The 115343-nt window shown below is 41.0% G+C and carries 99 protein-coding genes and 1 pseudogene (2 of these 100 only partly in view); 70 read left to right on the top strand and 30 right to left on the bottom strand.

All coding sequences use genetic code 11. The features are described 5' to 3' along the window. Nucleotides 1–588, top strand: the 3' portion of a protein-coding gene (locus BACINT_RS11900; protein WP_007663337.1) for an HpaII family restriction endonuclease. The gene continues 540 nt to the left of window position 1, outside the view; the window shows 588 of its 1128 coding nt (coding positions 541–1128); the start codon falls outside the window, past its left edge; the stop codon is at nt 586–588. Further along, nucleotides 588–1154 (top strand): nitroreductase family protein, encoded by a 567-nt coding sequence (locus BACINT_RS11895; protein WP_007663336.1) that lies wholly within the window; start codon nt 588–590, stop codon nt 1152–1154. The genes BACINT_RS11900 and BACINT_RS11895 overlap by 1 nt, the downstream gene beginning before the upstream one ends. Nucleotides 1155–2143: 989 nt before the next feature. Here the strand turns inward: BACINT_RS11895 and BACINT_RS11885 are convergent. From BACINT_RS11885 to BACINT_RS11840, 11 genes are all read right to left on the bottom strand, one after another. Further along, a complete protein-coding gene (locus BACINT_RS11885) occupies nt 2144–4474 on the bottom strand; it encodes a TonB-dependent receptor (RefSeq protein ID WP_044155016.1) in 2331 nt (776 codons plus the stop codon). A 231-nt stretch (nt 4475–4705) separates the two neighbouring features. Further along, nucleotides 4706–5074, bottom strand: coding sequence for a GntR family transcriptional regulator (locus tag BACINT_RS11880; RefSeq protein WP_007663330.1), 369 nt, complete (start codon nt 5072–5074; stop codon nt 4706–4708). A 3-nt stretch (nt 5075–5077) separates the two neighbouring features. Then, complete coding sequence (locus tag BACINT_RS11875) at nt 5078–5839, bottom strand: hypothetical protein (protein WP_007663327.1); 762 nt, start codon at nt 5837–5839, stop codon at nt 5078–5080. A gap of 9 nt (nt 5840–5848) precedes the next feature. After that, nucleotides 5849–6673, bottom strand: a complete 825-nt coding sequence (locus tag BACINT_RS11870; RefSeq protein WP_007663325.1) for an ABC transporter ATP-binding protein — start codon at nt 6671–6673, stop codon at nt 5849–5851. A gap of 141 nt (nt 6674–6814) precedes the next feature. Next, nucleotides 6815–7351 carry a GNAT family N-acetyltransferase gene (locus tag BACINT_RS11865; RefSeq protein ID WP_007663323.1) on the bottom strand — a complete coding sequence of 179 codons (537 nt, stop codon included), beginning with the start codon at nt 7349–7351 and terminating at the stop codon, nt 6815–6817. Between the two features lie 93 nt (nt 7352–7444). Beyond that, nucleotides 7445–8104, bottom strand: a complete 660-nt coding sequence (gene trhA / locus BACINT_RS11860) for a PAQR family membrane homeostasis protein TrhA (RefSeq protein ID WP_007663321.1) — start codon at nt 8102–8104, stop codon at nt 7445–7447. 90 nt (nt 8105–8194) lie between these two features. Further along, on the bottom strand, nt 8195–8359 hold the full coding sequence (locus tag BACINT_RS24200) for a hypothetical protein (protein WP_157448656.1): 165 nt from the start codon (nt 8357–8359) through the stop codon (nt 8195–8197). A 120-nt stretch (nt 8360–8479) separates the two neighbouring features. Beyond that, entirely contained in the window at nt 8480–11329 is a 2850-nt protein-coding gene (gene gcvP, locus BACINT_RS11855; protein WP_007663320.1) for an aminomethyl-transferring glycine dehydrogenase, read from the bottom strand. A 22-nt stretch (nt 11330–11351) separates the two neighbouring features. After that, on the bottom strand, nt 11352–11990 hold the full coding sequence (locus tag BACINT_RS11850; protein WP_007663318.1) for an MBL fold metallo-hydrolase: 639 nt from the start codon (nt 11988–11990) through the stop codon (nt 11352–11354). A 31-nt stretch (nt 11991–12021) separates the two neighbouring features. Further along, nucleotides 12022–12642 carry a 16S rRNA (guanine(527)-N(7))-methyltransferase RsmG gene (gene rsmG, locus BACINT_RS11845; RefSeq protein ID WP_007663315.1) on the bottom strand — a complete coding sequence of 207 codons (621 nt, stop codon included), beginning with the start codon at nt 12640–12642 and terminating at the stop codon, nt 12022–12024. Between the two features lie 83 nt (nt 12643–12725). Next, entirely contained in the window at nt 12726–13577 is an 852-nt protein-coding gene (locus BACINT_RS11840) for a DUF3298 and DUF4163 domain-containing protein (RefSeq protein ID WP_021967634.1), read from the bottom strand. Nucleotides 13578–13716: 139 nt separating this feature from the next. On the opposite strand from BACINT_RS11840, the gene BACINT_RS11835 reads away from it, so the two are divergent. The 4 genes from BACINT_RS11835 to BACINT_RS11820 all read left to right on the top strand — a co-directional run bounded on the left by BACINT_RS11835 (nt 13717) and on the right by BACINT_RS11820 (nt 19290). Next, nucleotides 13717–14115 carry a thioredoxin domain-containing protein gene (locus tag BACINT_RS11835; protein ID WP_021967635.1) on the top strand — a complete coding sequence of 133 codons (399 nt, stop codon included), beginning with the start codon at nt 13717–13719 and terminating at the stop codon, nt 14113–14115. A gap of 227 nt (nt 14116–14342) precedes the next feature. Next, complete coding sequence (locus BACINT_RS11830) at nt 14343–16559, top strand: TonB-dependent receptor (RefSeq protein WP_021967636.1); 2217 nt, start codon at nt 14343–14345, stop codon at nt 16557–16559. A 53-nt stretch (nt 16560–16612) separates the two neighbouring features. Further along, nucleotides 16613–16924 carry a heavy-metal-associated domain-containing protein gene (locus BACINT_RS11825; protein ID WP_007663305.1) on the top strand — a complete coding sequence of 104 codons (312 nt, stop codon included), beginning with the start codon at nt 16613–16615 and terminating at the stop codon, nt 16922–16924. 158 nt (nt 16925–17082) lie between these two features. Continuing rightward, nucleotides 17083–19290 carry a heavy metal translocating P-type ATPase gene (locus BACINT_RS11820; RefSeq protein ID WP_007663302.1) on the top strand — a complete coding sequence of 736 codons (2208 nt, stop codon included), beginning with the start codon at nt 17083–17085 and terminating at the stop codon, nt 19288–19290. A 5-nt stretch (nt 19291–19295) separates the two neighbouring features. Here the strand turns inward: BACINT_RS11820 and BACINT_RS11815 are convergent, their stop codons facing one another. Next, nucleotides 19296–20129, bottom strand: a complete 834-nt coding sequence (locus tag BACINT_RS11815; RefSeq protein ID WP_007663298.1) for a helix-turn-helix domain-containing protein — start codon at nt 20127–20129, stop codon at nt 19296–19298. Between the two features lie 62 nt (nt 20130–20191). Here BACINT_RS11815 and lipB point away from each other — a divergent pair, with 62 nt between their 5' ends. Beyond that, nucleotides 20192–20854: a lipoyl(octanoyl) transferase LipB gene (gene lipB / locus BACINT_RS11810; RefSeq protein WP_007663295.1), complete on the top strand. Its 663-nt coding sequence runs from the start codon at nt 20192–20194 to the stop codon at nt 20852–20854. 86 nt (nt 20855–20940) lie between these two features. Here the strand turns inward: lipB and BACINT_RS11805 are convergent, their stop codons facing one another. From BACINT_RS11805 to BACINT_RS11790, 4 genes are all read right to left on the bottom strand, one after another. Further along, a complete protein-coding gene (locus tag BACINT_RS11805) occupies nt 20941–23049 on the bottom strand; it encodes a S9 family peptidase (RefSeq protein ID WP_007663286.1) in 2109 nt (702 codons plus the stop codon). 41 nt (nt 23050–23090) lie between these two features. Then, nucleotides 23091–24422 (bottom strand): MATE family efflux transporter, encoded by a 1332-nt coding sequence (locus BACINT_RS11800; RefSeq protein ID WP_007663272.1) that lies wholly within the window; start codon nt 24420–24422, stop codon nt 23091–23093. Nucleotides 24423–24515: 93 nt separating this feature from the next. After that, complete coding sequence (gene yidC, locus BACINT_RS11795) at nt 24516–26366, bottom strand: membrane protein insertase YidC (protein WP_007663265.1); 1851 nt, start codon at nt 26364–26366, stop codon at nt 24516–24518. A 42-nt stretch (nt 26367–26408) separates the two neighbouring features. Beyond that, nucleotides 26409–28040, bottom strand: coding sequence for a CTP synthase (locus BACINT_RS11790; protein WP_007663259.1), 1632 nt, complete (start codon nt 28038–28040; stop codon nt 26409–26411). A 232-nt stretch (nt 28041–28272) separates the two neighbouring features. On the opposite strand from BACINT_RS11790, the gene BACINT_RS11785 reads away from it, so the two are divergent. The 9 genes from BACINT_RS11785 (at nt 28273) to galE (ending at nt 36909) form a co-directional block, all read left to right on the top strand. Beyond that, complete coding sequence (locus BACINT_RS11785; protein WP_007663257.1) at nt 28273–29715, top strand: DUF3078 domain-containing protein; 1443 nt, start codon at nt 28273–28275, stop codon at nt 29713–29715. Nucleotides 29716–30056: 341 nt separating this feature from the next. Next, nucleotides 30057–30476: a SoxR reducing system RseC family protein gene (locus BACINT_RS11780; protein WP_007663255.1), complete on the top strand. Its 420-nt coding sequence runs from the start codon at nt 30057–30059 to the stop codon at nt 30474–30476. Nucleotides 30477–30520: 44 nt separating this feature from the next. Continuing rightward, a complete protein-coding gene (locus BACINT_RS11775; RefSeq protein WP_007663252.1) occupies nt 30521–31495 on the top strand; it encodes a Fe-S cluster domain-containing protein in 975 nt (324 codons plus the stop codon). Nucleotides 31496–31533: 38 nt separating this feature from the next. Continuing rightward, nucleotides 31534–32871 carry an electron transport complex subunit RsxC gene (gene rsxC, locus BACINT_RS11770; RefSeq protein WP_007663250.1) on the top strand — a complete coding sequence of 446 codons (1338 nt, stop codon included), beginning with the start codon at nt 31534–31536 and terminating at the stop codon, nt 32869–32871. A 6-nt stretch (nt 32872–32877) separates the two neighbouring features. Then, the gene (locus tag BACINT_RS11765; RefSeq protein WP_007663248.1) at nt 32878–33870 is read left to right on the top strand and encodes an RnfABCDGE type electron transport complex subunit D; all 993 of its coding nucleotides are present in this window, start codon (nt 32878–32880) and stop codon (nt 33868–33870) included. Then, the gene (locus BACINT_RS11760) at nt 33867–34529 is read left to right on the top strand and encodes an RnfABCDGE type electron transport complex subunit G (RefSeq protein WP_007663247.1); all 663 of its coding nucleotides are present in this window, start codon (nt 33867–33869) and stop codon (nt 34527–34529) included. The genes BACINT_RS11765 and BACINT_RS11760 overlap by 4 nt, the downstream gene beginning before the upstream one ends. A 17-nt stretch (nt 34530–34546) precedes the next feature. After that, a complete protein-coding gene (gene rsxE, locus BACINT_RS11755) occupies nt 34547–35131 on the top strand; it encodes an electron transport complex subunit RsxE (RefSeq protein WP_007663246.1) in 585 nt (194 codons plus the stop codon). A gap of 13 nt (nt 35132–35144) precedes the next feature. Continuing rightward, on the top strand, nt 35145–35723 hold the full coding sequence (gene rsxA, locus BACINT_RS11750; protein WP_007663245.1) for an electron transport complex subunit RsxA: 579 nt from the start codon (nt 35145–35147) through the stop codon (nt 35721–35723). Between the two features lie 151 nt (nt 35724–35874). Continuing rightward, entirely contained in the window at nt 35875–36909 is a 1035-nt protein-coding gene (gene galE / locus BACINT_RS11745) for a UDP-glucose 4-epimerase GalE (protein WP_044155013.1), read from the top strand. Between the two features lie 230 nt (nt 36910–37139). Here galE and BACINT_RS11740 read toward each other — a convergent pair whose 3' ends face one another. Further along, complete coding sequence (locus tag BACINT_RS11740; protein WP_007663243.1) at nt 37140–37883, bottom strand: IclR family transcriptional regulator; 744 nt, start codon at nt 37881–37883, stop codon at nt 37140–37142. Nucleotides 37884–38119: 236 nt separating this feature from the next. Between BACINT_RS11740 and BACINT_RS11735 the strand changes: the two genes are divergently transcribed. From BACINT_RS11735 to BACINT_RS11680, 12 genes are all read left to right on the top strand, one after another. After that, on the top strand, nt 38120–41131 hold the full coding sequence (locus BACINT_RS11735; RefSeq protein ID WP_157448655.1) for a SusC/RagA family TonB-linked outer membrane protein: 3012 nt from the start codon (nt 38120–38122) through the stop codon (nt 41129–41131). A gap of 11 nt (nt 41132–41142) precedes the next feature. Continuing rightward, complete coding sequence (locus BACINT_RS11730) at nt 41143–42819, top strand: RagB/SusD family nutrient uptake outer membrane protein (protein WP_007663241.1); 1677 nt, start codon at nt 41143–41145, stop codon at nt 42817–42819. A 67-nt stretch (nt 42820–42886) separates the two neighbouring features. Then, nucleotides 42887–44335: a GH39 family glycosyl hydrolase gene (locus BACINT_RS11725; protein ID WP_052302178.1), complete on the top strand. Its 1449-nt coding sequence runs from the start codon at nt 42887–42889 to the stop codon at nt 44333–44335. Between the two features lie 5 nt (nt 44336–44340). Next, entirely contained in the window at nt 44341–45999 is a 1659-nt protein-coding gene (locus BACINT_RS11720; protein WP_157448654.1) for a sodium:solute symporter family transporter, read from the top strand. Nucleotides 46000–46002: 3 nt separating this feature from the next. Beyond that, entirely contained in the window at nt 46003–46950 is a 948-nt protein-coding gene (locus tag BACINT_RS11715; RefSeq protein WP_007663236.1) for a mannonate dehydratase, read from the top strand. An 8-nt stretch (nt 46951–46958) separates the two neighbouring features. Next, entirely contained in the window at nt 46959–47681 is a 723-nt protein-coding gene (locus BACINT_RS11710) for an RraA family protein (protein ID WP_232288762.1), read from the top strand. A 12-nt stretch (nt 47682–47693) separates the two neighbouring features. Further along, a complete protein-coding gene (uxaC, locus tag BACINT_RS11705) occupies nt 47694–49094 on the top strand; it encodes a glucuronate isomerase (RefSeq protein WP_007663227.1) in 1401 nt (466 codons plus the stop codon). Between the two features lie 2 nt (nt 49095–49096). Beyond that, nucleotides 49097–49942, top strand: a complete 846-nt coding sequence (locus BACINT_RS11700; RefSeq protein WP_044155012.1) for an SDR family NAD(P)-dependent oxidoreductase — start codon at nt 49097–49099, stop codon at nt 49940–49942. 30 nt (nt 49943–49972) lie between these two features. Continuing rightward, a complete protein-coding gene (locus BACINT_RS11695) occupies nt 49973–51103 on the top strand; it encodes a glycoside hydrolase family 88/105 protein (RefSeq protein WP_044155011.1) in 1131 nt (376 codons plus the stop codon). Nucleotides 51104–51113: 10 nt separating this feature from the next. After that, on the top strand, nt 51114–52412 hold the full coding sequence (locus BACINT_RS11690) for an alpha-l-rhamnosidase (RefSeq protein WP_007663221.1): 1299 nt from the start codon (nt 51114–51116) through the stop codon (nt 52410–52412). Nucleotides 52413–52418: 6 nt separating this feature from the next. Beyond that, nucleotides 52419–52733: an L-rhamnose mutarotase gene (rhaM, locus tag BACINT_RS11685; RefSeq protein WP_007663220.1), complete on the top strand. Its 315-nt coding sequence runs from the start codon at nt 52419–52421 to the stop codon at nt 52731–52733. Between the two features lie 41 nt (nt 52734–52774). Next, nucleotides 52775–54082 (top strand): alpha/beta hydrolase family protein, encoded by a 1308-nt coding sequence (locus BACINT_RS11680; RefSeq protein ID WP_007663219.1) that lies wholly within the window; start codon nt 52775–52777, stop codon nt 54080–54082. Between the two features lie 53 nt (nt 54083–54135). Here the strand turns inward: BACINT_RS11680 and ispE are convergent, their stop codons facing one another. The 3 genes from ispE to BACINT_RS11665 all read right to left on the bottom strand — a co-directional run bounded on the left by ispE (nt 54136) and on the right by BACINT_RS11665 (nt 56234). Then, nucleotides 54136–54966 carry a 4-(cytidine 5'-diphospho)-2-C-methyl-D-erythritol kinase gene (gene ispE / locus BACINT_RS11675; RefSeq protein WP_007663217.1) on the bottom strand — a complete coding sequence of 277 codons (831 nt, stop codon included), beginning with the start codon at nt 54964–54966 and terminating at the stop codon, nt 54136–54138. Nucleotides 54967–55138: 172 nt separating this feature from the next. Next, entirely contained in the window at nt 55139–55840 is a 702-nt protein-coding gene (locus BACINT_RS11670) for a DUF4373 domain-containing protein (RefSeq protein ID WP_007663216.1), read from the bottom strand. A 31-nt stretch (nt 55841–55871) separates the two neighbouring features. Next, nucleotides 55872–56234, bottom strand: coding sequence for an SH3 beta-barrel fold-containing protein (locus BACINT_RS11665; RefSeq protein WP_007663215.1), 363 nt, complete (start codon nt 56232–56234; stop codon nt 55872–55874). A 1178-nt stretch (nt 56235–57412) separates the two neighbouring features. Here BACINT_RS11665 and BACINT_RS11655 point away from each other — a divergent pair. The 33 genes and pseudogenes from BACINT_RS11655 to BACINT_RS11495 all read left to right on the top strand — a co-directional run bounded on the left by BACINT_RS11655 (nt 57413) and on the right by BACINT_RS11495 (nt 89957). Next, entirely contained in the window at nt 57413–57949 is a 537-nt protein-coding gene (locus BACINT_RS11655) for a UpxY family transcription antiterminator (protein ID WP_007663213.1), read from the top strand. A gap of 55 nt (nt 57950–58004) precedes the next feature. Further along, nucleotides 58005–58493, top strand: coding sequence for a UpxZ family transcription anti-terminator antagonist (locus tag BACINT_RS11650; protein ID WP_007663210.1), 489 nt, complete (start codon nt 58005–58007; stop codon nt 58491–58493). 728 nt (nt 58494–59221) lie between these two features. Next, on the top strand, nt 59222–60532 hold the full coding sequence (locus BACINT_RS11645; RefSeq protein ID WP_007663208.1) for a UDP-glucose dehydrogenase family protein: 1311 nt from the start codon (nt 59222–59224) through the stop codon (nt 60530–60532). 220 nt (nt 60533–60752) lie between these two features. After that, nucleotides 60753–62297 (top strand): MATE family efflux transporter, encoded by a 1545-nt coding sequence (locus tag BACINT_RS11640; RefSeq protein WP_044155007.1) that lies wholly within the window; start codon nt 60753–60755, stop codon nt 62295–62297. Nucleotides 62298–62299: 2 nt separating this feature from the next. Next, nucleotides 62300–63271: a glycosyltransferase family 2 protein gene (locus tag BACINT_RS11635; protein ID WP_007663204.1), complete on the top strand. Its 972-nt coding sequence runs from the start codon at nt 62300–62302 to the stop codon at nt 63269–63271. A gap of 15 nt (nt 63272–63286) precedes the next feature. Then, nucleotides 63287–64471: a Coenzyme F420 hydrogenase/dehydrogenase, beta subunit C-terminal domain gene (locus BACINT_RS11630; protein WP_007663202.1), complete on the top strand. Its 1185-nt coding sequence runs from the start codon at nt 63287–63289 to the stop codon at nt 64469–64471. Continuing rightward, a complete protein-coding gene (locus BACINT_RS11625; RefSeq protein ID WP_007663201.1) occupies nt 64468–64722 on the top strand; it encodes a hypothetical protein in 255 nt (84 codons plus the stop codon). The genes BACINT_RS11630 and BACINT_RS11625 overlap by 4 nt, the downstream gene beginning before the upstream one ends. Nucleotides 64723–64912: 190 nt before the next feature. Then, nucleotides 64913–66016, top strand: coding sequence for a polysaccharide pyruvyl transferase family protein (locus tag BACINT_RS11620; RefSeq protein WP_007663200.1), 1104 nt, complete (start codon nt 64913–64915; stop codon nt 66014–66016). Beyond that, on the top strand, nt 66016–67095 hold the full coding sequence (locus BACINT_RS11615) for a hypothetical protein (protein WP_007663199.1): 1080 nt from the start codon (nt 66016–66018) through the stop codon (nt 67093–67095). The genes BACINT_RS11620 and BACINT_RS11615 overlap by 1 nt, the downstream gene beginning before the upstream one ends. After that, nucleotides 67092–68261: a glycosyltransferase gene (locus BACINT_RS11610; protein ID WP_007663198.1), complete on the top strand. Its 1170-nt coding sequence runs from the start codon at nt 67092–67094 to the stop codon at nt 68259–68261. Before BACINT_RS11615 ends, BACINT_RS11610 begins: the two co-directional genes overlap by 4 nt. Before the next feature lie 20 nt (nt 68262–68281). Next, nucleotides 68282–69466 carry an O-antigen ligase family protein gene (locus BACINT_RS11605; RefSeq protein ID WP_007663197.1) on the top strand — a complete coding sequence of 395 codons (1185 nt, stop codon included), beginning with the start codon at nt 68282–68284 and terminating at the stop codon, nt 69464–69466. Between the two features lie 18 nt (nt 69467–69484). Beyond that, nucleotides 69485–70366, top strand: coding sequence for an ATP-grasp fold amidoligase family protein (locus BACINT_RS11600; RefSeq protein WP_007663196.1), 882 nt, complete (start codon nt 69485–69487; stop codon nt 70364–70366). Nucleotides 70367–70433: 67 nt separating this feature from the next. Next, nucleotides 70434–71477 carry a glycosyltransferase family protein gene (locus BACINT_RS11595; protein WP_225710405.1) on the top strand — a complete coding sequence of 348 codons (1044 nt, stop codon included), beginning with the start codon at nt 70434–70436 and terminating at the stop codon, nt 71475–71477. Next, a complete protein-coding gene (locus BACINT_RS11590; RefSeq protein WP_007663194.1) occupies nt 71456–72481 on the top strand; it encodes an acyltransferase family protein in 1026 nt (341 codons plus the stop codon). The genes BACINT_RS11595 and BACINT_RS11590 overlap by 22 nt, the downstream gene beginning before the upstream one ends. Nucleotides 72482–73032: 551 nt before the next feature. After that, nucleotides 73033–74112 carry a GDP-mannose 4,6-dehydratase gene (gene gmd / locus BACINT_RS11580; RefSeq protein ID WP_007663190.1) on the top strand — a complete coding sequence of 360 codons (1080 nt, stop codon included), beginning with the start codon at nt 73033–73035 and terminating at the stop codon, nt 74110–74112. A gap of 61 nt (nt 74113–74173) precedes the next feature. After that, nucleotides 74174–75304: a glycosyltransferase family 4 protein gene (locus BACINT_RS11575; RefSeq protein WP_232288761.1), complete on the top strand. Its 1131-nt coding sequence runs from the start codon at nt 74174–74176 to the stop codon at nt 75302–75304. Between the two features lie 31 nt (nt 75305–75335). Then, entirely contained in the window at nt 75336–75962 is a 627-nt protein-coding gene (locus BACINT_RS11570; RefSeq protein ID WP_007663188.1) for a sugar transferase, read from the top strand. Then, nucleotides 75959–76480, top strand: a complete 522-nt coding sequence (locus tag BACINT_RS11565; RefSeq protein WP_007663187.1) for a GNAT family N-acetyltransferase — start codon at nt 75959–75961, stop codon at nt 76478–76480. Before BACINT_RS11570 ends, BACINT_RS11565 begins: the two co-directional genes overlap by 4 nt. Next, nucleotides 76477–77508: a hypothetical protein gene (locus tag BACINT_RS11560; protein ID WP_007663186.1), complete on the top strand. Its 1032-nt coding sequence runs from the start codon at nt 76477–76479 to the stop codon at nt 77506–77508. Before BACINT_RS11565 ends, BACINT_RS11560 begins: the two co-directional genes overlap by 4 nt. Further along, nucleotides 77505–78533 carry a lipid II:glycine glycyltransferase FemX gene (locus tag BACINT_RS11555; protein WP_007663185.1) on the top strand — a complete coding sequence of 343 codons (1029 nt, stop codon included), beginning with the start codon at nt 77505–77507 and terminating at the stop codon, nt 78531–78533. Before BACINT_RS11560 ends, BACINT_RS11555 begins: the two co-directional genes overlap by 4 nt. Nucleotides 78534–78701: 168 nt before the next feature. Then, nucleotides 78702–79841 (top strand): DegT/DnrJ/EryC1/StrS family aminotransferase, encoded by a 1140-nt coding sequence (locus tag BACINT_RS11550; protein WP_007663184.1) that lies wholly within the window; start codon nt 78702–78704, stop codon nt 79839–79841. Nucleotides 79842–80012: 171 nt separating this feature from the next. Further along, the gene (locus tag BACINT_RS11545) at nt 80013–80522 is read left to right on the top strand and encodes an HU family DNA-binding protein (protein ID WP_007663183.1); all 510 of its coding nucleotides are present in this window, start codon (nt 80013–80015) and stop codon (nt 80520–80522) included. A 104-nt stretch (nt 80523–80626) separates the two neighbouring features. Continuing rightward, complete coding sequence (locus tag BACINT_RS24195) at nt 80627–80722, top strand: smalltalk protein (protein WP_021968105.1); 96 nt, start codon at nt 80627–80629, stop codon at nt 80720–80722. A 135-nt stretch (nt 80723–80857) separates the two neighbouring features. Continuing rightward, a complete protein-coding gene (gene dnaB / locus BACINT_RS11540) occupies nt 80858–82417 on the top strand; it encodes a replicative DNA helicase (RefSeq protein WP_007663179.1) in 1560 nt (519 codons plus the stop codon). Between the two features lie 69 nt (nt 82418–82486). Beyond that, a complete protein-coding gene (locus tag BACINT_RS11535; RefSeq protein ID WP_007663177.1) occupies nt 82487–82792 on the top strand; it encodes a DUF6922 domain-containing protein in 306 nt (101 codons plus the stop codon). Then, nucleotides 82747–83349 (top strand): nucleotidyl transferase AbiEii/AbiGii toxin family protein, encoded by a 603-nt coding sequence (locus BACINT_RS11530; RefSeq protein ID WP_007663174.1) that lies wholly within the window; start codon nt 82747–82749, stop codon nt 83347–83349. The genes BACINT_RS11535 and BACINT_RS11530 overlap by 46 nt, the downstream gene beginning before the upstream one ends. A gap of 75 nt (nt 83350–83424) precedes the next feature. Continuing rightward, nucleotides 83425–85887, top strand: coding sequence for a phenylalanine--tRNA ligase subunit beta (gene pheT / locus BACINT_RS11525; RefSeq protein ID WP_007663172.1), 2463 nt, complete (start codon nt 83425–83427; stop codon nt 85885–85887). Between the two features lie 42 nt (nt 85888–85929). Next, nucleotides 85930–86667 (top strand): YebC/PmpR family DNA-binding transcriptional regulator, encoded by a 738-nt coding sequence (locus tag BACINT_RS11520; RefSeq protein WP_007663170.1) that lies wholly within the window; start codon nt 85930–85932, stop codon nt 86665–86667. Then, complete coding sequence (locus tag BACINT_RS11515) at nt 86667–86912, top strand: TIGR03905 family TSCPD domain-containing protein (RefSeq protein WP_007663169.1); 246 nt, start codon at nt 86667–86669, stop codon at nt 86910–86912. The genes BACINT_RS11520 and BACINT_RS11515 overlap by 1 nt, the downstream gene beginning before the upstream one ends. Before the next feature lie 131 nt (nt 86913–87043). Further along, nucleotides 87044–88306: an Nramp family divalent metal transporter gene (locus BACINT_RS11510; RefSeq protein ID WP_007663167.1), complete on the top strand. Its 1263-nt coding sequence runs from the start codon at nt 87044–87046 to the stop codon at nt 88304–88306. An 18-nt stretch (nt 88307–88324) separates the two neighbouring features. Further along, a complete protein-coding gene (locus BACINT_RS11505) occupies nt 88325–89089 on the top strand; it encodes an exodeoxyribonuclease III (RefSeq protein ID WP_007663166.1) in 765 nt (254 codons plus the stop codon). Nucleotides 89090–89107: 18 nt separating this feature from the next. Further along, nucleotides 89108–89568, top strand: a pseudogene (locus tag BACINT_RS11500) (C-GCAxxG-C-C family protein). A gap of 188 nt (nt 89569–89756) precedes the next feature. Next, nucleotides 89757–89957, top strand: coding sequence for a winged helix-turn-helix domain-containing protein (locus tag BACINT_RS11495; RefSeq protein WP_007213746.1), 201 nt, complete (start codon nt 89757–89759; stop codon nt 89955–89957). A 98-nt stretch (nt 89958–90055) separates the two neighbouring features. Here BACINT_RS11495 and pdxH read toward each other — a convergent pair whose 3' ends face one another. Both pdxH and BACINT_RS11485 read right to left on the bottom strand, forming a co-directional pair. Beyond that, nucleotides 90056–90700, bottom strand: coding sequence for a pyridoxamine 5'-phosphate oxidase (gene pdxH / locus BACINT_RS11490; protein ID WP_007663162.1), 645 nt, complete (start codon nt 90698–90700; stop codon nt 90056–90058). Between the two features lie 47 nt (nt 90701–90747). Next, the gene (locus tag BACINT_RS11485) at nt 90748–91683 is read right to left on the bottom strand and encodes a fimbrillin family protein (RefSeq protein WP_044155216.1); all 936 of its coding nucleotides are present in this window, start codon (nt 91681–91683) and stop codon (nt 90748–90750) included. Between the two features lie 162 nt (nt 91684–91845). Here BACINT_RS11485 and lepA point away from each other — a divergent pair, with 162 nt between their 5' ends. The 5 genes from lepA to BACINT_RS11460 all read left to right on the top strand — a co-directional run bounded on the left by lepA (nt 91846) and on the right by BACINT_RS11460 (nt 99095). Next, nucleotides 91846–93630, top strand: coding sequence for a translation elongation factor 4 (lepA, locus tag BACINT_RS11480; RefSeq protein ID WP_007663158.1), 1785 nt, complete (start codon nt 91846–91848; stop codon nt 93628–93630). Between the two features lie 105 nt (nt 93631–93735). Next, nucleotides 93736–94911 carry a cation:proton antiporter family protein gene (locus tag BACINT_RS11475; RefSeq protein WP_007663156.1) on the top strand — a complete coding sequence of 392 codons (1176 nt, stop codon included), beginning with the start codon at nt 93736–93738 and terminating at the stop codon, nt 94909–94911. 53 nt (nt 94912–94964) lie between these two features. After that, entirely contained in the window at nt 94965–96284 is a 1320-nt protein-coding gene (nhaA, locus tag BACINT_RS11470) for a Na+/H+ antiporter NhaA (protein ID WP_007663154.1), read from the top strand. A gap of 718 nt (nt 96285–97002) precedes the next feature. Next, entirely contained in the window at nt 97003–97371 is a 369-nt protein-coding gene (locus BACINT_RS11465; RefSeq protein ID WP_007663150.1) for a BlaI/MecI/CopY family transcriptional regulator, read from the top strand. 32 nt (nt 97372–97403) lie between these two features. Then, nucleotides 97404–99095 carry a M56 family metallopeptidase gene (locus BACINT_RS11460; protein WP_044155005.1) on the top strand — a complete coding sequence of 564 codons (1692 nt, stop codon included), beginning with the start codon at nt 97404–97406 and terminating at the stop codon, nt 99093–99095. A 105-nt stretch (nt 99096–99200) separates the two neighbouring features. On the opposite strand, the gene xpt is transcribed toward BACINT_RS11460, so the two are convergent. The 5 genes from xpt to BACINT_RS11435 all read right to left on the bottom strand — a co-directional run bounded on the left by xpt (nt 99201) and on the right by BACINT_RS11435 (nt 106781). Continuing rightward, complete coding sequence (gene xpt / locus BACINT_RS11455; protein ID WP_007663146.1) at nt 99201–99767, bottom strand: xanthine phosphoribosyltransferase; 567 nt, start codon at nt 99765–99767, stop codon at nt 99201–99203. 25 nt (nt 99768–99792) lie between these two features. Next, complete coding sequence (gene rmuC / locus BACINT_RS11450) at nt 99793–101142, bottom strand: DNA recombination protein RmuC (RefSeq protein ID WP_007663144.1); 1350 nt, start codon at nt 101140–101142, stop codon at nt 99793–99795. A gap of 2 nt (nt 101143–101144) precedes the next feature. Further along, complete coding sequence (gene map, locus BACINT_RS11445) at nt 101145–101999, bottom strand: type I methionyl aminopeptidase (RefSeq protein WP_007663142.1); 855 nt, start codon at nt 101997–101999, stop codon at nt 101145–101147. A gap of 118 nt (nt 102000–102117) precedes the next feature. Beyond that, on the bottom strand, nt 102118–105540 hold the full coding sequence (locus BACINT_RS11440) for an AAA family ATPase (RefSeq protein WP_007663141.1): 3423 nt from the start codon (nt 105538–105540) through the stop codon (nt 102118–102120). Nucleotides 105541–105563: 23 nt separating this feature from the next. Continuing rightward, nucleotides 105564–106781 (bottom strand): exonuclease SbcCD subunit D, encoded by a 1218-nt coding sequence (locus BACINT_RS11435; protein WP_007663139.1) that lies wholly within the window; start codon nt 106779–106781, stop codon nt 105564–105566. Nucleotides 106782–107002: 221 nt separating this feature from the next. On the opposite strand from BACINT_RS11435, the gene BACINT_RS24555 reads away from it, so the two are divergent. Then, a complete protein-coding gene (locus tag BACINT_RS24555) occupies nt 107003–110113 on the top strand; it encodes an ATP-binding protein (protein ID WP_227073419.1) in 3111 nt (1036 codons plus the stop codon). Nucleotides 110114–110214: 101 nt separating this feature from the next. On the opposite strand, the gene BACINT_RS11425 is transcribed toward BACINT_RS24555, so the two are convergent. Both BACINT_RS11425 and BACINT_RS11420 read right to left on the bottom strand, forming a co-directional pair. Beyond that, on the bottom strand, nt 110215–111333 hold the full coding sequence (locus BACINT_RS11425) for an OmpA family protein (RefSeq protein ID WP_007663136.1): 1119 nt from the start codon (nt 111331–111333) through the stop codon (nt 110215–110217). A gap of 474 nt (nt 111334–111807) precedes the next feature. Continuing rightward, nucleotides 111808–112347, bottom strand: a complete 540-nt coding sequence (locus BACINT_RS11420; protein WP_007663134.1) for a glutathione peroxidase — start codon at nt 112345–112347, stop codon at nt 111808–111810. 120 nt (nt 112348–112467) lie between these two features. Between BACINT_RS11420 and araJ the strand changes: the two genes are divergently transcribed. Genes araJ through BACINT_RS11405 form a run of 3 tightly spaced genes read left to right on the top strand, consistent with a single transcriptional unit; the run spans nt 112468 to nt 114509 of the window. Beyond that, nucleotides 112468–113610, top strand: coding sequence for an MFS transporter AraJ (gene araJ, locus BACINT_RS11415; RefSeq protein WP_007663132.1), 1143 nt, complete (start codon nt 112468–112470; stop codon nt 113608–113610). A 57-nt stretch (nt 113611–113667) separates the two neighbouring features. Continuing rightward, complete coding sequence (locus BACINT_RS11410; RefSeq protein ID WP_007663130.1) at nt 113668–114087, top strand: hypothetical protein; 420 nt, start codon at nt 113668–113670, stop codon at nt 114085–114087. Nucleotides 114088–114098: 11 nt separating this feature from the next. Beyond that, nucleotides 114099–114509: a hypothetical protein gene (locus tag BACINT_RS11405; protein WP_007663127.1), complete on the top strand. Its 411-nt coding sequence runs from the start codon at nt 114099–114101 to the stop codon at nt 114507–114509. A gap of 73 nt (nt 114510–114582) precedes the next feature. Here BACINT_RS11405 and BACINT_RS11400 read toward each other — a convergent pair whose 3' ends face one another. Further along, nucleotides 114583–115343: the 3' portion of an RluA family pseudouridine synthase gene (locus BACINT_RS11400; RefSeq protein ID WP_007663126.1), read on the bottom strand. The gene runs 151 nt beyond the window's last position; only the last 761 of its 912 coding nucleotides appear in the window; its start codon lies beyond the right edge, outside the window; it ends in the stop codon at nt 114583–114585.

Raw genomic sequence — 115343 nt, 5'->3', positions numbered from 1 at the left:
ATCAAGTTTGCTACGCCTACGGTGAACAAGGTGAATGCTGTGCCGGAGTCTCCAACGGAGGTTACGGAACGTATGCTGATGATTGAGCGTCTGGGCGGAGTGCTGAAATATTCGGATGTGGCGGACCGTGTGTTCCGTTGCAACCTGCTGATGATTGATTTGCACTTCCCCCGTATGTTGGCGGAGATGGTGCGCATGATGCACCTCGACGGCATTTCCCGTGTCAGCGAACTGACGGAGCGTATCAAAGAGATAAATCCTCTGAAGATAAAAGATGAACTGATAAACAAACATGGTTTCTATGAGTTTAAGATGAAACAGTTTTTGTTGGCACTTGCTTTGGGCATGCGTCCGGCAAAGATTTATAACGGTACGGACTCAGCCGTAGAAGGCATTCTGCTGGTAAATGCGGAAGGAGAGGTGCTTTGCTATCATCAGTCGGAGCGCCAGGTATTTGCCGATTTCTTATATCAGAACACTCGTTTCGAGAAAGGCTCGGTAGATAAGGATAAGTACGGTTTCCTTGAAAAAGAGAACGGTGTGTATTATTTCAGACTGAATGTAAAGATTGGGTTGACAAAAAAATAATGAGTATGAATGAGATTTTAAAGACCATCAAGTCGCGCCGCAGTGTGCGCGCTTATACGGAACAACAGATTTCGCAGGAAGATTTAAGCACCATTCTGGAAGCGGCAACCTATGCCCCCAGTGGTATGGGACTCCAGACATGGCATTTCACCGCCATTCAGAATGGCGCTGTACTGGAAGAACTGAACGAAAAGATTAAAGGCGCTTTTGCCAAGAGCGATGAACCCCGTTTGCAGGAACGCGGACATAGCCGGACGTATTGTTGTTATTATCATGCTCCTACACTCGTCATTGTTTCCAACGAACCGACACAGTGGTGGGCAAGCATGGATTGTGCCTGTGCCATGCAGAATATTTTCCTTGCAGCCAAGTCTCTCGGCATCGGTTCCTGCTGGATAAACCAGTTGGGGCAAACTTGTGATGATCCTGATGTGCGTGCTTTCCTTACGAAGCTGGGCATCCCCGAAAACCACCGCGTATATGGTTGTGCCGCTTTAGGTTACGCCGCTGCCGCTCCGGTGAAGGAGAAGAAACTGGCGGAAGGCACTGTGACGGTTATTAAGTGATACTGAACGTTCCCTTGTTCTCTATATTTACTTTCGTATGCTGAATATATTTGTCATCTGTTGTCCTGCATAGAGGTATGGGATAAAGATGACTGGATTGAATGTTTTGCCATCTTGCGGAGCTTGATGGAAAAGAATGCAGGGAATCCGTATGATGAAAATGCAAAAAGAAAGCATTTGGGGAGAATGAAAGGAATGTTGTATGGTGATATTCCTGTAAATGCTTCCATACGTTTGTATATGGTTAAATTTCAATCAAATGGACTTTAAGAGAATGATTGGAATGCTTCGAAATGTAGCGGATAAAACTTCTTTCAGAAGAAGATTTTTCCATGTTTTGGATAAAAATAGCCTTATATCCGATAGGGCTACACCCTTTTAAGTACATGGTTACACCCTTTTGGGCATATGGCTACACCCTTTTTGCTGAATGGTGTAGCCCTTTTTCAACCCCGTTATCTCCCCTGTTATGTTCGTTTCTGCCGATAGGAACTTCCGTTACTGCTCGTGGGAACTCCGGTTTCCCTTAATGGGAACTCCAGTTCCCTTTAGTGGGAACGACAGTTTCTCCTTGTGGGAACGCTCGTTTCCTGCTGGTAGGAAACCCCAATTGCTTGTTTGCTAATTGATTATGAAAGCATCTGGAAAGTGTCAAAAAACGATGCGAAGCTGCAGGGTAAATCGGGAGCCGATGGACGAATAAGTACTAGATAAAAGACAATATGAGGAAAAGTCATAACAATAACGAAAATACTTTTCTTCGTATGTTTACCCATCGTTGATGTAGCGAATCACTCTTGCCGTTTTCTTTCCCCACTATACAGCAAAGAAGGTGTTCATAAAAATGCCCGCAGAGGAGGCGGCAGTCAGGTAATTAATGAATTATACATGAAGCAATTTCGTATAATTCCGTCGCCTCGCCCTGTGGGCTCCCTCTTTTCACAAAGCGGGTTGAAATGAAGCTATATTCCGATAAGAATTTACTTCATTTATCTCTGCATATCAATGATACCGCTATCCGTATCGCTATTGTTCAATCCCTTGTTACCGGCTTTGTGTTTGCGGCCGAACTCAAACGTATAGCCTACGCGGAGTATGAACATCTGTCCCGTTTCTTTTACAAAAGTTTCCGAACGGAAAGGCGCTACCTCACTGATACGTTCTTTTCCCACCTTATAATTATTGGTGAAAGGAAACAGAACACCAATCCCTGCCTGAAAGTTTTGCTTGGCATACATCGCCATAAATGCGGTCTGATTCTCATTCTTCTTGATGGTTTCACCAAAGAAGTTATTCTGCACTTTCCGGAACTGCCCGAGCAGTGAGAAACCTTTGTATTGCAATTGCGCCATCACACTGTAATAAAATTCATCGTACGTGTGACTGTATGTCAAGCCTTCCGACCAATTGCGGGTATATCCTCCCGAAGCATAAAGCGTCAGGAAATCTTTCAGCCCGAACAGCGTTGCGCCGTTGATGCCTACCATCAGTTCCGCATTTAGGCTTTGGAACGACCGTTGGTTTTCATCTTTCAATATCAGTTTCCCGTCCTCAACGAAGATGCTTTCCATGATGGGACTGTCGTAATACTGGTGGCGCACGCTCAGATTGGCATTGAACTGCTTCTTCGAATAACTGTAAGACAGAGAGTTCGTGAACTGCTGATACGTTTTCAGCAACGGATTACCACGAACTATCTGTATCGTATCTATAGCCTGCTCCACATCCGTCAACGAACCAAGCGACGGTATGGCGGGACTGATATTGAACCGGTAGCGCAGGAAGCCCGCTTTCTTCAAATTGTAACTCAATCGTACGGTAGGCGTGAAAGTATAGTAAGCATGGTCTTCGTTGCTTTCCTTGAACCAGGCGCGCGTCATGCCCACACTACCCGCATAACTGAAATCCTTCACCTTGCCCTGCACCTCAAAGAAAGCGGAAGTCTGCGACTGGTCCATTTTCGAAGTAGTGGGATTGGAGCCTTTGTATTCATTCTCCGTCCTCATCTGGTAGTGGCGGGCGCCACCGCTCAGTTTCACATCCTTGAAGCTCTTTTCATAAATGGCCTCACCGATGACAGAGCGTTTATCGCCATCCACCAGTGTCTGAATATCCGCCAACGGTGCATTCTCGTCCTTGTACTCCTTATATTTACGGTTGTTCTTGGTGTGGATAAGCGTTCCCGTCACATTCATCTGTATGCTTTGCTGATGGGGCAGGGTATGCTGGAAGTAAAGGTCGAGTGCCGGAGAATAGCTGGATGTGTGGTTATTGACGTATGAATAGATAGACTCCGTGCTGCCTACTGCCCACATCCGGTTCAGCTCGTTCTGGTAAGGCGCGTTGTTGAGGTTATTGCGGAAGATGGCGTTGAAGACATACTTGTCCGCTTTCGTCAGATTGTATGTCAGGTTCAGGTTGTTGATGAAACTGAGTGCGGGGGATTCGTCTTCGATACCTTCCTTGATGCGGTCGATGGTACGGTCGCCCAGGTGGAAGGTTTCGTGAGATTCGAGGCGGCTGTGATACTTGCCGTTCTTGTTGAAGTAGTCGATGCCCCATTCGGAGTTTTTGTAATTGAACTTCGCACTCAGGAAATTCTCTCCCCACAGGGTATGGGGTGAGTCGGAAAGCTGGAAGTTTACCACACCACCCGTTTCGCGGCGGCGCAGGATGATGTTCACCACAGCGCCCAGTTCGTCGTCACCGTATTGCTTGCCGGGGTCTTCAATGAACTCCACGCGCAGCACGTCTTTGGCTCTGATGGCGGCTATTTCCTTGTCTGTCACCTTGATGCCGTTGATGCGGGTTTGCACGGCTCCACCGCCACTGACACTCATGCTGTTGGTGAAGTTGTCCACTTGCAGGCGGGCGATACCGAGATTGTTCAGCAGGTCGTAGGCACCGAACGAGCGTTTCAATTGGCTTTCGGTGGGCAGGATAATCTGACGATCCACCCGTTGAAGCACGTTACTGGCGGATACGGTTACCTCGCCCAGACTGACGGCATCTTCCTGCAACTGTACATCGCCCAGATCGAGGTTGTTGTTCAGTTTCAGCAGGATGACTTCACTCTGATAGCCGATGAAAGTAATGGCGAGGCGGTAGTTGCCCGCCTTGATTTTATTGAGAGTGAACTTGCCCTGTGCATCCGATGTTACTCCGGTCACCAAGGTGGAGTCTGTGGCCCATAGTGATACGTTGGCGGCTATAATCGCCTCTTGAGAAGCGTCTGTGACACGTCCTTTGACGGAGAGGTTCTGTGCCTGCGCACTGAGTACGCAGAGGACAAGCAATAGTAAAAATAGTTTTGTTTTCATATTCATTTCTGTTAGTAGGTTACTAATCAATTAGGGATACAGATTTCATTCCTCCCCATTGGGGAAGATTTTATCTATTGTATTTCAATTGTTTATACTTTCTTCGTTGAGACGGTGAAAGTTAGGATTGTACGGCGGAATTCAGTTCGTACATCAGCGTAAAAACCTTGACTATGATGAGTACGAAGAGGAGTCCGAAAGTAATCCATAATGCTGTCTTTGCGTATCTCTTCATGAACTGCTGTTTTTAAGTTTATTATATCGTTCTGTTATTTCATCTATGCTGATGCCAAGCAGGTCCATAATGCTGAACAGGTCGGCAAGCTGGTTTTCAAAGAATTCTTTCTTCTGTATCTTCATCACTTTCTTCATGGCATCCTTTGAGAGATAGAAGCCCATGCCCCGCTCGGGATAGATGATGTCCTCCGCTTGCAGGTATTCGTAGGCTTTCAGCACGGTGCGCGAGTTCACGGCAAGCTGCGTGGAAAGCTCCCTGACCGAGACTATTCGTTCGCCCACCGTCCACTCACGGGTGAGTATCTTGCTGAAACAGAAGTCTACAATCTGCTGGTATATCGGTTTATTGGTCTTGAAGTCCATAGCTTACAGTTGTTTTTCTTTGAGCAGGAAGTAGCTCGATATCCATATTCCGATGCTGAACAAGATAGGGGTACCGTAGTTGCAGAAAGCAATGATGGCTTCTGACGTGCTGCTTATCGGGAAATTATAGATGGGATAGGCTATGTTTGCTATCCAATATCCGTGGCTGTCGGCAGGTTCCCACAATGTCATTGAGAGTATAATCCCGAAAATGAGAATGAAGCAGGAACACAAAACGATGAAGGAATTTATCAGCTTCTGGCGTTTGAAGGCTATGCATCCGAGGAAGAAAATTCCTTGCATCAAGCTGCATGACAGTATCTGGTCTTTTTCTATCAGGTGAAATTCAATGTGGCTGCCGAAGTGTTGCAGGTAGCTGGTACCTGAGAGTATTAGTAACCCTTTTATGCCTGTTATCAGCAAGAAACAGAACAGCGGGAGTACGAGCAGATACTTCATCCACAAGTGCAGGAACTTTTCAAAAACGGAAGCGGGCATCAACAGGTATAGAGTAGAGGTCTGTTTGGTGATATTTATCTCCAACAGGCAGGGGGCGATGCAGAGGAACCACAACAGGTAGCGGCTGAGGGAGAAAGCCTGTGTATGTTCGATGTAATAGCTTGAGCCTTTGTTGATATCATACATCATGCAGAGAAGACAAATGCCCAGCACAATGCCGGCACTCCAAAGCAAGTGTCGGCCGGTTTCCTGTTTCTTGTACTGTTCCAGCAGGAAGAAACGTTTCAGGTTGAAGGTTGCATTCATATTCTTTGCTTATTTGAACATTGATTTTATCTTTTCCGGCACTTGCAACATTGCTTTGTACAGCAGTTCTATATCCGGTGTATTTTCTTCTTCCTCTTCATTAGGCAACACGGAGAAATATCCGGGTAATTCCTGTTCGCTGTAAATGCTGTCTTCGGGCAGACTGTCTGTCCGGGCAAAGAGGAGGCGCTGGCTGATTTCGTCCAATGAACGGTTCAGCAAGATTTCGCCTTCGCCGAGGATGATGAGGTGATCCAGCAGGTTCTCGAAGTCGTGTGCCTGATGGGTAGAGATGAGGAGCGTACTGTCATCATCTATGCTGCGGCTGATGATACGTTTCAGAGCTTGTCGGGATGTGATGTCCAGTCCGTTTGTAGGCTCGTCGAGTATCAGGAGCGGGGTATGCAGTGCAAAGGCATACGCCAGCATCGCCTTCTTCTGCTGACCATAAGAAACTGCGGATAACTTCTGTTTCCTGTCAATCTTCAGTTCTTCAAGATTCTGTTCAAACTCTTTGTGGTTGAAGTGAGGATAGAAAGCGGAATGCCGTGTGGCAAAAGCGGAAATGCTTTCGGAAGGCATCTGCATTTCTTCGGGCAGAAAGAAGTAGCGGCTCAATAAGGCGGGTTCTCTTTTTGCCGGATTCATCCCATCAATGCTGCATTCTCCTTTCCAAGGAAAAAGTAGTCCGCAAAGGAGATGTATCAGTGTGGTTTTACCTACACCGTTCTCTCCCAGAAGTCCATATATCCCGTTGCCTATCTCCAAAGATATATCATTGAAAATAGGATGGTTAGACTTGTAGCCGTAGCTGATGTTTTCTATCTTTATCATAGTTTTTTAAGTGTTGCACTGATGTACAACACTGCAAACGTAGGGGAAGCTGAGGAGAAAAACAAGGAAGGGAGAGATTAATTAATATATTTTAGCAGTCAGCGAAGTCTTGTCGTAGTGGTATGCCGACTATTGTAACTTTTACAATTCAATGAATTTCCTTTTAAAAGGTCTGTTTTTCCCAATTTGTTTATATATAAGTTTTATTCTGGCTACATATCCGCAACGTTTGAAGCCTTTCGCCGAGGCGCGGTTTGAGGATTGTACATAGGCAAAAGTGACGGATTTACCTTGTTTCCGTGCTTCATACTCTCTTATGGCGATTATTTTCCGATGTAATCCTTCTCCCCTATGATAGGGGTTGGTATAGTCGTCAAACAGATAAGCTGTATTCGGATCCATCTTTCTGTTTATGAAGTTGTCGTGATTTGTTGAGATTGCGCCATAACATATCAGGTTATCGCCATCGTAGATTCCGTAGTATGAATATCCCGGTTGGTCAATAAACCTTTCAATTTGTTTCAACTTGCGATTATTAAACCACTTCCCATCGAATTTCATTTGCTTTCTGAAGTCATCCATTGTCATTTTGTGATACTGTACTAATGTGTCGGTATCTATGGTTTCGGGAAGCTCTTTGAAGTATGCTAAGTACTTAATGTAAGTAATACCCAGCATTCTCACGACTTTAAAGATTGTTTTGTACAGGCATCCTATTATGCCGTAACGTTTGATTATGTCTGTTAGCTTGTTCTTTTTGACTGTCCGTTTTTATAAAATCAACCACACCGCCATCATGTGGCATATTGATCCTCCCAATACGAAGAAATGAAATATAGAATGCATATAACGTTGCCGGAAAGAGTAGAACACCGCTCCGGTGATGTAGCAAATGCCCTCACCGATCATCCAGTAGCACGTTCCTGCGGCAACGGCATATAGAGGTTTGAAGGCAACCAGTACGGACAGCCCCATAACGATGAAACAGATTGTTTCCACATTGCTATGTTCTTCCATTTTGCGGAAACTCGCGATAGTGCCGATGATAGCGCACAACCAGACAAAACCGAATAGTCCCCATCCCCAAGCGCCTTCGCTCCGCAGTGCAATGAGTGTGACGGGTGAATAACTGCCCGCAATATGCCAGTAGATAGCCGCATGGTCCCAATTCCGCAACCGCTTTTTCCAGGGATTATGGTATTTCAGCGCATGGTAGAGAGTAGAGGCAACGTAAGAGCCGAGCATGCCGAAGAGGTAGAGCCAGATGCCGAATACAGCCCAGAAGTTTCCACTCTGATAGCTTTTTACGAGAAATATCGTGCCGACAACAACTCCCATCAGGATGCCTGCGGCGTGCGAGAGGGTATTTATTCTCTCTTCGGCTTTTGTGTAGAAAAGTCCGTTTTGTTTCTTTTTCCGGGTGATGCTCATTTCTTCGGTTAGTACTCGTGACACTTCCGCAAAGGTATGCCTTTTGGGGCAGAAAGCAAAGATTTGCTATTTTATATTTTCGCCATCTCCCTATTGTAAGGTGTGCTTTTCGAAACTGTCCTTCTGAATGGAGTAACGGCAAGCCAGACGGTTCCAGTTCCAATGCCCGGTCGTACATATTGAGAGCAAGATATAGGTTCGACTGTCGGCCATAAGCCATGATGATGCCGTTTCCCACTTTTTGCAGACTGTCATTTATTTGATGAAGGTGGGCACGAATGGCAAGTAGTTCGTATTTCAGCAATGAATCGTTAGGAGCAACATCATTATATATATGCGGACGAATATTTATTCGTCCGCATACACCAAGAGAGTTTATTCAAAGCATCCGTAGCACGTCGGCAACAGCTTACGGTCGCCCAGCGTGTTATCCACACGCGCTACGTTTATCCAGAATTTGTTTTCGCGTACACTTTCTATCGGATAAACCGCCTTTTCCCGAGTATAGCTGTGTTCCCAGTTGTTGGCAACCACTTCATATTCGGGGTGCGGAGCGTTTATCAGAACATTGTCTTCCTTATCTGCTTTGCCTTCTTTCACTTCCTGAATTTCTTCCCAGATGTTTAACATTACATTAATGAAATTATCCAGCTCGCTGAGGCTTTCGCTTTCCGTAGGCTCTATCATCAGTGTACCGTGAACAGGGAAGGAGAGGGTAGGAGCATGATACCCATAATCCATCAATCGTTTGGCAATGTCATTCTCGCTGATACCTGTTTCTTCGTGAACCTTACGGCATTCCAATATCATCTCATGGCCTACGAAACCCGTAGCGCCACGATATACGATGCCATACGTATCTTTCAGACAGGCTGCCAGATAATTAGCGCTGAGAATAGCGATTTTGGTAGCACGTGTCAATCCTTCCGTACCCATCATACGGATATATCCGTAAGTGATAGGCAAAATACCGGCGCTACCGAATGGGGCGGCAGATACAGTATTGGCAGGATTGCCGAACAGCGGATGTCCTGGCAAGAATGGGACGAGATGTTCTGCAACGCAGATAGGACCTGCGCCCGGACCGCCGCCACCATGAGGCGAAGCAAATGTCTTGTGCAGGTTCAGGTGGCAAACGTCGGCGCCAATGAAGCCGGGATTTGTCAGACCTACTTGCGCATTCATGTTGGCGCCGTCCATATATACCTGTGCTCCGCATTCATGGATGATGCGGCAGATTTCTACGATTTCTGTTTCAAAAATACCGTGAGTAGAAGGATAGGTAATCATCAGTGCGGCAAGGTCGTCTTTGTTTTCTTCCGCCTTGGCACGAAGATCATCCATGTCCACATTACCCTGTGCGTCGCAAGCACAAGTCACAGTAGTAAAACCGGCTTGGATGGCAGATGCCGGATTGGTGCCATGGGCTGAAGCGGGAATCAATATTTTATTGCGGTGCCCCTGACCGATGTTTTCCAGATAAGCGCGGATAACGCGAAGCCCTGTATATTCACCTGCCGCACCGGAATTCGGTTGCAGACTGACGCCTGCAAAGCCTGTGATGACTTTCAATTCTTCACTGAGATTGTTTATCAATTCACGGTAGCCCTCTGCCTGGTCCTCGGGAACAAGCGGATGCATGCACATGAATTCCGGACGACTGAGGGGCAGCATTTCCGCCGCAGCGTTCAGCTTCATGGTGCAGGAACCCAGGGAAATCATGGAGTGGGCAAGGGAAATATCCTTGCGATCGAGGCGTTTGATATAACGCATCATTTCCGTTTCTGTGTGATATTTATTGAACACTTCATGGGTCAGATAAGAACTCTGACGTTTCAGAGCCTTGCTGATAGTACTGTTTACGGGAATATCTTCTGCTTTTGTCCAATCCTTACCGGCGGCAATGGCAAAAATGGAGAGCAGGATGTTGGCAGCAGATACATCTGTTGTTTCATCGATACTCATACCTACATCTCCATTGTGGAAATAGCGCAAGTTAACTTCTTTACTCAAGGCAATGGTACGTATCTGTTGTGCAGATACAGTATCAGGCAATGCAAAACGTAGGGTGTCGAAGTATTGCTCGTTCACTTGTTTGTATCCCAGCTTGTTGATGTTCTTTTCAAGATATGCCGCAATGCTGTGAATGCGTTCGGCGATAGTGCGAATGCCTTCCGGTCCATGATATACGGCATAGAAACCTGCCATCGTTGCCAGCAACGCTTGTGCGGTACAGATATTTGAAGTGGCTTTTTCACGTTTGATATGTTGCTCACGGGTTTGCAAGGCCATACGATAACACAACTTTCCGTATTTGTCTTTTGACCAGCCAATGATACGTCCCGGAATGTTACGCTTGTACTCGTCACGTGTAGCAAAATAACCGGCAGACGGTCCACCGTAGAACATTGGTGTGCCGAGACGCTGCGTAGTACCGAATACAATGTCAGCTCCCCATTCTCCCGGAGGTGTGAGCAGGGCAAGACTCAAAATATCGGCGGCTACAGCCACTTTGCAGTTGGCAGCGTGAGCTTTTTCTACAAAGGTGCGGTAATCTTCCACATTTCCACTTGCATTGGGATATTGCAGTATGCAGGCAAAAATGTCCGGCGTCATTTCCATCTCGGAATATTTACCTGTGCGTATCTGGATACCTTGCGGGATGGTGCGTGTGGTCATTACTGCCAATATTTGTGGAAAAATCTTTTCGTCCACAAACACAACGTTTGCACCGGATTTCTGCATATCGCGCGGACGCAGGGCATACATCATACTGACGGCTTCGGCCGCAGCTGTTGCTTCATCCAGCAGGGAACAGTTGGCAAGAGGCATACCTGTTAGGTCGCAGACTGTTGTCTGGAAGTTCATCAACGCTTCGAGGCGTCCCTGTGAAACTTCTGTCTGGTAGGGAGTATAGGAGGTATACCATACGGGATTCTCAAATACATTCCGTTGGATAACGGCGGGGGTGATGGTATTATACCAGCCGAGGCCGATATACGTAGTGTAAAGTTTGTTTTTGCACGCTAATCGGGTGATGTGTTGGCCGAACTCATATTCTGTCATGGGTTCGGGGAGTGCTAATGGCTCTTTCAGCCGAATGTTGGCAGGAATGGTTTTATCTATCAACTCATCCAAACTGCCGACTCCAATTTTCCGGAGCATTTTCTCTTCATCTTTCTCGCTAATGCCGATGTGGCGGCAAGCTAATAGGTCGCTTTTCATGGTAGTATCTGTTTTTTTAAGTTTATCTGAAGAATGGATTTTCTGCCTTTTCAATGCCGATAGTAGTCGGAGCACCATGTCCTGGATAGACTATTGTCTCATTGGGCAATACGAACAGGCGGCTGCAAATATGTTCTTTCAGTTCGTCGAAGTTGCCGCCGGTGAGGTCGGCACGACCGATGCTACCTTGGAAGAGTACATCTCCGGAGAACATGCAGTGATCTGCAGCGCAGTAATAAACAAGGCTTCCCGGTGAGTGTCCCGGTACGTGAATAGCCTCCAGTGTTGTATTTCCAAAACTGATGATGTCTCCATCATGTAAATAGTGCCCTATTGGTGCAGGCAGTTCGTTCCAGTGAAAGCCAAACATACGGCTTTGTTTCGGAGCTTCATCAATCCAGAATTCATCGGCCTTATTAGCTTCTACTTGCAGACCGAATTCTTTAACCATGAAAGCATTTCCAAAGATATGATCCAGATGCAGGTGTGTGTTGAGGAGATGTTTTACGTTCAAACTGTTCTTGATAATGAAGTTCTTCAACGCTTGTTTTTCCTCCTCATAATAGCAACCGGGGTCTATCACGGTAGCTTCAAGGGTGTCGTCCCACAGAACGTAACAGTTCACGGGGAACATATTAAATTCAAACCTTTTTATTTTCATGATAGGTATATGTTAGTCATTATTTCTGTGATTAAGGCGCTACATAAACCACTTTTTTCGTTTCAAAGAATTCCTCCTCAAAATAATCTTTCAGATCGTACATCACAGTCTTGTTCTTGAAAGGCATAGTCTCATTGGCCAGCTCGCCGCCTTTTAGACAGATCAGTCCGTTGGGCAAAGCATTCTGTTGTTTGGGAGTGATATTCTTACGAATGATTTTCAGTAGATCGGCAAGCGGCATTACAGCACGACTTACAACGAAATCGAATAACTGCTTTTCCTCCTCAGCTCGGGCATGGCGGAAAGTGACATTTTTTAGTCCGATACTGTTGGCTACCTCCGTTGCTACGCGCACTTTCTTTCCAATACTGTCTACAAGGTGGAATTTCACTTCGGGAAATAAGATGGCAAGAGGAATACCGGGAAAGCCTCCTCCTGTTCCCAGATCCATGATATGGGTACCGGGTACGAAGCGTGTAACCTTGGCTATACCCAGTGAATGGAGTACATGATGTTCGTACAGATTCTCGATGTCTTTGCGTGATATGACGTTTATTTTAGCATTCCAGTCCGTATAGAGGTCATAGAGGGACGCGAATTGCTGCTTCTGCGTCTCTGTGAGGTCCGGGAAGTACTTTAGAATGATTTCCATGTTTATTTAAATATAAAATATAAACTATTAATTATTAATTGCGAGCCGGAATTATGAATCTGCATAGAATTAATATTTGATAATTAAGAATTCATAATTAACACCCCTTTTTCATCGCTCAGTAAATGCGACATGATTTCATAAGGCAGAGTGATTTCTACCGGTCCCATCACATAGGGAGCGATTTCATAAATATTATAATAGAAAGTGATTCCTTTTTCGCTCAGGTAGAAGTTCTCGGTTGGTTCCAGGTCTCCAGTGCTTGTATATCCCATTTCTTCTACTTCCTGGCGTGTAGTGGCCTTGTTATCTGCCATGAGTTGGTTCCATAGCAAGTCAGTGAGTGCTTCCTGATATTCTCCTACAAAAATATCCTCCAGACGTATCGGACTCAAAGTACGCAAGTCCATATTGAGGAAAGTGGACATATAAATGCCATGGGCGCCTCCGGTAAACTCGTTGTAATCGATGCGGTAAACCAGCAGATTCTTTTTGTAATATTGTACATGGCCTTCTACACCTTTATAATAGGAGTACCAGGCACTTATGGATGCTGAATCTTCTTTTTCCGCTTCATCTTTGGCGTACATGGGTTCCAGATCTTTCAGATAATCCTGGATATAGGTTTCTTTATAAGCTTTTACAGCCTCTTCGGGTGTCATCGTCATGTACTTGTCGCCGAAGCAGGCAGAGAGGAAATAGGTGTTGAGACTGTCTTTCAGTTTCTCGTCGGATGATTTACTGGCATAGGCAAAGTTGATGGTAATGTTACATCCGGGCTTTGCAGTATCTCCGAACAGGTGTGCAGTCTCGTTTACCTGTATACTGTCGAACTCCAACGCACCTGCGTTTTTGTTCATGGTGTTACCACAAGAAAATAAAAAGCCACTTGCCGCAAGTAGAATGACAAGTAGGCTGACATATTGCTTTTTCATTTGGACTTTCTTCGTTAAATTCAACATTCTGGTTTCAGTTCGCTATCGACAAATATAGGACATATAAACGAATAGAACATATAAAAAATGAAAAAATAATAGGCATAAATGCTTTTATCTGCCTATCTTTGTTTCAGATATGAAGAGACTTCGCTACATATTGGCAATATTATTGTCCCTGACGGTTGTGTATGCAGGGGCCGGAGTTTCTATTGTCCACTATTGTTGTGCACGTTGTGCCACAGAGCAGGCATGCTGCACCAATGGTTGTGCTAAATGTCACAAATCTTATCATAATCCGGAGAAATCTTGTAAGGATGAAGGCTGTACGGCTACCTTTTATAAGGTAAATCTTGTGAAGTATTCGTGCGAAAGTCCTGTTATAACTGTACCGGTTATTCAACTTTTCTGTGAAGCATTACCGGATTTCCAATACTCCTTGCCTACAGGTGAATTGGAGGAGGTAGCTTATAATGTACCTCCGCATCCTGACAGCTCAAGGCGGTATTTGGCTCTTTATTCTGTTCTCATCATTTAGAATTCCCTTATTACGGAGTGAATCCGCTCCTGTAAGTTTGAGAGATTTTCATTTCTTTCAAATAGGGTAGGCACTGTGCCCTAACTATACCAAGTCCGTATCAAGTCCATACCAAGTCCGTACCAAGTCCAAGCGTATAGACACGGAACAAGTACGGACCGGATAAGAAGCAAATACAGTGCAGGTCATTTAAAATGATTGCAAGAACTAATAGAATTTTAAGAATAATGAGATTTTTATATATTTTTCTTTTTCTCTCCATAACCTTGAACTTGCAGGCGCAAGTGACGGGTGTTGTAAAAGACACTGCCGGAGAACCTATTCCGGGTGCAAATGTTTTCTGGATAAATACAACCGAAGGAGCGACCACTAATGAAGACGGTAACTTCTCTATTCATAAACCTGCCCGCAGCCATCTGCTTGTAGTTAGCTTTATCGGATTTGAAAATGATACGGTACATGTGGATAAGGGCAATCAGCAACTTGAGATTGTGCTTCGTGAAGGAGTGGAATTAGGTGAAGTGAACATTGTAACCCGTAAAATGGGTACCATGAAGTTGCGCTCCAGTGTGATGAACGAAGATATGATCAGCAGTGCCGAACTGACACGTGCAGCCTGCTGTAACCTGGGCGAGAGTTTTGTGACAAACCCTTCTGTCGATGTAAGCTATTCGGATGCTGCTACGGGAGCCAAACAGATTAAACTATTGGGGCTCTCCGGCACCTATGTACAGATGATGACTGAGAATATTCCGAATTTCCGTGGAGCAGCCGCTCCTTATGGATTAGGATATGTACCAGGACCATGGATGCAGAGTATACAGGTCAGTAAAGGAAGTTCATCCGTGAAGAATGGCTATGAGTCTATAACCGGACAAATTAATGTGGAGTTCAAGAAGCCTCAGTTGCCGGAAGCGGATTGGGTGTCGGCAAATCTTTTTGCCAGCAGCACAAACCGGTATGAAGCTAATGCGGATGCTACGGTGAAGCTTTCGAAGCGCTGGAGTACTTCTTTGCTGGCGCATTATGAAAATGAGACGAAATCTCACGACTCCAATGATGATGGTTTTGTGGATATTCCGCGTGTGGAGCAGTATAACTTCTGGAACCGATGGGCGTATATGGGCGATCATTATGTATTTCAGGCAGGTATAAAGGCTTTGCATGAAACCCGTAACAGTGGTCAGACTGCTCATGGACAGACACCTACTCATGACCTATACGAAATAGGCATCCAGACAAACCGTTACGAAGCCTTCACCAAGAATGCTTATATTTTCGATAAAGAAAAGAATACGAATCTTGCTTTGATTCTGCAGGGAACCTTGCATAATCAGGATGCCACTTACGGACGTAAACTGTATGATGTGGACCAAAGCAATTTCTATGCTTCGTTGCTTTTTGAAACGGAGTTCAGCAAACAGCATAGTCTATCCACGGGATTGAGTTTCAATTATGATGGTTTCGATCAGCATTACCGGCTGACAAACCAGGTAGAAGACGGATTGACGAAGAAATTAGTGAAGGAGTCTGTTCCGGGAGCGTATGTCCAGTATACATTCAATCTGAATGATCAGTTGATGTTGATGGGTGGTATTCGGGGAGATTACAGCAGTGAATATGGTTTCTTTGTTACACCGCGTGCACACGTCAAGTATAATCCGAATGAGTATCTGCATTTTCGTTTGTCTGCCGGTAAAGGATACCGTACCAATCATGTATTGGCGGAGAATAACTATCTCCTGGCAAGCAGCCGTAAAATGAAGATTGCCCCTCATCTGGATCAGGAGGAAGCGTGGAATTACGGAGCAAGTGTGTCTGCTTACATTCCTGTTTTTGGTAAGACGTTGAATGTGAATGCCGAGTATTACTATACGGATTTTCTGAAACAGGTGGTTGTGGATATGGATAGCAATCCGCATGAAGTGGCCTTTTATAATCTGGATGGACGTTCTTATTCACATGTGTTCCAGGTAGAGGCAAGTTATCCGTTTTTCAAAGGTTTCAACCTTACGGCAGCCTACCGTCTGACAGACGCGAAGACCACCTACGATGGTAAACTAATGGAGAAACCACTTACCGGAAAGTATAAGGGTTTATTGACAGCTTCCTATCAGACACCTCTGGGACTATGGCAGTTTGATGCTACCCTACAATTGAATGGGGGTGGAAGGATGCCCGATCCTTACGAACTCGCTGACGGCAGTCTTTCGTGGGAACGTCGTTATGGCAGCTTCCAGCAACTTAGTGCCCAGGTAACGCGTTATTTCCGTCGCTGGTCTATTTATGTTGGTGGTGAAAACCTGACTAACTTTAAGCAGAAGAATCCGATAATCGATGCCTCTAATCCATGGGGAGAGAACTTCGATGCTACCATGGTGTGGGGACCGATGCATGGTGCTAAGGCATATATCGGGTTGAGGTTTAATCTGGCAAGAAACTAGTAGCTTGTAGCTCGTAACTTAAATAATATTAACCAATAACTAAGGAGATATTTATGAAAACAAGAAGAATGATGGCTGCTCTCGTAGTAGCTTTATTGAGTGTAACAGCAGTGATGGCAAAAGATATCCGTACCGCTGTTTTTAAAGTTTCACAGATGCATTGCGAAAACTGTGAACGGAAGGTGAAAAACAACATTAAATTTGAGAAAGGGGTAAAAGAATTCTCTACAGACTTGAAAACAAAAACTGTGTCTATTACCTACGATGCTGAAAAGACAAATGTAGACAAATTGAAAGCTGGTTTCAAGAAGTTCAACTACGAAGTTGAGTTCGTTAAGGAGACGAAGCAAGAGGATAAGAAGTAGTCGAACAATCGGCCTGTAGAGATTGTTATTTACTGCATGAGTATGGGCTGAATGATAATTTGCAATAGGCATATAAGCCTTTCAGCCTGTTATATTATCATTCCTCCCATTCTTGTACAATTATCAGCTAATTTTGATAAATCATAAAAACAATATATATGGCTAATTTAAAGAAACAGACGTTTCCCGTACTGAACATGCATTGTGCGGGATGCGCCAATAACGTAGAAAAGACTGTTCGCAAGTTGGTGGGCATTACGGATGCTTCGGTCAACTTCGCTTCCAATACACTGTCTGTCTCCTATGAGATGGATAAGCTGACACCCGGAGAAATTCGTGCTGCCGTACTGGCTGCGGGCTATGACCTCATTATTGAAGAAGATCATGTCGAAGAGCGCCAGGAGGAAGAACAACAGAAGCGTTACCGTCGCCTGAAAGGGCGGGTGATAGGAGCGTGGCTATTTGCTATTCCTCTGCTGTTGCTTTCCATGGTCTTTATGCATGTACCTTATTCCAACGAAATACAGATGGTATTGGCTATTCCAGTACTGGTGTTGTTCGGTACACCGTTCTATACCGGTGCCTGGAAACAGGCTCGTTTGGGACGCAGTAATATGGATACCTTGGTTGCACTGAGTACATCCATTGCTTTTTTGTTCAGTGTTTTTAATACCTTCTTCCCCGATTTCTGGTATAGCCGTGGCTTGGAGCCTCATGTTTATTATGAAGCTGCTGTGGTTATTATCGCTTTCGTACTGACTGGTAAGCTGATGGAAGAGCGTGCTAAAGGTAACACCTCTACCGCCATCCGCAAGCTGATGGGATTACAGCCCAAGATAGCCCGTGTGGTGCGCAACGGTAAGGAAGAGGATATTCCTTTGGAACAGCTGAGAATTGGCGACTTGGTCAGCGTACGTCCCGGTGAACAAATTCCCGTTGACGGCTTTTTAACTGAAGGAGATTCTTATGTCGATGAAAGTATGATCAGCGGTGAACCTATCCCGGTAGAAAAGAAGACCGGTTCGCACGTATTGGCTGGAACCATCAATCAGAAAGGTTCATTCATTATTCGCGCCGAGAAAGTGGGTAGTGAAACGGTGCTGGCACGTATCATCCGTATGGTGCAAGAAGCACAGGGCAGTAAAGCTCCCGTACAACGTATCGTGGATAAGGTGACAGGTATCTTTGTTCCTGTTGTATTGGGCTTGTCCGTACTGACATTCTTCATCTGGATGTTCTTCGGTGGTGTAGATATGCTTTCCCATGCCATGTTATCGGCGGTTTCCGTATTGGTGATTGCTTGTCCCTGTGCATTGGGGTTGGCCACGCCTACAGCTTTGATGGTGGGTATTGGTAAAGCTGCCGATCATCATATCCTGATAAAAGATGCTGTGGCGCTGGAACAGATGCGAAAGGTAAATGTGGTAGTGCTGGATAAGACCGGTACATTGACTGAAGGGCATCCCACTGTTACCGGATGGCTCTGGGCACAGCCGCAGGAGGAGCACTATAAAGATGTTCTTCTGGCTGCCGAACTTAAATCCGAACATCCGTTAGCAGTTGCTATTGTGACTGCCCTGCAAGAACAGGAGCATATCGAACCGGCAGCTTTGGACAGCTTTGAAAGTATTACCGGAAAAGGGATTAAAGTTTCTTATCAGGGTACTGAGTATTGGGCTGGTAGTCATAAACTATTGAAAGATTATCATGCCGCTCTTACTGATGTATTGGGAGAGATGCTGGCACAGTATGAATCGGATAGTTGCAGTATCATTTATTTCGGACGTAAGAATGAGCTGCTTGCCATTGTAGCTATCAAGGACCAGATAAAAGCTACATCCGTCGAGGCTGTCCGCGAACTTCGTACTCAGGGTATCGATGTATATATGCTGACGGGAGACGGAGAACGCACTGCGTCTTCTGTTGCCGCACGCTTGGGCAATATCCAATACATTTCTGATGCTATGCCGGATGATAAGGAAGAGTTTGTCCGTCAGCTCCAGCTTCAGGGAAAGACGGTGGCGATGGTAGGCGATGGAATCAATGACTCACAGGCTTTGGCTTGTGCTGATGTCAGCATTGCCATGGGTAAAGGAACTGATATTGCTATGGATGTAGCGATGGTAACCCTCATGACTTCGGACCTGTTACTATTGCCGAAAGCATTCAACCTCTCCCGACAAACTGTACGTTTGATTCATCAGAATCTGTTTTGGGCATTTATCTATAACCTGATAGGCATTCCTATTGCAGCAGGACTGCTTTATCCCATCAACGGGTTGTTGCTGAACCCTATGCTGGCAAGTGCCGCTATGGCGTTCTCCAGTGTATCGGTGGTATTGAATAGCCTTCGACTGAGATACTAATTGAATTAAGAGTTTCTATATTCCAACGGACTCATCCCCATGTGCCTCTTGAAGTACTTTCCAAAGAAAGAGGCACTGGGGAAGTTCAGTGAATAGGCTATCTCCTGGATAGTCATATCTGTAGATTTCAACCGTGCCTTGACGTCGATGATGACTACATGTGAAATGATATCAAGCACATTCCTTCCAGTCACTTGTTTTACGGTGGTGCTGAGGTGCTGCAGGGAGATTCCCAGTTTGTCGGCGTAGAATTGGGCACGCCGTTCCGTCATATAGTTTTCAATAACCAGTTGCACGAATTTATGGCAAATCTCCTCCTTGCGGCTTTTGGCAAGAATGTTTTGTGGACGACGGGCATAGAGGGTATTAATTCCCAGCAAAATGCTGTGAAGTACGCTTTGTGCCATTGCTGTACTGGTGGGGTGAGCGATGGATATCCGGGTCAGTAATGCGAAGTAGTCTACAAAATAAGAGGCTACGGTATCGCTCACATTGACAATCGGATTGTCCCATATTTTGGAGAATGAACCCATAGTAGCTTGTAGCAGATTGATGCCGTTGACACAGTGAGCGGAGAAACCCACAAAACAAAGCCGCACTTTTTCTTTTTGTTCATTGAGTTGTATGATGGTGCCCGGCATTAGGATAATCAAATCATTTTTTTTGATTTCATATTCCATCAGATTGATGGATGCCTTGATAGTTCCTTCGGTGCATAATGCGAAAATGCAAGCCTTCAATCGACACGACTGGCGATAGAGATTCAGAATATCTTCTGTAACATCTCTCCATGCCAGCATTTCGACCGGCAAATCTACTTGTGGGAAGTTATGTTTCATCTTTTTTCATTTTGCTGTCGGCAAATATACGATTTTATCCCTAAAATCTTAACTTTGTCGGCATGAAACTGAATGTCATTGATTGGAATATCATCCCGTATGCTGATGCATGGACCCGGCAGACGGAGTGGTTTGATGCTCTTGTTCGCGCCAAGCAGGCGGGGGAGGAGTATGAAAATCACATTATTTTGTGTGAACATCCGCATGTTTATACTTTAGGCCGTAGTGGTAAAGAAGGGAATATGTTGTTGAGTGAGGAACAACTTCAGAAGATAGGAGCTATGCTCTATCATATTGACCGTGGCGGAGATATTACCTATCACGGACCGGGGCAGTTGGTGTGTTATCCTATCCTGAACCTTGAAGAATTTTCTCTTGGACTGAAGGAGTATGTGCACTTGCTGGAAGAAGCAGTCATCCGTGTGTGCGCCTCTTATGGCATCACTGCCGGAAGATTGGAGAAAGCAACAGGTGTGTGGCTGGAAGGGGATACGCCACGTGCCCGTAAGATATGTGCCATTGGTGTGCGTAGCAGCCACTTCGTCACCATGCACGGGCTGGCACTGAATGTAAATACGGATTTACGCTATTTCAGTTATATCCATCCTTGTGGATTTATAGATAAGGGAGTCACTTCGCTTCAGCAGGAGCTGAAACGGGAGGTGCCGATGGAAGAGGTGAAACAACGCTTATGCCTTGATTTACAGGGCTTGATACAGAGATAAAAAACAGACCATCTATTCAATGCGAATAGACGGTCTGTTTAGCCCTAACAGATGGTCTGTTTCAGGAGCCTTCAATCGTCTGTTTTTTATTTCAACCATTTGTCCAGCCATTCGAAGAATGTGCGCTGCCAGAGGATACCATTCTGAGGTTTCAATACCCAGTGATTTTCATCCGGATAGATCAGCAGTTCGGCAGGAACATCACGCATTACGGCGGCATCAAAAGCAGCCATTGCCTGGTTGGCAAGAATGCGGTAGTCCTTTTCGCCATGAATACAAAGGATAGGCGTATCCCATTTGTCTACAAACTGGTGTGGAGAGTTGGCGAATGTACGTTGAGCCACCGGATTCTGTTTTTCCCAGTATGCGCCGCCCATATCCCAGTTGGCAAACCATTTTTCTTCAGTTTCCAGATATTGCATTTCCATATTGAAGATGCCATCATGTGCGATGAATGCTTTGAAGCGCTTGTCATGATGTCCGGCAAGCCAGTAAACGGAGAAGCCGCCGAAGCTGGCGCCTACACAACCGAGACGGTCTTTGTCTACAAACGGTTCTTTAGCCATCTCGTCGATAGCTGTGAAATAATCCTTCATACACTGCCCACCGTAATCACCACTGATAGCCTCATTCCATTCTACTCCGAAGCCCGGAAGACCGCGGCGGTTGGGAGCTACGATGATATAATCGTTGGCAGCCATAATCTGGAAGTTCCAACGATAGCTCCAGAACTGACTTACGGGGCTTTGCGGACCACCTTCACAGAATAGGAGGGTAGGGTATTTCTTATTCGGGTTAAACTGTGGCGGATAGATTACCCATGTCAGCATCTGTTTGCCGTCTGTAGTCTTCATCCAGCGAGCTTCAACTTTACCCATTTCCAATTGGTCGTAAATCTGCTTGTTTTCGAAGGTCAGTTGCTTTACCTCGGCAAAAGCATCACCGTTGCGGGTAGCAGATACGGCATAGATTTCATCGCCCATGCTCATAGAATGGCGTAAAGCGATTACTTTATCTCCTGCAAAGGCAAGGGAAGCATAGTCATACATGCCGTCTGTCAACTGTGTAACCTTATCATTGGCAGCAAGGTCTACATTATAAATCTGCGTTTCACCATGCCAGACACCAATGAAATAAATGCTCTTTGAGTCCTTATTCCATAAGAAACCATCTACATTCGATTCAAATTCTTTGCTGACGAAACGTTTCTCACCTGTTTCCAGATTCATAATGAAGAGGCGGTTTAAGTCTGCTTCATAACCGTCACGTTCCATGCTCTGCCAGGCAATGTATTTACCATCGGGAGAGTATTGAGGATTCGTGTCGTAACCTTTGTTTTCTTCGGTGATATTGTCTGTCTTCTTAGTTGCAAGATCATAGATGTAAATATCCGAGTTGGTGGAGATAGCATAAGCCAGACCGGTCTTTTTACGGCAAGTATATGCCACCTTGTCTCCGGCAGGACTCCATGCCAGTTGCTCAATGCCACCCCAAGGTCTCATCGGGCTTTCATAAGGTTCTCCTTCCAGTATATCTTTTATATTACTGATGCTGTTTCCATCAAAATCGGCTACAAAAGGATGTGGAGCACCGATTACCCATTCATCCCAGTGTTTGTACATCAGGTCGGTAACGATGATACCGGTTGCTTTAGGCAGATCGGGATATTTATCCGCGGTACTTTGTTTGGTTTTCACTTGTGCAATGAAAAGTAACTTCTTACCGTCGGGGGAGAAAGAATAACCTTCGATGTCACCATCATATTGCGTCAACTGCTTGCGTCCGCTACCGTCCGGATTCATTTCCCACAACTGGCTGCTGCCACCTTCATTGGAAAGGAACGCCAGTTTAGTGCCGCCTTTAATCCAGTTCACTTCGTTCTCCTGCCAAGGGGTACGGGTGATTTGTTGGTTACCTGTTCCATCTGTGTTCATTACAAAGACTTCACGGTTACTCTTGTTCTCCGGCACACTGTAGTAAGCTACCGTGTAAGCAATCTGCTTTTCATCGGGAGATACGGCTACGCCGCTGATACGGCCCATGGCCCAGAGAGCTTCGGGAGTCATGCGCTTGCCTTCAATCTGGATGTCCGACCGCTCGATGAGCGGTGCTCCGGCTTGCCCTGCGTCTTTTGTCCCGCCGCAGGCAGCCAATGTCATAGCTGCTGACATAAGCAATAAGTTTACTTGTTTCATATAGGTTGTTCGTTACAGTTATTTTGCGACAAATATACAAATTATATGCGTTTTTCTTGCCATCGTCCGCGTTTAATGTAATTCCAGCAGAGTATTAAAATAAATGTGGAATAAACCATTTCAGATGTCCAGCAAAGAGCTACATCCAATCTCAAATAGAGGATGATGTAGCTGATATAGGCTACGTAGATGACCAGAGTTATCAACTCCATTACCAGTGCCGTGCGTGTGTTTCCGGTTCCCGATACTGCCTGGAAATAAACGTTGGCAGGCACAAGGAACAGATATGTGGAACACATCACCCAGAGTGAATGGACTGCCGCATCCTGCAAATCCGGCATATCTGTGTAAATGCCCAGTATCAACTTAGGGAATAGAGAGAACAACAGTGCCAGCGGCAATACAAACATGTAGCCGAGGCGTATGTGTTGTCGGATGGTTCCCGCCACGCAATCTTTCTCACCCGCACCAATCAGGTTGCTGACCAGTGAACCGCATGTAGAAGCAAATGCCATGAGTACCATGAACAATATGCCGGATACATTACGGATGATATTCGTAACAGCCAGTGAGCGTTCGCCCAGATGCTCCACGTAGAGGAAGAACAGGAACCAGGTGGATAATGAGAAAAAATTCTGTATCATTGTCCAGAAAGAGACGTTCAGCATACGCTTCAATACTTCCATGCAGAACTTTGGAATACGATCCAGTCCATACTTCTTGCAGTCAATGCGAGAACGGGTATAGAGGATGAAGAATACCAGCGAAACCAGTTCGGCAAGTGACGAACCGATAGCAGCACCGGCAATACCGAGGGCCGGAAAACCGAATTTACCGAAGATTAGTATATAGTTGAATACTACGTTGCTCAATACCATTACTACAGAGTTCAGCGTCAGCGTCTTGGTCTGCGTTGTACCTAGGAAAAAGGCGCGGAACATGACTCCACTGAATGAGAAAAAAGCTCCGAATACGCGCCAATTCAAATAACTGGTGGCTGCTTCGTAGATATGATCCGATGCTACGATACGTTTCAGAATCAAGGGAGAAAAGCAGTAGGAAAGGATGAACATAACTGCAGCTAATCCTATCTGGAAGTATATGCCCTGATAGAATAGGTTTCCGATTTCCTTGTATTGCTGTTCTCCATTGCGTCGTGCGATAAGTATCTGTGCTCCGATACTAAAACCGAAAGCAACCATGAATATTACCATATAGAAGACACCTGCAATGGCTGATGCTCCCAGTTCTACTTCGCCTACCCGTCCCAGGAAAGCTGTATCCGTCATACCTATCATTTGCTCCATCAGCAGGCTGATGAGGATCGGATAGGCTATCATCCAAATCTGTTTGTTGGTGTATTTAGTTTTCATTTAAATTATAGTTATAGTCGTTATAAGAGAAAGAAAGCCGGACAATTACATCAATTGCCCGGCTTTTATTATCAAGTGATGAAAAGCGGAGACTTACTTTTTATTCTGTCTCTCTTTCAACAACTGTTCCTGTTGTTTCTGCATTGCCTCCAGGCGGGCGGCAAAGCCGGTTTTCTTAGCTTTCTTCGGATCTTTCTTTCGGGCTTCCAATTGGGCAAGAAGCTTCTCTTCATTCGTTGTTTTGCGCAGAATGAGAGTAGTCACTACACTAATCAATGTCGATATGAAGTAGTAATAGTTCAAACCTGAAGGATAGCTGTTCAAGATAAACAACATCATAATCGGCATGAGATAGGTCATCCACTTCATCGCTGCCATCTGCGGGTTTGCTCCGGTATCTTGTTGCTGCATCATAAACTTGGAGTTCAGAATATTCACAAGGGTCATCAGTAAGCAGAACAAACTGAGGTGACTGCCCAGAAACGGGATATTGAACGGGAAGTTGATGAAAGCATCATACGTTGAAAGGTCATCAGCCCATAAGAAGCTCTGTTGACGCAATTCGATAGCACTCGGCACGAACATGAACAGCGCAATCAGAACGGGGAATTGCACCAACATTGGTAAACAACCACCCATCGGACTCACACCATACTGGCTGTACATTCCCATCATTTCCTGCTGTTTCTTCATTGCATCTTCCTGCTTGGGATACTTCTTGTTGATCTCGTCTATTTTCGGTTTCAACACACGCATCTTGGCAGAAGAAATATATGTTTTCCAGGTAGCGGGGAATACGACTGCTTTTACAATTAATGTCATCAGTAACAATACGATACCCATGCTCAGACCCCAACCGGACAACCAGTCAAAGATATTAATGGTAAACCATTTGTTAATCCAGCGGATCAACGGCCAACCTAAATAAACCAGACGGTTCAGTTCCCACTTTTCCGAGCGTCCCTTATCCAGTGCGGTCAGTGTCTTGTAATGGTTCGGACCGAAATAAAAGAACATCTGTGTAGGCTGTTTGCCTGTCGGGTCAAAGCTCGTACTCATTTCAGCAGAGTAGTCCTTGATGTATCCGCTGCCTTCTCTCTCCATTTTAGATACTAACTTCGTTTTTTCAAAGTCAGTGTCTGCAATAAATACTGAAGAGAAGAACTGATTCTTGAAAGCAATCCAGTCCAGACGTTCCGGCACTTCTTTTTCATCATCTTTATTGGCTGATAAATAATCTGTGCCATCACCCATGAACTTGTAAGTCAGTTCAGACAGACGGTTCTCGTATACATAACCCTTTTCAATCTGACGGGCGCGTTGTGCCCATTCGATGTCTACATAGTTATTACTTGCTGCCAACTTGTCTGTCATACCTTTAGCTTCGATGCTGAAGTCCACTAGGTAAGTGTTGGGATGCAATGCATACTTGAAGTCTATATAACTTGCACTGTCAGCTGACAAACGCATTGTTACGGTGCTGTCCGTACGGTTCACAGTGGTGAAGTAATAATCCTTAGTCTGTATTGTTTCCTTTTTATTATAGAAAAGGAAATTCATGGAAACATCGTTTCCGGTGAATAAGGTTACAGGAGTCTTCTTGTCTTGCTCCATATACTCTTTCAATACAGCGGAGAATATGGAACCGCCTTTGGTGCTGAGGGTCAACTCAGCCACGTCGTTCTGAATAGTAATCAGCGAATCTGTTCCTTGGAGAGCATTGAAGAAGAGTGAAGTAGAATCCACTGTTTCCACATCTTTTTCATTTGCCAATGCTGCATCCGCTTTGGCTTTCAGTGCTTCTTCACGTTGCTGTACCAGCGCAATGGAATCATAATAACGCTGCTGTGCTTCCAATTGCTCTTTGCTGGGGCGACTCAGAAAACTGAAGCCGACTAACAAAATTGCTATTAAAACAAGACCTGTAATGGTGTTTTTATCCATGAATAATTTCTAGTTTACAATTTTATAATTATTGAAATAATCTTATTTCTTTGCTTTTTCCTTTTCCTCGAAACTTTCGATAGATGCTTTAATGAAAGCCACGAACAACGGATGGGGATTCAATACCGTACTGCTGTATTCCGGATGGAATTGAGTTCCGACAAACCACTTCAGTTTCGGTATTTCTACGATTTCCACCAAGTCCGATTCTGGGTTGATACCTACACATTTCATGCCGGCTGCTTCATACTCCGTTTTATACTGGTTATTGAATTCATAGCGATGGCGGTGGCGTTCCTGGATGTGTTCTGTTCCGTATGCCTCGTATGCCTTGCTGCCTTTCTGCAAAATACATTCGTAAGCTCCCAGACGCATCGTTCCACCCATATTGGTGATGGATTTCTGCTCTTCCATGATGTCAATCACATTATGCGGAGTTTTCTCATTCATTTCGCGTGAGTCAGCATCAGTATATCCCAGTACGTTGCGTGCAAATTCGATAGCAATGCATTGCATTCCCAGGCAGATACCGAAAGTCGGAATATCATGCGTGCGTGCATATTTGATAGCTACGAACTTACCGGCAACACCACGTTCGCCGAATCCCGGGCCAATCAATATACCTGCCATGCCTTTCAATGCTTCCGCTACATTTTCTTCCGTGAGCTTTTCACTGTTCACGAAGTCTACAGATACCTTACAGTCATTGTACGTACCGGCTTGTGACAGGGCTTCACGGATGGATTTGTATGCATCCTGCAAATCATATTTGCCAACTAGTGCGATGTGCAGCGGTTCTGTATTTTCCGCTTTATGACGACGTTCAAGAAAAGCACGCCACGGACCCAGTCCCGGTGTGTCGCCTACGGGCAATCCCATTTTCTTCAATATTGTTTCATCCAGTTTCTGAGCCTGCATCAGGATGGGAACTTCGTAGATGGTAGGAGCATCGATGCTCTGTACTACTGCGTTTTCATCTACATTACAGAACAAAGCAACTTTCTTGCGTACGTTGCTACTCAATTCGTGTTCCGTGCGCAAAACCAATATATCCGGTTGGATACCTGCACTCTGCAATTCCTTTACGGAGTGTTGTGTCGGTTTGGTTTTCAATTCACCAGCGGCTGTGAGGTAAGGCACATATGTAAGGTGTACACACAATGCATCACGTCCCAGTTCCCACTTCAACTGACGGATACTTTCCAGATATGGCAAGGATTCGATATCACCCACCGTACCGCCGATTTCTGTAATTACAAAATCGAATTTATATTTGTTACCCAGCAACTTTACGTTTCGTTTGATTTCGTCCGTGATATGAGGAATGACTTGAATGGTCTTACCTAAATAATCACCACGGCGTTCTTTATCGATAACGCTTTTATAGATGCGTCCGGTTGTAATGTTATTGGCTTTTGTAGTCTGGATGCCAAGAAAACGTTCGTAGTGGCCTAAGTCAAGGTCAGCTTCGTGTCCGTCTACAGTCACATAACATTCTCCGTGTTCGTAGGGGTTTAAAGTACCCGGGTCAATATTGATATACGGGTCAAACTTTTGAATGGTTACTTTGTAACCTCTTGCTTGTAGCAATTTACCAATGGATGAGGCGATGATACCTTTACCTAAAGATGAGGCAACGCCACCGGTGACGAAAATATACTTTGTTTCTCCCACAGCTATACTGTTTTTAATATTATTGTTTTGTTTGGTGCGATGTACACATTTGTGTATCTATCTGTCTACACGTGAGACTTAAAAAGCGCAAAATTACAAAAAAAAGAGGAAGTACATAAAGTTTCGGCGAAACAATTATAAAAAAAGCATGTTTTCTTTTTCTTTCTCTATTTCTATGTTTTCTAAACATTTTAATTTAATTTTGCGCTCAAAACATAGATTTTAGGGCGTTATGAAGAATAAATTTTTATCTTTATGGGCAATCGCTGTGCTTTTTTCTTCGTCGGTTATGGCGCAGAATTCGGTGAAGCCTGTATTAAAAACCGGTGAAAAAACGGCTGTAGTACAAGCGGATACTTTATCGGACTTAATGAAGCAATATTTTGTTTTAAAGTTGAAACCGGGAAGTATTACCCGGCAATTGGATACTGTTTCCATATCCTATGAAAAATATTTCGGAGTATTAAATTACCTGAATGATCCTTCTACTCCGGAGCGTTACATTGCGGACAATCCTAATTATTACCGCTTGTTTATCCCGTTGACTTATTATAATTCTCCCATGGAGAGCATTTCAACATTGAAATGGAAATTCCAGCCTTTTGATACAGCAAAAACTTCTGTAAAGGAACCATTGATGTTTGATGAAGCTCCTTTTACTTCGAAGAAACGTGCCAATGAAGTGGTGGACCGTGCGCTGTTATATCTTTATGCTAATGAGAACCCGCGTAAGATTGTGGCATGGGAAGATGAATTAATGCAGGTGAAAAGCTTCAGAGATAATATTGAAAAAGAAGTTTCATCTAAACCTTCTGTTATAAAATTATTTGTCCAGGAAGATATGGTCAATGTAAAAGAGGATGCGGAGGTTGTGATCCATAAGCCCAATTGGTGGGTGACGGGTGGAAGTGGTTCTTTGCAGATTACTCAGAACTATATTTCTGACAATTGGTATAAAGGTGGTGAGAGTACAAATTCTTTCTTGGCGAATCTGCAGCTGTTTGCTAATTATAATGATCGCGAGAAAGTGCAATGGGAAAATATGTTGGAGGCCAAGTTAGGTTTTGGTTCCACTCCTTCGGACAAGTATCACGATTATCTGGTAAACACTGACCTGTTACGCTTGTATAGTAAAATGGGTATTCAGGCAGCTTCTAATTGGTACTATACCATTTCAACAGAATTTAAAACCCAGTTCTGTCATGGTTATAAAGCGAACAGTGAAAAGTTAGTCTCAGCTTTCTTTGCTCCGGCGGATTTATCCACCAGTGTCGGTATGGACTACAAACTGAATAAGAAAAAGTTTAATCTGTCTGTCTTTATAGCTCCGTTGACTTGGACGATGCGGTATATAGGTAATAAAGATGTAAATGAAGTGGATTTTGGTCTGGAGGAAGGCAAGAGCGTGCGTCATAACTGGGGTTCGCAAATACAACCGACATTGAATTGGACTATTATTCCTTCCATCGTACTGAATTCCCGTCTGAATTATCTGACCAGCTACGAGTGGACTCGTGTTGAGTGGGAAAATACGATCAATTTCATATTGAACCGTTATCTTTCTACAAAACTGTATGTACATGCACGTTATGATGACAGTAGCAAGCCGACTACAGGAGACAGTCACTTCCAGGTGAATGAGATTCTGAGTTTTGGTATCAATTATAAGTGGTAATTATAGATACTTGATATATGATGTAGTAAATAAGGCTGCTTCCTTTAATGGAGGCAGCCTTATTTATAAATATCATTTTGTCATTTTGTACTTACCAAAGGCTCTACTCCTTATTTAATATTAACAGATAGATTCTCTGCTTTGCTTTAAATGAGGGTGCAAAGTGATATATCAATCCGTGTTTTAAAACAGCTTTTTTGACTTTTCCTGTGAAAAATGCGAAGAAAAACAGTTAAAACGGGAAAAAGTGCGTTAGCGTACACATAAAAAAGTAGGTGAAAGCCTTGCAGTTCACAAATAATGCGTAAATTTGCCGCAATTTGTAATGCACAGTTTGCAAAATGGCAGATATTATAAAACATCAAGGTATTGTGGAAAACATAAACGGTTCTCATGTTATGGTGAGAATTGTCCAAACGTCAGCTTGTGCAGCGTGTAGCGCTAAAGGACATTGTGCCTCGGCTGATACCAAAGAAAAAATGATTGATGTAATCAGTAATGATGCATCTTCCTACCAACCCGGTGACCGGGTAATCGTCTTCGGAGAACTATCCATGGGGATGATGGCGGTGTTACTGGCCTTTATAATACCTTTCTGTGTTCTGATTATTTCTCTTTTTATATTTATGGCTATCTGGAACGATGAACTTTTCTCTGCGATTTGTTCGTTAGCTCTCCTTATACCTTACTATTATATATTATGGCTGAATAAAACACGTATGGGGAAAAAGTTCTCTTTTTCCATAAAGCCGATAGACTAACTATTAGAACATTAAAAACAAATAATTAAATAAATAACTAATTTATGAATGTAATTCTGATTGCAGTGATTTCATTGGGAGCTATAGCGCTGGTTTCGGCTGCTATTCTGTATATCGCTTCCAAGAAATTTGCCGTGTACGAAGACCCGCGAATTGCACAGGTAGGAGAGGTGTTGCCTCAAGCAAATTGCGGTGGATGTGGTTACCCGGGTTGTAGTGGTTTTGCCGATGCTTGTGTAAAAGCAGGTTCGTTGGGCGGAAAATTCTGTCCGGTAGGCGGACAACCTGTCATGACGCAAATTGCCGAAATCCTTGGTTTGGATGCTACTGCGGCCGAACCGATGGTTGCGGTTGTGAGATGTAATGGAACCTGTGCCAATCGCCCGCGTGTAAATATGTACGATGGCGCGAAGAGTTGTGCTATTGCAGCTTCTCTTTATGGTGGTGAAACAGGTTGTAGTTTTGGATGTCTGGGCTGTGGCGACTGTGTGGAAGCCTGTCAGTTTGATGCTATCCACATGAATCCCGAAACAGGACTTCCGGAAGTGGATGAAGCCAAATGTACGGCTTGTGGTGCTTGTGCAAAGGCTTGCCCGAAGAATATTATTGAAATCCGCCCGCAGGGTAAGAAGTCACGCCGTGTCTATGTGCAATGCGTGAACAAAGACAAGGGTGCCGTAGCGCGTAAGGCTTGTACGGTTGCTTGTATCGGTTGTGGCAAGTGCGTGAAAGTTTGTCCGTTCGAGGCCATTACGCTGGAGAATAATCTGGCTTACATTGACCCGAACAAATGTAAATCATGTCGTAAGTGCGAGGAAGTTTGTCCGCAGAACACGATTGTCGCACTCAATTTCCCGCCGCGCAAGCCGAAGGCGGAAGGTGCTGCTCCGGCTGCTGCTAAAGTAGCTGCTGCGCCAAAAGCTACAGAAACTCCTAAAGCAGCAGAGGCTCCTAAGGCTGTAGAAACCCCGAAAGTAGTTGAAACCCCTCAGGTGGAAACTCCGAAGGCGGAAGCTTAATAATCAAGAAGTAATAAACGACTAAAATACAGAATTGTATGTTGAAGACATTTTCAATCGGTGGTGTTCATCCACACGAAAATAAACTTTCAGCACATCAGCCCATCATCAAGGCGGAAGTTCCTGCCAAAGCTGTGATTCTGCTGGGACAGCACATCGGTGCACCTGCAAAACCGCTTGTGGCTAAAGGAGATGTGGTGAAAGTCGGCACAAAGATTGCTGAACCCGGTGGTTTTGTATCTGCAGCCATCCACTCGTCCGTCAGCGGCAAGGTTGCTAAGATCGATTCGATTATCGATGCCAGCGGTTATCCGAAGCCAGCTATTTTTATCGACGTAGAAGGTGACGAATGGGAAGAAAGCATTGACCGCACAGAAACTTTGGTGAAGGAATGTAATCTTACCTCTGAAGAAATTGTGAAAAAGATTGCCGATGCCGGTATTGTAGGTTTGGGTGGTGCTTGTTTCCCTACTCAAGTGAAACTTTGTCCGCCGCCTGCATTCAAGGCAGAATGTGTGATCATTAATGCCGTAGAATGTGAACCCTACCTGACAGCTGATCACCAGTTAATGCTGGAACATGCAGAAGAAATTATGGTAGGTGTATCTATCCTGATGAAGGCCGTAAAGGTTAATAAGGCATTTATCGGTATTGAAAATAATAAGCCGGATGCTATTCAGTTGATGACAAAAGTTGCTTCCAGCTATGCAGGTATCGAGGTGGTTGCTTTGAAAGTGCAATATCCGCAAGGAGGTGAAAAGCAGTTGATTGATGCCATCACCAGCCGTCAGGTAGCAAGTGGCGCATTGCCTATCTCTACAGGTGCTGTGGTACAGAATGTGGGTACTGCATTTGCCGTATATCAAGCTGTACAGAAGAATAAGCCATTGTTTGAACGTGTGATTACCGTAACAGGAAAATCGGTGGCAAAACCCTCCAACTTCCTGGCACGTATCGGTACACCGATGAAGCAGTTGATTGATGCTTGCGGTGGTTTACCCGAAGATACAGGTAAGATTATCGGTGGTGGCCCGATGATGGGAAAGGCGTTGATAAATACAGATGTGCCAACTGCTAAAGGTAGTTCTGGTATTCTGATAATGAACAATAAGGAAGCCAAGCGTGGTGAAATTCAACCTTGCATCCGTTGCGCAAAGTGCGTGGGTGCTTGTCCGATGGGATTGGAGCCTTATTTGTTGTCGGCGCTTGCTGAACATACCGAATTCGAGAGAATGGAGAAAGAAAGAATAATGGATTGTATCGAGTGCGGTTCTTGCCAGTTCACCTGTCCTGCAAACCGTCCGTTGCTGGACTATTGCCGTTTGGGTAAAGGTAAAGTAGGAGCGATCATCCGTGCGCGTCAAGCTAAAAAATAACGAAGTATGGAAAATAAATTAATAGTATCACTTTCGCCCCATGTCCATGGTGGTGACAGCGTGAAAAAGAATATGTATGGCGTGCTCATTGCATTGATTCCTGCATTTCTCGTATCACTCTATTTCTTCGGACTGGGTGCGCTGATTGTTACGGCTACTTCGGTAGCTGCCTGTTTGTTCTTTGAATGGGCTATCGGCAAATTCCTTTTAAAGAAAGAAACCACGACTATTTGTGACGGTTCTGCCGTAATCACAGGTGTGTTGCTGGCATTCAACTTACCTTCCAATCTGCCTATCTGGATTATTATTCTGGGTGCATTGTTTGCAATAGGTGTCGGTAAAATGTCTTTTGGCGGACTGGGTTGTAATCCGTTCAACCCCGCATTGGCAGGCCGTGTATTCCTGTTGCTCTCTTTCCCTGTGCAGATGACGAGCTGGCCGGTTGTCGGACAGTTGACTTCTTATACAGATGCAACGACGGCGGCTACACCTCTTAACCTGATGAAGCAGATTGCCGGTGGAAATATAGAAGCTTTAAAAGATTTGCCTTCTTCTTTTGACTTATTGATTGGTAATAATGGAGGTTGCTTGGGTGAAGTAAGTGCCTTGGCATTGCTGTTGGGATTGGCTTATATGCTTTGGAAGAAAATTATAACCTGGCATATTCCTATTTCTATATTGGCAACAGTATTTGTATTCTCAGGTATCATGCATCTGGTAGATCCGGAAGTATATGTATCTCCGGTGCTTCAACTGCTTACAGGTGGTTTGATGTTGGGTGCTATCTTTATGGCTACGGATTATGTCACTTCTCCGATGAGCAAGAAAGGGATGTTGATCTATGGTGTGTGTATCGGTCTGCTGACAGTGATTATCCGTTTGTTCGGTGCTTATCCTGAGGGTATGTCATTCGCCATCCTGATTATGAATGCCTTTACTCCGTTGATAAATACATATTGTAAACCTAAACGCTTTGGGGAGGTAGCGAAGAAGAAATGAAAAAGTTAGAATCATCCTTGAAGAATATGTTGCTGGTACTCACGGGTGTTACCGCTATTTCTGTGGCGTTGCTGGCGTATGTAAATGAGCTGACGAAAGAACCTATTGCACAAGCCAATGCAAAGACATTGAGTGATGCGGTAAGTGCGGTTGTTCCTGGTTTTGATAACGATCCGATTGCGGAAAAAAAGGTGCAGGCTGTGAATGGTGTGGATTATGCCGTGTATCCTGCAACGAAAGACGGACAATTTATTGGTGCTGCTGTAGAAGCCAGTTCAATGGCATTTGGCGGTGAACTGAAGGTACTGGTCGGTTTTGATGCAGAAGGAAACATTATAGATTATTCTTTGTTGTCGCATGCGGAAACTCCGGGATTGGGTTCCAAAGCTGCCGATTGGTTTAAAGAAGGCAACAAAGGAAGTATTAAGGGAATGAATCCGGGTAAGGCTCCTTTGTCTGTTAGCAAAGACGGGGGACAGGTAGATGCTATTACCGCTTCTACCATTACTTCACGTGCTTTCCTGAATGCTGTGAATGCTGCTTATGCTGCTTATGCGGGTCAGAATGAGTCTGATGCTGCTACGGGCGCTACACAAAAAGTTGTTGAACCTGCTGAAAACGCAGCTACTGAGGCTACGGATTCCATCAGCGCTAAATAAAGAAAGGAGTAGAAGATATGAATAATTTTAAAGTTATGATGAACGGGATTATTAAAGAGAATCCTACGTTTGTACTCCTGCTTGGTATGTGTCCTACGCTGGGTACTACCTCTTCCGCCATTAATGGTATGGGTATGGGATTGGCAACCATGTTCGTGTTGATTTGCTCTAATATTGTAATCTCGGCTATTAAGAATGTTATCCCTGATATGGTGCGTATTCCATCTTTTATCGTAGTTATCGCATCTTTTGTAACGTTGTTGCAAATGGTGATGCAGGCTTATGTTCCTGCTCTGTATGCTACGCTGGGTCTGTTTATTCCGCTGATTGTGGTAAACTGTATCGTACTGGGACGTGCCGAAGCTTTTGCTGCAAAGAATACTCCGGTAGCTTCTTTCTTTGATGGTTTGGGAATGGGACTTGGTTTTACCTTGGCTCTTACTCTGCTGGGTGCCGTACGTGAGTTTCTAGGAACAGGCAAAATCTTCAATCTGACTATTCTTCCTGAAGAATACGGTATGTTGATATTTGTACTTGCGCCGGGTGCATTCATCGCGTTGGGTTATCTGATTGCATTGATTAACAGCTTTAAAAAAGCATAATTAAGAACTTAGTATGGAATATATATTGATATTTATTTCGGCAATCTTTGTTAACAACATCGTGTTGTCACAATTCCTGGGAATTTGTCCGTTCCTCGGAGTATCCAAGAAAGTGGAAACTGCATTGGGTATGTCGGCTGCTGTAGCATTCGTACTTACTATTGCTACTATAGTGACATTCCTTATTCAAAAGTTTGTTCTTGATGCTTTCGGTTTGGAATACCTGCAAACAATTACCTTTATTTTGGTAATTGCAGCCTTGGTTCAGATGGTAGAAATCATTCTTAAAAAAGTATCACCTTCCCTATATCAGGCACTGGGTGTATTTTTACCTTTGATTACTACAAACTGCTGTATTCTTGGTGTGGCCATTCTTGTAATTCAAAAGGATTATGACCTGTTGACGGGTGTAGTTTATGCATTCTCTACTGCTATTGGCTTTGGCTTGGCACTGACACTCTTTGCGGGATTGCGTGAACAGATGAGTTTGGTGAATATTCCGAAAGGCATGAAAGGAACTCCGATTGCTTTAATTACAGCCGGTCTTTTGGCTATGGCTTTCATGGGATTCTCCGGTGTAGTAAAGATCTGAAAAAAAGAACATTCAGTAATAGATAAGGGGTAGAAGAAATTCTGCCCCTTTTTAATTTAAACTAAAAAAATACTCTTTTTTCTTTTTATCTAAAATTAATTTCCTTAAATTTGCCGCCACAACGATGATAACCTATAAGAATAAATCACTGATGAAAGAAAAAATCTTGGTTACAGGTGGAACCGGTTATATTGGTTCACATACTGTAGTAGAACTTCAAAACGCAGGTTATGAAGTAGTGATAATAGATAATTTGTCAAACTCTAGCGCCGATGTAGTTGATAACATCGAAAAAGTATCAGGTATTCGTCCTGCATTCGAAAAATTGGATTGTTTGGATTTCGCTGGTCTTGACGCTGTGTTTACTAAATATAAAGGCATTAAAGCCATCATCCACTTTGCAGCCAGTAAGGCTGTAGGCGAGTCGGTTCAGAAACCATTGCTTTATTATCGCAATAATCTGGTTTCATTGATTAACCTGCTTGAGTTGATGCCAAAGCACGGAGTGGAAGGTATTGTGTTCTCTTCTTCTTGTACAGTTTACGGTCAGCCGGACGAATTGCCGGTAACGGAGAAAGCCCCGATTAAGAAAGCTGAATCTCCTTACGGTAATACGAAGCAGATCAATGAAGAAATCGTTCGCGATACAGTGGCTTCAGGTGCTCCTATCAATGCAATTTTGCTGCGCTATTTCAATCCGATTGGTGCGCATCCGACAGCATTGCTCGGTGAGTTACCCAATGGTGTGCCTCAGAACTTGATACCTTATCTGACCCAGACCGCTATCGGTATCCGTGAGAAACTGAGCGTCTTTGGTGATGATTATGATACGCCCGACGGCTCTTGTATACGCGACTTCATTAATGTAGTTGATTTGGCAAAAGCACATGTTATTGCTATCCGCCGTATTTTGGAAAAGAAACAAAAGGAAACAGTGGAAGTGTTTAATATCGGAACGGGACGCGGTCTTTCAGTATTGGAATTGATTAACGCTTTCGAAAAGGCAACTGGTGTGAAACTGAATTATCAGATTGTCGGTCGTCGTGCGGGAGATATTGAAAAGGTATGGGCCGATCCTAAATTCGCTAATGAAGAGTTGGGTTGGAAAGCTATTGAAACCATCGAAGATACATTGCGTTCTGCATGGAACTGGCAATTGAAGCTTCGTGAGAGGGGTATTCAATAAGCGGTAAAAGAGATTTTTGTTTTTATTAACAAATAGGGAATGAACAAATGCTTCCCCGCATTTGTTTATATGTTGCAAATCAGCCTGATGCTGTTTATGTATATGTGAATATCCGTAACTAGTACTTATGCCTCCCCGGCATAGACAGGTAAGATTGCATAGTAGTTTTGTCGTGTTTTATTTTGTGTTTGTGTTGTGAATAAGCCTTGTCGGGAGACAGGGCTTATTTTTTATTCTTGTTCTTCTATTGCCTTATTCAATAGAAATGTTGTTTCTTTAAGTTTTTCGACAATATTTATTTTAGTAATTTCTTCAAACCGAATATCTGGCAAGTAAATCCCCAGACTTGCGATGATCGTCTTGTTTTTATAAATAGGAGTTGCTAGGCTGACAACATGGTTAGCATTGGAAGTGATTTCTACTTCTTTGGCTCTAATTTCAGTTAAGGCAGCAACCAGATTTTGTGCATTCTTTATTTCCGGCCACGATTCTTTATCAGGCAATCCGTATTTTCCTGTGAAATAGTTTAGTTCCTTTGGAGAGTAGTGGGCTAGTATCATTCTTCCGGTAGTAGCTTTATAAACGCTGGATTCTTGGGTGGTTCTGACCTGGATTTCATGGGTACATTCTGCTTCATATAATAAAATTCGTTTCCCCCCTTCAATAATGGAGAGAATAACCGTTTCATTTATATTATCCCGAAGCCGTTCAATAAGAGGCTTTGCGATTTCTTTCAGTTCAGCATAATAGGTATATGAGTTGGTTAATTGATAAGCCATATAGCCTAGTTTGTATCCCTTCTTTGCGCCTATCTGTTCTACATAGTTTCTGTTTACCAATGTTTTTAATATGTTGGCACATGTTCCATGGTTTAATTGAAGTGAATCTGCAATTTCGGACAAGCTTAGGTCTTCTTTGGGGCTGGAAGCTATTACTTCAAGAATGCTTAGGGCCCGATGTATGACTTGTATCATATCTATAATATAAAAGTTATTTTTTTATAGTTTTATAATGCAAAATTAGGAATTATAATTCTATTGCCAATTTTTAGGTTTTGTTTTTAACTACTATTGTGTGTGTGTCCTCGTGTAGAGCCCTTTTGATGGCTTATTCTTATGTTCTACAACAGAAATTGCATTTTTTTTCTGCTGATTATTTTGATCCTAAAAGACTAATAGTAATTTTGCATTGAAAAATTAAATTTTATATTATGAAAACAAAGTGTTATTTGCTACTGTGTATGTTTGTTTGCACCACGGCTTTTGCTCAGCATGGTGTAAAAGGCAAAATTGTGGATGCCGGTACCGGAGAGTCTTTGGTAGGCGTGAATGTTACGGTAAAAAATGAGAGTTCCGTAGGTACGATTTCCGATTTGGACGGAAATTATTCTTTGGTTGTTTCTAAAACTGCTACTTTGGTATTTTCGTATATAGGTTACATAAGCCAGGAGATACCGGTAGGAGAGAAAAACATGATTAATGTTTCATTGGTTGAGGATTCAAAAACCTTAAGTGAAGTTGTTGTGATTGGTTATGGAACCATGAAAAAATCAGATTTGACTGGTTCTGTGGTTAAAGCGGATTTGAATGTAATGAAAGATTCGCCGAATACAAGCATTATGCAATCTTTGCATGGAACGGTGGCTGGATTGCAAATAGGGCAGACCAATTCAGCTGGTGAAGATCCTTCAATCGGAGTGCGTGGACAAACCACTATTAATGGTAGTACTTCTCCTTTAATTATATTGGATGGAATTATATATGGTGGGCGCATTTCTGATATTAATCCGAGTGATATTGAATCCATTGATATATTGAAAGATGCGAGCAGTAAGGCTGTTTATGGTGCGAAAGCAGCTAATGGTGTATTGATGATTACATCTAAAAAAGGTAAAAGAGCTCAAAAACCGAAGATATCATATTCAGGTAGTTGGGCGTTCAGTAATCCGACAGTCGATTACCGGCCATTGAACCGGGAAGAATGGATGCAGAAAGTACGTGATATCGAATATGAGTCAGCCTATACCAAGGAATCCGGTTATTTAGTTCCAAATCCGAACTGGGATTTTTCCAAGTCACAACTGAATGTGCAACAGTTGGATGGAATAGAGAATGGTACAGATTTTAACTGGTGGGATGAAGCTATGCAGACTGGGCATTTATTTACTGATATGGTGAATATCAATGGTGGTAGCGAACATGTTTCTTATTTCCTTTCCGGTAGTTGGACCAATCAAAGAGGAGTTGTAAAGAATGACAAATATAAGCGTACTACATTCAGAGCTAATATTGATGTGCAAGCTACATCTTGGCTGAAGGTGGGTACTAATACTTTTTTCTCCGTTTTGGACTATTCCGGAGAGTCCCCCAATATGAATGCTCTTATTCGTATGCCGGCCGTAGTGACTCCCAAGGATGCGGATGGTGAGTGGATTACCAATCCGAATGGAACTTTAACTATGAATCCTTTCTTGGAATATATGGTCGAAAATTCAGACAAGCGTCATCAGATAAATACAACCGTTTATGGACTGGTTAGTATACCTTGGATCAAAGGATTGACCTATCGCTTGAATTATAATTATACGCTTGATGCCAAGAATTTATATAATTATAGTCGGTATGAGGCCAGTCAACAAGGAGAAGCATCAAAGCAGCACGATAATTCATCTGTATGGTTGCTGGATAATATTGTAAATTATACCAATTCTTTTGGTAAGCATGCTATTAATGCAACGTTTGTGTATGGTGCTAGCAGGCAGGCCTATGACAATACCCTGGCAAAAGGACAACAATATACTAGTACGGTAACTGGTTATAATGATTTGGGACAGGCTATCATACAAACCATACGTTCGTCAGCTTATAAGGAGAGCAACCTTTATCAAATGCTTCGTACATCTTATAATTATGATAGCAAATATTTGTTAACAGCTACATTACGTCGTGATGGTTTTAGTGGCTTTGCCGAGAATCACAAGTTCGGTCTGTTTCCTTCTGTTGGTTTGGGTTGGGTATTGTCTCGTGAAGCGTTCTTGTCCGAAGCGGAATTTATGGATAATCTCAAGCTCAGAGCTAGTTTTGGTGTGACGGGTAACCAAACTTCACGTTACAGTTCCTTAGCAAAGGTTGAACTGAATGCAGGCTCGAAATATGTTTTTGGCGATGGTGCAAGTACGTCCATCGGTTCTACTGTTATGCGCATGTCCAATAAAGATTTAAAGTGGGAGACGACAGCTGAGTATAATGTTGGTATTGACTTTTCCTTTTTCAAGGAGAGGCTGACTGGAAGTATAGACTTTTACCGAGCTACCACAAAGAATCTGTTATGGGATGTTATTATTCCGACGATGACCGGATTTTCCAGTGTACGCAGCAATGTGGGCAAGTTACAGAATACAGGTTTGGAAATAGTACTCGGTGGTACTCCTGTGAAAACAAAAGATTTTCAATGGAATGTCCGGCTGAATTTTTCAACGAATAAGAACAAGGTGGTTTCTTTACTGGGACAGGATACTGATGGAGACGGTAAAGAAGATGACTTGGTAGCCAGCGGACTGTTTATCGGAGAATCGTTGGGAACCATTTATGACTATGAAGTGGAAGGTATCTGGCAGTTGGCAGATAAAGAGAGTGGTACTATTATGAAGGGTTTTTATCCCGGAACCTATAAAATTAAGGATCAGAATGGCGATGGAGAGATTACGGCTGGTGAAGACAGGGTGATTCTAGGGCATAAAGAACCGGCTTACATGATGGGTATTTCCAATGATTTTAGCTATAAAGGGTTTGAATTACGTTTTTTCATCAATACCATTCAGGGAGGTAAGAACGGATATCGGTCGAAGATTGCCAAACCTGATTATATTGGAAAGTCGATAGGTAATGCCGAGAACCTGAGTTGGCTGACTGCCTATGATTATTGGTCACCAAGAAATCCGAATGCTAAGTTTGCAACAGCTTGGCTATCTCCTACCGTAGATACGAATCGGATGCAAAATCGCAGCTTTGTCCGTTTGCAAGATGTATCGTTATCCTATAACTTTGATCAGCGATGGACTAAAAAGTTAGGTGTGAGTAATCTGAGGCTTTTTATTAGCGGACAGAACCTTTTGACTTTTACAGGTTGGGATGGTTGGGATCCTGAAGCCGGTATTGGTTTCACCACAGACTCTTATCCCGTAATGCGTACTTATGCTTTTGGTATAGATTTAACTTTTTAACAGATTGAATTATGAGACAGAATATTTTTAATGCAGGAATTGCCTTTTTATTCTCATGTTTTGTTTTCTCTTGTAACGAAAGCAGCTTTCTGGAAGAGAAGCCGCTGGACTTCCTGAGTCCGGAGAATGCCTATAATACATATGCCGATTATGAAACAGCCTTAACAGGTTTGTATGCGAAAGTACGTGCGAATTTCTATAATAGTGATTTCGTCTTCTTTCAGGAAACAGATGTAGCCAAGAATGCGCGTGACAATAATAATTTCATGGGCAATCTTAAAGACTGGCTCACTCCTCAGCAAGCTGGTGTGGCAGACGTATGGGATCGTGAGTATAAACTGATTAATAATGCCAATACCATCATCAGTCGTATAGAAGGTAGTTCACTGAACGCGGAACAAAAATCCCAAGTGGCTGCCGAGGCCAAATTTTTCCGTGCATTCGGTTATCGTACGTTGGTTTATATTTTCGGTGGTGTTCCGTTAGTGCTTGAGGAAAATGTCTCTCCAAAGACGGACTTCACCCGGAACTCGAAAGAGGAAGTATTGAAAGCTATGTATGATGACTTCCTGGAAGCAACAACTGTACTTCCTGACATTCATACTGTAGTTGATGGAAAGATTTCCAATCTAGTGGCAAAACATTACCTTGCTGAGACCTGTATATCGTTGGGACTCTACGATGATGCTATTCGTTTAGCTTCTGAAGTGATTGATAATCCCAATACAGGTTTGATGAAAGTCAGGTTCGGGTCTCACAAATCGGAAGAAGGAGATGTCTATTGGGATCTATTCAGAAGGAAAAATCAGAACCGAAAAACTTCGGGTAATACGGAAGCATTATGGGTAATTCAGATGGAGCCGGATGTAGAAGGTGGTTATCTGACTTCAACTTCTTATCGTCCCTATTATCTGGAACGGTTTGCCGCACCAGTGACATATTCATGTACTGATCCGGAAGGAAAGAAAGCTTTCCTTTCTTCGAATGGTCGTTCGGATGCCAATGTGGGGGGGCGTGGAGTTTCCAATATGTCAAATACCCATTGGTGGTTGTATGAGGTATGGGGCGACGATTTTAGCAATGATATGCGTAATTCCAAATACAATGTGGTACGTGATGCTTATTATGATTTGCCTACTTCCAAGTATTATGGTAAAAGTATTATTGCTCCTGAAACGAAGAGTAAACTTTTGGAAGAACAGTCTTGGCGTTGGTATCCGTGGCCAACTAAGATTACAACTCCGGGTGAACATCCTGAAGCCCTGTATGCCGATCCGGCACTGAAAACACTGAAATCGACTGCCGGTGCTACTTATCTGGACCAATATATGCTACGTTTGGCTGAAACCTATCTGCTACGGGCAGAGGCTTTTTTAATGAAAGGAGACAAAGAAAAGGCAGCAAACGATATCAATGAAGTAAGGAACCGTGCTCATACATCTGAAGTAGTTGCATCGGAGGTCACCATAGATTATATTCTGGATGAGCGTGCACGCGAATTGGTATATGAGGAATTCCGCAGAATTACGTTAGGACGATTGGGCAAGTATGTAGAACGTGTTCGTAAATACAATACGCTCAACGGACCTCGTGTGGAAGATTATCATGAACTGTTTCCGATACCTTACAGTGCAATAGAAGCCAATAAAGATGCTGTATTGGAACAGAATCCAGGTTATAAGAACTAAGGAACTACTGATATAATAAACAAGAATAATACAGTTTCTAACTATAATTTTTTAAAAGGAATTGAAAATGAGGAATCAAATAAATGTTTTATGTCATTTCTTGCTGCTTTGGGTTGTAAGCTCATGTACCCATACACCGGTTAGTGAAGGACGGGTGAAAACGAATCTTGCCGTACCGTATGAAGCGATCGGTGTACTATCTCCTAAAAGTATTCATGAGGTAAAAAACGATCTGACTTTAGGATGCGAGGTGCTGGATAGGGATTATGCCGACTACCATCAGTATAAAGAATATATCGTTCCTTTGGGGCTTAAAAAGATACGGTTGCAAGCCGGATGGGCCAAAACAGAAAAGATAAAGGGAGTTTATGATTTTGCCTGGTTGGATTCCATCATAAATGATGCAGTTGGACGTGGAATAAAAATCTGGTTACAGGCATCTTATGGGAACCCCATCTATGAAGGTGGGGGAACCCCCTATCTGAAAGGAGGTTGGCCTACTTCCGAAGAGGGAAAAACTGCTTGGAACAGATGGGTGGAGGCTATGGCTCTTCATTATAAAGGTAAGGTTTATGAATGGGAAATCTGGAATGAGCCGGATATCAATAAAGAACAGATCAAGGATTATAAGAGTCTGACGGACCTGAATATTCGTACGGCAGAAATTATAAAGCGAATAGAGCCGGATGCTAAGATCGCTGCTTTGGCATTGGCCTTTGCCGATGCAGAATTTCTGGAGAAATGTATGCAGGATTTTAAGGAACGCGGGAAATTGGAACTTTTTGATTGGATTTCGTATCACCAGTATGTGTTCCGGCCGGAAGATGTGTATCCGAAGGTTGAGAAGATGCGGCAAGTTATACAAAAATATTCAGATCATATCAAATTGTGGCAAGGTGAGAACGGTGCACCATCCAAAGGATATATGGGTGGAGCTTTAGGAGCTTATCAATGGTCGGAAGTCTCGCAGGCCAAATGGGCTTTGAGAAGAATGCTCGGTGATCACGGGCGGGATATTGCTACCGGGATATTCAGTATTGCAGATATGAACTATGGCGGTAATGATGCCATCAAGAAGAAAAATGTAAAAGGCCTGTTGGAAACTAATGAACAAAACCAGGTTGTTCGGGCAAAGGTGGTTTATTATGCCGTACAACATCTGGCTTCGGTGTTCGATTTGTTACAGCATTCGGTAGATGTACATAGGTTTGAGGTAAAGACGGATTATCCTTATAGTCTTTTTGCCTATCAAGATGAAAAGAGTGAATTACAGTCATTCCTGATATGGTACGATGAAGCTACTCCTACAAACTTCAATCAGCCTACCCCGGTGGATGTGGAAGTGGCCGGGGGAAAATTTAAGAATCCTGTATGGGTAGATTTGTTGACTGGTAAAGTTTATAAGATTCCTAACGGTGATATAAGTAAGCACGGAGACAAGTATTGTTTTAGCAATCTTCCGGTATATGATTCTCCGATTATGGTCGTTGACCAGAGCTTAATCAAATATGAATAATGGCTATGGAGTTACAATTACAGGAACTGGATTACTGGGCCATTGGTGTTTATATATTATTGATGGCAGGGATAGGGTTATCTTTCGGTTGGTTTATCAAAGATGTCGGTGCTTATTTCAAGGGAAATGGCACTATCCCCTGGGTGATGGCTACCGTTACCAATTTTATGGGATTGTTCAGTACGTTTGTCTTCGTGGCTTATGCCGGGATTGCTTACGAGTACGGGTTGGTCTCTGTTACGGTATTTTGGTCCACTGTACCGGCATGTATCATTGGCAGCCTGTGGCTTGGCGGACGTTGGCGGCGGACTGGTTGCGTCACTCCCATCGAATATTTGGAACAGCGTTATAGTTTCTCTGTTCGTGAAATAATGACGTGGGTAGGATTACTGGTGAGGCTGTTAGACAATATGGTGCGGTTGTATGCTATTGGTGTGTTCATTACTGTAGTCACTCCTCTGTCATTGGAATGGGCCATCATCATTTCGGGTGTAATTGTTACGCTGTTCAATATTATTGGCGGTATCTGGACTGTAACGATTATGAGTACGGTACAGTTTGTGATCTTAATACTTATTACCTGTGTACTGTTGCCCGTGTCCTTACGTGAAGTGGGAGGTATCGGTGGACTTTATCAACAGATTCCTGAGAAGATGACGTGGTTTAATGGTCCCAAAGGAGCATTTTTCTGGTTGGCAATCTATTATGTAATGACGATGATAAAATACAATGAGAACTGGACATTTATTCAGAAATTCTTTTGTGTGAAAGACGAAAAAGCAGCTAAGAAAATGGGAGTTCTGACGGGTATCCTCTTTTTAGTGTTTACCCCGATATTCCTCATTCCGGCTGTTGCTTCTTCTTTAATAGTTCCGGAACTGGAGAATCCGGAGATGTCCTATATATCGGTTGCCATTCGTTTGCTTCCTGCCGGTATTATGGGTATCATGTTTTCTTCGATGTTTGCGGCAACTATGTCTTCACTGAATGCCGAGTACAATGTTATGTCGAGTGTTTTTACAAAGGATGTATATCAGCGGTTGTTTAATACGGAAGCTGCTGAAAAACGCCTTCTGGTTGTGGCTCGCTGGTCTACATTGGTTATCGGAGCACTGATTACAGTAGGTGCTATCTATATCGAAGGGTTTGGAGGAGCTTTTGAAGCCAATAAACTGTTTACGGGAATATTCTGCATTCCTATAGGTATTCCTTTGGTATTGGGCATTGTAAGCCGCAAGCCGAATGCCAAGGCGGCTATAATTACGATCAGTGCTGGAATTGTAGTAGGGATTGTCTTGAATGCACTTCCCGAAGTGGATTGGGAGATGGCAACACTTATCGAGTTAATAGTTTGTTTGGTTCTTTATTATCTGCCGGTTTATGGGCAGATGGATATGAAAGACAAAGTGAAAGTGGATGAACTGTTTGATGCCTTGAGTGTGAATATAGACTCTAAAAAGGTTCCTTCCATTTCATCGCAATATGTTAAAGCACTGATGATATTACTGTTGGTATCTCTTGTTGTATCCGGTGGGCTTTTTATAGGAATGAGCATTCCAAATCTGCATTCTATGGGTGGAGATTTGAGTTTATGCGCCGGCATTTTGAGTCTTTTACTGGCAGTGACTCTATGTGTTGTTTATAAATTGAAAATAAAAAAGTAAATAATGAAACTAGCATGGTATTTACCTACTTTGCCATCGGTAAAGTGGAAGATTGCAACCCAATTGGGTGTAGAATATGCGGTAGCGGCATTGCCTGCCGAACGGTATTATATGAAACCGTGGGATTTCAAGGCTCTGCTTTATGCTAAAGAGAGTTTGAATGATGCAGGTCTAAAGCTTGAAGTGATTGAACCGGCTCCTCCCCATTATAAGATTAAGCTGGGATTGCCAGGCAGGGATGAAGAAATAGAGATATTCAAGCAAGTACTGAGAAATATGGGGGCTTTGGATATTCCTGTTTTATGTTACAATTTCATGCCTCAATCCGGCTGGTATCGCACCTCTTTTGCTAAAAAGGGGAGAGGTGGGGCACTGGTAACGGCATTTGATTCAAAATTGATGCAGGCAGCTCCTCAGTTGACTGAAGCCGGGACACAGACTGACATACAGATATGGGATAATTATAAATACTTTATGGATAAGGTATTGCCCGTAGCAGAAGCGTGTAAAGTGAAACTGGCTCTTCATCCGGATGATCCTCCGGTACCTTCCTTGCAGGGAGTGTCGCGTATCTTTAGAAATGTAGAGAATTTCGACAAAGCCTTAGAACTTTATCCCAGCGATTACAACGGGATAACATTTTGCCAAGGTTCTTTTGCAGCCATGAATGAGGACATACCTTCTTTGATAAGACATTTCGGTCGGAAGATTTTCTTTGTTCATTTTCGTGATATACGTGGAGATGCAGATGCTTTTGAAGAGACATTCCATGATGAAGGGCAGACTGACATGAAAGCCTGCATGCGTGCATATAAGGAAATTGGGTTTGATGGAGTGATCCGTACAGACCATGCTCCTGTTATGGCTGGTGAGTCAGGAGAAAATCCGGCGTATGAGATGCTGGGACATATATTTGCGACAGGATATTTAAAAGGTTTATTAGAAGAATAAAAATGATTATGGACAATAATTTAATGAAGTTAGAGAAATTGATTGAGAAATTGGATAGGATAGATGGTATAGAGTTTCCGATTTCAGATCAAGAATTGTGTGAACGTTACGAAAATCTTTATACAGGAGCTGTAAACGATGTTTTGCGTGAAGCCACATTGATGGATCAAGCTTTGCCGATTACTATCTTGCCATTGCAGTTTGAAATGCGTGCGGCAGGCATCGCATTCACTATTCGCAGTAATCCGGATCCCACTGTCAAGGGGGAAATGGATATCAGGGCACAGATGCTGGATGATATGCCGAAAAATTGTTGTGTGGTATGGGACGCAGGTAATGAAGATGAAGCGGCTCATTGGGGAGAGGTAATGACAGCTTCCGCTATAGCCCGCGGAGCAAGATGTGCTGTGGTCAACGGTGGGCTGCGTGATACGATTCAGGTATTGAGGCAAGACTTTCCTATATTCTACCGCTACCGCAGTTCGAACGGTTCTTTAGGGAGAACCAAAATAACAGGATATAATATACCGGTTAGGATTGGAAAAGTTTATATAAAGCCGGGAGATGTCATTTTTGGTGATGTGGATGGTGTGGTAGCCATTCCGCGTAGCATCGCCTATGACGTATTGTTGAGAGCTGAAGCTATCAAGCAGCAGGAGAGGGAGATGCGTACTTGGGTACATGAAGGCTTTTCTGCTCAGGAGATGGTAAAGAATGGTGGCTATTTTTAAAGCAGCTTGAGTATGGATAGTTTTATTAATGAGGATTTTTTGCTGACGACCCATATTTCCAGGCAACTCTATCATGAGATTGCTGAGAGTCTTCCGGTTATAGACTTTCATAACCATCTGGACCCGCGAAAACTGGCAGAAAATCATAAATTCGTTGATTTGGCAGAATTGTGGATTCATGCTGATCCTTACAAACATCGTGTGATGCGTATAGCCGGTATTGACGAAGAGATGATTACAGGGGTTGGCATATCCGGTAAAGAACGGTATGATACGTGGGCCTCCATATTCACACGTACCATTGGTAATCCTTTGTTCCATTGGTCATGTCTGGAGTTAAAACGTTTTTTCGGTATTGACGAAATCTTGAATCGGGAAAATGCGGGGGAGATATGGAAGGTGTGCAATGACATCCTCCGGCAGCCGGGATGGGGAATGCTGGACATCTTGAAGAAATGTCGGGTGGAAATGTTATGTACTTCCGACGATTTATTGGCCGATTTCACTTGGCATCGCGAGGCATCCCTACAACCTCAGAATATTATAGTGAAGCCTTCGTTGCGGGCGGATTCAGTAATTTCTTTTACAACTCCTTCTTTCAGGGATTTCGTATCGCAGTTAGCGGAGCTTTCAGGTATAAAAATAAAGTGTCTGGAAGATTATCTGAATGCAATAGATATTCGTCTGAACCTCTTTTCTGATGCAGGATGCGAGTATGCCGACCATTCTTTGGATGCGGGTTTCAGGTTTGTACCGGTTTCATCGGGAGAGGCTTCGTCCTTGTTCGGTAAATTATTGCAGACTGGGGAAATCTCTCCTGCGGAAACGGTGAAATTACAGTCGTATGTCTTGTTGTTCATGGGGCGTTGCTATGCACGGAGAAACTGGAACATGCAATTACATATTGGGGCCAAACGGGATACCAATACTCAGTTGCGGACACGACTTGGTCCGGCGGGAGGATATGCAGCGATCGGTTCGGCGTGCGATGTGAACAGTTTGGTTTGCTTCCTAGACACATTGAATGAGGAGGATTCGTTGCCTCGGACCATTTTGTATACATTAAATCCGGCGGACAATGCTGTTTTTGCCACACTGACCGGTTCATATTCGGGCAGTGGTATTTTAGGAAAAGTGCAATTTGGTCCTGCCTGGTGGTACAATGATCATTTGGAAGGAATGACGCAACAATTGCAGTCCCTATCTTCTTATGGACTTTTGAGCTGTTTTGTCGGTATGACGACAGATTCACGGAGTGTACTTTCCTTCTCGCGTCATGAATATTTCCGCAGGGTGCTTTGCCGGTTTATTGGTGAAAAGGTAGTCAGCGGAGAGTTTCCGTCGGATATGACTTTATTAGGCGATATAGTAAGAGACATTTGTTATAGAAATTGTAAAAATTGGAGGAAATAGGTATGAACAATATAAAAAAAGAAGAAGTGGCTGTCGTTACGGGAGCCGGTGGTACGTTATGTTCGGAGTTAGCTGTAGACTTGGCTCGGAAGGGCTATCGAGTAGCCCTTATAGGTCGTAGTCTGGAAAAGTTGCGGAAGACGGAGAAGATGATAAAAGAGGCGGATGGGAATGTTTTGTCTGTTTCGTGTGATGTTCGTAATTTAGCGGAAGTAAAGAGGGCACATGCTTTAATTAACGAACAGTTTGGTGCATGTTCGATTCTTATTAACGGGGCGGGAGGTAACCAGCCGGAGGCGGTGACTAATATCAATGAATTTAACGAACGGGAATTGGAAGAGGAGCAAGGAGAATTGCGCGGTTTCTTTAATCTGGACATGAGCCGTTTCTTGGATGTGATTGATGTAAATATTATGGGCACGGTTATTCCTTGTCAGGTTTTTGCCCCGGATATGGTTCGGTTGGGCAAAGGATGTATCATCAATTTTGCATCAATGAATACTTATCGGCCTTTGTCGCGGGTACCAGCTTATGCCTTGAGCAAAGCAGGTATTGCAAATTTCACCCAATGGTTGGCTGCCTATCTGGCACCGGCCCATATACGTGTGAATGCCATTGCTCCGGGATTTTTTCTGAATGACAGGAGCCGTAAGCTGTTGATGACTCCGGATGGTAACTTTTCGAAAAGGGGAAGTAACATTTTGCGTCAAACACCCATGAAGCATTTTGGGGAAGCGCAAGAGCTGGTAGGTTGTATGAACTGGCTTATCAATGAAGAAGCTTCCGGCTTTGTAACCGGCATTACCATACCAATTGACGGAGGCTTTCTGGCTTGTAGCGGAGTCTGATTTTAAATTTTGATTAATGAAATGTTTATTATGAAAAACAAGTTTGTAATTCTACCGATTATTGTGTTCTTTAATTTTCTTGCGCTGAATTCACAGCAAATACCGAAGCAGGAAGAAACTTTGAAACACATGCTGTTGGCCAATAATTATTTTATGGTCAAATATCCGGATCCTTGTCAACCTACATTTGTACATACCTTACGGCCAAGCAATATATGGACGAGGGCTGTATATTTTGAAGGTTTAATGGCTTTTCATGCCATTTATCCCCAAAAGGAATTTTACGATTATGCATTGAAATGGGCGGAATTCCATAAATGGGGGTTGGATAAAGGGACTGTTACTCGTCATGCAGACAATCAGTGTTGTGGGCAGACTTATATTGATTTGTATAACATTTGTCCTGATGATCCCAATAAAATCAAGGATATAAAATTATCCATTGACATGATGGTGAATACACCTCAGAACGATGACTGGTGGTGGGTAGATGCTATCCAGATGTCTATGCCTGTATTTGCTAAGTTGGGCAGACTGACTGGAGAACAATCTTATTATGACAAGATGTGGGATTTGTATTCATTCACACGCAACCATCATGGCGATAAGGGGTTGTACAATCGTAAAGACGGGCTTTGGTATCGCGATAAGAGATTTGCCCCGCCTTATAAAGAGCCTAACGGACGAGACTGCTACTGGTCTAGGGGCAATGGATGGGCATACGCTGCGCTGGCGCGTGTCATGAATCTGATTCCCCGAAAAGATAAGCATTACAAGGATTATCTGAAAGACTTTTTGCAGATGAGCAAGGCCATTAAACTTTGCCAGCGCGAAGACGGTTTTTGGAATGTAAGCCTACATGATCCCGGTAATTTTGGTGGAAAGGAAGGTACCGGTACCGCTTTATTTGTATATGGTTTGGCATGGGGAATAAGGAACGGTATTTTGGATCGTGACGAATATCTGCCAATGACCTTGAAAGCTTGGAATGCTTTGGTAAAGGACTGTATGCATCCGAATGGTGCATTGGGATATATGCAAGGGAGAAGTAATAGTCCTAAGGCCGGTCAGCCCTTAACTTACGATTGTATACATGAACCGGAGGATTTTGCAGTAGGCTGCTTTTTGTTAGCCGCTTCGGAAATATATAAATTGAAATAGCATAAATATTATGTATAGAAATATTTTGTTACTCATATGCGGGCTGTTGGGGAGTGTCTCTCTGTTACATGCTCAGAAACTGGTCAAAGCTGGTATGGGATATAGCAGTACGTCTGTTAATACTGCCATTTTTCGGACAAACTCCGTTACTTCGAAAGGAAATATGCAATTTATTGCCTATTATGACGAAGATGGATATCTGACCTTGGGAAAACGCCGTTTAGGAAACGACCGTTTTGAAATACTCCGTTCACCTTATAAAGGAAAATGCGAGGATGCCCACAACGTTATCAGTATTGGTATCGACGGTAAAGGTTATCTGCATGTGGCTTTTAATCATCACAATGCTCCGTTGCAATATTGTAAGAGTGTAGAAGCTTATTCCCTCCGGCTGGATACGTTGCAATCTATGTTGGGTAAAGATGAAAGGAAGGTGACCTATCCCGAATTTTATACATTGAAAAATGGTGATTTGCTGTTTGCTTACCGTTTGGGTAAGTCCGGTCAGGGCAATCTTGTACTGAATAGGTACGATGTACGGAAAGGCCAGTGGAAGCGCTTGCAGGATACTTTAATTGATGGTGAAGGACAGAGAAATGCATACTGGCAAATGTGTGTTGACAGGAAAGGAAGCATACATGTTTCCTGGGTGTGGCGTGAGACGTCTGCTGTAGAGACGAACCATGATTTATGCTATGCCTGTTCCAAGGATGGAGGAATCACTTGGCAGAAGTCAACCGGTGAGCGGTATCATCTTCCCATTAATGTGAGAAATGCAGAATATGCATTTAAAATTCCTCAGAAAAGTGAGTTGATAAACCAGACAAGTATGGCTACTGATAAAGAAGGCAATCCTTTTATTGCCGCATATTGGAAAGAACCCGGAGATGCTTGTCCGCAATATCGATTAGTCTTCATAGGAAAAGAAAATTGGCAAATGGTAAAGGTTGCCGATAGGCATACGGATTTTACGTTAAGTGGGCGCGGTACCAAGATGATTCCTATGTCACGTCCTCGTTTGGCTGTTGATACCCGGGGAAAAGGAATATATTATATATATCGTGATGTAGACCGTAATAGCCGGGTGACGGTAGCATATTCGGGTGACCTTTCAAAAGGGAACTGGAATGTGAGCGATCTGACGGATTTTTCGGTTGATGCATGGGAACCAAGTTATGATACAAATTTGTGGAACAAGAGGGGAATGCTGCATCTTTTTGTACAATGTACCTCACAGGGAGACGGAGAGAAGGTGAAGCAATCGGTTCCCCAACAAGTATATGTATTGGAAGTAGATACAAAACAATAAATAATTATGAAACGAGAAGCATTTAAAATGTTTTTGAAGCCGGGGTGCGAGGCTGAATATGAAAGAAGGCATGCACAGATATGGCCCGAATTGAAGCAATTATTGTCAGAAAACGGAGTTTATGATTATTCCATTTATTGGGATAAGGATACCAATATCCTTTATGCTTGTCAGAAGATCAAAGGAGAAGCTTCATCCCAAGAAATGGGAAATACTCCTATTGTACAAAAATGGTGGGATTATATGGCTGATATAATGGAAGTCAATCCGGATAATTCTCCAATAAGTATTCCACTTATAGAGGTCTTTCACATGGAATGAAATAGAGATAAGTCTTAAGATTGAATTACACGGACAACTTTATGAAAAAGAATATAGTAATTCTATTTTTGTTGATTGCCGGTTGGGGGTATGCTCAAAAACCAGCCTATCTGGCTTCGAAGTTTACAAATGGATTACGCGATTTTTTTGTTTATTATGATAGTTGTTTTGAGGCAAGGCATCATTTACCCGGACTTTTTCCTTGGTTGGAGAAAGATAGAGTGGAAATTAAGGAAATTGTACGAAAGTCACTTGCCATAAAAGAGGAATGGATTCCGGTGATTAAGACCCGAATAAATGGAGTCACACGAAATCGGGACTTCATAGTGCAGCATTTGCAATCCGTTTCGTGGAATAATTGTTACGGTGCAGCTCATTTGTATATTCCGTCCAATAATGATGCGGATAAAGGTTTACCTGTTGTATTGCTGGCTTGCGGACATGGAAATAACGGTAAACTCTATCCTGCTTATCGGAAAATGGCAGAATATTTGGCTTCCAGCGGCATTGCGGTATTAGTACCGGACAATATTGGTCAGGGTGAACGTCATTTCATGGGACATTATTCCGCTCCCGGAGTTTTTGAGTGTGGACTGACTGTACAGGGATTGATAGTTATGGAAACCATAGGATGGCTCAATTGGATAAGAAAGCAAAGAAATTTTAATATCGAAAAGATTGCTGTATGTGGTAATTCTGGTGGAGGGGCGCTGGGACTATTCTTGGCATCTGTTGTACCTGAAAAATTCTCTGTACTGATTTCATCTGGCTATCCTTCTACGTTCGAGTATGTTGCCCGCAAGGAGAAACGGCATTGCCATTGTAACATTGTTCCGGGAATTATTGGAAAAGTGGAGATGTGGCAGGTTTTGGGGTGTTTTGCACCTAAACCAATGTACCTCCTGCAAGGAAAATCAGATGAATTCTTCCCGGTAGATATCTTTTACCGAGTATGTAGACAAGTAGGAGATGTTTATCACGAATCGAAGGTTTCAGTGAATTTTAAGGCAGATGTATTTAACGGAACTCATGACTGGGATGATACACGTATTTTGGGGATCGCACAATATCTTTGTAGACAATTTGATACTTTTTGTAAGCAATGGGATGAATTTATGGGTAGTACCCGATTAATAGCTTCTGACTGCTATGATAAATGGCCAATCAATGCGCTTGATATAAACAAACTTGCCGAACAAATTTCAGGCAATAAAATTAAAGCCAATAAATTGAGAGATGTTTTTCCGCCATTTCACATTCCGATAGAAAAATCAGAAGTAAATTACAGGCTACCTCGCGGGGATTGTGGAGAAATCTTTGCACAGTTTAATGCTTTTCTTGGATTATAAAAAGTTATTAAGAATAGGGGGACTCTCCATGCTGTTGTGAAGAGTCCCTTTATTTATTTTAATGCTCCTTGGTATACAAAGGTCTTTTCTCCGAAATCTTCTTTAACAGATTTATTATATTCCGGTTTGAACAATCCGAATACGGATGAACCGGACCCTGTCATTGCCGCATATACGGCTCCTTCCTGATAGAGCTTCTCTTTTATCTCTTTGATAGCGGGGAATTGAGGGAATACGCTTTCTTCGAAATCGTTCACCATTCGTTCTTTCCATTCCTCTATAGGTTGCTTTATGACTTCTTTCAATGGAATTTCCTGCCGATGAGGCTTTATTTGCGCAAAAGCGTCACGAGTGGATACAAAGATATCCGGTTTTACTAAAACAATCTGATATCCTTTTAAGGATAAGGAAATAGGAGAGAAGATGTTTCCTATTCCCTCTGCATAGGTTGGAGCGTTCCGGATGAAAAAGGCACAATCCGCTCCTAATCTGGCGGCATACTCTTCTAAGTTCTTATCCGACAATTTCAGGTTGAACTTCTCATTCAGCAATTTCAGCATATAAGCTGCGTCCGATGAACCGCCGCCTAATCCCGCACCGGAAGGGATATGCTTGAACAGGTGAATATCTACGGGAGGAAGGTTGAATCTTTCATCTAAAAGCTTATAAGCTTTCACTACTAAGTTATTTTCTGCTTCTCCCGCAATTTCCAATCCCGCCTGATGCAGACGAAACTTCTGCGTGCTCTCATTCCATATATTGACTTCTAACGCATCTTCTACGGGGACGGGATAGAATACTGTTTCCAGATTATGATATCCATCAGGACGTTTCTCTACAATGTTCAGTCCCAGATTTATTTTAGCATTCGGAAATGTTATCATGGTGTTTTCTATCCATATTCAAAGTGATTTATGTAGCAAATATACGAATTTGTTTAAAGCAGAAAGCAAAATCTGGATATTTTTGTTTATAAAAGAAAGCAGTTTGAACTTGATTGATTTGAAAATAGTAAAAAGGTTGCTCTTGGGGGAGAGCTAACCTTTTTGAGATTTTCTAGTTCTGTAGTAGCTTTAAGATATATTTTCCCGGCATAACAATCCGTGCCTTCATCTGTGGTGAATTGTTGATGTCATAGATGATTTTCCAAATTTTGCCTCCCAATCTTCCGAAGTCCGTCAGTCTGAGAATAGCGTTTTTCTCTTTTATGGATGCAACTTTTTGCCGTTCCAATTCTGCTATCAATCCTTCGTAGTTGTGCGTCTGCCTGTTGAGTGCATACTCTGGAGGAACAAGAAGAATCTCCTCATTCTTCACTGTCTCCCCTTGGGGAGATATAGAGGGGTCTGTTTTATTTTCTTTATTCTCTTTATTTGTTGCTAAAGCGTTGCTTGCCTTTGCATCTCTGATTTTCTGTTGGTTAGCCAGTCCTCCATGCTTGCCTGCCTCTCTGTTCGCTTCGCGCTTGGCTTCCAGTGGTCTCATCCGCAGGATAAGACCGGGCGATGAAAAGGCTGTATCGTCTACCTCAAAGAGTTTATAATTGTAGATAATTCGCTTCGAGGTAGTCACTGTCACTCTCATCTTTTGTGCCAGGATAGGCAGTACCCTCAGATCGGCTTTATATCCGTTCTGTAACCTCAGGAATTCAAGCAGCATCCAGTAGATGCCATATCCTTTCATTCCTTCTTTTTGTATCATCATCATAATTTTAAAGTTATTGCCTGCATTGGCATCATGTAATAAATATGAATCCATAATTCTTCATTCTTAATATTTCATTCTTCATTTAAACAATCGGTCTCCATTCCAGGAAGTTTTCAATTTGGAAGGTCCTCCATCCTTGCTGTTCTATATCCCAGTATGCTACATGGTTTTTGATGCGCTCAATATCATATTTCCGATGGAAATCGGATTCATAATAAATAAGTGTTCCTCTTGCCATGTAGAATTCGCCATTTTGTTTTCTGTAGGCTATCAGCGCACATCCGTATGGCATGTACTCGGTCAACTGTCGGATGCGTAGTGCCATCCATGCAATGGTTTCTTCGGATAAATCGGTTTCTTGCCTGATAAGTTTTTTCCATAGATTTTCTACTCTTTCTTCTTTCGTTACATGATTTGGTTGGTGACCCAACATCTTTTTCTCCATTTTAATAATTTTAGTTGAATATAAATTGTTAATAATCAACCTACTGTGATGGCTACACCTTTTGCTCCGGATAGCTACACCCTTTTATGCTTAGGGCTACACCATCCGGGTGAAAGGGTGTAGCCCTTCCACTGTCAGGTTGACGGGGCAAAGTTATGCCCTTTCTTTGGAGTAAACTATCAATGATTTATCCTTACATCATATCCATAGGGGTCTATATGTTCCGTATCTTCCTTTTGTATCACTGCCCATATCTTTCTTAGTTCTGTCATTAAACTGCTTAGTTCCAATAAAGTATCTTCTCCTTTTTCGTGCTTTAAACCATCACCCGATTCGTATAAATGCATTCCCAAAGCGCTTATGGTGTTAATATTTAGACCTCTGAAATAGCCTAATTTGAAACTTCTTAGAACTCCTACATACATGTGGGTTTTTGTACCTGCATAATACCGTTCAGCCAGTAAATTTTCGTCGACTATACTAATTCTGCTTACTGTTCTACTACTGCTTGTGCTCTGATTTACAACTTGATGTGACCTTTTCTTTGTGTCAGATCCATTCTGATTCTCTTTTTTTTAAATCTTTCATATTGCATAAATTTTAATTATGGATTTAACTGATATTTACAGTTAAAAATGTCGCAAAAGTAGAAAATAAAGTTCAGATATGATAATGGAGAGAAGGAAAGTGAAAAGAATGTAATTTTTTGTTGGATTCAAATAGCTGTAAATTAGATTGGTAACTTCGTTTTTGAAGGTGTTTAAAAAAACGTTCGTTTAATGGACGTCAATTCTTTTTAAAAATGGGAGATGAAGAAAATAATAAAATGAATAGATGTTAACTGATATTTTTAGTCCCATTTTATTGCTCATAATCAGAATATTAGCATATAAAAGAAGTAATCACAAGAAGATTTTTTATCAAACATTTTGTCGTTTCCAAAAACACCTCTATCTTTGCGTCCATTAAACGAACGTCTAAAAGACACTTTTTATTTGTGACTGGTTCGTTTATAGCTTTTTACCTGAAAGGTAATGAACTACTGCAGAAAATCTGTTGGCAAGAAGGACGCAAAGCTTGCTATATTCTACATAAAGCGTTCGCAAATGATTGAATTTCAAGTGTATGCAAGGAATTCAAAGCCCCGGGAGAACACCCTTTTTTGAAATAATCATAAAATGGAAGTGGAGAAAGAGAGCGAAATATGGTATGCCATGCGTGCTACTTATCGTAGGGAGTTGGATGCTATGCGACTACTTGAAAAAGAAAAGTTGGGTTGCTTTATTCCGATGCAATATAAGATAAGTGTAAAGAAAGGTAAGAAAGTTCGTGTTTTGATGCCCGTCATCCACAATCTGGTTTTTGTTCATGCCTGTCCTTCTGAAGTGAAGCGTGTTAAATCACAGATCAATTACTTGCAATATATAACTGATACTCGTAGTGGGCAGAAAATAATTATCCCAGACAACGATATGCAGCGTTTCATTGCTGTTGCCGGTACCTACAACGACCATCTCTTATACTTCCAACCCGATGAACTGAATTTGTCTAAGGGTACCAGAGTTCGTATTATCGGTGGTGATTTCGAAGGGCAGGAGGGGCTTTTCTTGAAAGTGAAAGGTGCACGTGATCGTCGTGTGGTTATCGAAATACAAGGGGTTATTGCTGTTGCTATGGCCACTATCCATTCGGATCTTATAGAAGTAATCGAATAATTAACAGCTGTCATTTGGTGGCTGGTAAATCATAAATTTGAAATCATAAATTGTTATGACTCTTTCCGAAGAAACATTTGCTCTTCAGCGTGCAGCGCACGAACTGATGTATTTAGGTATGGACGGGAGTCCGGTCTATAGCGATGACCTTTCCCGTCGTAATGGTGAAGTTTATCGTCTGACCACGGCTTTGTATAACTCTGGTGCCAAAGGTTCTACTACTGAAGAACAGGCAAATGTCTGTCTTGCTCTTTTGATGGGCTACAGTGCCTCTTTCATTGATCACGGTGAAAAACAGAAGCATGTTCAGGAAGTTTTGGATCGTTGTTGGGACATCCTTGATGTTCTTCCAGCTTCATTACTGAAACTTCGTCTGCTTACTGCCTGTTATGGTGAAGTATTCGATGAACCTCTAGCTGATGAAGGTCGTTCCATTATCGCTTCTTGGGATTCTGCAACACTTACTTCTGATCAACAGGAGGCCATTGTGGAGTTTCAGAATGTGGTTGATAATCCTTATCCGTGGGAATATATTGATGAATAAGAATTTCATAATATTGGGTAAATACCTAAATTAGAACTCAAATATCTTGATGAAGTTCTGATAGATATTGCTCATCTTTGCTGTCTTGCCCATGCTCGTGCCAAGTTTAAGGAGGTTTTGGAGCAAAGTTGTTAGAAAGCTCGTTACTTTCTATTGAAGAGGGGGCGTGAGGAGGAATACAGACGTTTAGGTTTGCCTGCCGATGAAATCCGCAAGCGTCGGAATGATGCTTATACCAACGGTGTGATGGAGGATTTGTAGAAAGAATTGTTTGACTTGCTTGTATTACCTAAATCTGAGATGAGCGACTTGATGCAACGTGCTTTGAATTATCTTTATTCGCTCTGGAAGCAACTTTTCAACTATTGGAAAATGGAGAGCATACCATAGACTACTTAGCGGCTGAGCGGGTTATACGCTCCTTGACTGTACAACGGAAAAAACAGCTTGTTCTTTTGCAGTACCCAAGGAGTATTGAACTCGGCGACCTATAATACATTTATAGAAATGTGTAAGTAGATGGGTGTTTCGTTCAGGAATTACTTTCGAAGGGACATGAAAGAACTCTAGGCAGGAAGGGTAGATTACGAGAACCTGCTTCCACAGACTATAGGTCTCAAATTAAATAATAAATGTTAAAAATATATTTCAAGATTTTGGTAGAAACTCTCAGGCATCTGTTCTAAGTGGTGTATACCAGGTTTTGAACGCTTACAAATAATTATACGATGAATATTGCAATTGTAGGAACCGGGTATGTTGGCTTGGTTTCAGGTACTTGTTTTTCAGAAATGGGAATCAACGTAACATGTGTTGACGTTGATGAAAAGAAAATAGAGAATCTTAAGAAAGGTGTAATTTCTATCTATGAACCTGGTCTTGAAGATATGGTTCGTAAGAATATACAAGCGGGCAGATTGAACTTTACTACTGATCTTGCCGATGTTCTTGATGATGTAGAAATCGTATTCAGTGCAGTTGGTACACCTCCCGATGAAGATGGCTCTGCCGATTTGAAATATGTGCTTGCGGTTGCAAAGGCTATTGGGAAAAATATAAAGAAATATACAGTTGTTGTTACAAAATCTACTGTCCCTGTAGGAACAGCAAAGAAGGTGAAAGAAACTATTCAAGCCGAACTTGACAAGCGAGGAGAGAATGTCAAGTTTGATGTTGCAAGTAATCCTGAGTTCTTGAAAGAAGGGGCGGCAATCAAAGACTTCATGTCTCCAGATCGTGTTGTAGTGGGGATAGAAAGTGAGAAAGCGAAAGAAATAATGTCACGGTTATATAAGCCTTTTATGCTTGTGAGTGACAGGCTCATTTTTACTGATATTCCATCCGCTGAAATGATTAAATATGCGGCAAACTCAATGCTTGCAACGCGTATCTCATTTATGAATGATATTGCTAATCTTTGCGAGCTTGTAGGTGCTGATGTAAATATGGTTCGTAAAGGCATTGGTACAGATACCCGTATTGGAAAGAAATTTCTTTATGCTGGTTGTGGATATGGTGGTTCTTGTTTTCCAAAGGATGTAAAAGCACTTATCAAGACTGCTCAAAAAGTAGGATATGATATGGAAGTACTTCAGGCGGTAGAGTCAGTAAATGAAAAACAAAAGTCGATTTTATTCAATAAGCTGATGAAGCATTTTAATGGAGATATTAATGGTAAAACTATTGCCATATGGGGGCTTGCTTTCAAACCGGAAACTGATGATATGCGTGAAGCTCCTGCATTGGTATTAATTGATAAAATAATCAGTGTAGGGGCATCGGTTAAGGTCTATGATCCGATTGCAATGCCAGAATGTAAGCGTCGTATAGGTGATAAGGTAGTGTACTGTAAAGATATGTATGAAGCGGTTGTAGATGTTGATACTTTACTTCTTGTTACAGAATGGAAAGAATTCCGTATGCCAAGTTTAGAAGTACTTAATAAAACAATGAAGAATAAAGTGATTATTGATGGGCGAAATATTTATGATGCTAAAGAAATGGTAGAAAGTGGTTTTGACTATTATAAGATAGGATAACAAGTATCTCTCATATCGGGGATTAAAATGCAAGCTAGGTTAAGATAAGTTCTTAAATACCTGATGGGGAAATACTAATCGTAAGTCAGGGCAAAGATTAGTCGCTGAAAGCAAAAATAACTGAATTTGAAAGTCAGAATTTAATTATAGGCGTATATGCCATGATAAGAACAATAAAGAGGCTTCTGTTCTATCCATAAAGAATATTACAAAAATAATAATGGTAAAAAACTCTTCTTCATCAAATAATAATCTAATTGTAAAGAATACGGCATTCTTATATTTTCGAATGCTATTCTCAATGGGGATTACATTGTATACCTCAAGATTAATCTTGACTATTCTTGGTATAGACGATTTTGGCATTTACAATGTTATTGGAGGTATGGTTTCAATGTTTCTATTTCTGAATACCGCAATGAGTAGTGCTACATCCCGATTTCTTACTTTTGAGATTGGTAAGGGAGAAAACTCTGAAATATCAAAGGTTTTTTCTGTTTCATTGACGACTCATTTAATTATCATTGCCATTATCTTTGTTTTATGTGAGAGTATAGGAGTTTGGTTCTTAAACTCTAAGATGATCATTCCTGAAGACAGGGTATATGCTGCCAATATTGTACTTCAGACCTCAATTGCTGCTTCACTTATTAATATCATTCAGGTTCCATATAGAGCTATTGTTGTCTCTTATGAAAAAATGGATATGTATGCCTATATAGAGATATTTAATGTAGTATCGAAATTATTGATAGCTATAGCATTGATATATACTACGTGTGATAAATTAATAACATATTCATATTTGTATTTGGTTACCTGTATCGTCGTTTTTCTTATTTACGCAGTTTATGCTAACTTTAGATGTGTCGGTGCAAATTTTAGTCCAAAATTAGATAAAGATATACTAAAACCAATGTTAACTTTTACTGGTTGGGATTTCTATGGCAATGCTAGTGTGGTAGCGAGAACTCAGGGGGTAAATATGCTCTTAAATATATATTTTGGTCCCGTACTTAACGCAGCCAATGGTATTGCGACACAGGTACAAGGTGCAGCTATGAGTTTTGCAGCAAATGTAATGGCTGCGTTTAAGCCTCAAATTATCAAAAGTTATGCTTTTAACGACTTTGCCCGAATGAATCAACTTATATTTGCAGCAGGAAAGTTTGCAACAGTGTTGATGCTTCTTACTTCTATCCCCTTAATGATAGAGATGGAGTTTGTATTAACAGTATGGTTAGGAGATTGGCCCAAATATACTGCAGACCTTTGTCGTTTAACTATTCTTTTTAATATGTTATCTAATCTATCAGCTGTTTTGATTATGGGTATTCATGCTACAGGAAATGTTAGAAGACCTAATGTGATAAACGGGACTATATATCTTCTTGTAATACCAATTACTTATATGATTTATAAATATATTGGAGCTGGACCACTATTGCCATTTGTTATTAATATCATAGCTGTTATTATAGGGCTGTTATGCAATATGTGGACATTAAGCATTCTGGTTCAATCATTTAAACTTAAGAAATTTTTCGTGTCGATTTTTATCAAATGTTCTATTATAGGCTTAGTAACCTATGGGGGGACCTATATAATTCATACATTATTAGCAGAAGGTTGGGGGACACTGTTTTTTATAATTTGTATTAGTAGTATAATATTACTCTTTCTTTCATATTTTATATTAATGGATTCAACAGAGAGAGATTTCATTAATGAGATAGTTAAATTAAAAGTTTATAACTTTAAATAATCATGGACATATTAGTAAGTATATTAACTCCTTGTTACAATGGAGCTAAGTATATTGATAGATATGCAAAGTCATTATTAGCACAAGACTATTCAAATTGTCAGCTCATTTTTATGGATGATGGTTCTACTGATAATTCAAAAGAGCTTATTATGTCGTATGAAAAGCAATTTAAAGATAAAGGCTTTTCATTTGAATATCATTACCATGATAATTTAGGATTAGGAGCTACAATTGCAGAAGGTATCAAATATGTTAAAGGGGTGTATTTAGTTTGGCCTGATGTAGATGACACATTACCGGTCGATTCTATTTCTAAAAAGGTATTTTATTTAGAGCAAAAGGCGGAATATGGACTTGTTCGTACAAGGTTTATGAAGATAATTGAGGGAACAGGCTTTAATCATTCAGAGATTGGTCCATCTTTTAAATTTGATCCTAACAAGGAAAATCTTTTTGAGGATTACCTATTATCAAGAGGTGCTTGGCTTCAGCCTGGATGTTTTATGGTTAGAATGTCTGCATTTGATGATTCTAATCCCAATCGTTACATATTTCCAACACGGAGAGGCCAAGATTGGCAGATGTTATTGCCAATCATGTATAAATACAAATGTGGATTTATTGATGAACCTTTATATGAATATTATATACGTAAAGGTAGTATGTCTGATCAAACAAATGATATTTTAGAGACTGTACTTCATAGGTATGATATGTATGAGGAGTTAATAACTGAGACAGTAAAGCACATGAATATATCTAATTGTAGCATGTATATTCAAATGGTTCACAATCATTATTTGGAAGAAAAGTTAGGAAGGTCTTTTGATTATTGTGATAAGAATAAAGCAAAAATATTCTTTAATGAACTTCGAAAAAATAAAGCTGTGACCCCAAAAGCTTTAGTTAAATACTTATTGGTACAAACTCCATTTTTGAATAATGTAATAAATAGATTACGATCACGCTAATCCTGCGAGAAATTTATGTTTAAAAATATTTCTAAAATAGGAATAGACTGCTGTGGCTGTGGTAACTGCTTCTATATATGCAAAAAGGATGCAATTTCGTTAAAGGCGGATGATGAAGGTTTTATTCAGCCTTTTGTAAATTATAATTGTGTGGATTGCGGGGCATGTTTGAATGTTTGTCCACAAACAAAGGAAGTACAAACAATAGATAATCAGCAAGCTTATATTGTACTTACAAAAGATGCGAATATAAAGAAAATATCAGCTTCAGGAGGGGTGTTTGGAATAGTTGCAAAAAGTTTAGTAAATGAGAGAAATGCCTATGTGTGCGCAGCATCCTTCGTAGAAGGAACTGTAAGGCATATTATCACTCAAGATTATTCTGATATTAAGAAATGTCAGGGATCGAAATATGTTCAAAGCTCTTTAGAAGATTGCTTGCCAAAAATCAAAGGAATTCTTAAGGATAAGCAGAAAACTGTTTTATTTTGTGGTACTCCATGCCAAGTAGCAGCTGTTTACTCTTTTTTGGGAAAACGCCCATCAAATCTTTATACTTTAGATCTTATTTGCCATGGAGTTCCTAGTCCATTGTTTTTTTTAAAAGATTTAAAGCATTATTGTAAGCATCCTGAAAGATTAAGCGATGTAAGGTTTAGGTGGAGAAACCCCATGAGTAATGAGGGTAAGAGTTCTTTCATTCTATCAATAGAAGAGCAAAATATGAGTCGCCTTTATTCGTCAAGTTATGATCCTTACTTTGCTACCTTTATGAAAGGTGAGTCATTCAGATTATCATGCTATCAGTGTCATTATGCAAATTTAAATCGAGTAGGAGATATTACTATCGGCGATTGTGATTCTGCAAAGTTATATCCAAATTTTCACCCTAACGAAAGTAAGTCTTCGATAATTGTAAACAATCCAAATGGAACTTATTTATGGAGTATGGTGAAAAAGAATTTTTTTTATACATATCTAGATTTGCAATATGAGGCTGAAATCAATCATCAACTTTCTATCCCCTTTAAAAAGCCATCGAGTCGTTCCCAAATTTATAACGATGCAAAAAAAATGAGCTATTGGAAATTTAAGTCTAAATATGCTGCACCTACTACTATACGACAGAAAGTGCTGGCAATAGTCCAAACCTACATACCGTTTGCATATAAGTGGATTATTCAAAGAACATTAAAATGAAAATAGGAATAGTAACTTTCCATAGGGCTACAAATTGTAGTGCGATTTTACAAGCATATGCACTTGTATCTTATCCCAAAAGCTTAGCTCATGAAACTGAATTTATTGATTGCAAATCAGAAGGAATGGCATCTTTATTCCGTCCGATAAACGTACCAAGTATTATTCAGAAAGTAAAGAGACTTTTAATTAATATTTATATGATACTTTTTTTAAAAAAAGAAGGATTTATTGAAAACAGTAAATACTAATCATCAGCTATCACATTCTCTTAAGCGGCTAGATGTGCGAGATAGTATCTATAGGGATGTGTATAGCTTAAGTTTCAAAAGGATGAAAGGCAAATACGCTCCTCCTACAACAAAGAACAGAAGATACTATTTTGTCTTCAGACATACATCCTTTTCTTGTATAAATTACTTTTAGGAAAAACTATTTAATATGAAAATTGGTATATTGACATTTCATAGAGCCACAAATTATGGCGCTATCCTTCAGGCTTATGCATTGATCCAATATCTAATTAATCAGGGTTATGATGCAAAGATTGTGGACTATAAGCCCAAAGGAATGGGTATATTATATGCACCAATAAACGTTCCGGGGTTCCTAAAGAAGATTAAAAGAATAGTGCTTAACTTGCTCATGTTGCCTTCTCTTTTGACTAGGTACAAGAAAAGAGAAATGTTCTGGAAATATATTAATAAAGTTCTTCCAATGACCGACATTGTTCTGTCTTCAGGCGATCTTCCACGTATGGATGCTTATATTGTAGGAAGTGATCAGGTATGGAGTGTCTGTTTTACTGGTGGAATTGACAATTTATATTGGGGACAGTTTGACAGAAATGGTGCGAAACTGATTTCATATGCTGGTTCAGCTGCCGAAAATATGGGCGATTCTTTTTATTCTAATGAGAATGCTAAATTACTTGAGTCTTTCGATTTCATTAGTGTGAGAGAAAAAGAATTGCAAGGCTATCTGCAAACACAGATACCAAATAAAAAAATAGAAAAGGTCTTAGATCCGACTCTCATGGCAGGAGTTGATTTCTTTGATGAATTGATCGCAGACGAAATGCCTTTGGAAAAAACGTATGTTTTGGTTTACCAAGTGATCCGAACTAAAGATGCGTTGATTAGTGAATATGCAAAACAAATAGCATCTCGAGCAGGATGGGATATAGTGGAAATTAAGAATTCGCGACTCTATATATGTAGTCAAGGTAAATTCTCTATATCAAAGGAACTGCAGAATCCTACACAATTTGTTAGCTTGTTCAAATATGCACAATTTGTTATTACAACATCCTTCCATGGTACAGCATTCTCTCTTATGTTTAATCGTCCGTTTAATGTTGTATCAATTAGCGATGAAGTAGATTCGCGATCCAAAGATTTATTGATGCAATTGAATCTGACAGATAGGCTAGTTTTACTACCTCTGAACAAGGTACAAAAAAATATTGATTGGAAGGATGTTAATTCCAGACTGCAAGAACTCCGTATGCCATCAAGAGAGTTTCTAAAAAAGGCATTAAGATAATGAGTATATCAAGAGACTTATTATCAGCATACCGCAAATTTCAATATAAGGTTTGCGGGCGTTTAGAATATGGTACGATGCCCCCAGGGGAGTTGTGCACACATACCCCTTTTAAGGAGGAAAGCAATCGTGGAGATGTGGTGCATCCTTGTGTGCGGTATGTTCCTGAAGGTTATCTTGGTCATAAGTGGTGGATGGTCTATACGCCTTATTATGCTGCTAACGACAAGACAGAGAACCCAATACTCTGTTATGGAGACAATGAAACGAACAACCCTCCTACACACTGGATAGTAGCGTATCAGGTGCAAGGGCAGCCTACAAAAGGATACAACTCGGATCCTGCTTTGCTCTATGCTGACAAGAAGTTATATGCCTTTTGGCGTGAGAATTTTACAGGTAGGTGCGATATAAACGGATTTACAAGAGCTACTTTTGGAGCGGAAGTGTTTGAGGATGGAATTGGAGAAGTATTCGGTCCCGTTGTGGGAACTAAGGATGCAGAAATCGACCCAGAAACAAGCCCTGCTTTTATAAAAGAACAAGATGGTACATATCGTTGTCTTGCCACACATATCACATTTCATAGTAAGACCATCAAACGGCTGCCTGCTTTTTTGCGGAAGATCATCAATCCTGTAATTTTCATATCTGATTTGATGGGATTCTGGAGTCAACAGAAGGCTCATGGCATTGCTCAATGGTCGTGTGACAAGGTGAACGGAAAGTTTTATTTAGAAGGTACGGTAAAATTTGAAGATAAGAATGTTCTTTACCGCCCTTGGCATATTGATTTCTTTGAGTGTGAAGGGAAGCTTTTCGCAATCGTACAGAGCAACCAGTGTAATGCTGATATTTGTCTTGCGGAGAGTAAGGATAGAGTACATTTCCGTTTTTTTAAGAGACCGCTTATGACTAATGAGACCTGTGGAAAAGTGGGAATATATAAGCCTACTGCCGGAGTTGTGGATGGCAGATTCTTTCTCTACTATACTGCTCAGGATGTTGATAACAGGACTCTCAACAAACTGTATCTCATCACAATGGATTTTAATGAATTGCTAAAAAAACTGCAATGAATATAGTATTTTTTCATAGTAATGGCATAGTGCCTACATTAGGAGGCATTTCTCGTATAACAGCTATTCTGGGTGCATTATTCGTTGATAAAGGCAATAATGTCTGGTATATTGGAGCGCAAGACAAGCATAAAGGGCAGAAATATTGCAGTTGGCAGAGTTTCCTGCCATCATCTAAGTTGTTTGCTGATGAGAATATCAGATATATTGTTAATTTTATAAAAGAGCATCAGGTAGATGTAATAATCAACCAATGTGCCCTTGACCATCATAGTGCTCAATTTCTTGCTTTATGCAAAAAAGAAGTAGATTTCCTGTTAGTGTCATGTTTTCATAATTCTATTCTTACTCCAGTATTGAATGGAGCTTACCAAAAAGAGTATCTTTTAAAAACAAAAGGTTTTGGATGGCTTTTTTATTTGATGAAAACTCGTCTTATAGCGTCCATAATGACTACGTTTTATATCTGTAAGTATCGCAAGCACTACCTCTCAACCGTCCAGAATAGTGATCGAGTTGTGTTGTTGTGTGATGGACAACAGTCAGAACTGTATCGAATGTGTGGTATTATATCTTCTGAAAAAGTACGCGTCATCCCTAACTGTACAGATATAAATATTGAACAGCCACAGTGTAAGGAACAGACAGTTGTTTGGGTAGGTACATTTGACTATTCTGTTAAACGACCTGACAATATGTTGCGTATATGGAAACAGGTTGAATCCAAACATCCAGATTGGAGTCTGTTGATGTTGGGTGATGGACCATCATGGAAAGAGATGAAAGAATTGTCAAAATCGTTAGGTCTGCGACGAGTCTCTTTTTGCGGTAGAGTGCAACCTGAGGAATATTACAAAAAGTCTTCAATTTTGTGTGTCACAAGTGTTCATGAATCTTTTTCACTTGTAACGTTGGAGGCTCAACGGGCAGGTTGTGTGCCTATATTAAATAACGCTTTCAGTCCGGCTCCTATGCTCATTCAGGATGGTGAGAATGGTTATCTAGTTCCAGCATTTGATAACAATGCTTTTGCTAACATGCTTGATTCGTTGATGAACAATCCAGTGAAGAGAGAGAAAATGAGTATGAAAGCAGTAGAGAGTATAAAACGTTTTTCACTTGATGTGGTTTATGCCCAATGGCTGAAAGAACTAAAGAATGATTAATAGTGCTGAATTTATATCCAATGAAGGACTCAAATAAATTAATCTCTTTTGTTGTAACCTTTCAGGTGATAGCTCAAGGATGTAAGAATATCCTGGTGCAAGGATTTCCATTCTTTTATGAGATAAACGATATGTTGAATGTTGTAATTATGGGTGGTTCTTTGCTGATGTATGTGTATGCCTTGTTAACAACGGGGAAATTGCGAATACCTGTGCAAACTATAGGTGTATTGTTTTTTGTGGGAATGACCTATTTGTTTACTTATATGTTTTGCTCTCAAAACGTAAAATACATTCAGCCTACTATTCTTAGAGCACTTGTAGCTTGCTTCTTTACCTTTCTGCTTGTAAGCAAACTGTTGACTTTTGAATATCTTTGTGATTATTTCACCAAAGGTTCTTTCCTGATAACTTTGAGTGGCGTATTATATGCTGGGATTATCAACGTGATAGGTCATACTACCACTTCTGAGTGGAGTACGTATTCTATGACTATGTCAAATGTGCTGCTTTTGTCTGTACTTTGGCAGTTAAATGCGTATTTCGACTCAAAAAACAAGCTGGCACTTATTGCTGCAATTATTGGTTCTGTAGTGATATTTATATATGGATCAAGAAATCCGTTCTTAGCCATTGCTTTCTTTGTTTCGATAAAAATATTATTCAATTCGAAAAGGAAGAGTTCATCTGGAGTCGCCATCAAACTGTTCTTTGTTTCTTTTGTTTTGATTGTATTATCTTTCTTTAAAGAAATACTTTCTTTTGTTGGAGGGATGCTTGACTCCTTTGGTCTTAGCAGTCGCACCCTGTATTATCTGATAAATGCAGATACTGTAGATATTACTACAGGCAGAAATGAGATTCATGACAAGTTGTGGGATATAGTCCTAAATGATCCTTTTTTAGGTCTTGGTATTGCCGGTGATGAAGTGGTAATACAAGAACTTGCTCATAGTATGTACTTAAGCATTTTCGTTACATATGGAATGATATTGGGTAGCCTTGTTATTCTTTATCTATTCTCGCAAACTATAAATGGTATTCGTAGAACATCCGGCCTAAATCATAATATAATTATTATGTACGTCTGCCTCGTTTTTCCAAGAAGTTTTACGGGAGGCGATATTTGGGCAAATGATTCTTTATGGTTTTTAATGGCGTTAATCATATCATCTCTTCGACAAAGAAAAAGAGCAATGGTTTGATACAAATAGTTTATAACTATGAATGTTAAATCTTTTTTTAATTGTGTAAGTCCAAGACTCCTTACTAGTCTTCAGTTTCTCTATCATTTCCATAAGCCACTGAACTGGTTCAGGCCAAAAGATTTGAACGAGAAAATCAACTGGCTGAAGTTTAATTCTGACACGAGTTTGTGGACATTGTGTGCTGACAAATATCGTGTTCGTCAATATATTCACGAAAAAGGGCTTGATGATACTCTTGTGAAACTATATGGTGTTTGGGAAAAAGCAGAGGATGTGGATTGGGATTCTCTTCCGGATTCCTTTGTTTTGAAAACAAATAACGGAAGTGGTGATATCCTTGTTTGTAAAGACAAAAACAAACTGGATATAGAAAATACAGTTAAGAAGTATTCTGCATTGCTCTCAAAATCGTTTAGCGAGACAAATGGCGAGCCCCACTATGCTGCCATGAAACCTTGTATGATAGCCGAAGAAGTGCTTGACTGCAAGAAACAGCCGATAGAAACAGACACGCTGATAGACTACAAAATTTGGTGTTTTGATGGAAAACCTCATCATATATGGGCATGTTTCAATAGACATCAAGGGTCTGTTGAGGTGGCTACCTATGACCTGGATTGGAAACGACACGATGAGTGTAGCGTTTTTACTTCACATTATAAACAAGCCCAATCAGATTTGCCAAAACCTGTGTCATTAGACAAAATGCTTGAGATTGTCTCAAAACTTTCATGTGGAATACCTCAGGTTAGGGTGGATTTGTATGAAGTTGATGGCAAACCATATTTCGGCGAGATGACTTTTTCGTCAGCTGGTGGATTTATGAATTTCTATACATCCCAATTTCTGCGAGAGATGGGTGATTTAGTGGATCTGTCATTAGCAAAAAGAAAATAAAGAAGAGATGTACGACAAAATAGTTTTTTTAGTTAGTTCACTCTCTCAACCTCGAGCAATCCGCAGAGTGGAATCTATAGCAGCCCTCGGATATGAGGTAGAAGTGTACGGATATGATAGAGTGCAGTACAACTGCAATAAGTTTTCTGCTAAAATTCCGGTGACCGTCTTAGGGCAGATGTCGAAAGGTGATGGGTATCTTGAAAAGATTAGAACCGTAAAGCGAGATATTGCTCGTGTTGTAAAGGAACACAAGGGGCAGAGTTGCCTTTATTATTCCTTTGGTTACTTCGAGAGCATCTTCCTTCGTATGAAAGGTGTTCCATATGCATACGAGATTTCGGATATAGCATACGGCTTTCCTGCTTTTGGTAAAGTCCGTCCTTTGCTTCGGGCTATTGACCGTAATCTTGTGAAGAATGCTCAATTTACTTTGCTGACATCTGAAGGTTTCAGGGGTTTCCTTAACCAGCCAAAGGCAAGATTTATTGTTCAGCCAAACAAGGTAAACCGTAAGATTATTGGTGTGGAGCGCAAACCGCTCAACCTGAAAGATGACCACTTTATATTTTCATTTGTGGGTTCGATACGTTACACCTCAATGATGCGTTTTGCTCGGACCATAGGAAAATATTTTCCTCAGCATGAGTTTCACTTCCATGGAGTGGCAAATGTGGAATCGACCCAGAAAGCTATTGATGATATGATGGAATTGTACCCGAATATCAAATTGTTTGGTGCTTTCAAAAATCCCGATGATTTCGAACATATTTATAATTCTGTAGATATTGTGGTAGTGACATATGGAGTAGAATCGCTCAACGAAACTATTTTGGATCCAAACAAATTGTATGAAGGTATCTTTTTCTGTCGTCCGCTGATTGCTACTAAGGGGACTTTTCTTGCTGAACAGATAGAAAGCTATGGTTGTGGCATCAGCATAGACTCTTCGACAGAAGAGGCAATACGCAATTCGCTCAGCCAGCTGACAATAGAGCAACTTAACAATATTTCTAGAAGGGAATATGAAATAGAGCGCGAAGAGGTTTTTGACAGTATGGATAATCTTTCAACATTACTAGAGGAGATATGCAAGAAAAGAAAGAATTGAATTGGGTAAATGTGGCAAAAGCGATAAGTATTATTACTGTGCTGTTTGTGCATACAGAAAACTATTATGGTCTGAAACTCGGCGAAATCAATCAATTTTTGTGCGGATTCTATGTAAATGCTTTCTTCTTGATTAGCGGATATTTACTTTTCCGCAAGCAACTTAATAAACCTGCCATTGAAGCAGGTTCGGCTCAATATATAATAGGGGATGGTAAAAAGCTGATATTTAGTATTCTATATAGGCTGTATATCCCCATGATAATATTCTCATCAATTGAGTTTTTACCGAAGATTATGATAACTCACAGGGCGTTTGAATTTAATGCACTCTTAATTGAGACAGTAGGAGCAGGCACCTATTGGTTTACATCTGCTCTTCTGATTGCTGAGGTGATTATTGCCTTGCTTTTGGTAACTAGAAGGAAAAATATTGGGTTTTATGTCGTAGCTCTAGGAATAATATCTTCTATAGGCATATATCTTTATGACATAGAAATTTTCCACCTACATCGCGAACCATTTTTTGTTAGCAGGGGAATACTAGCCTGCTTCTTCTTGGGATTAGGAGCCTTATACTGGAAATATGAGACATGGTTTGATAGAGTTATCAACAAACACACCATCCTGCTTCTTTTAGCACTCTATTTGTATATAGCTTATTTCTGTCCAGTTGCTCCAAGATTTATGGTCTCAATGGGTGATATGGATGTATTAGGCTACTTTTTCGGATTCCTTGGATCTGTTATATTAATCTGGTTTTGTAAACAGTTGCCACAGATAAAAACTCTCACATTTGTTGGTCGAAATAGCATCTGTTTCTATTTCATGAGTGGTGCGTTGCCAATCACATTATCTGCTATTATAAAAAGATTTTATCCTGAAGTGTCCCCTTGGGGGGTATTTTTAGTATTTAGCCTTACATTAATTGGGGCGTATATAGCAAGCTTGGTTATTGTGAAATATCTGCCATGGATGCTTGATATTAGGAAATTAAAAAAATGATGAAAAAGAATGTTCTTGTGAATTAATCATCTGGTTTCCTTGTGGTGGATGACCTGTTAGTTCGAAGATGAATATTGAAAATATGTAGATACAATAGGTCAAGTAGCGCAAAGAGAATGGCAACTTGGCTCTTGGCATTCACGTAGGTATTCTTCAAGTTACTCTTCAAGTATAGAGATTGTGAAGTTGTCTATTATACCAATCTGCCAATAGCTTGCTTCTCAGCTTTACTCTTGAATAACAAGTTTCGTATTGTGGAGTATGACATCTATCCTGATGTTTTTAAGACAATTGGTACAAGTGAAAAACTTTATTTATAAAACATGGGCAATGCTGAAAATACACCTCTATAAAAAGGCAGAGAAGATATACACTTTGAGCGAAGGGATGAAGGAAGTCCTGACAACCTATGGTTCAGCAGAAAAATAAAAAGTCCTTTATCTTTAAGGGGTTAAAAGCACCAGAGTGCTCAATTTATATTGAAAAAATACTTAAAATATAGCTACAGAATATATATTGTAAATTAGAAATACTTTAAATAATAAAGACTAATGAGAAAAAAAGCATTAATAACTGGCATTACTGGTCAAGATGGGTCTTTCCTTGCTGAGTTTTTAATTGATAAAGGTTACGAAGTTCATGGTGTTCTTCGCCGTTCTTCCTCTTTTAATACAGGTCGTATTGAGCATCTTTATTTGGATGAATGGGTACGTGACATGAAGAAAGATCGTCTGATAAATCTTCATTATGGAGATATGACTGATAGTAGTTCGTTAATTCGTATAATTCAGCAGGTGCAGCCTGATGAAATCTATAATCTTGCTGCGCAAAGTCATGTAAAAGTATCTTTTGATGTTCCTGAATATACGGCTGAAGCTGATGCTATAGGAACACTTCGTATGCTTGAAGCTGTTCGTATTCTTGGTTTGGAGAAGAAAACGCGAATTTATCAAGCTTCTACTTCTGAACTTTTTGGTAAAGTTCAAGAAGTACCTCAGAAAGAAACTACTCCTTTCTATCCTCGTAGTCCTTATGGGGTAGCCAAGCAATATGGTTTCTGGATTACAAAGAATTATCGGGAAAGTTATGATATGTTTGCCGTGAACGGTATTCTCTTTAATCATGAGAGTGAACGACGTGGTGAAACATTTGTGACAAGAAAAATTTCTTTAGCTGCAGCTCGTATCGCTCAAGGTTTTCAAGACAAATTGTATTTGGGTAATCTTGATGCTTGCCGTGATTGGGGATATGCGAAAGATTATGTAGAGTGTATGTGGCTCATCCTTCAACATGATACGCCGGAAGACTTTGTAATAGCTACTGGTGAGATGCATACTGTTCGTGAATTTGCTGTTTTAGCTTTTCGAGAGGTTGGCATTGAACTTTGTTGGGAAGGTGAAGGAATTCATGAAAAGGGGATTGATGTAAAAAGTGGTAAAGTTCTTGTAGAGATAGATCCTAAGTATTTTCGTCCTTGTGAGGTCGAACAATTGTTAGGTGATCCAACTAAAGCAAAAACTTTACTTGGCTGGAATCCGACAAAAACCAGCTTTCCTGAATTAGTAAGAATCATGTTAGCCCATGACATGAGTTTTGTGAGGAAGTTGTATCGGAAAAGTTACATTAAATAAAATTGATTGATTTGTACTGCTGTATGGTATTGACAAAGCTAGGCGTTGATTTAAGATGAAAATGAATATAAATAAAGTGGTTATAATAAATCAGTCAACAGGTTATTTGACAGTTGATATTGTTAATGCATACTGTAAGGTTTATAAAGATGTAACACTCATAACGGGAAGGGTGGAAGAATATGATCGAAAATTGTCTTCTGACGCTAAAGTATGTAAGATAATATCTTATAATAAATCGTCTGTCTTTATGAGGATTCTTACTTGGATTGTTGGTTTTATGCAAATATTATTTGTTTTATTATTTAAGTTTCCAAATGCTTTGGTTGTTTATGTTACTAATCCGCCTATTACCTATTTTGCATCTTTGTTATTGAATAATCAATATATAATTATTGTATATGATATTTATCCAGATGCACTTAGAAATATGAAGATATCATCTGATACTTTAATTTATAAATTTTGGGCGAAAATTAATGTAAGGTTATATAAAAATGCCATACGAATTTTTACCTTGAGTGGTGGAATGAAGGAGTTATTAAAACAATATGTAGATGAATCTTTGGTCCGAGTAATACCCAATTGGAGTTCTACAAATTCTCAGACTCCAATTCTTAAAAGAGATAATCCTTTTATACAAGAGCATGGATTACAAGGGAAATTTGTAATTATGTATTCTGGTAATATCGGTTATACACATAATGTTGAGATTATATTGGAATTAGCTCGTAAACTTAAGGAGACTAAGGACATTTATTTTATGATTATAGGTAATGGCGGAAAGAAATCTCAATTAATGGATTTGGCAAACCAATATAATCTAAGTAATTGCACGTTTTTAGATTGGCAACCAGCAAATAAAATGAAGTATTCACTGTGTGCGGCTGATTTGTCTGTTGTGACATTGACGGAGGATACAGCATTTGTTAGTGTACCTAGTAAGACTTACAATATTCTATCTGTTGGTTCACCCTTGTTGTGTATTGCTCCCAAAAAGTCAGAAATAGGTTTGTTGGTGGAGAAAGAACATTGTGGTCAATGTTTTGAGAAAGATGAGGTTGAACGGATGATTTGTTATATTAATCGGTTAGTAGAAGATAAAGAATATAAGGCTTGTTTGGCGAAAAATGCCCTAAATGCAGCATCTCATTATACCTATAAGAATGCAGATCAATATATAGTATTATAATATATAAATTAATAGAATTCATTAATCATTTATGTATTTACATTATTTTAAGCGACTGATTGATTTTATCATTGCTTTTTGGGTATTAATAATTATTTGGCCAATATTATTAGCTATTACAATCTGGTTACATTTTGCAAATAAGGGTGCAGGCGCTTTCTTTCTTCAAGAACGTCCAGGAAAGAATGGAAAACTTTTCAAAGTCATCAAATTCAAAACAATGACTGACGAACGGGATGAAGATGGCAACTTATTGCCGGATGAGAAACGTTTGACAAAAATAGGAAGGCTCGTTCGTTCCACTTCTATTGATGAATTGCCTCAATTGATTAATGTGTTGAGAGGCGATATGGCCTTGATAGGTCCTCGCCCCTTACTTCCGCAATATCTTCCTCTTTATTCTGAAGAGCAGGCCCGTCGACATGAAGTTCGTCCGGGTATTACAGGTTGGGCGCAGTGCCAAGGACGTAACCTTTTAAAGTTTAGTAAGAAGTTTGAATATGATGTATGGTATGTAGATCATTGCTCTTTTACTCTTGATCTTAAGATTGTTAGAATGACTATTAAAAAAGTTCTAACAAAGTCTGATATAGGTGATGGAGCTAGTGATATGAAAGATGTAGATGATCTAAATTTTATGGAAAGGTTACATTTATGATTTTATTGAATGATACTATTAGATTACGAAAAGCTAATTCTTCAGATAAGGATCAGTTGTTTATATTGAAGAATAATGCTAAAGTTGCTTCTTTATTAGGGGGCTTTAATACATTCTATTCTATAGAAGATATTTCCAAATGGATTGATTATCATAATTCTAAGCTTGATGAAGTATTGTTTTTGATTGAGGATATTGAAAACCAACATATAGTAGGCCATGTCGGACTGTATAATATTGACTATAGAATTAGAAAATGTGAATATGCAATAATGATTGCAGATGAAAAATATCAAGGAAGAGGAGTTGGGCAATTATGTACAGAAGCTATGATCTCATTTGCGAGAGATCAGCTAAATGTTCAAAAAATTACTTTATCGCTCTTAAGTACTAATAAGACGGCATTATCTCTTTATATTAAGAATGGATTTGTGCAAGAAGGTTTATTAAAACGTGAACAATATAAAGATGGTAAATACCAAGATGTAATCCTTATGGCTAAATTCTTTGAAATATGAGAGAATTTGGTTCTGATTATCATTTGTTGGACGATTACTTTTCTAATAGAGCTTCTTTACAAAGAATATATCCTAATGCTTTATTTTATGCCAATGGTCGTCAATGTATAAAAGCTTTGATAGAACAAAATGGGTGGCAGCGCATTTGGATGCCACAATATTTTTGCTATGAGGTGATTGAAACAATAAAGACTACAGGAGTTGAAATTATTTACTATGTAGATTATCCAACTTGTGATGATATAAATAGTATCTCAAAGTTAAAGTTTGAAACTGGAGATGTGCTATTTAGAGTTAACTATTTTGGGTTAAGGAATTATAGGGATGAGAAAAATATTTCAATACCAGTTATAGAAGATCATTCTCATGATTTATTAGGGCATTGGGCTTTATATAGTAATGCTGATTGGTGCATAGCTTCATTACGAAAGTCCCTTCCAATTGCGGAAGGGGGAATGTTATGGTCTCCTAAAAGTAAGACAATAGAAAAAAAGCCAATTTTAACGTCAGAAAATTGCTCAATTGCTAAAATACGCTGGGAAGCAATGGCGCAGAAAAGTACATACTTGGAGGGAAAAGGAACTTTAAAGAATGAATTCAGAACAAAATTTATAAATACGGAAGAGATTTTATCATCCCTTCCTTTTTCTCTTATAGATAGTGAGTCTATAAATTATTTGAATCATTTTGATATTAATGCATGGTATAATATCAAAAAGAAGAATTGGAAATATTTGAGAGATACATTTTCAAAAGATATTAATATTTTATCTCCAGAAGAAGAGTTTTGTAATCCATTCTCCTTTATTGTTATTATGGATAATATGAAAACACGAGAATTGGTCTATAAGAAATTAATTCAAACGGCTATTTATCCTGCGATACTGTGGAATATACCAAGCGATACAATAGTGGAGCCTCCTGTGAATGATATTAGTGGGCGGATATTATCTATCCATTGTGATGGTCGTTATACTGAAGGTGATGTACGTGAATTATCATACAAATTAAGACAAGTGTTAATATGATACAGATTATTAGTCTTAGTCAACCAATAGCATGGGATGAAATAGTTAAATCATTTCCTAATTATGATGTGTATTATTTAAGTGGGTATGTGAAATCTTTTTATATTCACGGAGATGGTGAACCTCAATTACTATATTATACTTCTTCTACTTTAAGGGCTATATATGTATATATGAAACGTTGTATTAATAATATTTTCTATGACATAATAACTCCTTACGGTTATGGTGGAGTACTTTTCAATGGGGAAATCTCTTTTGAAAATCTTGAGAGCTTCAACAAAGATTTTTGTTCCTGTATGATTAAAAATAATATTGTAGATAATTTTGTTCGATATCATCCTGTGTTAAAAAATGCAAAGGATATGCGCGAAATATCAACTGTGATAGATTTGGGTAAGACTGTTGCTTTGAATTTGTCTTCTGAAGATATGATATGGCAGAATATTACTAGTAAAAATCGTAATATGATACGTAAATCCGAAAAGAATGGAGTTGAAATATTCCATGCTAAATCCAATTCTTTATTTGGTGATTTTATACGGATTTATAATGAAACAATGACCAAGGATGGTGCGGATAAATACTATTATTTTGAAAATGATTTTTATCACTCTATCCATAAAGATTTATTTGATAATTATGAAATGTTTTATGCTGTTTATGATAATAAGATAATAGCAATGTCTATCATTCTTTTTGCAAATAATCAAATGCATTATCATTTATCGGGTTCATTAAGTGAGTTTCGTAATTTAGCTCCTAGTAATTTACTGTTGTATAAGGTTGCAATTTGGGGATGTCAACAAGGGTTTAAGACTTTTCATTTAGGAGGTGGAATCGGATCTAATGAAGATAATCTCTATAAGTTTAAGGCTGCATTTAATCGTGCATCTGATTATCAGTTTTCAATAGGGAAACAGATCTTTAACCAAAATATATATAATGCTTTGGTAGAGGAAAGGGCTATGTTGGACATAAATTTTGATAGGGAATCTACTTTCTTTCCTTTGTATAGAAGTTAAGTAAAAGCGTGCTTGATATTTGATCACTTCTTTTTTCTGATATGGTATTAAAATCATTGTTTATAAAATGTAATAAAATCCTTAAATGGCTATTTGTCCCATACTACTTGTGGCAAAAATAGCCTTTTACTTTTCAATTTATCATTTTTCTTTTAATCATATAATTTCATGGACAAGAGAATTTATCTTTGCCTTGCTCATATGAGCGGCAAGGAGCAAGACTTTATACGCGAAGCCTTTGATACCAACTGGGTAGTTCCTTTGGGACCTAACGTCAATGCTTTCGAAGAAGATCTGAAACATTTTGTGGGACAGAATAAGGAAGTTGTCGCATTATCGGCAGGTACGGCAGCCATCCATTTAGGTTTAATTCAGTTGGGCGTCAGTACAGGTGATGAAGTGATCTGCCAGTCATTTACTTTCTGTGCTTCAGCCAATCCTGTAGCTTATCAGGGGGCAACTCCTGTATTTATCGATAGTGAAGAAGACACTTGGAATATGGACCCTGCTTTACTGGAAGAGGCTATCAAAGACAGAATTGCGAAAACTGGTAAAAAGCCTAAAGCCATTCTTCCGGTTCATCTTTATGGTATGCCTGCCAGAATTGATGAGATTTGTGCTATTGCATCGAAATATGACATTCCGGTGTTGGAAGATGCCGCCGAGGCTTTAGGATCCGAGTTCAAGGGACAAAAGTGTGGTACGTTCGGTACTTTTGGTGTGTTGTCTTTCAATGGAAATAAGATGATCACTACTTCGGGTGGTGGTGCGTTAATCGTTCCTGATGAAGCGGCAAAGAAGCAGACCATGTTTTATGCTACTCAGGCCCGTGAACCTTTCCCTTATTACCAGCATGAAAAGATCGGTTATAACTACCGCATGAGTAATATTTGTGCGGGTATCGGTCGTGGTCAGATGACTGTGCTGGAAGATCATATTGCCCATCACCGCCATGTACATGATCTTTATGCAAAAGCTTTTGAAGATGTGGATTGCATTACACTGAAATCTAATCCTGACGATCGTTTCAATGCTAACTATTGGTTATCTACGATTCTGATTGATCCTGAGAAGACCGGTACTAATTATGACGAAGTTCGTGTGCAACTTGATGCCAAAGGTATTGAGACCCGTCCTTTGTGGAAACCTATGCACCTTCAGCCTGTCTATGCAAATAATCCTCGCTATGTGAATGGTATTTCAGAACGTTTATTTAATATGGGATTATGTATTCCTGCCGGACCTTGGGTGACAGATGAAGACGTAGCGTACATCGTGGAGCAAATAAAGGCATGTTTGAAAAAGTAAATCATAGCGTTTTGGTATAATATTCATTTATAACTACTTACAACTTTTCTCAGAAAAACTACTCTCTTCGCTCATTTTCCTACTTTTATTAGAGATTTAATCCTCATCTTTGCATCAACGTTGATCAACAAAGTGAATTAAAACAGAATTTAAATCTCTAAATGAAAAAGTATGAGTGTAATTTTTAGAACGGTAGAGAGACCGTCTGACCCTCGGGTTGAGAATTCTCCCAAAAAGTTTTTCCCTCAGTTAATAACTTTAGGACAGAGTGTAGACTTGGCATTCATAGCCCAGAAGATGCAAGATCGTTCTTCGCTTTCTATTGGTGATATCCGGAGTACTATGCAGAACTTCGTGGAGAAGCTGAAAGAACAGTTGCTGGAAGGCAAAACAGTAAATATTGCAGGATTGGGTGTATTTATGCTGGCTGCAAAATCTAAGGGAGAAGATAAAACTGAAGATGTGACCGCCAAGAGTGTGGAGAGTGTTCGTATCTGCTTCCAGGCTAACAGGGAATTGAAGATAACCAAGACTGCTACCCGTGCCGGTGAAAAACTGGATTTGGTCAGCCTGGATGATTATCTGAAAAATTTAGCTAATGTTCCATCAGGAGGTGGTTCAGATGGTGGCTCAGGAGGTAATTCGGGTGATGGGGGAATAGAAGACGATCCTCTGGGATAATTTCCAAAGCCAGCAGCTTTGGAAATTAAAGAATTAAGAATTAAAAATTAAAGACTGCGCAGTCTGTTGATCGCTGAATATTAATCATTAAAAAAGTTTCTCTTATGAAAAAAACGAGTTGGAATGTGATATTGAAAGTCATTATTGCCGTAGCCAGTGCCATTGCAGGTGTGATTGGCGGTCAGGCAATGACCATTTAAGAATAAGTTTGATATAGACGTAAAGAGCTGTTTTCGAATTTCGGAAATGGCTCTTTTTTTGTTTGGTAGAATAGGGATGATTTTGATTAATAAGCGTTATCTTTGCCATCCCTTTATAATTCATAGTATTTAAAAATGGCAGAACAAAAAAGAACTCCCCGAAGTAACTCCAAGGCAAAAGTGCAGCCTGTAACTGATTACGGACGTATACAGCCGCAGGCGCCGGAATTGGAAGAAGCTGTGTTGGGAGCATTGATGATTGAGAAAGACGCTTATTCATTGGTAAGTGAAATTCTTCGCCCGGAGTCTTTTTATGAACACCGGCACCAGTTGATTTATTCCGCTATCACCGATCTGGCTGTGAATCAGAAGCCGGTGGATATCCTCACGGTAAAAGAACAGCTTGCTAAACGTGGTGATCTGGAAGAGGTGGGCGGACCGTTCTACATTACCCAGTTGAGTAGCAAGGTTGCCTCTTCGGCACATATTGAATACCATGCCCGCATCATTGCGCAGAAAGCATTGGCTCGTGAATTGATTACATTTACCAGCAATGTTCAGAGCAAAGCTTTTGATGAGACTCTGGACGTGGATGACTTAATGCAGGAAGCTGAGGGAAGACTCTTTGAGATTTCTCAGCAGAACATGAAGAAGGATTATACACAGATTAATCCGGTTATTGCCGAAGCGTATCAATTAATTCAGAAAGCAGCTGCCCGTACAGATGGTTTAAGTGGTTTGGAAAGCGGATTTACCAAGTTGGATAAAATGACTTCAGGTTGGCAAAATTCTGACCTTATTATTATTGCTGCCCGTCCGGCAATGGGTAAGACGGCGTTCGTGCTTTCTATGGCAAAGAATATAGCTGTTAATTATCGCAATCCGGTAGCTGTGTTTTCACTTGAAATGAGCAACGTACAGTTGGTGAATCGTTTGATATCCAATGCGTGCGAGATTCCGAGTGAGAAAATCAAGAGTGGACAGTTGGCGGATTATGAATGGCAACAGTTGGACTATAAATTGCGTGATCTTCTGGATGCGCCGTTATATGTGGATGATACTCCTTCTTTGTCTGTATTTGAGCTTCGTACAAAAGCACGTCGTCTGGTGCGTGAGCATGGAGTAAGGATTATTATTATCGACTACCTGCAGCTGATGAATGCAAGTGGTATGTCGTTTGGTAGCCGCCAGGAAGAGGTAAGTACCATTTCGCGTTCGTTGAAAGGTTTGGCGAAGGAGTTGAATATTCCTATTATAGCCTTGTCGCAGTTGAACCGTGGTGTGGAGAGCCGTGAAGGTGAAGAAGGTAAACGTCCGCAGTTGAGTGATTTGCGTGAATCGGGAGCTATTGAGCAGGATGCGGATATGGTATGTTTCATTCATCGTCCTGAATATTATAAAATCTATACATCGCAAGATGGTACTGATTTGCGTGGTATGGCAGAAATTATTATTGCTAAGCATCGTAATGGTGCGGTAGGTGATGTTCGTTTGCGCTTTATCGGTCAGTATACCCGTTTCCAGAATCCGGAGGATGATATGGTGATTCCGCATCCGGCAGAAGGAGGCGGAGCTACTTATGGCTCCAAAATAAATGCGGTAGGTGATGGCAGTATACCGCCTCCAGCTGAGTTCGCTCCTCAAACAGATAATCCGTTTGGTGGGGTGGGGTCGGATGGACCGTTGCCATTCTAGGTCGTTTTGTTTATGAAATGGATGTTTTTTGAGTAGAAAATCATATCTTTGCAAAAAAGAAGGTTAAAAATGTCTGCAAATCAATATATAAATATGTTTTCCGCCCATCTGTTTTGGGATGTGCGGAGAGAAGATTTAGACCTTGATAAGCACTCTGAGTATATCATAAAAAGAGTGTTGGAATATGGTTTGCTGAAAGACTGGAATTTGCTTCGGTCGTATTACGGATTATTTAAGATTGTTGAAGTTACGAAAGAAATGAGAGATTTAGAGCCTCGTGCTTTAGCTTATATTTCTGCCATATCTAAAACACCTAAAGAACAGTTCAGATGTTATGCTTATCGACAATTGAACCCTCAACACTGGAACTTTTAAAAAAGTTACAGCAACTTCCTGAACTTCGTGATACACGATTAGTAGGAGGAACAGCACTTGCTTTGCAATTAGGGCATCGGAAATCTATTGATTTGGATTTCTTTGGCACAATCAATTGTGATACTCAAGAATTGGTTGATGCTATAAAGAGTGTTGCTACTCTTACTATTTTGAAAGAGTCTCCTCATATACATATTTATTTAATAGATGGTATAAAAGTGGATATTGTGAACTATAAATATCCGTGGCTTGATGAAGTGGTACTAAAACAGGAAATCAGGATGGCTAGTTTTAAAGACATTGCTGCAATGAAAATAACTGCGGTGGTAGGGCGGGGAACTAAGAAGGATTTTATAGATATTGCATTCTTGTTACGTCATTTCTCTTTGGATGAGATTCTGAGTTTTTATTCATTGAAATATAATGATGGTTCTATTTTCATGGCGATGAAAAGTCTGGCTTATTTTGATGATGCAGAAAATGAGCCAATGCCTGATATGTTTGTGAATCAGTCTTGGGAGCAAATAAAAGAATATATCCTATCAAAGATTTCTTGATATATTTTCCCTGTCAACCCAAAAAATCTTATTACCTTTGCGGGTCACTTTTGGAAACAATAAAAAATTAATGATATGAATATCTCTTATAATTGGTTGAAAGAGTATGTCGATTTCGATTTGACACCGGAAGAAGTTGCGGCTGCATTGACTTCTATAGGTCTGGAAACAGGTGGTGTAGAAGAAGTGCAAACAATTAAAGGCGGACTGGAAGGTCTCGTGATAGGTGAAGTGTTGACATGCGTTCCTCATCCGAATTCAGACCACATGCATGTGACTACTGTGAATCTGGGACAGGGAGAACCTGTACAGATAGTATGCGGTGCACCGAATGTGGCTGCCGGTCAGAAAGTGGTAGTTGCTACTTTGGGTGCAAAACTCTATGATGGGGATGAATGTTTTACGATTAAAAAGTCAAAACTCCGTGGTATTGAGTCTAACGGCATGATTTGTGCTGAAGATGAAATAGGTATCGGTACGGATCATGCAGGTATTATCGTTTTGCCGGCTGATGCAGCTCCGGGAACTCTTGCCAAAGATTATTATAACATCAAGAGCGACTATGTGCTGGAAGTGGATATCACTCCGAATCGTGCCGATGCTTGTTCGCATTATGGTGTAGCTCGTGACTTGTATGCTTATCTGGTGCAAAATAATAAACCGACTTCTCTGAAGAGGCCGTCTGTAGATACTTTCTCCGTTGAAAATAATGATTTGGATATCAAAGTTACAGTTGAAAACAGTGAGGCTTGCCCTCGCTATGCCGGGGTAACGGTGAAAGGCGTAACGGTTAAAGAAAGTCCGGAATGGTTGCAGAATAAACTCCGTATCATCGGACTGCGTCCTATAAATAATGTAGTAGATATCACAAATTACATTGTTCATGCATTCGGTCAACCGTTGCACTGCTTTGATGCGGATAAAATTGAAGGTGGTGAAGTAGTGGTAAAGACAATGCCTGAAGGTACTCCGTTTGTCACATTGGATGGTGTGGAACGCAAATTATCCGATCGTGACCTGATGATTTGTGACAAGGAAAAACCGATGTGTATTGCCGGTGTATTCGGCGGTTTGGATTCCGGTTCTACGGAAACCACCAAGGATGTTTTCATTGAGAGTGCTTATTTCCATCCGACATGGGTCCGTAAGACGGCTCGTCGTCATGGGCTGAATACAGATGCTTCTTTCCGTTTTGAAAGAGGTATTGATCCTAATATCACTATTTATTGCCTGAAGCTGGCTGCCATGATGGTGAAAGAACTGGCCGGCGGTACTATTTCCTCTGAAATTAAAGATGTTTGTGCTGCTCCTGCTCAGGATTTCATCGTAGAATTATCTTATGAGAAGGTATATTCATTGGTAGGTAAGGTGATTCCAGTGGAGACAATCAAGAGTATTGTTACCAGTCTGGAAATGAAAATAACCAATGAGACTGCAGAAGGATTGACTCTGGCTGTACCTCCTTATCGTGTAGATGTACAACGTGATTGTGATGTTATTGAAGATATCCTCCGTATTTATGGATATAATAATGTAGAGATACCATCTACGTTGAAGTCCAGCTTGACAACGAAAGGCGAACATGATAAATCTAACAAGTTACAGAATTTGGTAGCTGAACAGTTGGTAGGTTGTGGTTTCAATGAAATTTTGAATAATTCTCTGACACGCGCCGGTTATTATGATGGTATGGAAACTTATCCTTCTAAGAATCTGGTAATGTTGCTGAACCCGTTGAGTACAGATCTGAATGCAATGCGTCAGACTTTGTTGTTCGGTGGTCTGGAAAGTATCTCTCATAACGCCAACCGTAAGAATGCCGACTTGAAATTCTTCGAATTCGGAAATTGCTATTATTTCGATGCAGAAAAGAAGAATCCCGAAAAGTCGTTGGCTGCTTATACGGAAAATTATCATCTCGGATTGTGGGTAACGGGTAAGAAAGTATCCAACTCTTGGGCACATGCTGATGAAGAAAGTTCTGTATATGAATTGAAAGCATACGTAGAAAATATTTTCCTCCGTTTAGGGCTGAATATGAGAAATCTGGTAGTAGGTAATCTGGTGGACGATATTTATGCTACTGCCTTGTCTGTACAGACTAAAGGTGGAAAGCGTCTTGCTACATTCGGTATCGTAACGAAGAAGATTCTCAAAGCTTTCGATATTGATAATGAAGTATATTACGCTGATCTGAACTGGAAAGAGCTGATGAAAGCTATCCGTTCTGTAAAGATCAGTTATACGGAAATCTCCAAATTCCCGGCTGTGAAACGTGACCTTGCCTTGTTGATCGATAAGAAGGTGCAGTTTGCGGAGATAGAAAAGATTGCTTATGAAACTGAGAAGAAGTTGCTGAAAGAAGTATCTCTTTTCGATGTTTATGAAGGCAAGAATCTTGAAGCCGGCAAAAAATCGTATGCTGTCAGCTTCCTGTTGCAGGATGAAACGCAGACACTGAACGATAAGATGATCGATAAGATAATGTCGAAACTCGTGAAGAATCTGGAAGATAAACTGGATGCAAAACTTCGATAATTAATTAAAAGTTAAATAGTTAAACATTAAAATATTATTCCAATGGGAAGAGCGTTTGAATATAGAAAAGCTGCCAAATTGAAAAGATGGGGTCACATGGCAAAGACCTTTACAAGACTGGGTAAACAAATTGCTATTGCTGTAAAGGCTGGTGGCCCGGAACCGGAAAATAACCCGACTTTGCGTTCTGTTATCGCTACTTGTAAGCGTGAGAATATGCCGAAGGATAACATTGACCGTGCTATTAAAAATGCGTTAGGCAAAGATCAGAGCGATTACAAAGGAATGACTTATGAAGGATACGGCCCTCACGGTATTGCTGTATTCGTAGATACATTGACTGACAACACGACCCGTACAGTTGCTGATGTACGTTCAGTGTTCAACAAGTTTGGTGGAAACTTGGGTACTATGGGGTCATTGGCTTTCCTGTTCGACCACAAATGTATGTTTACTTTCAAGAAGAAAGACGGCATAGATATGGAAGAACTCATCCTTGACTTGATTGACTACGATGTAGATGATGAGTTTGAAGAGGATGAAGAAGAAGGTACAATCACTATCTATGGTGATCCGAAGAGCTATGCTGCCATCCAGAAACATTTGGAGGAATGTGGCTTTGAGGATGTCGGTGGTGAATTTACTTATATCCCGAACGATACGAAGGAGGTAACTCCCGAGCAACGTGAGACTCTTGACAAGATGATAGAGCGTCTTGAAGAATTTGATGATGTGCAAACGGTTTATACCAACATGAAGCCGGAAGGAAGTGAAGAGTAATGAAGTATACTTATAAGACTCAAGGTACATGTAGTTCTCACATTGAATTGGAAATAGAAGATAATATAATAACGGATATTGCATTTTGGGGAGGTTGTAACGGTAATTTGCAAGGTATTTCCCGTTTGGTAAAGGGAATGCCGGTAAATGATGTGATTTCCCGTCTGGAAGGAATTCGTTGCGGAGGACGTCCGACTTCTTGTCCGGATCAGTTATGTAGGGCGCTGCATGAAATGGGATTCTAACTAAATCCCTGTACTTTTAAATATATAGGTTGACCCTCGGTATTGTACAATGCCGGGGGCTTCTTTTTTGAACAGAATGTGTGGCTTGCTTGTTATTATTTCGTAATTTTACGCCATAAAAAGAACGAACAATGAAAAATATTCTGAAAGACTTGAAACGTAGGGATCATAAGCGCTATTTAGGTGGTCTGGACGTTTTTAAATATATTGGTCCCGGACTCCTTGTTACAGTAGGTTTTATTGATCCCGGAAACTGGGCTTCTAATTTTGCGGCGGGGTCCGAATTTGGATATTCCCTGCTTTGGGTGGTAACTTTATCAACGATCATGTTGATTGTATTGCAACATAATGTGGCTCACTTGGGGATTGTTACAGGTTTATGCTTGTCGGAAGCTGCTACGAAGTATACTCCTAAATGGGTTTCCCGTCCTATTCTGGGTACTGCGGTGTTGGCATCCATATCGACTTCCCTTGCCGAGATACTGGGAGGAGCAATTGCTCTGGAAATGCTTTTTGATATTCCCATTATATGGGGAGCCATATTGACAACCGTCTTTGTCGTCATCATGCTTTTTACGAACTCATATAAGAAGATAGAGCGTTCCATCATCGCGTTTGTTTCAGTTATTGGGTTATCCTTTATTTATGAGTTGTTCCTGGTGAAGATTGACTGGCCACTAGCTGTAGAAGGATGGGTGACACCTGCTTTTCCGGAAGGAAGTATGCTGATTATTATGAGTGTCCTGGGAGCAGTGGTAATGCCACATAATTTATTCCTGCATTCGGAAGTAATACAGAGCCATGAGTATAATAAGCAAGATGACAGTTCTATTCGTAAGGTCTTGAAGTATGAGCTGTTTGATACGCTTTTCTCCATGATTGTAGGATGGGCTATCAATAGTGCCATGATATTGCTGGCTGCTGCTACTTTCTTTAAAAGTGGTATTCAGGTTGAAGAGCTGCAACAGGCAAAGTCTTTGTTGGAGCCTCTACTTGGAAACAGTGCTGCAGTCGTGTTTGCTTTGGCTTTGTTGATGGCAGGTATTTCATCTACCATTACAAGTGGTATGGCGGCAGGTTCTATTTTTGCCGGTATCTTTGGAGAATCCTATCATATCAAGGATAGCCACTCTCAGGTGGGCGTAATCCTTTCATTGGGCATTGCGTTGTTGCTGATATTTTTCATCGGTGATCCTTTCAAGGGATTGTTGATTTCGCAAATGGTGCTGAGTATTCAGTTGCCATTTACTGTTTTTCTGCAAGTGGGACTAACGTCTTCGCGTAAAGTAATGGGGCAGTATGTTAATAGTAAGTGGAGTAGTTTTGTACTCTATGCTATTGCGGGAATCGTTACCGTATTGAATATTATGTTGCTGATATCTGAACTAGTATAAAATCAAATAAACAATCATATGAAGATTATTACATATAATGTGAATGGGCTGCGTGCAGCTGTTGGCAAAGGTTTGCCGGAATGGCTGGAACAGGAACAAGCTGATGTAGTATGCATTCAGGAAACCAAATTGCAACCGGATCAATATCCGGAAGAAGCACTGAGTGCATTGGGATACAAGCATTATCTTTATTCTGCACAGAAGAAAGGCTATAGTGGAGTTGCCATTTTGACCAAGCGGGAACCGGACCATGTGGAATATGGTATGGGCATGGAAGAATATGACAATGAAGGCCGTTTTATCCGTGCCGATTTTGGCGATATATCTGTTGTGAGTGTTTATCATCCTTCGGGAACAAGCGGTGATGAACGTCAGGCATTCAAAATGGTATGGCTGGAGAAGTTCCAGGAATATGTGACGGGGTTACGAAAATCGCGTCCGAAACTGATTCTTTGTGGTGACTATAACATTTGTCATGAACCGATAGATATCCATGATCCTATTCGAAATGCTACGAATAGTGGTTTCTTGCCTGAAGAGCGGGAATGGATGACGCGTTTTCTAAATGCCGGTTTTATTGATACTTTCCGCCTATTGCATCCCGAACAGCAGGAATATACGTGGTGGAGTTACCGCTTTAATTCCCGTGCAAAGAATAAAGGATGGCGTATTGACTATTGTATGGTGACTGAACTGGTTCGTCCGTTGCTGAGAGAGGCGCGCATATTGAATGATGCTGTACATTCTGATCATTGCCCCATGTTGTTGGATATAGAAGGATAAGAGGAAGGGGGAGGAACGATGTTTGAAGAAAGAATAGAAAAAGCAGTAGATTTTTTAAAAGTGGTTATAATTGTTCCCAGTCTGTAGTACTTGCTTTTGCTGATATGTATGGGTTTACACAAGAACAGGCAGCGCGTATGGCAGCTTCTTTTGGTGGAGGTATTGGCCGTATGCGTCAGACTTGTGGAGCCGCATGCGGTATGTTTTTACTTGCAGGGCTGGAGACTGGGGCAACTGATCCCAAGGATCGTGAAGGAAAAGGTGCCAATTATGCCGTAGTTCAGGAGTTGGCTGCTGAGTTTAAGAAACGGAACGGTTCTACAATTTGTGCTGAACTATTAGGGCTGAAGAAGCCGGAAGGAGTGTCTACCCCCGAAGAACGTACCGAACAATATTATGCTAAACGTCCGTGTGCCAGGATGGTAGAAGAAGCTGCCCGTATCTGGGCGGAATATCTTGAAAACAGACCGTCTGTTTGATATAAACAGGTTATATTTTGGGTCTGACCTGCTGAAAAAATGCTCTTTTTATGACATATAACATAAAAAAACAGAGAATAATGTGTTATATAACATAAATATAACTATCTTTGCCGCTGAAATAAAATCTGAACCTCATCAATGAGAGAAGTTGGATTAAAGCATGTATAACTAAAAAAAAGAAGAAAATGTTAAAAGAAAAAGCTGGTGAAACTGCAGGAAAAATTTGGAGTGCTCTGAATGAGACTGAAGGTTTGACTGCTAAACAAATCAAGAAAGCAACTAAGTTGGTAGACAAAGATTTGTTCTTGGGTCTTGGCTGGTTGTTGAGAGAAGACAAAATCTCTACTCAGGAAGTAGAAGGTGAACTGTTTGTCAAGTTGGTTTAAGAGAGAGATTGACATTTATCTTATAAAAAGAAGCGTTGATACATTTATATGTTATCAACGCTTCTTTTTATATACTATATTTCATCAGTGAAGGATGTTTAAGGAGCTAGTCTTTCCTGTATCCAGTTGCCATCTTTCTGAAGTATATATTGGATGCGGTCGTGCAGACGGCTTTCCCGCCCTTGCCAAAACTCGAAGCGGGTAGGGGTTACAGCAAAACCACCCCAATTATCGGGACGTTTAATATCGCGGCCTGCCAGCTTGAAGACTTCTTTCACGAAGGCTCGCATAATCTCCATACGGCTGCTTATCACCTGGCTTTGCGGAGATATTCTTGCACCTATCTTGCTTTTATATGGCCTGGTGGCAAAGTAAGTATCCGAAACTTTATCGGGGCATTTTTCGGCTTTGCCTTCAATGTGTACCTGTCTTTCCAATTTGTGCCATACGAAAGAAAGGGAAATATATGGATTGCCTGCTAATTGTTTTCCCTTTCGGCTTTCGTAATTAGTGAAGAATATAAATTGGTTGTTTTCTACCCCTTTCAACAAAACGGTGCGCGTGGAGGGGAACCCTTCTGCTGAAACTGTTGCTACTATCATAGCGGTAGGTTCATCTTCTTTGTGAATGATAGCATCATCTAGCCATTCCACGAATTGCTCAAAAGGATTGTCGTGGATAGTGCATTGTGTCAGCTTGCCTTTGCTGTATTCTCTTCTGATTTCAGATATTGGGGTTTCCATATTTTCTATTTTGTTGTTGTATTTTGATAATAAAGAGTGATCTCCTCTTATTTTTGTATCGGATAAATCGGATTGCCTGATTCGTCTACTTCGGTCCAGTCTTTAATGCTGACATTGGGGAACGATACGGAATTTCCGTCTATAATGGCGCTGAAGACATAAGAAAATCCACCGGCCAGTTTACCCGGGATAGGGATACTTCCGGTATAGGTACGTGGTGTGGTTTCTCCATCTGCGAGAATTTTTAGTGTCATTGACATTGGGGTGGTTGCACGGGTTGGTAAGACAATGGCCTGTGCGAGAAATCCATTCTTGCCCATATTAAGTGGAGTTGTGTCATAAGTGTCGGTTGCTTCGATAATACCGGTTTCTATATCAAGGCTGGCGCCAGGAGTAGGCGGAAGAATAGTTGCCGATACTAAACTGTCAAGCTGTAATCCTTCACCTGCTGACAGGTCAACTACGACCTGAGTAGCTATATGCTGAAAAACAATGGGCATGTGAATTTGTGAAGCTGTGATATCTTGGTCCAGATTTTCCCACCATAAATAATCTACGCCATTCTTTAGCGGAGCCGATATTCCATCGGTTAGACTCGGAGGATAAGTAGAAGAATTTTCTGAAAATGCATACATGTTATAAGAGCCGTTACTCAAATACATTTTGTATCCTTTCATCCCCGTTAATGTACCAGCTGAAACTGTTGAATATAGCCCTTCGGCAAACGGATCATTAAAATTCTTGTCTGTCGTTTCAAAAGCATATATTTGGCTTACTAATCCTTTGGGCATAGGAGACATGGATCTGGTTACCTTACGACTTTCAAGTGAAGCGGAAAATGTGATGAGTATATCTTCTTTTTGTGAGGTTTGTCCGTTACCGGGATCATTGGTTCCGGGGGATGATTCATAAATGATTATTTCATTTTTGGAACATCCTGCAAGTAATAATAAAGAGAATGCTAGAATAACAAATTTTTTCATTTCAGTTATATGGTTTAGGTTATTGTCCATACATAACAGTAGAATGATGGAATAGTTCTGGGATATATAGACATTTACAACTTCGGATATTGAATAAATCACTTTCAAAACCTCATCTTTTTCATTATCTTTGCGCCCGCATTTAATAGATAATTATAGAAGATGAAGAATAATATACGTAACTTTTGCATTATTGCCCACATCGATCATGGTAAGTCTACTTTAGCTGACCGTCTGCTTGAATATACCAACACCATACAGGTGACCGGAGGACAGATGCTGGATGATATGGATCTGGAAAAAGAGAGAGGTATCACCATTAAGAGCCATGCCATTCAGATGGAGTATACGTACAAGGGTGAAAAGTATATTCTGAATCTGATTGATACTCCGGGGCACGTAGACTTTTCGTATGAAGTTTCCCGTTCTATTGCCGCTTGTGAAGGTGCATTGCTGATTGTAGACGCTTCGCAGGGTGTACAGGCACAAACAATCTCCAATCTTTATATGGCAATCGAGCATGATCTGGAAATTATTCCGGTCATCAATAAGTGCGATATGGCGAGTGCCATGCCTGAAGAGGTAGAGGATGAAATCGTAGAGTTGCTTGGCTGCAAGCGCAGTGAGATAATCCGTGCTTCCGGTAAGACGGGTATGGGGGTAGAAGAAATTCTGGCTGCGGTTATCGAGCGTATTCCTCATCCCGAAGGTGATGAGGAAGCACCGTTGCAGGCTTTGATTTTTGACTCTGTATTCAATTCTTTCCGTGGTATCATTGCTTACTTCAAGATAGTAAACGGTGTGATCCGTAAGGGAGATAAGGTGAAATTCTTCAATACCGGTAAAGAATATGATGCTGATGAAATCGGTGTGCTCAAGATGGAAATGGTGGCACGTCAGGAACTGCGTACTGGTGACGTGGGATACATTATTTCCGGTATTAAAACCTCTAAAGAGGTAAAGGTGGGAGATACGATTACTCACATTGCCCGCCCATGTAAAGAAGCTATTGCAGGTTTCGAGGAAGTGAAGCCGATGGTTTTTGCCGGTGTATATCCTATTGAAGCGGAAGACTTTGAAGACTTGCGTTCCTCTTTGGAAAAACTGCAATTGAACGATGCATCACTGACTTTCCAGCCTGAATCCTCGTTGGCGTTGGGCTTCGGATTCCGTTGCGGATTCCTGGGACTGTTGCACATGGAGATTGTGCAGGAGCGACTTGACCGTGAATTTGACATGAATGTGATAACCACTGTGCCGAACGTTTCTTATAATATTTACGATAAACAAGGTCATATGACAGAGGTGCATAACCCTGGAAGTATGCCCGATCCTACTTTGATCGACCATATTGAGGAGCCTTATATCCGTGCTTCCGTTATCACAACCACAGATTATATCGGTCCTATCATGACCTTGTGTCTGGGTAAACGTGGTGAACTGGTGAAGCAGGAATATATTTCCGGTAATCGTGTGGAGATCTATTACGACATGCCTTTGGGAGAAATTGTGATTGACTTTTATGATAAACTGAAAAGTATTTCGAAAGGATATGCCTCTTTTGATTACCATGCCAGTGGTTTCCGTCCGTCCAAGTTGGTAAAACTGGACATCTTGCTGAATGGCGAGCCGGTGGATGCCCTTTCAACACTAACACATTTCGACAATGCGTATGATTTGGGACGCCGCATGTGCGAGAAGCTGAAAGACCTGATCCCGAGACAGCAGTTTGATATTGCTATCCAAGCGGCTATCGGAGCTAAAATCATTTCTCGTGAGACGATTAAGGCAGTACGCAAAGATGTTACGGCGAAATGTTATGGTGGTGACGTCAGTCGTAAGAGAAAGCTGTTGGAAAAGCAGAAGAGAGGAAAGAAACGTATGAAGCAGATTGGTAATGTGGAAGTGCCACAGAAAGCGTTCCTTGCGGTGTTGAAATTAGATTAATATAAAAAATCATAAAAGCAGATTCATATTAGTCTGGGGATTGTTCTCTTTCTGTAGGACTGTCTTGGCAATCCCCTTTGTTTTGAAAATTCTAACTAATAATAAATGAGAAAAGTTCTATCGTTTTCGGCCTTCCTGGTGGTAGGTCTCTTTATAGCGCAGTATCTGCCTGCATGGTCAGGAAGTGATTATAGTACGGTGAAAACCGTATCTAATGTGTTGTTGTATATTTGTCTGGGATTCATTATGATTAATGTGGGACGTGAGTTCGAAGTGGACAAGTCCCGATGGCAAACATACGCAAAAGATTATTTTGTCGCAATGGCTACAGCAGCCATGCCTTGGTTTCTGATTGCTATTTATTATATTTTCGTTTTACTTCCACCGGAATACTGGGATAGTTGGGAGGCATGGAAAGAAAACTTATTGCTGAGTCGTTTTGCAGCTCCTACTTCCGCAGGTATATTATTCACTATGTTGGCGGCTATTGGACTGAAGTCCAGCTGGATCTACAAGAAGATTCAGGTGTTGGCTATCTTTGATGATCTGGATACCATCCTTTTAATGATTCCTTTGCAAATAATGATGATCGGACCGCGCTGGCAGTTGTTGGTTATTATCCTTATCGTCTTTCTGTTGCTTTCTTTCGGTTGGAAGAAACTGAGTAAATATAATATGAGGCAGGATTGGAAAGCCATTCTGTTTTATTCCGTTCTGGTATTTGCTGCCACTCAATCGCTCTATCTTATTACCAAGAACTTATATGGCGAGGATGCCAGCATTCATATTGAGGTATTGCTTCCGGCATTCGTCCTGGGTATGGTCATGAAGCATAAGGATATTGATACGGCTTGGGAACGTAAAGCTTCGACAGGAATTTCATTTATCTTTATGTTCCTGGTAGGTATGAGTATGCCTCCGCTTCAGGGAATCAGCCTTCCCGGCGATATAGGGCTGGCTTCTATAACAGGTTCACAGGAAATGATGCCTTGGGCACTGATTATTGTACATGTGGTTATTGTATCGTTACTTTCCAATGTCGGTAAATTATTCCCGGTATTCTTCTATCGTGATCGTAAGTTGAGTGAACGTCTGGCACTTTCCATTGGTATGTTTACTCGCGGTGAAGTAGGGGCAGGAGTTATTTTTATTGCGTTGGGTTACAATCTGGGTGGTCCGGCATTAGTAATTTCTGTACTTACTATTGTGTTAAATTTAATATTAACAGGTATATTTGTGCTCTGGGTTAAAAAACTGGCATTAATGAGCTATCAGGAATAGCTCATTAACAGCGCCGGGCATTCTTTTGGAAATCTAATACTTAAATCGAACATATGATTATTCTACGTACTGTGAAAAACTTTTCGGCATTGAATGTAGTGGCGAGTATTTTATTATTCCTGACGGCTATTTTGGCAGCTGTTGTTGCCAATTCTTCATTAGCTCCTGTGTATCAGAGCTTCCTGTCGCAAGAGTTGCATTTGCGTATAGGCGATTTTAATCTGCTTTCGCATGGCGGTCATAATCTTACGATGATCGAGTTTATCAATGATTGCTTGATGACGATTTTCTTTCTGGCTGTAGGATTAGAGATAAAACGTGAATTACTGGTTGGCGAATTGTCTTCTTTTCGAAAGGCCATTCTACCATTTATTGCAGCATGCGGGGGAATGATACTTCCGGTTGTAGTTTATTTTCTTCTAGTAAATCCTGATACTCCTGAAACACAAGGTATGGCTATTCCTATGGCTACGGATATTGCTTTTTCCTTAGGAGTACTTAGTTTGTTGGGTAAGCGCGTACCATTGAGCTTGAAGATTTTCCTGACTGCCTTTGCTGTAGTAGATGATATTGGTGGTATTCTGGTGATTGCCATTTTTTATAGTTCTGAAGTTGCTTACGGTTATTTGATTGTGGCTGCCATCCTTTATATCTTTTTGTATTATATGGGCAAGTTTGGTATGACGCAGAAGATATTCTTTCTTTTCTTTGGCATTATTATCTGGTATTTATTCCTGCAATCCGGTATTCACAGTACAATATCCGGTGTGATACTTGCATTTGTTATACCTGCCCGTCCGCGATTGGATGCAGGTAAATATATCCGGCGTATCCGGGCTATTGTCAGTTCTTTCCCGATCGTGCAGTCTGATAATATAGTATTGACAAATGAGCAGATTGCTACATTGAAGCAAGTGGAGCGAGCTTCGGATCGCGTGATAAGCCCTTTACAATCTTTGGAGGATAATCTGCATGGGGTTGTGAATTTTGTTATTCTTCCTTTATTTGCCTTTGCTAATGCGGGAGTGGTTCTTGGCGGTAGTGGAGAAGTTATAGGGAATGTGAGTCTTGCTGTCGGCATGGGGCTTCTTATTGGTAAGTTTCTGGGGATTTACCTTTTCACCTGGCTGACTATCAAAAGTGGACTTACCCGAATGCCTGAAGGTATGAACTGGAAGAATATTGCAGGAGTTTCGCTGTTGGGGGGCATTGGGTTTACAGTGTCATTGTTTATAGCTAATCTTTCTTTTTCCGGTGCTTATCCGGAATTGCTGAATCAGGCTAAATTCGGTGTATTGTGTGGTACTATTATTGCCGGAATACTCGGATATGTGGTGCTGAATCAAGTATTGCCGAAGAAAAAGAAAGTATAAATAAGAGTATGACATATTCTCTTTTTCTATATATCATGTGAATCAGGAGTTGAATTTGATCGGTGCAGAAGGAATAAGAGAGTGTTAAGGTGATAGGGTGATAAAGTAGCTGCGTTCTGTTCAGAAAGGTACTTGTAGCCCGTAGCTCGTAACTGATTCATAATTAACATCGATTGAAAGTGAAATTCACTCCATCCGCTGTTGAGCTAAATTACTTATCTCATTAGAGATAAGTAATGAACTAAATGCAATAGCTAATTCTTTTCTTAGGCATTCCTATGCTTTTTTCCTTCCAACGGTTAGGCTTTTCCATCCGAACGTTTATTCTTTCCACCGTGGAGTTTCTTTCTTTCCACCATGGTGGAAAGAAAGTTTCCCCATGATGGAAAGCAACTTTCTCCATGATGGAAAGAATAAGTACTTACTACAATTTTCCTTAACCGTCGCAGCGAAAAGGAATAAAAGTGGCGATGCGGCGGCTTAACCTCTGAAACTTAATATTATTTATGCGGATCAGGAGTGGGATTGTGTTCATAATCCTGCAATAATGAACAGGATTCAACTCTTGATCCGCATATATAATAATGTGTATTGACTATCTACTAATAATATTAGTTAAACTACTTCTTGTATTAGTTGAATAACTAATAGAATTAGTTGTTTGTTTAAAACTAATTTCTATCTTTGTGCCATTCACCCAAGTAAACTTGAAAAGATTATGAAACGATTAACTGCCAAAGAAGAAGAGATCATGCAAATGTTCTGGGAACATGGTCCGATGTTTGTTCGTGAATTGTTGGCCTTTTATGAGGAGCCTAAACCACATTATAATACCGTATCTACCTTGGTGAGAGGGCTGGAGGACAAAGGATTTGTGAAATACAGGGCTTATGGTAATACGTATCAGTATTATGCGGTTGTTTCCGACAAAGAATATAAGCGTTCTGCACTGAATGATGTGGTGGCTCAATACTATAATAACTCTTATACCAATGTCGTATCTGCATTTATTGAAGAAGAAGGTATGTCGGTAGACGAGTTAAAAGCGTTGATCGCGGAAATAGAAAGTAAAAAGTCGAGCAGATAGAAATAGAGTTATACTCGGAAAATAAATAGATCATGGGAACTATATTGTTTTATATATTTGAGTCTACCTTATGCCTGACAATCCTGTACCTTCTGTTCAGATTGTTTTTCAGGAAAGATACGCTGTTTCGTACGAACCGTTATTTACTGTTGATGGGAACAGTGGCATGCACATTACTCCCATTGCTGCAAATAGATGTTCCTCAATATACAACTTTGCAGTTGCCGATAACTGCCGTAAGACATTTATTGACTGAAAAAGAAGTGAATATTGAAAGAAAAGGAGGCGTTGATGAAAAACATTTGTCAGGAGAAGCAAACCTTTTTATGACAGGGAAAGGAGAGGATACAGAAGAAAATCATGCCAATGTGATTCATGCTATCCCTGTGACTTTACTGTTAGGTGGTTGTTATTTTATTGGAGCTTTGGTTGTACTTACCTTTCTTTTGTTTTCTACTGTCCGTATGCGCCGGCTCATTCATAGTTACCCCGCCTGTAATTATGGGAAATATAAATTGATTATCTGCCCTGAGAAGATCGTTTCTTTCAGTTGGGGGAATATGATTGTTCTGTCACAAGAAGATTATGAACGGAATCCCGGAGAAATCTTGTTGCATGAACAAATGCACCTGCAACATAGGCATACATTGGATTTACTTTGGATGGAATGTATCCTGATATTCCATTGGTTCAATCCTGCCGCATGGCTCCTGATGCGTGAACTTCGTGAAGTGCACGAGTATGAAGCCGATAATGGCGTTATTAATAATGGCATCGATGCAACAGAATATCAACTTTTGTTAGTGAAAAAATCCGTAGGTACAAGGCTCTACTCTATGGCTTGTGGATTCAATCACAGCAAACTTAAAAATCGTATCACTATGATGTTAAAAAGAAGAACAAACAATTGGGCACGTTTGAAGCTATTGCTTTTTGTGCCTGTAGCTGCTGGGACGCTTTATGCTTTTGCGCGACCAGAAGTGAAGAAAACAATGGGACAGGCGATAAACACGCCTGTGAGTGTGAAACAAAATTCGGTTCAGGAGAGCGAATTGCAACAGTTGGAAGCATTTTTCGAGCGTAAGGCAGAAGATGCTGTGGGTGGAAAGAAGGAGTATCAGATTGAAAACCCGACGGGAACTTTTTATAGTTTCTTTGTGAACATGAATAATAAGATGATGCTGAATCAGGAGTTGATTAAGGAATATGATGTGGAAACCTTGTCAGTCCGCCTTAAGGATCTCTTGAGGAAAGAGTATCGGAAAGTTGCGAATACGGACAAAAAATGGATTCCCGGCTTATTTGTAAGGTACGACCGTGGTTCATCATCCACTGCTATCACTTCTTATCTGCGTACCATAAAAGAGGCTTATCTACAAGTTCGTGGAGAAATTTCCAAAGAATTGGGCGGAGTTTCCGAGGCTCGTTTGGATAGTTTGCTTCCTATATTCGTTTCTTTTGGAGAACCTAAGGTTTACAGTTCTAAATATAAGACGGCTTCGGATGTATTTTTACCTATAGAAGTATCTTTGTATCCGAGAGGAGGTATAAGCGCAGTGATAAAGAATCCTTCTCTTCAGGAATTGGAATTAAAGCTAAAGGATTACAAAACGATTGCCAATAGCGTTGGATTATCAGTGGGACTGAAGTTTGATAAAGATGTAACTATGGGAATAGTGCAAGATGTGAAAGAAGTTATTCGGAAAACTTTATCCGATAAATAATGCTTTACTGAATTGAGATATACCCCAGCTATTAATTTACAGCCGAATTCGTTCATGAATCAACGAGCCGGCTGTAAGTTAATAGATGTATGATGAAATATATTTTTATCTAATCTTTATTTCGCAATTATCCAGACTTTCAATAATCGCCAGGGATTCCACATGTATACCTTGCTCACGCAGTTCATCTCCTCCATGTTGAAAAGCCTTTTCTATAATGAAGCCCATACCTACCAGTTCGGCACCGGCCTGTTTCACAAGCTCCATAATACCTTTGGCTGCATTTCCATTGGCTAGGAAATCGTCTATAAAGAGTACCCGGTCGCCCGGACGAAGAAAATCTTCACTGACACATACATCATACGAGCGTTGTTTGGTGAAAGAATAAACAGAGGTCACCAACATATTTTCCATGGTACTGGGCTTTTTCTTTTTGGCGAAAACTACGGGTAGTTCCAATAGATAACCTACCATGATGGCAGGAGCAATGCCACTGGCCTCTACTGTGATAATTTTGTTGATTGGGGTAGAGGCAAAGCGTCTGATAAACTCCACACCGATAGATTTCATCAAAATAGGGTCCATTTGGTGATTGATGAAATTGTCTACTTTCAGTATGCCTCCCGGGTAGCATTTCCCATCCTTCAGGATACGGTCTTTCAGTATTTTCATGTTTTATATATCTTATTTTGAATGTCTATTTCATTGGTTCGGTTTCCTCTTCTTCTGATTCTTCTTCCTGAGGCAGCAACCTTGCTGATATCCGTTTTTTAGGAGTAAGACTCATGTTACGCAGAAGTTCTGCTTGCCTTACCACACTACCGTTGCCATCAGAGAGCTGGTTGTATGCCTTGTCATAATCTCTCTGCATCCCGTTCAGACTGTCGCCGATACGCAGGAAAGTATCTGTAAATCCGGCAATCTTTTCGTAAAGCAACGTTCCTCTTTTGATGATATCCTGCACGTTCTTTACTTGATTTTCCCGTTTCCAGAGGTCGAGAGAGAGGCGGAGTGCGCTGATCAGATTGGTAGGGCTCATTAATACCACCTTCTTTTTATAAGCATACTCCCATAAATTAGTATCCGCTTTAATGGCTGTCAGATAGGCTGCTTCAGTGGGAATAAACATCATTACAAAGTCCGGTGCTTTAGCGTCATAATGTGAGTAATCCTTCTGACTGAGTTCATCGACGTGAGCTCGTACCGATTGCAGATGTGCCTTTAGCCAGCGTGCCTCTTCATCTTTATTTTCGGCCGAATTATAAGCAGCATAGGCAGTTAGCGACACTTTAGAGTCGATAATCATTTCCCGGTCGTCCGGATACCTAACAATAATATCCGGCTGCATTTTCTGACCGCTTTCTTCATTGGTCAGCATTTCACCTTGCTCGTTTTTTAGGAATTCCTGACGGAAGTAGTGTTCACCTTCTATCAACCCGGAGGCTTGCAACAGGCGTTCCAGTATCATTTCTCCCCAGTTACCCTGTATCTTGGAGTCACCTTTCAAAGCACGGGTCAGGTTGTTGGCATCCTCACTGATGCGATTATTCAATTCTACCAGATCCTTGATGCGTTCTTCCAAAGAAAAACGTTGTTTTGACTCTTTGTCATACACTTGTTCCACCTTTTCCCGGAAGTCTTTTAGGTTTTCTCCCAAGGGACGGAGCAAATTGTTGAGATGTTCTGAATTTAGCTTAGTAAAATCCTCTGCCTTACTCTTGAAAATCCGGTTGGAGAGATTTTCGAACTCTGTGCTCATACGTTTGTGTAAGGCTTCCGCTTCTTCTACTTGCAATTTCAGGCGCTCTTCCCATTGTTTCTGTTGTTCTGCCAATCTCAGATTGAAAGATTTTTCCTGCTCTGCCAGCCGTTCGGTTGTTATGGCTTTTTCACGTGAAATCCGTTCTTCTACCGTACGATTCAGTAACTCCTCGCGTTCGCGGGTGGCTTGCAGTTGTGCGGATAGGGCAGCACTTTTTCGTCCGGCTATTAAGTAACCTATGCCGGCACCTACGATGAGTCCGATAATCAGGAAAACAATATCCATGCTTATTCAGTCAGTATTTCGTTGCCATTCTCAGTAATCAAAATCATGCTTTCCCACTGTGCTGAGGGGAGCCCGTCGTCAGTGCAGACTGTCCATCCGTCGGCTTCATCAATGAAGACTTCATAAGTTCCCATATTTATCATCGGTTCGATGGTGAAAGTCATTCCCGGAACGATAAGCATTCCCGTACCGCGCTTGCCAAAGTGTTCTACGTCCGGTTCTTCATGGAACTTAATTCCTACACCGTGCCCGCACAAATCGCGTACTACACTATATCCGTTTTTCTCGGCATGCTCCTGAATGGCTGCGCCTACATCTCCGAGGCGTGCCCAAGGTTGTGCTGTCTGTACGCCTATGTCACGACATTCTTTTGCCACTTGTACCAGGCGTTGCAGTTCCGGTTTCACTTCTCCAATCATGTACATGCGTGAAGCATCCGAGAAATATCCTTTATAAATAGTCGAAACATCCACGTTCACAATATCTCCGTTACGCAGAAACTCTTTGGTACTCGGTATACCATGGCATACGACATCATTGATGCTTGTACATACACTTTTAGGGAAACCTTCGTACATGAAAGGGGCCGGAATGGCATCATGATCTGTGGTAAATTCATATACCATATGATCTATTTCTGCTGTCGACATCCCTTCACGGATATTTGCCGAGATATAATCCAGCAATGCAGTATTGATTTTTGCGCTTTCACGAATACCTGCCAATTGCTCCTCAGTACGCAATAAATGGCGTGACGGTAATTTGTAGCCTTCCTTTTTATAGTGCTGAATTTTTTCTTCTACTTCGTCGGAATAATTTTTAGGAGCAAACCGGACTCCTTTTATGAACTTTTTCATTGTCTTCTTCTATTAATAGTTGCTACAAAAATAGGTAATAATATAGTAATTATGAATTTTAAATTATAAATTATGAATTGCCGTGCGGATGATTGCGCAGCCATTCATAATTTATAGTTCACAATTCATAATTCGAAATTTTAATCTCACTTCTCGAATTATCGATTCGCTTTACCTGAATTTGGGTTTTGATCCGTTCACGCAGCCCTTCTACATGACTGATGATGCCTACTTTCTTGCCACCCATTTGGTGTAGCTTTTCCAAAGTATCCATCACTGTATTCAGATAATCGCTGCTCAGTGTTCCAAATCCTTCATCGATAAACAGTGTATCTACTGACAGGCTGTGGCGGCTGAGGGCAGAGAGTCCTAAGGCGAGTGATAAAGATACCAGAAAGCTCTCTCCGCCGGACAGGGTGCAGGCTGGACGTGGTGTGCCTCCCTGATAAAAATCGCGTAGCAAGATAGTGAGTGAACCAGCCTGGCACTCCAATTCGTAGCGCTTGGTGAGATGTTGCAGGTAGAAATTTGCTCCATTGAGCAACTCTTTCAGTACAAAACTTTGTGCGATGTTTCGGAAATTCTTTCCTTTCTCGTCACCAAAGTGATGGCAAAGACGGTCCCATTTCAAGTACACTTCCCGTAATTCGTCCGCACGTTTCTTCTCGTCCTTTATCCGGGCGATGTTCTTGGTGTTTTCTTCCAATTGGATTTTCAGCCGTATGAGGGCCTGATTGCTTACTGCAATTTTCTCATCTAAAGCTATGATAAGGCTGTCCAGACTTTCAAGGTTTTCTTCCTTTGCCATCTCCGGTTTCTTGCTTTGGTGCTCTTCCAGTTGTCTGGTTGTTAGCTTGAAAGCGGTTTGTGCGGCTAATTCTTCGTTTTTAAGCCTTTGTTGACCGATACGCAAGTTCTCTATTTGCTCGCTAGAGTAGGAGGAAAGAGCTATGAGGCGTACTTCGTTCATATCTGGATGTATAGTATAGAACACTGTAAGGTTGGCTTGCAGCTCGTCGATGTTTTTTCGGATAGATGAGATATTTTGTTTCAATCCGCTGACTTCAGAGTTCAGGGTATTCCATGCCATTCCCAGATTTTTGATCTCCATCCTTTCCTCTATTGGCAGGTTTTTCCATTCGGGAAATGCTGTGCAGATCAGATTCTGCGTTGCTGATACACTGTCCAGCTCTTTCTCTATGAGGGAAATGGTTGTTTTTAATTCCGATTGCCTGTCCTGTGCCAGTTTATAATGTACTGTAGACTTTTGTAAGCGTTCGATAAATGAGGTAGGATCAGTACTCCATTCTGTTTGCCATCCTTCCCAAAGAATAAGTGGGCTAACACGTTCCAGTGTGGTGCGAATGATGTCCTTTTCACTTTCGATTAGCGAATGTTTATTAGTGATGTCATTTTTCAGTTTCGTCAGATTCTTGTCAGCAGTATCGAAAGCATTTCGGGCGGCCTCCACTATTTTCTGATGTTCATCTTTTAAGTACTGCAATCGGGAGATATTGTTGGAAAGGATTTGTACTTCGTTCAATCTGGCATTGATGTCTTCAAGGTGCTGTTTATTTTCTTGAATTTGTCTTTCCAGGATATCTCTGGTATCATTTGAGATTATTAGAATATTACACTGACGGCATGTTTCTTCAGCTTCAGTTTGAATAAATTCATATCCTTTCCGGGCTTTATCTGTTGCCAGACGACTCTCTGCTATCATATCCTCATAAGTTCTGGTCTCCGTCCGGTTACTATTCAAAGTTTGTTCTGCTTCCTTGTATTCTTTCTCTTTTGTCTCCAGCGATTGCCGGATAGGGGCAAGTACAGACTGAAAATCTTCATCCTTGCTGAGTGATTCTATCTTTTGACCACATACCGGGCACATATCTCCTACAGAAAGACGGGTACGGGCTTCTTGTGCCCACTCTTCCACAGCTTCTTTTTGTTTGTCGTAGAGCATTTTGATCTCATCGTAGGCTTTCTTTTTAGTGTCGAACCTGTTTTCTAGTTCTTTGTATTGTTTTTTGCTGGTTTGCAGCTTTAGTTCCAGAGATTTTAGGTTTTCTTCTGCTATGTTCAGGGCTGCTTTTTTCTCTCCTAATAGTATCAGGGCATTTTGGGCTTTTAGCAACTTTTCCTTAGTCGTTTCCAATGCATGCTTCTTTTCCTGTAGGACATTTCGATTCATGGATTCAAGCTGGGCATTCAATAAGTTTATCTCTTGCTGCTTAATCTGATTTTCTTCATTTTTCCGGTTGAAGTCATTTTTCTTATTCGTGCGTTCTTGCTCCCGGATAGGCTGCTGCCGGGACAATTCTGCTATTTGTTTTTTGTAGGCAGCGATGCGTGAATGAGCAGAAAGCACAGCATTCAGGTCTGTAACGATGGACTGACTTTGCTCGAACATAGGTAGGAGCGGGGCGTGAGCTTGCAAATATTCTTCGGCAAGTATTAGTTTTGCTTGCAATTCTTTCAGATTTTCCTTCAGCCAGGAACAACCACTACTGAGGTAGATGAAACTCTTTTTCAACTTTTCAGTTTGCTCTCTGTCTTTTTTCTGTTGCTGTTGTTGCTGTTTGAGAGAAAATAACCAGTTACGGGCATCTGCAGTATTATTCCAGTCTTTTATCAATAGTTCTTTTTGCAGGAAGTCATCCGATTGCAATTGTTCCTTTTTCGTTTCCCAGTTCTTTTGTTGGTTTTCTTGAGTGAGGATAAGCTCAGCAAACCGCTTCAGCCAGTCACGTTTCAGGACTGCTATATTCTTTTGTATGGTATTTCCATTGATTTCAGCATTTAGCGTAGTTGTAGTTTCGGAAATTTCATTTATCTCTTCATCAGTCAGCACATGGATACCTTCCAGTTTTTGGTTCTGATTCTCATATTCTATGCGTTTCTCTTTGGTGATGGCGTAAATCTTTGCACCTATTTCAGAATAGATTCCGGTACCTGTCAGTTTCTCCAGGATATCCGATTTTTCACTTTCCTTACTCTGAAGAAATTTGGTAAAATCTCCTTGTGCCAGGAGAGTAGTACGGCAGAATTGCTCAAAACTTAACCCTACGGCTGCTTGTATTTCGGATTTTATCTCATTTTTCTTAGTGATTTGGAGATTCGTTTTCCGGTTCTCTAATGTCCACTTTGCATCTTGAATGGCACCCGATGCTTTTCGGTGTGCACGGGCTACGTACCACTTGGCAATATAAGGTATCTCGTTTGAACCGGTGAACTCCAGTTCCGTCCACGCCTCGTTGGTATTTCTGCGCATCAATTGGCGGCTGTCGTTTATTGACACATCCTCTTTCTTGGAAGAAAAAGTTTGCCCTATGTCCCTGTACTTTTCGTTTTCTGCCCGTTCCATGCGCGGCGTTTCATTGTAGAGTGCCAAGCAAATTGCATCGAGTAATGTTGTTTTGCCGGCACCCGTTTCCCCACAAATCAGAAACAGGGATTCTTCGCTCAGTGGTCCATTCTCAAAGTCGATCACAGCATCTTCTATGGATGCCAGATTTTTTATAGTCAGTTTTTGAAGTTTCATGATTCACTACAGATTATAGGGAATTAATGCAGAATGCTTTTCTCTTTTACCTTTTGTACTACGCTATTCATCAGTTCGCAGAGTTCCTCATCCATTTCTTTTCCTTCTGCTTCCTGAAAATAAAGTTTTGCTATTTCCAATGGGGACATTTCCTGCATTTCCTGAATAGAGATATGCTTGGTTTCATCATCTGAAGTATGCTTCTCCCGATTGGGCTTGATATAGCAGAATTTGCAGTTCTTCCCTTTTACCGCGTTCGATGCACGTTCGTTGCAGTCGGGCGCCAGATAGTCTTTTATCAGAACATTCAAGCGGATATAAGCCGGTTTGTCATCCGGGTATTCCTCCAGCTGTTTTATAGCTTCTTCAAAATCTACAGCTTCCTTGGGTAGCGTGATGAGTGGCATCGGATTCTCTATTTCAATTGTTTTGATCTGAGGTGCTTTTTCTCTTTGTATTTCAACAATGGAAACAGAATGTGGATAAGCCTCGTCGAAGCTGACAGGCAGGGGAGTGCCACAATACCGTGCACAATGCCTGCTTCCTTTAATGTTCTGTGGGCAATGGATGTGACCGAGTGCCAGATAATCGTATCCTCCACCCATTGCATTGATAGGGACATATTCTATTCCGCCTACGGTTTCATCATGTCCCGTTTGGTCACTGCCTTCTATGGAAAGGTGCGCCATCAATACAACAGGCAGTTTTTCCGCATTCATTTTCTCTACTTCATCCTGCAATGCTTGGAAAAAGCGTGTCTGCCGTTCTTCGCGGGGTGTTTCTGTGTCCAGTATCGGGAAATTCTGCGGATAGACGTGAGGTACGGCTATAATATATCCTTTTAGTATTCCTCTTTCATCTTTCACTTCCACGATATGTTTTTCCAGATTAACTTCTTCCTGGTTTCGTTCTATGTTTCCTACTACCTTTACACCGAAATGGTTCCACAGACTACTGTCTATCTCTAATTTCGAACTGCTGTCGTGGTTTCCGGCAGTTACTACAATTGTCATTCCGGGGCATGCCCTGTGAATTTCGAGCATACCGTCTGTGTACATCTTCTGGGTACTTGCCGATGGGGTGGAGTAGTGGTAGATGTCTCCGCTGACTACCATTGCATCTGGTTTTTCTTCTGCAACAATGCGGGTGAGTTGTTTCAGGAATGCTTGTTGCTCGCGACTGCGGTCATAGTTGTATAGTGTATGTCCCAGATGCCAGTCGCTGGTATGAAGTATTTTCATGATTTTACTATTTTATTTTTTCAAATGTACATAGAATATGGAAGATACGCAATTCTCTTTAAAAATCTCTTTACTAAAAACTGGGAATTCTCTGATTTTTAATTAGTTTTGCAATCTAATTTCTCTATGATGTAGGCCTTTTGTTCCTTGTGTGGTAAAGAATGGATACACTTGTAGACTAAACTGTAATTCCGATGAAATATTTGCAAATAATAATCAGAGTGTTTATTATATTGGTTGTTTTTCTTTTGAATGCTGTTAATGTATTTGGCGAAGTCTCCTCGGCATTTAAACCCGGAAATGAAGATAGGATATTGATTCTCAATGCATACAGCGGATCTTCCCGTTGGAGTAACGATTTTATTATCCCCATTTATAATTCTTATCAACATAAAAACTCTCCTTATGTAGTGGATGTGGAACACATGGGAGGGCAATTTATGCACCTGCAAAATACGGAAGATTTATCAGAATACAAAGAAAACCTTTTTGGAAAATATGCAGACAATCCTCCGAAACTCTTGCTCCTCTTGGGTAGTGCCTCTTGGGGCTTGCTGAAAGAGAGTATAGAAAGGCAATGGAAAGATGTTCCCGTTATTCTCTGCACCGAGACGGATTATGTAGGGCCACAAGAGGCCTACTTGCACAGGCGAGCCATTGCGGCGGAAGAGAGAACACCTCTGACAGATTATCAAGGCAATCTGTCGCTGACTGTCTTTCATGTGCCTGCTTATCTTAAAGAAACTGTTCTGTTAATGCAGAATCTGATGCCTGAAATGGATGAACTTATCTTCTTGTCGGATGCCCGTTACATAAGTGCTCAGTTCCGTTCGGATTTAAAAGAGATTGTGAATAAAGACTTTCCGGAGCTTGAAATAAAAGATTATGTTGCTGGTGAAATGACTACCGATGAATTGGCTGATTCACTGGCCCATGCAGAGGAGAATAGTGGTGTTCTCTTTTGTTCATGGTATCAGGAAAATGCTCAAAAAGGGAATGCTGTATTGACCAATAATATTTCCAGAATCCTCAGCTATTATTCTTCTTCACCTATTCTTTCATTGGATAATACCGGATTGCAACGGAATGGTTTGGTAGGTGGTTACTTTTTTGATGAGAAGACAATCGGAAGGAAAATTACGGAAATAACTGCCGGCGTTTTATCTGATAATAACTCGAAAGGCATTCATGTGGTGAATTGTGGAACTCCCACTCCTATGTTCAACTATTACGATCTTACAGAAGCCGGATTGTCACCTAAGTTGTGCCCTTCTAATTCTGTTTTTTATATGATGCCTCCTTCTTTCTGGGAGCAACACAAATACAGTGTTATTTGGGGAATTACCACAATTCTGATTTTGTTTATGTGGATGTGGTTGTGGTGGTTGTATAAGAGCAGAAGAAAGCAAGCCGAACAGATAAAGTTGATGACCAGCTATCACAGTTTGTTTGAGAATATGCCCATCGTTTATTTGAAGCAACAGCTGGTTTATGATTCTGCCGGAAAGATTGTAGACTACATCACAGTGGAAGCAAATCCCCGCTTTGAGAAATACTTCAAGTCTATGGGGGAGGTCATTGGTAAAAGAGGAAGTGAAGCAGATCCGAAAGGTTTTGAAAGGATGTGTCACCTCTATAGTATGGTCAACTCTACTCAAAAGGAGCTTTCATACCAATACTATTACGAAAATATAGGCAATTATTTCAATGTAATTCTGACGCCCTCTAAACATAAGGGATACGTTGATGTATTCTGTGTGGACAATACCGAGTTAGCCGAGACACAACAGATGTTACGATCTGCTAATCATAAATTATCAATGTCGCTGGACGTGGCTAATATTGTTCCCTGGAAATGGGATTTGGAGAAAGGTACTATGCTTTGTGACGTAAACCGTCCGGTAGAGCTTAGCCATGATGATAGCATGATGAACGAGGAGCAACTTTCCGTACCCGACTACCAATATTTTGCCAAAATTTGTAAGGAAGACAGAGACCGGGTAAAGAGAGCTTATAAGGAGTTGACGGAAGGTAATGTTTCTAAGATCAGAGAAGAATATCGCGTGATAGTTCGTAAGAATGGAATATCGCGTTATGAATGGGTTGAGGCTCAGGCCACTGTGGATAAGAGGGATGAAAAAGGTAATCCGATTACTTTGGTAGGTTCTTCTCTCGTGATAACCGGACGAAAGAAAATGGAAGAAGATCTGATTACGGCAAAGGAGAAAGCTGAAGAATCAAATCGTCTGAAGTCTGCTTTCCTGGCCAATATGAGTCATGAAATACGTACTCCGCTCAATGCTATTGTCGGCTTTTCCAGTATCTTGGCAGATACGGAAGAACAGGAGGAGAAAGAGGAGTATATCAATATTATTGAGAATAATAATACGCTATTGTTGCAACTGGTTGGAGACATTCTGGAGCTTTCTAAGATTGAATCCGGAACATTGGAATTTGTATTTTCCGATTTAGATCTGAATGCATTGTTTAAGGAGATAGAAGAATCTGCCCAACTTCGTCAGAAGAATGAAGCTGTCCCCATCCGATATATACCGGAAATGCCGGACTGTACTGTAAATATCGAGAGGAACAGGCTGACGCAGGTTATGACGAATATGCTTAATAATGCTATGAAGTTTACTTATAGTGGAAGCGTCACTTTCGGTTATCGACTGAAGGATACTGATTCCCTTTATTTTTATGTTACGGATACGGGATGTGGAATTGAAGAGGATAAGAAAGATACTGTTTTTGGTCGTTTCGTGAAACTCGATTCTTTTTCTCAAGGTACAGGATTGGGGTTGTCTATCTGCCAGAGTGTTGTCGAGAATTTGGGTGGTAGCATAGGCGTTGAATCGGAACCTGGCAAGGGCTCTACTTTCTGGTTCACTCTTCCTTATCATCCAGTGGAACTCAAGTCGACGAGAGAACAGAAAGAACACCGGTTAAGTAAAGTAGAGAAACTCACCGTTTTAATAGCTGAAGATAATGAAAGCAATTTCTTGTTATTTGAATCTATCCTGAAACGTAAATATAACATTCTTCATGCTTGGGATGGGGAAGAGGCAGTAGAATTATTTAAGAAATACAATCCTCATTTGATATTGATGGATATCAATATGCCTAAAAAAACTGGCTACGAGGCTACGCAGATCATACGTGAAATATCGCCGACTGTTCCTATCATGGCAGTAACGGCTTATGTCTATGCAGAAGATGAGGAACGCATCCTGAATAGTGGTTTCGATGCGTATACTTCTAAACCTATCAATGCACAGAAATTGCAGAGTGATATTGTAGATTTGCTTAAGAAGCAGTTGATCTTCATGTAATCTTATTCCGAAATTGAGCATAAAATAGAGCTGTACTGTATCCTAAAGGCAGGATAATACAGTACAGCTCTATTTCTTTTATATCAGACCTTATCTGATTACTATTCAGTAATACAAATTGCTACACGATTTTCATTATTAGTAGAGAAAGGTTGAACCTTGTCTCCCTTAAAGTCTACCATGATTCTGTCGGCAGCGATACCTTTTGCTTTCAAAGCCTTCTCAACAGCTAAAGCACGTTCTTTGGAAAGTCGTAGGTTAATGGCTGTTGTACCGGTTCCAGCATCTGCATATCCGCAAATAGAGACTTTTACATCTGCGTTCTTTTGCAGGAATGCAACCAGGTTAGCTATTTTACTTTCTTCAGAAGAACGTATAACAGAAGAATTTATATTGAAGAAGATATTTTCAGTCAAAGGTTTCACTTCCTCTTTTTTCTCCTCTACTGGTGCAGGAACATAAACTGGTTTCGTCTCTTGCTGAACTTCCACTACTGTTTCCACGACCTCCGGAGTATAAGCAACGACAGGTTTTGCCTTTTTGCCACTCTTTCCGAACTTGAATGTAAAACCGGCCAATGCATTAAGCTGCCAGTCGGCATTGTCAGCCTTCTTGGAGTTGAATTTATCCGATACGACATTGGCATTCACTTCAAGATTGAAAGATACATGGTTGCTCAGACGCAAATTTGTACCCAACCCCCCACGGCCGGCTACAAAAACCTTTTTGCCGCTCCAGAGATATTGCATGCGGTAACCTGCTGCGTCCAGTGCAACAGCATCGTCATTGTTGAATCCACCGGCGAGACCTACTCCCACGAACATATAAGCGTTGAAGAAACGTTTTGGATTATAGTGGCAGAACAGGTTGCTCAGGTCAAGTGTGGCATCTACGTTTCCTTGCAGATAGTTGAATTTATAGGAATCGTCAAGTGCCGCCCATTTACCTTTTGCTTGCCAGCCACTTGCACCGGCGCGTATTCCCCATAGAGGAGTAAACTTGTATCCGACAGAAAGAGCTGCTGCAGGAGAGATCAGGTCTTTAAAACTGGCCTCACCAACAGTTTCTGCAGCACCTGCCTGTACCTGCATATACCAATGAGGTTTGAATGTTGTTTTACTTTCTTCTGTGACTTGCCCGGAAGATTGAGTATTTTGTGCCAATCCGGCTAAAGTGCTTAGGCATAGAGCCATGAGCATAAAACTTCTTTTTGATTTCATATTCGTTTGTTTTTAATTTTTTTGAGTTCGCGAAATTAACTATTATTTGTTAGATTTATACTATATAACAAAAAATAAAGGATTTTGTTTGCGTTGTAACGCTTATAGGAAAGAATTCTGTTGAATGACGTATAATTTACTCATAATCAGTTGTCTGGGATGGCTACACCCTTTGCTCCGGATGGCTACACCCTTTTGTGCTCAAGGCTACACCATTCGGGTGAAAGGGTGTAGCCCTGTTGCAAACATGATTTTTACGTAATAGTCTATGCTGTTTTATATATCTTAGCTATCTTTGCCTGCTAAAATATTTAAAGCTACAAAAATATGTTAGGTCGTATCATTGCAATGGTAATAGCTGGAGTGATTATAGTTTATCTGGTTCGTTGGATAGATAACTTTTTCTCCGGATTCCGAAAATGAAAAACATAATAAGCCCTGAAACTTATGATAAATTTCGGGGCTTATTATGTTCTATTTCTCAATCCATTCTGTTATCTTCTCCGATAGCGGATCAGTTGTGGAGCCATAGGAGGCTATCCACTTTCCATTTTCATCTATCAGGAATTTATGGAAATTCCAGCCAACTTTTGCATTTTCCACGCCATTTTCGCTTTTTTCGGTAAGCCATTTATAGAGAGGAGCAATGTCTTTCCCTTTAACAGAGATTTTTGCCATCATTGGGAAGGTAACTCCGTAGTTCAATGTGCAGAATTCTTTGATTTCCTCATTACTGCCTGGCTCTTGGCTCAGGAAATTATTGGCAGGAAAGCCTATTATTACAAAATTGTCTTTTCCATATTTTTTATATAGCTCTTCAAGCTTGGCATATTGCGGAGTGAAGCCACATTTGGATGCTACGTTAACTACCAGTACTTTCTTTCCCTTAAAGGTGGAAAGTGATAAATCTTCTCCATCAATCGTCTTGACTGTGAAGTCATAAAAACTTTTCTGCTGTGCATGGGCAGCTATTGCTGTTATTGCCATAAATAGACTTATAATAATTGTTTTCATATTACTGTTCTGTTTATATATAAAAACAAAATGAAGCCATGAATAGTTTATTATTGGAATAAAAAAAACACTACCTTTGCACCCCGGTAAAAAGATTAGTTTTTTGTAGGTAAAATAGGTATGAAGAAGAGTCTTATTGCATTAGCGTTCGGCACCTTGGGATTAGGGATTGCCGAGTTTGTCATGATGGGCATTCTGCCCGATGTGGCTAAAGATTTGGGTGTTAGTATTCCTGTGGCAGGGCATTTTATTTCTGCATATGCTTTGGGAGTATGTGTCGGGGCACCCACTCTGATCTTGGCCCGTAAACATCCACTGAAACATATTTTGTTGGCGTTGGTGACTCTGATAATGCTAGGGAATATCTGTGCAGCAATGGCGCCTAATTATTGGGTATTATTACTGGCTCGTTTTATTTCCGGACTTCCTCATGGGGCTTATTTCGGTGTAGCTTCTATTGTTGCCGAAAAATTGGCTGATAAGGGTAAAGGCTCTGAGGCCGTATCTATCATGATTGCCGGAATGACTATAGCCAATCTTTTTGGAGTTCCATTGGGAACATCATTGAGTAATGCTATCTCATGGCGGGTAACATTCTTGCTGGTGGGTTGTTGGGGAGTGATTATTCTTTATTATATCTGGCGTTGGGTACCCCACGTGGAAGGGCTGAAAGATACTGGTTTCAAAGGACAGTTCCGTTTTCTTAAAACCCCGGTTCCCTGGCTCATTTTAGGGGCGACGGCACTGGGTAATGGCGGAGTTTTTTGTTGGTACAGTTATATTAACCCGTTATTGACGAATGTATCCGGTTTCAGTGCCGAAAGCATTACCGGATTGATGGTATTGGCCGGTTTTGGTATGGTGGTGGGTAATCTGGTGAGTGGGCGTCTTTCTGACCAATATACTCCCGGAAAAGTAGGTACTACTGTGCAAGCTATGATTTGTGTTGTGCTGTTATTGATATTCTTCTTGTCTCCTTATCCGTGGTTATCAGCATTATTGATGTGCCTTTGTACTGCCGGTTTGTTCGCGGTTTCCAGTCCGGAACAAGTGTTGATTATCCGTGTGGCAAAAGGTGGAGAGATGCTGGGAGCGGCTTGTGTGCAAGTGGCATTTAACTTGGGAAATGCCATCGGTGCGTATGTTGGTGGGCTTGCTATCAGTGGCGGTTATCGTTATCCGGCACTGGCAGGAGTTCCTTTCGCCATGGTCGGTTTTATTCTGTTTCTGACCTTCTACAAGAAATATCAGGCGAAATATTAAAACATTTCGATTTCTTTTCGTATTTTTGTCCACAGTTATTAACTAAACTTGATAATTATGAAAACTTTGAATTGCGTAAAAATATTATTGCTATGCATCTTTGCTGTTGGTTTATTGTCTTGCGGGGATGATGTATATTACACGATGGAGAATAGTGACAAAAAGCTATGTGACAGAACCTGGATAGATGAATATGAGACGGATGAGGGCTTAACATGTACTTATCAACTCAGATTCTTTAAAGATAATAATAAAGGGCAGGAACTTACAACCACCTATGATACCGGTGGAAAAACGACTGTCGACAGAGAATTTTCCTGGCGTTGGACAGATGATAGCAAGGAAGCTTTAAGACTTACTTTTTCAGATGGAAAAGTAAAGTACTTTGAGAATGTATGGGTACGTGATCATTATCTTAGTGGTAAGCTGGATGGGAAGATGCTGATGATGACAGACTCCAATTATAATAATAAATAATACATGTAATTATGAAATCTTTAGTTTATAAATTATTGTTTCTCTCTGTGTTTATTATGGGATTTACATCCTGTGATGATAGGGAGGATACTGAATTTAACTTGCCTGGTGAATGGTACACTTCTGATGAGATAGATTTTGGAATATATACTTGGGGAAGAGGGACAGTTATGACGTTTAATGAACGTTATCAAGGTACTATTGGTTCGAAAGGGGATCCTAATTACCTTTTGTTCAGGTGGAGCTGGCTGGAAGGTTCTTATAATGTGATGGAATTGGAATTCTATGATGATGGTAGTACAGCTTATATTTGGGGAGCTCAGGCGGATGCTAATTCTTTCAGTGGTACTTGGTATAATAGCTGGAGGGAATATAAAGATGATATTAATGGGCAAAGCTTTTATATGCGTCGTGTAAGATAAAAAAGTATATTATATAAAAGAAATTGCGCAGATTGATAAAATTCACTTTATTAATCTGCGCAATTTCTTTTTTTTATTTCTTCAGAAACAACTTTTTAAAATCATTCGGATAAGGCGTTTCAAACTGCATCAATTCTCCTGTAACCGGGTGATAGAAGCATAATTTGAAGGCATGTAGCGCTAGGCGTCCGATAGGATTTACCTCTTCGAGTCCGTAACGCCCGTCCCCAACAATAGGATGTCCTAAGTCTTGCATATGTACCCGGATTTGGTTTTTACGTCCGGTTTCAAGGTTTAGTTCCACAAGAGAATAACCATTGGCACGCTTAATAGTGCGATAATGTGTAATTGACTTTTGTCCTCCGTCATCTGTCGGACTGGAATATACATAAAGAGTACGATCCGTGAGCCAGGATATTATACAACCGGCATTCTTCTCCATCTCTCCCGCAACTACAGCTACATAACGACGGTCGGTTACAATCTCATGCCAATTATCACGCAGCGTACGCTGTGTTTTTTCATCTTTTGCAAACATCATTAACCCGGAAGTATCACGATCGAGGCGGTGGACAATATAAACGTTGCTGCCGCGTCCATTGGAGCGTTGCACATATTCATTTAAAATATGATAGGCTGTACGTTCCTTCTGGCGTTCACTGCTGACTGACAGTAAACCTTGCATCTTTTCCACCACTATGATATATGCATCTTCATATACGATCTTCAGCAATTTGTTATGAAACTCCTTTTTACCCTTATCACGGCTAATCTGTACTTTCATGCCCGGTTTTAGCGGAAAATTGTATTGAGTGGTTATCACACTGTCTACGA

The organism is Bacteroides intestinalis DSM 17393 (assembly GCF_000172175.1).
Classification (GTDB): domain Bacteria; phylum Bacteroidota; class Bacteroidia; order Bacteroidales; family Bacteroidaceae; genus Bacteroides; species Bacteroides intestinalis.
Note: the sequence above shows the minus strand (reverse complement) of the source record. Positions and strands in the feature narration are given on the sequence as shown.

Excerpts from the sequence above, each read along its gene's own strand:
- BACINT_RS11895 (WP_007663336.1), top strand. The coding sequence starts at position 588 with ATGAGTATGAATGAGATTTTAAAGACCATCAAGTCGCGCCGCAGTGTG.
- BACINT_RS11885 (WP_044155016.1), bottom strand. The coding sequence starts at position 4,474 with ATGAAAACAAAACTATTTTTACTATTGCTTGTCCTCTGCGTACTCAGT.
- BACINT_RS11880 (WP_007663330.1), bottom strand. The coding sequence starts at position 5,074 with ATGGACTTCAAGACCAATAAACCGATATACCAGCAGATTGTAGACTTC.
- BACINT_RS11875 (WP_007663327.1), bottom strand. The coding sequence starts at position 5,839 with ATGAATGCAACCTTCAACCTGAAACGTTTCTTCCTGCTGGAACAGTAC.
- BACINT_RS11870 (WP_007663325.1), bottom strand. The coding sequence starts at position 6,673 with ATGATAAAGATAGAAAACATCAGCTACGGCTACAAGTCTAACCATCCT.
- BACINT_RS11865 (WP_007663323.1), bottom strand. The coding sequence starts at position 7,351 with ATGCTGGGTATTACTTACATTAAGTACTTAGCATACTTCAAAGAGCTT.
- trhA (WP_007663321.1), bottom strand. The coding sequence starts at position 8,104 with ATGAGCATCACCCGGAAAAAGAAACAAAACGGACTTTTCTACACAAAA.
- BACINT_RS24200 (WP_157448656.1), bottom strand. The coding sequence starts at position 8,359 with ATGACAGTCTGCAAAAAGTGGGAAACGGCATCATCATGGCTTATGGCC.
- gcvP (WP_007663320.1), bottom strand. The coding sequence starts at position 11,329 with ATGAAAAGCGACCTATTAGCTTGCCGCCACATCGGCATTAGCGAGAAA.
- BACINT_RS11850 (WP_007663318.1), bottom strand. The coding sequence starts at position 11,990 with ATGAAAATAAAAAGGTTTGAATTTAATATGTTCCCCGTGAACTGTTAC.
- rsmG (WP_007663315.1), bottom strand. The coding sequence starts at position 12,642 with ATGGAAATCATTCTAAAGTACTTCCCGGACCTCACAGAGACGCAGAAG.
- BACINT_RS11840 (WP_021967634.1), bottom strand. The coding sequence starts at position 13,577 with ATGAAAAAGCAATATGTCAGCCTACTTGTCATTCTACTTGCGGCAAGT.
- BACINT_RS11835 (WP_021967635.1), top strand. The coding sequence starts at position 13,717 with ATGAAGAGACTTCGCTACATATTGGCAATATTATTGTCCCTGACGGTT.
- BACINT_RS11830 (WP_021967636.1), top strand. The coding sequence starts at position 14,343 with ATGAGATTTTTATATATTTTTCTTTTTCTCTCCATAACCTTGAACTTG.
- BACINT_RS11825 (WP_007663305.1), top strand. The coding sequence starts at position 16,613 with ATGAAAACAAGAAGAATGATGGCTGCTCTCGTAGTAGCTTTATTGAGT.
- BACINT_RS11820 (WP_007663302.1), top strand. The coding sequence starts at position 17,083 with ATGGCTAATTTAAAGAAACAGACGTTTCCCGTACTGAACATGCATTGT.
- BACINT_RS11815 (WP_007663298.1), bottom strand. The coding sequence starts at position 20,129 with ATGAAACATAACTTCCCACAAGTAGATTTGCCGGTCGAAATGCTGGCA.
- lipB (WP_007663295.1), top strand. The coding sequence starts at position 20,192 with ATGAAACTGAATGTCATTGATTGGAATATCATCCCGTATGCTGATGCA.
- BACINT_RS11805 (WP_007663286.1), bottom strand. The coding sequence starts at position 23,049 with ATGAAACAAGTAAACTTATTGCTTATGTCAGCAGCTATGACATTGGCT.
- BACINT_RS11800 (WP_007663272.1), bottom strand. The coding sequence starts at position 24,422 with ATGAAAACTAAATACACCAACAAACAGATTTGGATGATAGCCTATCCG.
- yidC (WP_007663265.1), bottom strand. The coding sequence starts at position 26,366 with ATGGATAAAAACACCATTACAGGTCTTGTTTTAATAGCAATTTTGTTA.
- BACINT_RS11785 (WP_007663257.1), top strand. The coding sequence starts at position 28,273 with ATGAAGAATAAATTTTTATCTTTATGGGCAATCGCTGTGCTTTTTTCT.
- BACINT_RS11780 (WP_007663255.1), top strand. The coding sequence starts at position 30,057 with ATGGCAGATATTATAAAACATCAAGGTATTGTGGAAAACATAAACGGT.
- BACINT_RS11775 (WP_007663252.1), top strand. The coding sequence starts at position 30,521 with ATGAATGTAATTCTGATTGCAGTGATTTCATTGGGAGCTATAGCGCTG.
- rsxC (WP_007663250.1), top strand. The coding sequence starts at position 31,534 with ATGTTGAAGACATTTTCAATCGGTGGTGTTCATCCACACGAAAATAAA.
- BACINT_RS11765 (WP_007663248.1), top strand. The coding sequence starts at position 32,878 with ATGGAAAATAAATTAATAGTATCACTTTCGCCCCATGTCCATGGTGGT.
- BACINT_RS11760 (WP_007663247.1), top strand. The coding sequence starts at position 33,867 with ATGAAAAAGTTAGAATCATCCTTGAAGAATATGTTGCTGGTACTCACG.
- rsxE (WP_007663246.1), top strand. The coding sequence starts at position 34,547 with ATGAATAATTTTAAAGTTATGATGAACGGGATTATTAAAGAGAATCCT.
- rsxA (WP_007663245.1), top strand. The coding sequence starts at position 35,145 with ATGGAATATATATTGATATTTATTTCGGCAATCTTTGTTAACAACATC.
- galE (WP_044155013.1), top strand. The coding sequence starts at position 35,875 with ATGAAAGAAAAAATCTTGGTTACAGGTGGAACCGGTTATATTGGTTCA.
- BACINT_RS11740 (WP_007663243.1), bottom strand. The coding sequence starts at position 37,883 with ATGATACAAGTCATACATCGGGCCCTAAGCATTCTTGAAGTAATAGCT.
- BACINT_RS11735 (WP_157448655.1), top strand. The coding sequence starts at position 38,120 with ATGAAAACAAAGTGTTATTTGCTACTGTGTATGTTTGTTTGCACCACG.
- BACINT_RS11730 (WP_007663241.1), top strand. The coding sequence starts at position 41,143 with ATGAGACAGAATATTTTTAATGCAGGAATTGCCTTTTTATTCTCATGT.
- BACINT_RS11725 (WP_052302178.1), top strand. The coding sequence starts at position 42,887 with ATGAGGAATCAAATAAATGTTTTATGTCATTTCTTGCTGCTTTGGGTT.
- BACINT_RS11720 (WP_157448654.1), top strand. The coding sequence starts at position 44,341 with ATGGAGTTACAATTACAGGAACTGGATTACTGGGCCATTGGTGTTTAT.
- BACINT_RS11715 (WP_007663236.1), top strand. The coding sequence starts at position 46,003 with ATGAAACTAGCATGGTATTTACCTACTTTGCCATCGGTAAAGTGGAAG.
- BACINT_RS11710 (WP_232288762.1), top strand. The coding sequence starts at position 46,959 with ATGGACAATAATTTAATGAAGTTAGAGAAATTGATTGAGAAATTGGAT.
- uxaC (WP_007663227.1), top strand. The coding sequence starts at position 47,694 with ATGGATAGTTTTATTAATGAGGATTTTTTGCTGACGACCCATATTTCC.
- BACINT_RS11700 (WP_044155012.1), top strand. The coding sequence starts at position 49,097 with ATGAACAATATAAAAAAAGAAGAAGTGGCTGTCGTTACGGGAGCCGGT.
- BACINT_RS11695 (WP_044155011.1), top strand. The coding sequence starts at position 49,973 with ATGAAAAACAAGTTTGTAATTCTACCGATTATTGTGTTCTTTAATTTT.
- BACINT_RS11690 (WP_007663221.1), top strand. The coding sequence starts at position 51,114 with ATGTATAGAAATATTTTGTTACTCATATGCGGGCTGTTGGGGAGTGTC.
- rhaM (WP_007663220.1), top strand. The coding sequence starts at position 52,419 with ATGAAACGAGAAGCATTTAAAATGTTTTTGAAGCCGGGGTGCGAGGCT.
- BACINT_RS11680 (WP_007663219.1), top strand. The coding sequence starts at position 52,775 with ATGAAAAAGAATATAGTAATTCTATTTTTGTTGATTGCCGGTTGGGGG.
- ispE (WP_007663217.1), bottom strand. The coding sequence starts at position 54,966 with ATGATAACATTTCCGAATGCTAAAATAAATCTGGGACTGAACATTGTA.
- BACINT_RS11670 (WP_007663216.1), bottom strand. The coding sequence starts at position 55,840 with ATGGATTCATATTTATTACATGATGCCAATGCAGGCAATAACTTTAAA.
- BACINT_RS11665 (WP_007663215.1), bottom strand. The coding sequence starts at position 56,234 with ATGGAGAAAAAGATGTTGGGTCACCAACCAAATCATGTAACGAAAGAA.
- BACINT_RS11655 (WP_007663213.1), top strand. The coding sequence starts at position 57,413 with ATGGAAGTGGAGAAAGAGAGCGAAATATGGTATGCCATGCGTGCTACT.
- BACINT_RS11650 (WP_007663210.1), top strand. The coding sequence starts at position 58,005 with ATGACTCTTTCCGAAGAAACATTTGCTCTTCAGCGTGCAGCGCACGAA.
- BACINT_RS11645 (WP_007663208.1), top strand. The coding sequence starts at position 59,222 with ATGAATATTGCAATTGTAGGAACCGGGTATGTTGGCTTGGTTTCAGGT.
- BACINT_RS11640 (WP_044155007.1), top strand. The coding sequence starts at position 60,753 with ATGGTAAAAAACTCTTCTTCATCAAATAATAATCTAATTGTAAAGAAT.
- BACINT_RS11635 (WP_007663204.1), top strand. The coding sequence starts at position 62,300 with ATGGACATATTAGTAAGTATATTAACTCCTTGTTACAATGGAGCTAAG.
- BACINT_RS11630 (WP_007663202.1), top strand. The coding sequence starts at position 63,287 with ATGTTTAAAAATATTTCTAAAATAGGAATAGACTGCTGTGGCTGTGGT.
- BACINT_RS11625 (WP_007663201.1), top strand. The coding sequence starts at position 64,468 with ATGAAAATAGGAATAGTAACTTTCCATAGGGCTACAAATTGTAGTGCG.
- BACINT_RS11620 (WP_007663200.1), top strand. The coding sequence starts at position 64,913 with ATGAAAATTGGTATATTGACATTTCATAGAGCCACAAATTATGGCGCT.
- BACINT_RS11615 (WP_007663199.1), top strand. The coding sequence starts at position 66,016 with ATGAGTATATCAAGAGACTTATTATCAGCATACCGCAAATTTCAATAT.
- BACINT_RS11610 (WP_007663198.1), top strand. The coding sequence starts at position 67,092 with ATGAATATAGTATTTTTTCATAGTAATGGCATAGTGCCTACATTAGGA.
- BACINT_RS11605 (WP_007663197.1), top strand. The coding sequence starts at position 68,282 with ATGAAGGACTCAAATAAATTAATCTCTTTTGTTGTAACCTTTCAGGTG.
- BACINT_RS11600 (WP_007663196.1), top strand. The coding sequence starts at position 69,485 with ATGAATGTTAAATCTTTTTTTAATTGTGTAAGTCCAAGACTCCTTACT.
- BACINT_RS11590 (WP_007663194.1), top strand. The coding sequence starts at position 71,456 with ATGCAAGAAAAGAAAGAATTGAATTGGGTAAATGTGGCAAAAGCGATA.
- gmd (WP_007663190.1), top strand. The coding sequence starts at position 73,033 with ATGAGAAAAAAAGCATTAATAACTGGCATTACTGGTCAAGATGGGTCT.
- BACINT_RS11575 (WP_232288761.1), top strand. The coding sequence starts at position 74,174 with ATGAATATAAATAAAGTGGTTATAATAAATCAGTCAACAGGTTATTTG.
- BACINT_RS11570 (WP_007663188.1), top strand. The coding sequence starts at position 75,336 with ATGTATTTACATTATTTTAAGCGACTGATTGATTTTATCATTGCTTTT.
- BACINT_RS11565 (WP_007663187.1), top strand. The coding sequence starts at position 75,959 with ATGATTTTATTGAATGATACTATTAGATTACGAAAAGCTAATTCTTCA.
- BACINT_RS11560 (WP_007663186.1), top strand. The coding sequence starts at position 76,477 with ATGAGAGAATTTGGTTCTGATTATCATTTGTTGGACGATTACTTTTCT.
- BACINT_RS11555 (WP_007663185.1), top strand. The coding sequence starts at position 77,505 with ATGATACAGATTATTAGTCTTAGTCAACCAATAGCATGGGATGAAATA.
- BACINT_RS11550 (WP_007663184.1), top strand. The coding sequence starts at position 78,702 with ATGGACAAGAGAATTTATCTTTGCCTTGCTCATATGAGCGGCAAGGAG.
- BACINT_RS11545 (WP_007663183.1), top strand. The coding sequence starts at position 80,013 with ATGAGTGTAATTTTTAGAACGGTAGAGAGACCGTCTGACCCTCGGGTT.
- BACINT_RS24195 (WP_021968105.1), top strand. The coding sequence starts at position 80,627 with ATGAAAAAAACGAGTTGGAATGTGATATTGAAAGTCATTATTGCCGTA.
- dnaB (WP_007663179.1), top strand. The coding sequence starts at position 80,858 with ATGGCAGAACAAAAAAGAACTCCCCGAAGTAACTCCAAGGCAAAAGTG.
- BACINT_RS11535 (WP_007663177.1), top strand. The coding sequence starts at position 82,487 with ATGTCTGCAAATCAATATATAAATATGTTTTCCGCCCATCTGTTTTGG.
- BACINT_RS11530 (WP_007663174.1), top strand. The coding sequence starts at position 82,747 with ATGTTATGCTTATCGACAATTGAACCCTCAACACTGGAACTTTTAAAA.
- pheT (WP_007663172.1), top strand. The coding sequence starts at position 83,425 with ATGAATATCTCTTATAATTGGTTGAAAGAGTATGTCGATTTCGATTTG.
- BACINT_RS11520 (WP_007663170.1), top strand. The coding sequence starts at position 85,930 with ATGGGAAGAGCGTTTGAATATAGAAAAGCTGCCAAATTGAAAAGATGG.
- BACINT_RS11515 (WP_007663169.1), top strand. The coding sequence starts at position 86,667 with ATGAAGTATACTTATAAGACTCAAGGTACATGTAGTTCTCACATTGAA.
- BACINT_RS11510 (WP_007663167.1), top strand. The coding sequence starts at position 87,044 with ATGAAAAATATTCTGAAAGACTTGAAACGTAGGGATCATAAGCGCTAT.
- BACINT_RS11505 (WP_007663166.1), top strand. The coding sequence starts at position 88,325 with ATGAAGATTATTACATATAATGTGAATGGGCTGCGTGCAGCTGTTGGC.
- BACINT_RS11495 (WP_007213746.1), top strand. The coding sequence starts at position 89,757 with ATGTTAAAAGAAAAAGCTGGTGAAACTGCAGGAAAAATTTGGAGTGCT.
- pdxH (WP_007663162.1), bottom strand. The coding sequence starts at position 90,700 with ATGGAAACCCCAATATCTGAAATCAGAAGAGAATACAGCAAAGGCAAG.
- BACINT_RS11485 (WP_044155216.1), bottom strand. The coding sequence starts at position 91,683 with ATGAAAAAATTTGTTATTCTAGCATTCTCTTTATTATTACTTGCAGGA.
- lepA (WP_007663158.1), top strand. The coding sequence starts at position 91,846 with ATGAAGAATAATATACGTAACTTTTGCATTATTGCCCACATCGATCAT.
- BACINT_RS11475 (WP_007663156.1), top strand. The coding sequence starts at position 93,736 with ATGAGAAAAGTTCTATCGTTTTCGGCCTTCCTGGTGGTAGGTCTCTTT.
- nhaA (WP_007663154.1), top strand. The coding sequence starts at position 94,965 with ATGATTATTCTACGTACTGTGAAAAACTTTTCGGCATTGAATGTAGTG.
- BACINT_RS11465 (WP_007663150.1), top strand. The coding sequence starts at position 97,003 with ATGAAACGATTAACTGCCAAAGAAGAAGAGATCATGCAAATGTTCTGG.
- BACINT_RS11460 (WP_044155005.1), top strand. The coding sequence starts at position 97,404 with ATGGGAACTATATTGTTTTATATATTTGAGTCTACCTTATGCCTGACA.
- xpt (WP_007663146.1), bottom strand. The coding sequence starts at position 99,767 with ATGAAAATACTGAAAGACCGTATCCTGAAGGATGGGAAATGCTACCCG.
- rmuC (WP_007663144.1), bottom strand. The coding sequence starts at position 101,142 with ATGGATATTGTTTTCCTGATTATCGGACTCATCGTAGGTGCCGGCATA.
- map (WP_007663142.1), bottom strand. The coding sequence starts at position 101,999 with ATGAAAAAGTTCATAAAAGGAGTCCGGTTTGCTCCTAAAAATTATTCC.
- BACINT_RS11440 (WP_007663141.1), bottom strand. The coding sequence starts at position 105,540 with ATGAAACTTCAAAAACTGACTATAAAAAATCTGGCATCCATAGAAGAT.
- BACINT_RS11435 (WP_007663139.1), bottom strand. The coding sequence starts at position 106,781 with ATGAAAATACTTCATACCAGCGACTGGCATCTGGGACATACACTATAC.
- BACINT_RS11425 (WP_007663136.1), bottom strand. The coding sequence starts at position 111,333 with ATGAAATCAAAAAGAAGTTTTATGCTCATGGCTCTATGCCTAAGCACT.
- BACINT_RS11420 (WP_007663134.1), bottom strand. The coding sequence starts at position 112,347 with ATGAAAACAATTATTATAAGTCTATTTATGGCAATAACAGCAATAGCT.
- araJ (WP_007663132.1), top strand. The coding sequence starts at position 112,468 with ATGAAGAAGAGTCTTATTGCATTAGCGTTCGGCACCTTGGGATTAGGG.
- BACINT_RS11410 (WP_007663130.1), top strand. The coding sequence starts at position 113,668 with ATGAAAACTTTGAATTGCGTAAAAATATTATTGCTATGCATCTTTGCT.
- BACINT_RS11405 (WP_007663127.1), top strand. The coding sequence starts at position 114,099 with ATGAAATCTTTAGTTTATAAATTATTGTTTCTCTCTGTGTTTATTATG.